Here is a 111491-nt window from a genome sequence, read left to right on the forward strand (position 1 = left end):
GCGGTCGTCGCGCCCGAGCACGTGACGTCCTTCAGCGGGACGCCGAGCCGGCTCGCGGCGACGTGCGGGTAGTTCGCGAGCGAGCGCAGGCAGCCCGGGGACGAGAGGTCCGGGGGCAGGATCAGCGGGCCGGCCGCGGCCGAATCCCCGAGCGCCACGTACTCCCCGGCGGTGCTCGCCGCCGCCGTCCCCGCCGTCGTCGCCAGTGCCGCGACCAAGATCGTGATGAACGCCGTTGTCCGCACTCGCACGCCGTCCTCCTTGACGTTGTGCCGATGGTTGGTCTCCGTGACACCATCGGCACCGCGGGCGCCCGGATTGACTGGGAATCCGGGCAGAGAACGAGGGGATCGGTTGTGACGGAGCACAAGCCGGGTGGTGACCTGACGCTCGGCGGCCAGCGCGTCCACGAGCGGCTCACCCAGGAGGAGCCGGAGCTGATCGCGCGGGTGCTGACGCGCATCCAGGCCGACGTCGCGGACTACCGGCGGCTGCCGGTCGAGGAGCTTGCCGGCGACATCGCGCGGATCACCCGGCAGGCCGTGCGCGCGTTCGCCCGGAGCCTGCGCGAAGACCGGCAGCTCAACGACGCCGAGCTGCGGCAGATCGGCGCGTCCGCGGTGCGGCGGGCCGAGGAGGGCTTTCCGCTGGAGGCCGTGCTGACCGCGTACCACGTCGGGGCGCGGGAGATCTTCGCCGTCGGTTCGGCCGACGCGACCGGCACGGACGTCGCCGACGTGCTCGACGTCGCGGACCGGGTGCTCGCGTTCGTCGGCACCATCACCGGGGCCGTCACGCGGGGGTACCTGGAGGAGCTGCGCACGAAGGTCGGGCAGGAGCACACCGCGCGCCGCACGCTGCTTTCGGTGCTGGCCGACGGCGGCCCGGTCGACGTCGTTGCCCGCAGCGCCGGGATCACGCTGCCGGCGCGGTACCTCGTGCTGAGCGTCGAGCTGGGGCCGCACGCCGACGAGGCGTCCCCGGGCGTCGACGCGGACATCGCGATCCGCCGGAAGCTGCGGCGGTTCCTGGCCGCGTTCGAACAGTCCTGCGGCGACGGTGTTCTCGCGTCCTTGGACGGTCCGGGCGGGCTGGTGCTGCTGCCGCTGGCCGGGCGGCTCTCGGCGGTCCCGGAGTGGGGAGCGCTGCTGGACACGGCCGGGCGCGCGGCGGGCGTCGACGTGCTGGCGGCGGCCGACACGGCGGCTCCGTCGGAGGTCCGCGAGGCGGCGGGACTGACGGGCGAGGTGCTGGACGTACTCCGCTGGTTCGGGCGCTCGCCGGGGCTGTACCGCCTCGACGACGTCCTGATGGAGTACCAGCTGACCCGCCCGGGCGCGGCCCGCGACCGGCTCGCGGCGGCGCTCGCCCCGCTGGACGCGCACCCGGAGCTGGTCGAGACGCTGTCGACGTACCTGGAGCTGGACACGAACCGCCGCCGCACGGCGGCGAAGCTGCACGTCCACCCCAACACGGTCGACTACCGCCTGCGCCGGGTCCGGGACCTGACGGACATCGACCCCCTCCACCCGGCCGGCCTCCCGCGCATCATCGCGGCCCTCGCGGCCCGCCGAGCCACCACCCCACCCCCCTGACACCCGCGTGTCGTCCGCCCAGTCCCACAAGCCGAACCTCCAGGCCCACGAGCCGACCCTCCAAGCACACGAGCCGACCCCCAATCACGTGAGCCGACCCTCCAAACACGCGAGATGCCCCTCTAATCACGCGAGATGCCCTCCCAATCACGCGAGTTACGCGCCCAATCACGCGAGTTACGTCCCTGATCACGCGAGTTCGGCGTACCGGACCGACGAACTCGCGTACCCGGACGGCGAACTCGCGTACCCAGACGGTCGACTCGCGTACCTGGAGGGTCGGTTCGCGTGACCAGACCCGGGATTCGCGTGATCGAAGGCCGAACTCACGTGATCGAAGGCGGAACTCGCGTGATTGGAGAGCGAACTCGCGTGATCGGAGGGTCGACACGGCCGGCGAGCCTCCCGATCCCGCCGGCCGGAGGCCGAGCCGGAGCCGGCGTCAGCCGGCGGTGGTGAGGGAACGCGGAGCCGGGGCGTCAGCCGGACGGCGGGGCGCCGGGACGCGGACCCGCACCGGAGCGCGGGAGATGAGCCGCGCGGCGAAGCCGAAGGCGAGAAGCGCGGCGAAGACCAGGGAGGCGACCGCCGAAGCCGGGGAGAAGGTGAGTTCGCCCGCCCGGCCGAGCACGAACCCCGAGTCCAGCGCCCACGCCACCACCGCGACGCCGGCCGCCGCGAAAAGCGACGTCCGGAACGCGGCGGCCAGCACCACCAGACCCAGTGTGACCAGCGCGTACCAGGGGCTCGGACCGGCCAGGGCCGCCGCGATCACCGCGACCACCGCCGCCACACAGCCGAACGGGAACCCGAAGCCACCACTCATGCCACCCAGGGAAACCCCGGCGGACGGCCGGGAGCATGAGCCAGGACACATTCCCTACGCCCCGACCCCGGGATCTTGACGCGTTATTGACCCGCCACGCCGGCGATCGCCGAAGCCAGCGCGGGCCACACCGCGCGCGGCAGGTTGTGGCCCATGCCCGGGATCACCAGCAGCTCCGCGTCCGGGATCGCTTCCGCCGTCGCCTTGCCGCCGCTGACGTCGATCAGCGGGTCGGCGTCGCCGTGGACGACCAGCGCCGGCAGCCGCACCGAACGCAGCCCCGCCGTCCGGTCGCCGGACGCCAGTACCGCCGCCGCCTGGCGCAGCGTGCCCACCGGGTGGCGGGCGCGGTCGTAGTGCAGCGCCGCCTTGGCCAGCAGGAACGCCTCGTCGTCCGGGTAGCCGGGCGACCCGAGCCGCCGGTAGCCGTCGACGCTGTCGGCGAGGGCCTGCTCGCGCGTCGACGCCGGCGGCCGCGTCAGCATCGCCAGCGCCCACGGCTCGGCCTGCCCGACCGCCGGGTCGCCGGTGGTCGACATGATCGACGTGACCGACAGCAGCCGGTCCGGGTGGTCGATGGCCAGCTGCTGCACGATCATCCCGCCCATCGACGCGCCGACGACGTGCGCGCGGCCGATGCCGAGCGCGTCGAACAGCCCGACGGCGTCGTCGGCCAGGTCCGAAAGGCGGTACGGCGCCGTCGTCAGGTCGCCGCCGGCCAGCGCGGCCAGGTCCGGCGCCGGCAGCTCGTCGAGCCAGGTGGAGAGCCCGACGTCCCGGTTGTCGTAGCGCACGACGAAGAACCCGCGGGCGGCGAGCAGCTCGCAGAAACCGTCCTCCCAGGTGATCATCTGAGCGCCGAGGCCCATCACCAGGACCAGCGGCGGACCGCCCGGATCGCCGAAGGTGTCGTACTCGAGCTCGAGACCGTTGGCCTGTGCGCGTGCCATACCCCGATCCTGCCGTACCCGTGCGGAGCTGGCACCGGTCCCACCCGTGCCGTTACCGTTACCCCCCATGCCGACCTCATCCTCGGGTACCGGACAGCGCCCCCGGTCGCGAGCCGCGGCGGGACTGCCGGCGCTCACGGCCGACCGGATCATCACCGCGGCGACGACGCTGACCGGCGAACGCGGGCTCGACAACTGGACGTTGCGGGAGCTCGCCCGCGCGGTCGAGGCCTATCCGGCGGTGATCTACCACCACGTCGGCGACCGGGACGCGGTGGTGAACGCCGTCGTCGACCGGGTGACCGGCCTGCTGGAGCTGCCGGAAACGCACCTGCCGTGGCAGGAGTGGTTCACCGAGCTGCTGGCGAGCCTGCGCGCGGTGCTGCGGGCCTACCCGGGCTGCGCGCGGCGGCTCGCGCTGTTCGGCCCGTCGGTCGAGGCGGCCACGCGCAGCATCGACGCGGGCGTCGGGGTGCTCCTGAAAGCCGGCTTCGGCCGCGAAAGCGTGCTGGCCTACAACTTGCTGCTGATGACCGCCTGCCAGTTCGTCGCGATGGAGGACGACCGCGAAGGCGCGCTCGCGCTGCGCATCGACAACACCGAGGCGTACGCGAAGTTCCGCGAGCGGGAAGACCTGCCGGGGATGGCCGAGCTGGGCGCCGCGATGCACGACCTGATGGGCGATCCCGACCTCGCCGCGGGGTACTACGCCCAGGTGTATGACTACGCGGTCCAAAGGTGTCTCGACGGACTCGCCCACCGGCTCGGAGAACTTCGCGAATCGGACGGCGAAGAGCTGACAGCGACTTGACAGCGCTCGGGCGTACCGTGAGCGTGCGTCGGCGGCTCGTCCGCTGACCCGGAGCCCCTGGCGCCCTCCTCCCCCTCGTGGCGCCGGGGGCTTCGGTCTACCCGCGGCCGTCCGGCTGCGGCGGTTCCGCCTGGATCGCCGGGAAGATCTCGCCGACCAGTGTGACGAGCGACTTGGACAGCAGCAGGTGCACCTGGGGGCGGGTCAGGGAGCCGCGCACGAGCCATTCCCGGCCGGCGGACTTCACCATCCCGCCGAAGGCCCGCACGAGCGCGTTGAGCTCGGGGCCGTGTTCGCTTTCGCTGGACAGCCCGACGGCTTCGAGCACGCGGTCGGCGGACTCCCGGTCGGCCTCTTCGAGGATGCGCTCCACCTCGAGGTCGCGCCCGATGCCCTCCGGCGCGATCGCGGCCAGCCACATCCGCTCCTGGCTGGTGACCATGTCGAGGAACCACTCGATGGCGACGTCGGCCCGCAGTTCGAGCGGCCCGTCCGGCAGGATTTCGACGGCCAGATGCGGCACGGTCAGCGCCCGGCGGATGATTTCCAGGTACAGCTCGCGTTTCGTGCCGAAGTAGTGGTTGATCAACCCCCGCGCGACTCCGGCCGCCGCGGCGATGTCCGAAGTGGACACTTCGGAGTAGGGACGGTCACCGAACAGCCGCGCCGCGCAAGCGTAGATCTGTTCCTTCCGTTCGTCCGGTTCCAGTCTTCGCCATCTCGGCGCCGGCTCGGTGTTCATGGTGTCATCGTCGCACGACCAGGTGACCCGGGCAGCTCAGTCTCCCGGGGTGGCCCGATCGGGGCACGCTCAGTCCGGCAGCGTGATCGGGGCGAGGTCCGCGAAGCAGTCGCCGGGGCCCGGGTTCGCGGGGTCCGTCTCGCCGCCGAAGTGGTGCAGCACGCCCCAAACCGCGTTGAGCGCGGTCTGCACCGCGCCCTCGGCCCAGCCCGCCGTCCACGAGACGTCGTCACCCGCCAGGAAGAGGCCGCGGTGACGCTCCGCTAGCTCGTCTTGCATGAAGTGCGTGAACAGCCGGTGCTGGTAGCGGTAGTGCCCGGGCAGGTTCGCCTTGAACGCGCCCATGAAGTGCGGTTCGGCTTCCCACGACACGGTCACCGGGTCGCCGATGATGTGCCGCCGGACGTCGACGCCGGGGTAGATCTCGCGCAGCGACTGGAGCATCACCTCGACGCGCTCGGACACCGAAAGCGGCAGCCACTTCAGCGAGTCGTCGGCCCACGTGTAGGACAGGCAGATGACGGCCGGCTTCGAGGGGTCGTCGCCGAGCAGGTAGGTGCCGCGCGGCATCCGGTCGGTCAGCGTCATGCTCATCGTGTCGCGGCCGGTCGCCGGGTCGCGGTCGAGCCAGAACGGCCGGTCGACCGGCACGAACACCTTCGACGACTCCATGTAGTGCGTGCGCTCGATCGCCGTCCAGTGGTCGATCGGGAACAGCGCTTCGTCGCATTCGATCTTGGACAGCAGCATCCAGCTCTGCGCGGTGAACACCGCCGCCGGGTAGGTCCGGATGTGCCCGGACGCGTCGGTCACCGTGATGTTGTTCGGCGCCGTCCGGTGCAGCCTCGTGACGCCGGGACGCGGTCCGCCTTCGTGCAGCGAAGCCAACGACGTTCCCGCGGGCCAGAAAGCGAGTTCCGAAGGCGCGTGGTCCCAGAGCCGCAAGGGAAGCTGCCGGCTGCCGCCCGCGATGCTGCGGTGCTCGTCGTCGGCGCCAGTGTAGACGACGCGCAGGATTTCCAGGATGGAGTTGGGGAAGTCGGTGTCCCAGCCACCGGTACCGAAGCCGACCTGGCCGAAGATCTCGCGGTGCCGGAAGGAGGCGAACGCGGGGGAGTCGCAGAGGAACCCGTAGAACGTCTGGTTGTCCAGCTTCGGGACGAGCTCGTTCCACAGCCGCTTGATCGTTTTCGCGTCGCGGTCGCGGATCGCGGTCTGCATCTCGGCGAACGACGCGTGCTCGGCGAGCGTCCGGTCCCACGCGGCGGCGACGTCGGCGAACACCGCGGGCAGGTCGCCCGGCGTGCGCGCGTAGTGGCTCTCTCCCTTGAGGTCGACGACGGTGCTCGGCGTCTCCGGGGCGAGCGGGTTCGGGAACGGCGTCGTCTCGAGCCCGACCTTGTCGATGTAGTGGAACAGCGCGGTCGACGCGGGCGGGAAGCGCATCGCGCCCATCTCGGCGACGACGTCGTCCGGGCAGCCGGGGAACCGGACGGTGCGCAGCCGGCCGCCGATCTCCGCGATCTCGTACACCACCGGCCGCAGGCCGAGCTTCATCAGCTCGTACGCGGTGACGATGCCGGACAGGCCGCCGCCGATCACGGCGACTTCGGTGCCGTGCCGGTGGGCCGGCACCGAGCCCAGCCCGGCGGGGTGGGCGAGGTGCTCGTCGTAGGCGAACGGGAAGTCGGGGCCGAACATCGTGATCGGGCGGCCCGCCGGCTCGTCGTGGTGGATCGCGGTCGGGACAGCGGAGGTCATGCGGTGGTTCCTCGGTACAGTTCGGGCCGCCGGTCGGCCAGGTGGGTGTTTTCCAGGCGCGTCGCGGCGAGCGCGTCGCGGCTGACTTCTGCGGTGATCAGCGCGGGATCGCTTCCGGCGCGGGTCAGCACCTCGCCGGTCGGGGCGACGACGCAGGAGCGCCCGCAGTAGGTCAGCTCCTGTTCGACGTCACAACGGTTGGCGTAGGCGACGAACAGCTGGCTTTCGTAGGCCCGCGCCGGCACCAGCGTGTCGGCGACCAGCTCGTACGGGCTCATCAGGGCGGTCGGGACGGCCAGCAGTTCCGTGCCGGCCAGCGCGTGCGCCCGCACCAGCTCGGGGAACTCGACGTCGTAGCAGATCAGCAGCCCGACGCGGACGCCGCCGATGTCGGCCTGCACCACGGGTTCGTCGCCCGGGGTGAACCACGCCTTGTCGAGGTCGCCGAACAGGTGCGTCTTGCGGTAGTTCGCCCGGCGCCGCCCGGCCGCGTCGACGAGCTGGACGCTGTTGTACACGTTCCCGCCGTCGGCTTCCGGGTAGCCGTACGCCAGCGCGACGCCGGTTTCCCTGGCCAGCGCGGACATCCTGGCCGCGGTGGGGCCGTCGGCGGGCTCGGCCAGCTCGTGCGTCCGGGCGCCGATGTGGTAGCCGGTGGTGCTCATCTCGGCCGTGACGACGAGGTCGGCGCCCGACGCGCGCACGGCGCCGGGCAGCGCGCCGACCGGTCCCTGGTGGATCGCGACCCTCATGCCAGCCTCGAGCGCCGGATGCCGTAGCCGAAGTAGATCAGCAGGCCGAGCGCCATCCAGGCGCCGAAGACGACCCAGGTGGCGCCGTCGAGGCTGAACATCATGTAGCCGCAGCACAGCACGCCCAGCAGCGGCGTCACCGGCGAGAGCGGCACGCGGAACGAGCGCGGCCGGTCGGGCTGGCGCCGCCGCAGGAGCAGGACGGCGATGTTGACCAGCAGGAACGCGAACAGCGTCCCGATGCTGGTGGCGTCGGCGAGCTTGCCCAGCGGGATGAACGCGGCCAGGACGGCGACGAAGCCCGAGACCACCAGCGTGTTGATCCGCGGCGAGCCCGACTTGGGATCCACTTTGGACAGCGACGGCGGCACGAGCCCGTCGCGGGACATCGCGAACAGGATGCGCGTCTGTCCGTAGAGGACGGTCAGCACGACGCTGGAGATCGCCACGATCGCGCCGACGGCGAGCAGGCCGGCCCAGAACGGGTTGCCCGACACGACGCTCAGCACGTGCGACAGCGCGGCTTCCTGGCCGTCGAACTGCTGCCACGGCAGCGCGCCGACCGCGGCCACGGCGACCAGGCAGTACAGCACGGTGACGATGCCGAGCGAGAGCAGGATGGCCCGCGGCAGGTCGCGCTGCGGGTTCTTCGCCTCCTCGCCGGCGGTCGAGGCGGCGTCGAACCCGATGTAGGAGAAGAAGAGCTTGGCGGCGCCGGCACTCATCCCGGCGAGGCCGAGCGGCAGGAACGGCGTGAAGTTCCGGGCCTTGACCGCGGTGAACGCGATCGCGCAGAACAGCACCAGCGTCACGATCTTGACCGCGACCATGACGGCGTTGGCCCGCGCGCTTTCCTTCGCGCCGGACAGCAGCAGAAGCATCGCGAGCACCACGACGACGATCGCGGGCACGTTGACGATCCCGCCGGAGCCGGGCGGCTGGCTCAGCGCGTCCGGGATCGCGAACCCGAAGGCGAGCCGGAGCAGTTCGTTGAGGTACTGCCCCCATCCGACGGCGACTGACGCCACCGAGACGCCGTATTCGAGGATCAGGCACCAGCCGCAGACCCAGGCGACCAGTTCGCCGAGCGTGGCGTAGGCGTAGGAGTAGGACGAACCGGACAGCGGGATCATTCCGGCGAGCTCGGCGTAGGAGAGGGCGGAAAAGAGCGCGGTGACCCCGGCGAGCACGAACGAGATGACCACGGCCGGCCCGGCCACCGGCACGGCTTCGCCGAGGACGACGAAGATGCCGCTGCCCAGCGTCGCGCCGATGCTCAGCATGGTCAGCTGCCCGAGCCCGAGCGACCGCTTCAACGTGCCATGATCACTTTCGGCGACCAGATCGGCGACCGGTTTCCGCCGCACCGTCGCGGCCCGCAGAGTCATGCCGACGACGGTATCTGCCGTCTCGGTCGCGCAAAACAGGAGAACATTGCGCGTACAGATGAATCACAGGTGATTCATTGCACAGACTGTGCAGATCGTGGCGAATCGTTCCGTCGGCAACGGACCGCAGCTTTCACGGGGAAAGTGACGCAGGCGGCTCGGCGGCCGGGAGCAGGAGGGTGAACGTCGGCGGCTCCGGGCGGCTCAGCCGCAGCCTCCCGCCTTCGGCCTCGGCGAGGCTGCGCGCCAGCCGCAGGCCGATGCCGTGCCCGGACGCCGCCGTCGCGAACGGGTCCGTTTCGCCCAGGTCGGGGCCCTCGTCCGCGACGTCGATGGCCAGCGCGTCGCCGGCGTCGCGGGCGAGCAGCGTCACCGTGCCTCGCCCGTGCGTCGCCGCGTTGTCGAGCAGCACGCCGAGCACCTGGCGGACCGCCGCGACCGCCACCCGCGCCGGTGGCGGGTCCTCGCGGGTGATCCGCAGCGTGCGCCCGTGCGGCGCGAGCAGTGCCTCGCCGGCCTGCCGGACCTCCTCCAGAAGCGCGTCGAGATCGAGCTCGGCCCGCGGCGCGCGGCGTTCGCGGCCCAGCGCCAGGAGGTCCTCGATGGTGCGTTCCAGCCGGTCGGCCGACGCGATCCCGGCGCGGATCGCCGCGTGCGGGTCCGCGCCCGGCGTCTCCAGCGCCGCCTCCAGCTGCAGCCGCAGCCCGGTCAGCGGGGTCCGCAGCTGGTGGGACGCCTCCGCGGAGAACGCGCGCTCGCGTTCCAGCGTCTCGCCGATCCGGGCCGCGGTGACGTCCAGTGCCTCGCCGACCCGGTCGATCTCCGCGATCCCGGCGCGCGGGCCGCGGACGGTGAAGTCGCCGTCGCCGAGCCGCCCGGCCACCGCGGCCAGCTCCTCCAGGGGCCGGACCAGCCGCGTCGTGAACCGCCGGGCCATCAGCCAGCTCGCCCCGATCGCCACCACCGCGAGCCCGGCCATGCCGAGCCAGGTCAGCCCGACCCGCAGCCGCAGCTCCGCCATCGGCAGCGCGGCGCGCACCACCCCGGTCACCCGGGCGCCGCTGACCACCGGCACGGTCAGCACGAGATCGCCGCTCTCGTGCCCGGTGACGACGTCGACCGTGGCGCTCGCCGCCCGCTGCTCGAGCGGGCCACCGCTCGCAGGGCCGTGCCCGGCGAGCAGCCGCCCGTCCGGGGCGTAGACGCCCACCGCGCCTTCGGCCTCGTCGTCGTCCCCGGGCGGCGGCACGGCCGGCGCCCGCCCGGCGGCCAGCTCGTCCGACACCGCTAGCGCGGCGGCGTCGGCCGCGCGTTCCAGGTCCGAGACGGCGTCGTCCTGGTAGTACTTCATCACCGCCACGCCCAGCGGCAACGCGAACAGCACGGTCGCGACCAGGGCGGCCAGCACCGTCAGGGAGATGATCCGGCGGCGCACGGTCAGCCTTCGGCGAGTGACCGGGAGGGGTCCTCCAGCCGGTACCCGTGACCGCGCAGGGTGGCGATCCGGGGCACTTCGGCGCCGGGCCCGGCCGCCGACGCGAGCTTGCGGCGCACCGCCGCGATGTGCACGTCCAGGGTCTTCGTCGAGCCGTACCAGTGCGCGTCCCAGACCTCGGACATCAGCGTCTCGCGGCTGACGGCGACCCCGGGCTGCTCGGCCAGCCGCGCCAGCAGGTCGAACTCCTTGGCCCGCAGCACGACCTCACGCCCGCCCAGCGTGGCGCGGCGGCCGGCGATGTCGACGGTCAGCTCGCCGATCGTCACCGGCGGCCGGGCCCCGGCCGGCGCGCCGCGGCGCAGGTGCGCGCGCACCCGGGCCAGCAGCTCGCCCAGCCGGATCGGCTTGGTGAGGTAGTCGTCGGCGCCGGCGTCGAGGCCGACGACGACGTCCATCTCCTCCTGCCGGGCGGTGAGGATGACCAGCACCGACGCGGGCAGCGCCGCCCGCAGGCGACGGCAGACCTCGACGCCGTCCAGGTCGGGGAGACCGAGGTCGAGCAGCACGAGGTCGAAGTCGCCGGCCGCGGCGGCCTGCAGGGCGGTGCGGCCGTCGCGGCGCCAGCACACCTGGTAGCCGTGCAGTCGCAGGGTCGATTCGAGCACGCTGCCGATCGCGGCGTCGTCTTCCACCACCAGCAGGTTCGGCATGCCCGGAGCCTACGTTCTAGTCCGGCCGCCCACCGAAACCGATCCGCGAAATCCGGCGTGCGGCCTCCGTCACACCCCCGCCGAGCGTCGCCACCGCCTCCGCCGTGAAGCGCGTGGTCGGGCCGGTGACGGCCAGCGCGGCCAGCAGCCGCCCATCCGCGTCGAACACCGGCGCGGCGACGCTGGACGCGCCCGGTTCCGGCTCGCCGTGGCTGACCGCGGGGCCCTCGGCGCCGGCCAGCACCCGCCCGGCGGCCCCGCACCCGGGCGGCAGCTCGTCGCCGACGCGGCCGACGTGCCGGATGGTCCGCGAGCCCTCCTGCTGGGCCACGCAGACGAGTGCTTCCGTGCTGCGGACGTACAAATTGACCGTTTCGCCGTATTCCTGGGCGACCTCGCGCAGGACCTGGCGGACCGGCTCGGGCAGCTGCCACGCGGTGTTCGCCAGCTGGGCCCAGCGCAGCATCCCCGGCCCGACGGTGACCCGCCCGTCGGGGCGCGTCCACAGCAGGCCCCGCTGCTCGCAGGTGGCGACCAGCCGCAGCACGGTCGTCTTCGCGAGGCCGCTCGCGGCGGTGAGGTCCTTGACCGCCCACGTCCGGCGGCGTTCGGTGAACAGGGCGAGCAGGTCGAACGCGCGCAGCACGCTCCGCACCGCTCCGTCGTCTTCCGCCATCGAGCGACCCCCCGTACGCCTGATGGACCCAGCCTACCGGCGGCGGCCTCAGGCGACGTGGCGCTCGAACGCCGCGACGGTCTCGGCGAGCACCTCCGCCCCCGGCCGGGCCCACAGCGCGGCGTTGAACACCTCGACCTCGATCGGGCCGGTGTAGCCCGCGGCCTCGACGCAGGCCCGCAGCCGGCGGTGCTCGATCGGGCCGTCGCCCGGCAGCGCGCGGCCGAGCAGCGGGTCGGGCAGCGGCACGAGGACGTCGCACACGTGGAACCCGGCGATCCGGCCGGCGGCCGCGGCGATCGACTCCTCGATCCGCGGGTCCCACCAGACGTGGAACTCGTCGACGATCACCCCGACCTGCTCCGGCGGGTGCGCCGCGGCGATCGCCAGTGCTTGATCCACAGTGGACAGCACGGACCGCTCCGCGCACTGCATCGGGTGCAGCGGCTCGAGACCGAGCCGGACCCCGCGTTCCCCGGCGTACGGCGCGAGCTCGCCCACGGCGTCCGCGACCCGCTGCCGGGACGCGGCGAGGTCGTTGCCCGCGATCCCGCCCACGACGAGCACGAGGACATCGGCGCCCAGCGCGGCGGCTTCGTCGATCGCCTCCCGCGTCTGCGCGACACCGTCCACAGGGGACCCTTCCGGCGTCACGCCGGTGAAGAACCCACCGCGGCACAACGACGAAACCCGGACGCCGTGCTCCTTGAGCAGGCGCGCGGCTTCGTCGACACCGGTTTCCGCGACCTTGTCGCGCCACAGCCCGATCCAGCCGACGCCGGCCGCGGCGCACCCGGCCACCGCTTCGGGCAGCGACCAGGCCTTGGTGGTGATCTGGTTGAGGCTGAACCGCGGGTCCATCACGCCACCCCCGCGACCTGCAGCAGGGGCCGCATCCGGGCGACGGCGAGCTCGGGGTCGGCGAGCACGCCGGCCGCGTCGGCCAGCCGCAGCAGTGTCGCGAGGTGGGTGATCGTGCGCGCGGACTCGCTCCCGGCGAGCATCCGGAAGTGCTCTTGATGGCCGTTCAAGTGGGCGAGGAAGACGACGCCGGTCTTGTAGTGCCGGGTCGGGGCGCGGAAGATCTCGCGCGCCAGCGGCACAGTCGGGTCGAGCAGGGCGTGGAACCCGGCACGGTCGCCGTCGTCGAGACGAGCCAGCGCGGCGGCGGCGACCGGCGCGATCGGGTCGAAGATGCCCAGCAGGGCTTCGCTGTGGCCCTGGTCGTCGCCGGCGATGAGCTGCGGGTAGTGGAAGTCGTCGCCGGTGTAGCAGGCGACGCCCTCGGGCAGCGCGCGGCGGAACTCGGTCTCGACGTCGGCGTCCAGCACCGAAACCTTCACCCCGGCGATGGTGCCCGCGTGCTCGGCGCAGAGGGCCGCCAGTTCGCGGGCCGCGTCGCGGACGTCCTGGTGTCCCCAGTAGCCGGCCAGCGCGGGGTCGAACTGCTCGCCCAGCCAGTGCAGCAGGACCGGGCCGCCCGCCTCGGACAACAGTTTCCCGTAGGCCGCGTGGTAGTCGTCCGGGCCGTTCGCGGCGGCGGCCAGCGCCCGGCTCGCCATGACGACGGGGACCGCGCCCGCGCCGCCGACCAGGTCCAGCTGCTCGCGCCAGGCGTCCACAATGGACGCCGGGGTGGCCGGCCCGGCCGGCAGCTGGTCGGTGCCGACGCCGGCGCACCACCGGCGGCCGGCGGCGATCGCGCCGGTGCGGGTGACCAGCTCTTTCGTGGTGGCCCAGTCGAGGCCCATGCCGCGTTGCGCGGTGTCCATCGCCTCGGCGACGCCGAGCCCGCACGCCCACAGGTGCTCGCGGAAGGCCAGCGTGGTGTCCCAATCGACGGCGCCGGGCTCGTCGGCGAGCGCGTCCGCGACGACGTGCACGGCGCCGTAGGCGATCCGGGACGACGGCGGCTCACTCGGCGGCTCGGGCAGCGGCGGGCCGGATGGTGACCAGTTCATGAGCCCGCCGCCGGGGACCGGGAGCAGGAGCATCGGAAGACCTCCGGGAGTCAGAAAGCGCTTTCTCGCCTCCACGGTAGGACCTGTGCCGAGGTGCGACAAGGCCCGACCGAGTGGGGAGCCATGAGGGGCACCCTCATGGCCGTAAAAGCCATGAAGGTGCCCCTCATGGCAGTTCGGGGTGGTGCCGTCAGCGCTTGGGGCGCGCGGTGCTCTCCCGAAGGACGACCTCGCCGGAGAGCCGGACGGTCCGCGGCCGCGTCCCCCCGGCGCCCTTGATCGCCAGGTCCATCGCCCGCTCGCCGAGCTCCTCGAGCGGCAGCCGGACCGTGGTGAGCGCCGGGGCGAGGTCGCGGACCACCGGGATGTCGTCGAACCCGGCGACCGAAATGTCCCCGGGCACGGACAGGCCCTCCTCGCGCAACGCCGTCAGCGCGCCGATGGCCATCACGTCGGTGACGGCGAAGACGCAGGTCGGCAGCTTGCGCTTGCGGCCCGCGAGCAGCCGCTTCGTCGCGTCGTAGCCGCCGTCGCGGGTGAAGGCGGCCTCGACGATGTCGTCTTCGTGCAGGCTGATGCCGTGCTCGGCGAGACCGTCGGAGAACCCCGCCAGCCGGTCGACGACCGTGCTCAGCTGCCGCGGCCCGGCCAGCACCGCGAAGCGCTTGTGCCCGAGCCCGACCAGCGCCTTCGCCAGCGCGGCGGCGCCACCCTTGTTGTCCGGCTGCACGGTGTCGATCTTGAGCCCGCGGTGACGGCTGACCGCCGCGACCTGCCCGCCGCCGCGGCGGTAGGGCTCCAGCTCGGCCGCCATCGCGCGTTCCCACGCCCGGTCCTCGAACGCCGAGCCGATCAGCAGGATCGCCGCGGCCCGCTGCGCGCGCAGCGTCGAGACGTAGGCGACCTCGCGGTCGGGGTCGCGGAAGGTGCCGGCCAGCATCACGAGCAGCCCGTTGTCGGTCGCCACCCGCATCACCCCGCCGGCGATCGCGGCGAAGTACGGGTCGCTGACGTCGTGGCAGATCACGCCGACCGTGCGGTGGGTGCCCCCGGCGAGCGCCTGGGCGTGCGCGTTCGGGGCGTAGGCCAGCTCGGCCGCGGCGGCGGAAACCCGCTCCCGCAGGTCGGCGCGGACGGACGCGGTGCCGTTGAGCACCCGCGACGCCGTCGCGAGCGAGACGTTCGCGCTGCGTGCCACGTCTTCCAGTGTCACGTGCGGCCGGGCCTTCATGGCTGGCTCCTCCAGGGGTCGGTCTCGGGTGTCTCCGCGTGCTCGGTCGGTGCAATCTACTGGGAAGGGGGTGGGCCGGGAGAAGCCGCTGGCCGGGGGACCTGACCCGTTCGAGTGAAAAGCACGGGGGTAGCACACGGGAAGATCGGCGCCGGTGCGTGGCCTGGTAACAAGGAGAATCCTCCAGTGGTGAGTACGCCACTTTCGACCGACCGCGAAAGGATGCACGCATGCTGTTCGGTGACGAGCACATCCGCCGCTACGAGGAGACCGACGGCGAGGTCGGCCACGAGTGGCAGGAAGGCGTCCCGACGCTGTTGCTGACCACGAAGGGCCGCAAGACCGGCCAGGAGCGCAAGCTCGCCCTGATCTACCAGGAGGCCGACGGCAACCCGGTGGTCGTGGCGTCCGCCGGCGGCGCGCCCAAGCACCCCGCGTGGTACCTCAACCTCGTCGCGAACCCCGAGGTCGGCGTGCAGATCAAGGCCGACCGGTTCCAGGCCCGAGCCCGCACGGTCGAGGGCGAGGAGCGGGCGAAGCTGTGGGACAAGCTCGCCGCCGTCTGGCCGGACTACAACGAGTACACGAAGAAGGTCGACCGCCACATCCCCGTGGTCGTGCTCGAGCGCGTGTGATCTGCGCCGCGTTCGGCGCGAGCGGGAGCCGATCCGGCCGGTCGTCGGCTACGAATGACAATCATGGACCGCTGGACCCCCCTGGAAACCGAAGGTGAGCTGCTCACCCGACGCCAGATGATCGCTTACGGCCGGCGCTTCGCCCGTGCCGGCCGGGGCGCCTGGTACAGCTTCGCGATCGAGGTGGTCTGGCAGTTCCTCGTCCAGACGACCCGGTTCCGGGTGCGCGGCTCGCATCACATCCCGAAGTCCGGGGGCGTGCTGGTGGCGTCGAACCACCTGTCGTTCGCCGACCCGGCGACGCTGACGGCGTTCTGCTTGGCCGCCGGCCGTGTGCCGCGGTACCTTGCGAAGGCCTCGCTGTGGAAGCTGCCGGTCCTGGGCCGCGTGATGCGCTCGGGGCGCCACATCCCGGTGTACCGCGGCGCGGCGACGGCGGCCGAGGCCTACCGCGACCTCGTCGCCTCGGTGCGGGACGGCGAGTGCGTCGCGGTCTTCCCCGAAGGCACGTTCTCGAACGACCCGGCCGGCTGGCCGATGCGCGGCAAGACCGGCATCGTGCGCGCGGCCCTGGAGACCGGCGCGCCGGTGATCCCGGTGGCCAACTGGGGCACCCACCACCTGCTGCCGTCGACGGCGTGGTTCCCCCGCGGGCTGCCGCGCAAGACGGTCGAGCTGGTGGCCGGACCGCCGGTCGACCTGTCCGACCTGCGTGACCGGCCGCTCACCCGCGAGGTATTGGAGGAGGCGACGGCCCGGATCATGGCGGAGGTGACGACACTGCTGGAGTCGATCCGTGGCGAGCGGCGCCCGGTCGCCGCCTGAGGTCCGCGTCACCCCGCCCTGGCCTGGCCGAAGGGGTAGTTTCGGGCGTATGAGTGCACAACACTTTGATGTCGTCGTCCTGGGGGCCGGAGTCGGCGGGTACGTCGCGGCGATCCGCGCGTCGCAGCTCGGGCTGAGCGCCGCGGTGGTCGAGGAGAAGTACTGGGGTGGCGTCTGCCTGAACGTCGGGTGCATCCCGTCGAAGGCGCTGCTGCGCAACGCCGAACTGGCGCACGTCGTGACGCAGGAGGCGAAGGCGTTCGGCATCTCGTCCGACAGCCCTATCCGCGTGGACTACTCGGCTGCTTACGAGCGGAGCCGGAAGGTCGCCGACGGGCGCGTCAAGGGCGTGCACTTCCTCATGAAGAAGAACAAGATCACCGAGTTCGACGGGCACGGCACGTTCGTCGACGACCACACCCTCGAGGTGAACGGGTCGCAGGTGACGTTCGACCACTGCATCATCGCGACCGGGGCGACCACCCGGTTGCTGCCGGGGACGTCGCGGAGTTCGCGTGTCGTGACGTATGAAGAGCAGATTCTCTCGAGTGAGCTTCCGTCGAGCATCATCATCGCCGGTGCCGGGGCTATCGGGGTCGAGTTCGCTTACGTGCTGCACAACTACGGTGTCGATGTCACGATCGTCGAGTTCCTCGACCGGATGGTGCCGCTGGAGGATGCCGAGGTTTCGGCTGAGCTCTTCCGGCGTTATCGGAAGCTCGGGATCAAGGTGCTGACTTCTACTCGGGTCGAGTCGATCGATGACTCCGGTTCTTCGGTGCAGGTGACTGTGTCCTCGGAGAAGGATGGGCAGCGGGTTCTTTCCGCTGACAAGGTTTTGCAGGCGATCGGGTTCCAGCCTCGGGTCGAGGGGTATGGGCTGGAGAAGACCGGTGTCTCTCTGACCGAGCGTGGTGCGATCGCTATCGATGGCCGGGGGCGGACCAATGTTCCGCACATCTTCGCCATTGGTGATGTGACGGCGAAGCTGATGCTGGCTCACGCTTCGGAGTCGATGGGGGTTGTGGCGGCGGAGACCATTGCCGGTGCGGAGACCATGGAACTCGACTTCCCGATGATTCCGCGGGCTACTTACTGTCAGCCTCAGATCGCCAGCTTCGGGTGGACCGAGGAGCAGGCTCGTGCCAAGGGGTTTGATGTTCGGGTGGCCAAGTTTCCCTTTACCGCCAATGGGAAGGCTCAGGGGCTGGGGGATGCTGGTGGGTTCGTCAAGCTGATCAGTGATGCTCGGTATGGGGAGTTGATCGGGGGGCATCTCATCGGGCCGGATGTCACCGAGTTGCTTCCGGAGCTTACTTTGGCTCAGCAGTGGGATCTTACTGTTCACGAGGTTTCTCGGAATGTTCATGCTCATCCGACTTTGGGTGAGGCTGTCAAGGAAGCCTTGCATGGGCTTGCTGGGCATATGATCAATCTGTGATCTTGGTGGCCTCTCGCCCCGAATCCTGATTGTCACTACGGCCGCGGGGGGGCGGGCCGGCGGGGGCTCGGGGGGGGGCCCCCCCCCCCCGGCCGGGGGCGGGGGGGGGGTGTGGGGGGGGGGGGGGGGGGGGGGGGGGGGGGGGGGCGGGGGGGGGGGTGGGGCGGGCCGCCGGCGGGGGGGGTCTGTAGTGGGCCGGGGTGTCCCGGCCCACCCCGCGGGGGGCGGGGCGGGCGGGGGGCCGCCCCCCCCCCCGCGTCCGCCTCAGACGCCGGCGGTCTGCTGGATCCAGGTGCGGCTCGACGCGATGCTCGCGTAGTTCTGCGTGCCCTGCGGGTTCGAACCGGAGTTGCTGCCGGTGGAGCACACCCCGACCTGGACGCCGTTGTAGGTCTCCGGGCCGCCCGAGTCGCCGTGCCAGGCCGAGCCGTTGACGCCGACGCTGGCGATCGCCCGGCCGCCGAACGCGTCCGTGCCGGTGCCCGTCACGCGGACGTTGGCGGTCTTGAGGGTGCTCGAGGGCGGGCTGGTGCCCTGCGTCCGGCCCCAGCCGTAGATCTGGTTGGTCGACCCGGTCGGCGGGTTCCCGGTGCCGAGCTTCATGTAGGTGGTGTTCACGGCCGTCGTCAGGTGCAGCAGCGCGATGTCGCCGTCGGGCGACGCCTTCTGCTGGTCGACGTTCGCGTTCGTGCCCTGCTGCAGCGTCACGTTGCCGACCTTGACGTGCATGCCCGGCGAGTTCAGGCAGTGCTGCGCGGTGAGCACCCACTGCGGGGCGATGATCGTCCCCGAGCACTCGAACCCGCCGTAGGTCGTCACGTTGTTCCAGTAGATCTGGGCGCCCCACGGCGCGGAGGAGACGGTGCTCCCGCCGATGATGTCCTGCTGGGCGTCCGCAACCCCTGCGGAGACCAGGCTCAGCGCCGCGGCGGCGGCACCCACCACGGAAACAGCCCTCGACATTCGCATGAAAATGCCCTTCGGCCGGGTGATCCGGAAATTCGTCCCGAACGGGATGACCAGCTCAAACTAAGAGCCGTGAAGGATTCCCGGAACCTACCGAAGTCGGTAAGTCGCCGACGGTGAGCACGCCCGGTCAGGACTCCGCCGGTTTGGTCCACGCCACCTGGACCAGCCCCGTCCCGTGCCGGCGCGACACCAGCGTCCCCCGGCCCGGCGGCTGCGGCGACGGCTTCACGTCCGCCAGCAGCGCCCCTTCGTCCTTCGTTCCCGACATGATCAACCCCGGCGAGCCCAGCTCACGCAGCCGCTGCAGCACCGGCTCGAACAACGCCCGCCCGGCCCCGCCCGAACCCCGGACGATGATCACGTGCAGGCCGATGTCACGCGCCTGCGGCAAGAACTCCAGCAACGGCTGCAACGGGTTGCGCCCGACCGTCGCCACCAGCTCGTAGTCGTCCACCAGCACGAACAGCTCCGGCCCGCGCCACCACGAGCGGTTGCGCAGCTGCTCCGGGGTCACCGACGGGCCCGGCAGCCGGTTGCGCATCGCCGTCGCGCACTCGGTGATCAGCTCCGTCAGCTTGCCCTCGGCGCCCGCGTAGCCGAGCAGGTGCGCCTCCGGCACCGCCCCCAGCAAACCGCGGCGGTAGTCCGCGACGATGATCGCCGCCTCGTCCGGCGTGTACGCCGACGTGATGCCCTGAGCGATCGCACGCAGCAGCGAAGACTTGCCGGACTCGACGTCGCCGAACGCCACGAAGTGCGGGTCCGCCGAGAAGTCCAGGCACACCGGGCGCAACGTCGACTCCGCGATGCCCAGCGTGACCTGCTTGCCCGGGGCCGCGGGCAGCGTGTCCAGCGGCACCTCCGGCGGCAGCAGCCGGACCTGCGGTGCGCGCGGTCCCTTCCAGGCCTCCGAAATCCGGCGCACGAGGTCGACGCCGCCCGCGCCGATCGTCTCCGGGCGCTGGTCGCCGTCGATGCGGGGGAGCGCCGCGAGGAAGTGCAGCTTCTCCGCCGTGATGCCGCGCCCCGGCCGGTCGGCGGGGACGTTCACCGCGACCTTCCGGTCGATGGACGAGTCCATCGGGTCACCCAGGCGCAGCTCGAAGCGCGTGCCGATCGCGTCGCGCAGCTGGGCGCGGACGCCGATCCACTGGTTGAGCGAGACGACCACGTGGATGCCGAACCCGAGCCCGCGCGCGGCCAGCCCGGTGATCTGCTCCTCCAGCTGCTCGTACTCCTGCCGGATCGTGGTCCAGTTGTCCACGAACAGGAACACGTCGCCGAACTCGCGCCCGTCGGTGCTCTCGGTGAACTCCGCCCGCCGCTGGCGGAACGTCGTGATCGACTCGATCCCGTGGGCGGAGAAGTACTCCTCGCGCTGTTCCAGCAGCGTCGTCAGCTCGGCGACGACCCGGCGGCAGCGCTGCGCGTCGCGGCGGGTGGCGTAGCCGGACGTGTGCGGCAGCCCGGCGATCGGGGCCAGCGCGCCACCACCCATGTCCAGCACGAACAGCTGCACCTCGGCGGGGGTGTGGGTCAGCGCGAGCATGCCCGCGATGTCCTTCATCAGCGTCGACTTGCCGCTCTGCGGGGCACCGACGATCAGCGCGTGCCCGCCCGCGCCGGAGAAGTCGGCCCACAGCATGTCGCGGCGCTGCTCGAACGGCTTGTCCACCAGCGCCACCGGGATCGTCAGCTTCCCGTTGCCACCCCAGCCGAGCGGGGACAGGCCGCGCGCGGCGTCCTCGCCCAGCGGCGGCAGGAGCTGCTCCAGCGTCGGCGGTTCGTTCAGCGGCGGCAGCCAGATCTGGTGCGCGGCCGGCCCGCGGCCCTCCAGCCGCGACAGCATCGCGTGGATGATCGTCTCGCCGGTGCCGTCGGCGACCGGCGCGTCTTCGATCTCGGTGGTCACCGGGATCTCCACCGGGGCCAGGGAAAATGGCAGCACGCCGAGCTCCTGCCCGTCTTCGCGCACGACCGTGCTGCGCGGCGGCAGCTCCCCGGACACGTACGCGGCCTTGAGCCGGATCAGCGTTTCGGTGTCGGACTTGAGGTAGGCCGACCCCGGCACCGGCGGCAGGTGGTAGGCGTCGGCGACGCCCAGCACGGTCCGGCTTTCCGACGCCGAGAACGTCCGCAGGCCGATCCGGTACGACAGGTGCGAATCGAGCCCGCGCAGCCGGCCTTCTTCGAGCCGCTGCGACGCCAGCAGGAGGTGGATGCCCAGCGAGCGCCCGAGCCGGCCGATCGCGACGAACAGGTCGATGAACTCCGGCCGGGCGGACAGCAGCTCGCTGAACTCGTCGATGATCACCAGCAGCGAGGGCAGCGGGTCGAGCGCCACGCCGTCCGCGCGTGCCTTCTCGTAGTCGCGCACCGACGCGTAGTTCCCGGCCGCGTGCAGCAGTTCCTGGCGCCGCAGCAGCTCGCCGTTGAGCGCGTCGGCCATGCGGTCGACCAGCGCGAGGTCGTCGGACAGGTTCGTGATGACGGCGCAGGTGTGCGGCAGGTCGGTCATCCCGGCGAAGGTCGCGCCGCCCTTGAAGTCGATCAGCGCCAGGTTCAGCGTCTCCGACGAGTGCATCACCGCCAGCGCCGTCACCAGCGTCCGCAGCAGCTCGCTCTTGCCGGACCCGGTCGCGCCGATGACCAGGCCGTGCGGGCCCATCCCGCCCTCGGCCGACTCCTTGAGGTCCAAGTCCACCGGACGGCCCTCGGGGTTGACGCCCAGCGGGATCCGCAGCCGGTCGCGCGCCGCGCGCGGTGCCCACGTCACGGTGGTGTCGGTGTCGCGCGGGTCGCCGATGCCGAGCAGCCCGGACAGCCCGAAGGTTGCCGACATCGGCTTGTCGCCGACGACGGCGGCCGGGGTGTGCAACGGCGTCAGCATCCGGGCCAGCGCCTCCGCGGCGCCGCGGTCCAGGATGTCCGGGCGGCCGAGGAACCCGAGCCGCTGCTCGGTGGCGTCGCCGACGACCATGCCCAGGGAGTCGGGGGTGGTGTGCAGGCTCAGCAGCCGCTCGGTCGAGTACGTCCGCGGGTGTTCCTGCCCGATCTCGATCACCGTGACGCCGAGCCGGCCGTCCTCGCCGATCAGCCGGGTCTCGCCGTGGGCGTTGCCGCCGTCGACGAGGACCACCAGGTGCGGCAGGTCGAGCTCGGCCGCGGCGCGGCGGCTGAACGCGGGCCGGTCGCCGAGGTCCGCGCCGAGCAGCTCGGCCAGCCCGGCCGCGGAGTCGGCGGCCAGGCGCCGGGAGCCGACGGCGTCGGCCGCGCCGGCCGCGGTCGCGTGCGGCAGCCACTTCGCCCATTCCCAGTCGTGCTGCCGGTCCGCCGGCACGCACAGCGCGACCCGCAGGTCCCCGGGGGAGTGGAAGGTGACGAGCTGGCACAGCAGCGACCGCACCAGGCCGAGCACGTCCGGCCGCCGCCCGGCCACGGTGACCGCGGCGAACGAGCGCAGCGACAGCGCCACCGGCAGGCCGTCCACCGTCGAGTAGGTGCGGATGAAGTACTTGAGGCTGGTGGAGCACACCGGGTCCAGGTCCTCCAGGGGCACCGTCTGCGGCGCCTTCAGCGGCGTCGCCAGCCGCTGCGGCCCGGTGCCCGCGCGCACCTGCGCGAACTGGCCGTCGGTGCGCCGCCGGTCCCACAGCTTCCCGCTCTCGACGTAGGCCCAGAGGTCGGCGGGGTCGGGCTGGACGGCGACCATCGCGGCGCGCTGGCCGTCGGCGATGTCCCGGACCTGGGTCCGCAACCCGGAGAGATACCGCTGGTAGTCGCGGCGCTCGTCGTTGATCTGCGCCTTCTTCGCCATGCCGCCGCGGCCCAGCGACATCACCACCATGCCGCCCATGGCACAGATGAACAGCGCGCCGAAGACGTAGGTCATCACGCCGCCGTCGCGTCCGATGTAGACGAACGACATCGCGCCCATGCCGAGCATCATCGGCAGGAACATCATCAGCTGCATCATCCCGCCGGACGAGCTCTTCGGGAGCATCGGCGGCGACTGCAGCACGATCTCGGTCGGGCGCTCGGGCGAGAGGCTCATGAGGTAATGCTCCAGCGGATCGAGGTGGCTCTGACCGGTATTTTGGCCACTTGCCGACCCGTCGCGGTGGGTACTTTTGCCGTCCGCCCGCTTCCGGGGCCGAACTTACGCTCTGCCGAGCAGCCACCCGCGGAAGGAGAGCCATGGCCGGCGAGTACCGGGCTGAGCCCGAGGCGATGCGCTCGTCCGTCGGCAACGTCGGAGGGATCATCGCCCACGGCATCAACGCCGTTGCCGACCTCGAACGGCTCGTCGTGCAGCCGATGTCGTTCGCGGGTTTCGGCAGCGCGGTCGCCGCCGCGAACGCCGCCCTGCACTCCACCCAGGTCACCGCCGTCCGCACGCTGCTGCAGCTGCTGCAGCAGGTCAACGGGCTGGTCAAGGCCAGTGCCGACGCCTACCAGGCGGCGGACCGGGCCGCGGCCGCCGGCTACGGCGGCGGGCACGACGGGTCCACGACGCCCACGTCGTCGATCTGGGGGAGCTCGCACGCTTCGGAGCTCGCCACCCTGGCGATCAACGACAGCGCGGGCGCCCACGGCGAGCCGTCGTCGGTCGGGAACGTGCTGCGCTACCTGGGGGACGCGCAGCTCGGCCGGCTCGGGGACCACCCGATCACCGACACCCGCTTCCACGGCGTCGCCGACTTCAACGACTGGCTGGCCGGTGACGCCGACAACCAGGCGCGCATCGGGCTCATCGAGGTCTACGCGGGCACCGCGCGGACCTTCTCCGACGTTCCCGGCGGCGTGCACAGCGGCGACGTCGTGGTCGTCGAGCCGCTGCTGTTCTCCGACCGCCAGCCGGTCATCGGCGTCGCCGGCGACGGCGGCCGCCTCTACAACCACGGGCTCCTCGACGCCCGCATCGGCGGGCTGGCGAAGGTCAGCGTCTACCGGCCCGCCTCCGTCGTCTGATCGTCCTGTCTGGCACTACAGAACCTTTGTGAGGTCCGATGCTGACTTTCCCGAACTCCAGCGCCATGGACGCGACCGCGTCCTCGGGCGGGCCGATCACCATCCTGCCGCAGATCGTCACCGGCCAGCCGGAGCAGATCGCGCAGCACGTGGTCGACCTGGTCAAGAAGGCCGAGCAGTTCCTGAGCATGTACACCGAGCTCACCAAGGCCGCCGACCAGCTCGGCAAGATCTGGTCGGGCGCGGCGAGCGAGTCGGCGCTGAAGAAGATCGGCGACTCCCTCAAGCAGCTCGAGACGATCATCAACGTCGTGCAGAAGGGCGCCGAGCTGCTCGGCGTGTCCGGCACGCTGATCAAGACGGCGCAGCAGGCCTACCGCTCGGTGGTGGCCGCGGTGAACCCGACGGTCGCCTCGCTGATGTCGAACCCGTGGACCTACGGCGCGGCGGTCGCTTTGTCGACCGCGACCAGCGCGTCGCTGCGGGCGTTCATCACCGCGATCGGCGCGCTGCTCAAGGCGCTCGGCGCGGGTGACCTCGCCCAGCAGGTCACGCAGCTCGCGCAGGTCATCGGCGCGATCGAGAAGCTCTTCCACCACGACTCCGGCAGCTCGGGCGCGACGACGCCGTCGATCGGGAACACCCCGGTGACGGCGCCCCAGGCCCCGCCGTCGGTGGCAAGCCCGGCCGGGCAGCAGGCGGTGGCGGGCGGGAGCGGCGGGGGGATCCCGCAGCAGCCTTCGTTCACCGACTACACCCCGCCCGCGCTCGCCACCGGCGGCGGTTCCAGCGGCGGCGCGACGACGCCGGTGACCGGCAACGGCACCCCGCTCGACCCGTCGAACAGCTGGATCGCCGTGAACCCGGGGCAGCAGAACGGCGCCACCGTGCCGACGCAGCCGGCGCCGGTCACCCAGCCCGCCCCGGTCACCGGCGGCGCGGGCGCGATCGGCGGCGCGAACGAGGTCACCATCCACACCAACCTCACCACCGGTGAGTCCACTGTGGAGGCTCCGGGCGGGCAGGACTTCGACCTCGACATCGACCTGGACTACAACGGCAAGCACTTCAGCCAGCACGTCGGCTACGACGCGGCCGGGAACTGACCCGTGTGGGGCTCGGGGGTCGTCGACGCGTCGGGGGTGGTCAGCTCCGTGCTGTCCGGCTACCGGCAGGTCCTGGTCGAATGCCAGAGACGGGTCACCGGTGACCCCGGTGCGCTCAGCGCCGCGTCGCAGCGCGTCGCCACCCAGGCTTCGACGGTCTCGGGCAAGGCGAAGGAGATCGACGACTCCGCCAAGACCCTGCACGCGGACTGGGACGGCGACGCCTACACCGCGTTCGCGACCGCGGCCGGGAAGCTGGGCGAGGAGCTGACGGACGCCGCCACGAAGCTCGACGACCAGGCGAAACGGCTTTCGACGGCGGCGCAGCTGGTGCAGTCGGCGAAGGCCGCGGTCGACTCGGTCATCGCGCAGTTCGACCAGTACGCCCAGCAGCTGACCGCGCAGGCGCGCGCGGTGAACTCCGGCTCGGTCGGCGCGTTCATCCAGGCCGCGCGGCAGCTGGGGGAGCAGAGCGTCCAGGCCGCCCGCCAGGTCGTCGACGAGTACTCCGACGCGCTCGCCGAGCTGTTCCCGCCCGAGGGCACCCAGCGGCTGGAGTACAAGCTGGGCAAGAAGACCGCGGGCCCGCTGGGCTGGCTCAACGGCAGCCCGCTCGACGGGCGCAAGCGGCCGCGGGACGCGCCGTCGTGGTTCAAGAACTCGGGCTGGAAGAAGCTCACCTGGGACGGCCTGGAGGGCACCCGCGCGCCGAAGAAGGCGGACACGCCGTTCGGGCAGCCGAAGCCCGAGAGCGTCAAGGACAAGCTGGGCAACAACACCGAGATCACCTACTACAAGTTCAAGCACGAGCAGGACGGGCTCACCCCGGAGTACGACGGCAAGATCACGTCGAAGGGCGGGGACGTCGGCGCGTCCGGGCACACCGAGCTGGCCGCGGTGAAGGAAGAGGGCGAGCTCAAGGGCGACTGGGGCGTCTCTTCGGCGCACGCCAAGGGCACGGTGTTCGCCGGCGGCGAGGCGAGCGCGTCCGGCACGATCGGTGCGCACGGCGTGGGCGCGCACGCGAACGTCTTCGCCGGCGGCAAGATCGAGGGCGAGGTCGCCGCGGACGTCGCGGGTGTCGGCGTCGGCGCGAACGGCACGCTGCAGTACGGCATCGGCGCGCAGCTCGACGCCCAGGCCGTCTACGACGCGGGGCACATCAAGGTCAACTTCAAGGCGGGCGCCGCGCTCGGCCTCGGTGCCGGGATCGGCGCGAAGATCGACATCGACCTGCCGAAGCTCGGCCACACCATCGGCGAGTACGGCGGCGCGGCGGCCGACTACGTCGGGACCGCGGCGAACGATGCCGCCAATGCCGTCGGATCCGCTTGGGACGACGCCGTTTCGTACGTGGGGCTGTGATGACCCTTCCCCTGGACTTCGTCATCCCGGACGGCTGGACGGCCGTCGACCCGGGCGACTCGGGCGCGGTGTTCGTCGCCGTGCACGACGCTTCGCCGGGCGAGTTCGTCCCGAACATCACGGTCAGCGTCCAGCAGCGGCCCGACGAAGCATCGATCGACGCCATCGCCGCCGAAGCCGTCGAGCGCCTTTCGCTGACGCTGGCCGGGCTCGAAGTGCTGAGCCGCCGCGACGTCGGCGCCCCGGCCGCGCCCGGCGTCATGCAGCTGCTTCGCCTGCACACCGGCGAAGGCGAAGAGCTGATCCAGACCCAGGTGCACCTGACGGTTCCCGGCTCCGTGCCGGCGGACCGGCTGGTGCTCGAGCTCGTCTGCACGGCCGCGCCCGCGACCGCGCGACGGCTCTCACCCGGTTTCCAGCGGTTCGTGGGCAGTGTCCGCGTCCGCCAGCACGAAGGGATGCAACAGTGACCGATCCGTACGCGGTGCCGGACATGGACGAGCTGCTCGCACAGGTGCGCAAGCAGACCGAAGAGGTCCAGCGGATCCAGCGCACGGTCGAGGCGATGGAGGTCAAGGCGCACTCGCGGCAGAACGAGGTCACCGTCACCCTCCGCGGCGACGGGCGCTTCACCTCCATCGACATCGACCCCCGCGCGATCCGCGAGTACGACGCCCGCAACCTCTCGGAGATCGTCCTCGAGGCGGTGAACGCGGGGCTCTCGAAGCTCGCCGAGGCCTCGAACGCGAAGTTCGCTCCGGTGATCTCGGCCGCGAAGAACGTCTGATGACCACCGCTGCTCTCACGGGCACGACGCGGCGGGTCACGGTGGTGACACCGAGGGCCCGGGTGGACGTCGCGCTGCCGCAGCAGTCGACGTTCGCCGAGCTGGTGCCGCAGCTGGTGCGGCTGGCCGGAGCGTCCGGGCAGGCGTCGGCCGAGCATCCGGGCTGGGTGCTGTCCCGGCTCGGCGGCGCGCCACTGGCCTTGGGCCTGAGCGTCGCGGCCGCCCAGATCCGGGACGGCGAAGTGCTCCACCTGACCCCGCGGGAACGCCCGCGGGGTCCGTTGCTGTTCGACGACGTCGTCGACTCGATCGCCAGCGTCGCCGATTCCTCCGGTGGGTGGGGGCCGTCGGTCGCGCGGCGGTCCGGGCTGGTGGCCGCGGTGGTGCTGCTGCTGGCCGGCGGGCTGCTGGTGCAGGCGGCGGCGTCCGGCAGTGTCCTGGCGCCGATCGGGACCGGGCTCCTGGCCCTGGTGCTGCTCCTCGGCGGCGGCGCGCTGAGCCGCGCGTACGGCGACGCAGAGGCCGGCGCGGCCGGCGCGGTGGCCGGCGTCGGCGTCGCGTTGCTGGCGGGGATGTCGATCCTGCCGCCGCATCCGCTGTTCTCGTTGTCGGCGGGACCGCTGGCGGCGGGGCTGGCGGCGGTGACGGTGTACGGCGTCCTGGCGGCGGTTTCGGTGGCGGACCGGCTGCCGTGGTTCGTGGCGATCACGAGCGCGGCGGGCTTCGGCGCGATCACGACGGGCGTGGTGCTGCTGGCGGGCGTCAAGCCGGTGTCGGCCGCGGCGGTGGCCGCGGTGCTGTGCACGGCACTGGCGGCGGTGGCCCCGATGCTGGCGCTGCGCCTGGCCCGGCTGCCGCTGCCCCGGGTGCCGGACGACATGGAGGCGTTCCGCGCGGACGAGCAGCCGTCGCTGGGCACGGAGATGATCGGCCGGACGTCCCGGGCGCAGGCGGTGCTGACCGGGTTGCTGGTGGGCCTGGGCCTGGTGGTGCTGGCGTCGTCGGTGGTGCTGTCCGCGGGCGGGCCGTGGGACGCGGGGCTGGCTGGACTGCTCGGCTTGGCGTGGATCCTGCGGTCCCGCTCGTACGCGGGCCGCGTCCAGCGCCTGGTGCTGATCGGCTTCGGCGTGCTGGCGCTGGTGTGCGCCGGGGTGTGGCTGGTGGCGTCGGGCAACCGGACGGTGGTCTTCGCGGCGGGCTGCGCGGTCGTGCTGTCCGCGGCGGTGTGCGTGGCTTATGCGACGCGGGTCGCGCGTGGGCTGCGTTCGCCTTACTGGTCAAGGCTTTTGGACGTTTCGGAGTTCTTGGTGCTGCTTTCGCTGGTGCCGTTCGTCGGCATGATCGCGGGGGTGTACGAAGCCGTCCGCGGCTGACCTTCGTCCTAGTGCCGTGTTGGGCCCCCAAAAGGCCGGGGACGCCCCGCAAGGGGGGGGAAAGGCCCAACAATGAAGCCACCCCCCCCCGCGGGGGGGGCGCCCCCCCCCCCACTTCAGGAATCCAGCGCCAGCGGGAGGGTCTGCCGCACCGCGGCGCCGTGCCGGCCGTGCAGCGGGACCGCCGCTCCCGGGGATGGCACCGCAGCACCCGGCCGAGCCCCCACCCGCACCGTCACTTCGGCCTTCTCCCGCCCACTCGCACCCCGCGTCAGCGTGTACGAAGTCGCCGTGAAAGCCGCTCCCGGCACCGCGAAATCCACCGTTCGCGACGACCGCGGCCGGAAGCACTTCTGCGCCGCGTCACCCCACGTCCACGACTTCCAGCGGTCCGGCGGAGCGGAAGCGGGCCCCTGGACGCCCAACGCGACCCGGAGCTCCTTCGCCAGCTCGCCGGCTTCCAGCACCGTGCTCTGGTACCCGGCCTCGGCCAGCGCGCCCATCAAGCTCAACGCCGCCGACGCCGTGCTCCGCAACGCCCCGAGGTCGCCGCCACCGCGGGCCAGCGCCGCGATCGGGGCGAGGTCCGGCCGGTAGCGGACCGCCAGCCAGCGGACCCGCAGCACCTGATCCCCGCGGGGAATCGCCCACGTCAGCAGCTGCGCCGACGCGAGGGGGACGTCGGTCCGCCGGTAGGCCGAGCGCAACGCCTCCACCAGCGGCCCAGGCGCTCCCGGACCCTGCGTCAGCCGGACCAGCGCGCTCCACCCGCCGTCGACCTCGGCGACGCCGAAGCGGTTGCCCGCGCGGTCGACGTGCTGGCGCACCTTCACCGACCCGGCCACGCTCAGCAGCGGGTCGGGGCTGTCGCGGCGCGTGTCGTGGCGCCGCAGCCGGAACGCCGTCCAGGTCAGGGCCCAGCCCGCCAGGTGCCGTCCGGCGAAGCGCACGGACGTCAGCAGCACCACCAGCCCGGTCGCCACGCTCACCCCGATCCGCACCGGCTGCGAGACCGTGTCGACCATCCACGCGAGCAGGACCGCGATCCCCGCGATCTCCCACAGCGCGGCCTGCAGCGGCCGGATCGGCAGCAGCCAGGGCAGCGGCGTGGACGCGGGCCGCGGCGGTGCCGGGCGCACGGCGCCGGCGGTTTCGACGGACACGGGCTCCCCTTTCCCCGGGTCTGCGACGCTACTGCTTACCCGGATACCGCGTGGGCGTAAAAATTACCCTCGCCGCCCCCGCGGGCGCGGCTTTAGCATCGGGCACTCGGGAGGAAGACACACACAGCCGGGGGCACAGCGCGTGTGGACGCAGCGGGACCAGATCCAGGCGTACCAGTTCCTCCGGCGCAGGCTCGTTTCCGCGCTCGTCGCGGCCGACGCCAACCACCCCGTCTCGCCGAGCCGCCGGCTCGTGCTCGGCACCGTGCTGGGGCTCGTGGCCGCGCTGCTCGTCACCGCCGTCTTCGGGATCATCGGCCTGCTCAACCCCTCCGGGGGTAAGGACTGGCTGGCCGGCGGCAAGGTGATCGTCGAGGAGGGCACCGGCGCCCGGTTCGTGCTCGGTGCCGACGGCGTCCTGCACCCGGTCCTCAACTACGCCTCCGCGCGGCTGCTGGCCGGCGGCACCGGCGACGCGACGGTGTCCGTCTCGCCGGAGAACCTCGGCAAGGCCGGCCGCGGCACCCCGATCGGCATCCCGGGCGCGCCCGACTCGGTGCCCGCCACCGGCGCGCTCGTCACGACGCCGTGGACGACCTGCAGCCGCACCACCCAGGACGCGCCCGCGTCGGCCGAGCCACGCACCGCCGTCCTGCTCTCCGCGCCCGCGTCCGGGGTTGAGCTGCCGCGCGACCAGGGCGTGATCGTGCGGCTGCCCTGGGGCGACCGGTTCCTGCTCGCCGGCGGCCGCCGCTACAAGCTCTCCGACGAGGCCGCGACCGCGCTGCAGTTCGACAGCTACCCGACGATCGCGGTGTCCGCGCGGTGGATCGACACCGTCCCGGCCGGGCGCGACCTGACCGCGCTGCCGGTCGACGGCGCCGGGGACCGGGGACCTGACGTGGGCGGCCGCGACACCCGCGTCGGCGAGGTCCTGGCCGTGGTGGACGCGCTGGCCGCGCCCGGCACGGCGTCGTCGTACTACCTGGTCCGCCGCGACGGGCTCGAGCCGGTCGGGCAGACCGAGGCGAGCCTCCTGGTGACGACGGCGGCCAACGCGGCCGCCTACCCGGGCACGCCGGCGCCGGTCGACGTCCGTGCGGCCGACGTCGCCGCCGCGCCGAAGGTCGCCGCGCCCCGAGCCGGCGGTGCCGACCCCGCGGCGTTCCCCGACCGCATCCCGGGCAAGGCGCCGATCACCGGCAACTCGATCGCGTTGTGCATCCAGGGCAACCGGTTGCTCGTTTCGGCCGAATTCCCGCTTTCCCCTGGCGCCAAAGCAATCCAGGTCGCCACGAGGACCGAAGCACGGGTGGCGGACGAGGTGTGGGTACCTCCGTCGGGGGGAGCCGTCGTCGTCGAATCCGGCTCGGCCACCACGTACCTGGTGACCGATACGGGCCGGAAGTACCCGGTGGTGAACGCGCAGGCATTGGCCTCGCTCGGCTACGGAAGCGTGGCGAAGTCACCGGTCACAGGTAGTTTGCTGGCATTGGTGCCGATGGGCCCCGCGCTGGACCCGGCCACGGCCGGGCGGCCGGCCCCGTCGGGTGGAACGGGGTGAAAGTCGTGCACATGACACAAGAGCGCTCGGCAGAAGACGACCTGGACTCCGGCCGCGTCCGGGTCGCGGTCATCGAAGACCACCCGCTGTACCGCGTTTCGGTGGAGCGGGTGCTGGCCGAAGCCGAATTCATCGAGCTCGGGGCGGTGGTCGACTCGGTGGCGAGATTCCACGTCCACCGGCAGCCACCGGGCAGCGTGGTGCTGCTGGACCTGGGCCTGCCCGGCGTCGCCGGGGCGGCGGCGGTCCTGGAGGTCTGCGAACTCGGGCACCACGTGCTCGTGGTCTCCGCGCAGGCGGAGCCCGAAGTCGTGCTGGGGGCGATCGCCGCGGGGGCGCGCGGCTTCCTCTCCAAGGACGTCGACGCGGACGAGCTCCTGATCGCGATCAAGACGGTGGCCGGCGGCGGCGCGTACGTCTCCGCGGTGGTCGCCGGGATGATCATGAAGGACAACGCGGACCGGCCGGCGGTCTCGGCCGACGTCGAGCTGTCGCCGCGCGAGGAACAGGTGCTGCGGCTGGTGGCGGCGGGGGAGCGCGACGTCGACATCGCGCTGATCCTCGGCATCGGCGTCCGGACCGTGCGGGGCTACCTGGACCGCATCCGCGACAAGACCGGCGAACGCCGCCGGCCGGGCCTGGTCAAGGAAGCCATCCGGCGCGGCCTGATCGGCGGCTCCGGCCCGCGGCGCGGCGGCCGCAAATGAGCGACGACGACCAGGCGGCCAAGGCACCCCGGCGGATCCACGTCGGGGTCATCGAGGACCACCCGCTCTACCGGTACGCGCTGACCCGCGTGCTCACCGAGGCCCCGGACATCGAGCTCGGCGCGGTCGCCGACTCGGTGGCCCGGTTCGCGGTCCAGGACCAGCCGGCGGGCAGCGTCGTGGTCCTCGACCTGAAGCTCCGGGGCGTCCAGGACGCGGCCGCGGTCCTGGAAGTCGGCCAGATGGGGCACAAGGTGCTGGTGGTGTCCGCGCACGCGGAACAGCCGGAGGTGCTCGGGGCGATGCAGGCCGGCGCGAAGGGCTTCCTGTCGAAGGACGTCGACGGCGACGAGCTCCTGCGCGCGATCCGCACGATCGCCGACGACAACGCGTACGTGTCGCCGACGCTGGCCGGGATGATCATCCAGGACAGCGAAGAGCGGCACGCGGGCCCGAAGATCGTGCTGTCGGAGCGCGAGAAGCAGGTGCTCCGGCTGGTGGCGGCGGGGGAGCGCGACGTCGACGTGGCGGAGATCCTCAACATCAGCGTCCGCACGGTCCGGTCGTACCTCGACCGGATCCGCGACAAGACGGGCGAGCGCCGCCGCGCGGGCTTCGTCCGGGTCGCGATCCGCGAAGGCCTGCTCCGCTAGCCGTAACTCGCGTGATTGAAGCCGTAACTCGCGAGTTACGGCTTCGATCACGCGAGATCCGGCTCGGATCACGCGAGTTCCGGCTTCAGAGACGCCGGTTGGCCAGGGCTCCCGTTGCCGTGCGGGCTTTGGCCGACACCGCCGGGGCGACGTCCACCAGGAGCGTCTCCGGGCCCGCGCCGGCGGCGGCGTGCACCCGGCCGAAGCCGTCCGCGGCCAGGGAGTACCCGATGCCCGTCGGCGCCTTCGGGTTCACCGTGAGGCCCGTCGCCGCCGGGTCGGCCTGGCCGCACGCCAGCACCCAGCAGCCCGAGTCGAGCGCGCGGGCCCGCACCAGGACCTCCCACTGCTCGCGCTTGCCCTCTCCGGCGCCCCAGGACGCCGGCAGCAGCACGACGTCGGCACCGTCGTCGGCCAGCGCCCGGAACAGCTCCGGGAAGCGCACGTCGTAACACGTCGCGACGCCGAACACGACGCCGTCCAGCTCGAACGTCACCGGGGTCGTGCCCGGCGCCACCGTGTCCGATTCCGCGAAGCCGAACGCGTCGTAGAGGTGGATCTTGTCGTAGCCGCGGTGGTGCCCGCCGCCGGTGACCAGCAGGGTGTTGCGCACCCGCCCGTCCGCCGGGGTGAACATCCCGGCGACGATCACCACGTCGTGCTCGGCCGCGACCGCCGCGACCGCCGACGCCCACGGCCCGTCCAGCGGCTCGGCGACCGCGTCCAAGGGACGGCCGAAGCGCGCCATGGTCGCCTCGGGGAACACGACGATCCGCGCGCCGTCCGCCACCGCGGCCTCCGCCCCGGAGCGAATCAGCTTCAGGTTCGCCTCCGGGTCGTCACCCGAGTTGACCTGGCACAACGCGATTCGCGCCACCGCTGCCTCCTGCATGCTGGGATCTGCCGTCACCGGGGAGTATCGCTGAAAACCCGCTCGGCGTGACCTCGTACCCTGGGGGCATGTTGAACCGCACCGACCTGCGCGGGCAGGTCCCGACCGCCGCCGAACTGCGCGCCACGCTGCCGCGTGCCGAATACGACGTGGACGCGGCGCTGCATCACGTGCGGCCGGTGGTCGAGGCGGTCCGTGACCGCGGTGTCGAAGCGGTCCTCGAGTACACCGAGAAGTTCGACAAGGTCCGCCCCGCGTCGGTGCGGGTGCCGCGGGCGAAGCTCACCGAGGCCCTGGCCCAGCTCGACCCGCAGGTGCGCGCCGCGCTGGAGGAGTCGATCGCCCGCGCCCGCAAGGTGCACGCCGAGCAGCGCCGCACCGACGTCACGACCACCGTCGTCGACGGCGGCACGGTCACCGAGAAGTGGGTGCCGGTCGAGCGCGTCGGCCTGTACGCCCCGGGCGGGCTGGCCGTGTACCCCTCGACCGTGGTGATGAACGTCGTCCCGGCGCAGATCGCCGGCGTCGGCTCCCTGGTCGTCTGCTCGCCGCCGCAGGCCGCGTTCGACGGCCTGCCGCACCCGACCATCCTCGCCGCGGCCGAGCTCCTCGGCGTCGACGAGGTGTGGGCGGCCGGCGGCGCGCAGGCCGTCGCGCTCCTCGCGTACGGCGGCACGGACACCGACGGCGCCGAGCTCGCCCCGGTCGACGTCGTCACCGGGCCGGGCAACATCTACCTCACCGCGGCCAAGCGGCTCCTGCGCGGCCTGATCGGCATCGACGCCGAGGCCGGCCCCACCGAGATCGCGATCCTCGCCGACGAGACGGCCGACCCGGTGCACGTCGCCGCAGACCTGGTCAGCCAGGCCGAGCACGACCCCCTGGCGGCGAGCGTCCTGGTGACGACGTCGGCCGAGCTGGCCGACGCTGTCGACAAGGACCTGGTGAACCGCGTCGCGGCGACGAAGCACTCCGAGCGCGTCGCCGAAGCGCTGGGCGGCAAGCAGTCCGGCGTCATCCTGGTGTCCACAGTGGACGACGGCCTGCGCGTCGTCGACGCGTACGCCGCCGAGCACCTGGAGATCCAGACGGCGGACGCGCGCGCGGTCGCCGCCCGGGTCCGCAACGCGGGCGCGATCTTCGTCGGCGCGTACGCCCCGGTGTCGCTCGGCGACTACTGCGCCGGGTCCAACCACGTCCTGCCCACCGGCGGGTTCGCCCGCCACTCCTCGGGCCTGTCCGTGCAGAGCTTCCTCAAGGGCATCCACGTCGTGGACTACTCCGAGGACGCGCTGCGCGAGGTCGCCGGCCGCGTCGTCGCGCTGGCCAACGCCGAGGACCTGCCCGCGCACGGCGAGGCCGTCACGGCGCGGTTCGGAGGTTCGGTCTGATGACGATCGGCGAAGAGGTCACCCTGGATCAGCTGCCGCTGCGCGAGGATCTGCGCGGCAAGTCGCCGTACGGGGCGCCGCAGCTGGACGTCCCGGTCCGGCTCAACACCAACGAGAACCCGTACCCGCCGCCGCCTTCGCTGGTGGCGGACGTCGCCGAGGCGGTCCGTCTCGAGGCTGCTGAGCTGCACCGCTACCCGGACCGCGACGCCCTCGATCTGCGCCACGACCTGGCCGACTACCTGAGCGTGTCGACGCGGGTCGTGCTGACCGAGGAGAACGTCTGGGCCGCCAACGGGTCCAACGAGGTGCTGCAGCAGATCCTGCAGGCCTTCGGCGGTCCCGGGCGCAGCGCGCTCGGCTTCGAGCCGTCGTACTCGATGCACCCGATCATCGCGTCGGGCACGCGCACCGAGTGGCTCCCGGCGCCGCGCCGCGCCGACTTCACGCTCGACACCGAGGCGGCGGCGTCGGTCATCTCGGAACGGCGGCCGGACATCGTGTTCGTCACCAGCCCGAACAACCCGACGGGCGGCTCGATCCCGCTCGACGAGCTGCGCAGCGTCTTGGACGCGGCCACCGGGATCGTGGTGGTCGACGAGGCGTACGCGGAGTTTTCGTCGCAGCCGAGCGCGGTCGGGCTGCTGGCCGACTACCCGGCGCGACTGATCGTGTCGCGCACGATGAGCAAGGCGTTCGCGTTCGCGGGCGGGCGGCTGGGCTACCTGGCCGCGGCGCCGGCGGTCGTCGACGCGCTGCAGCTGGTGCGGCTGCCGTACCACCTTTCGCGCTTGACGCAGGCGGCCGCGCGGGCGGCGCTGCGGCACGCGGACGCCACTTTGGACAGTGTGCACAAGCTGGCGGCGGAACGCGACCGCGTCGTGGAGGCGTTGGCGGGGCTGGGTTACGACCCCGTGCCGAGCGACTCGAACTTCGTCCTCTTCGGACGGTTTAGCGACCCGCACGCGGCCTGGCAGTCCTATTTGGACAAGGGCGTGCTGATCCGCGAGCCCGGCATCGAAGGACACCTGCGCGTCAGCATCGGCACGCCGGAAGAGAACGACGCCTTCCTCGAGGCGAGTAAGGAAGTTTCGCGATGACCCGCATCGGCAAGATCGAGCGGACCACCAAGGAGTCCTCGATCTCCGTGCAGCTGGACCTCGACGGCACGGGCGAGGTGGACATCTCGACGGGCGTGCCGTTCTACGACCACATGCTGACGGCGTTCGGCGTCCACGGCTCCCTGGACCTCAAGGTCGAGGCGACCGGCGACATCCACATCGACGCGCACCACACGGTGGAGGACACCGCGATCGTGCTGGGGCAGGCGATCCGCCAAGCCCTGGGCGACAAGAGCGGCGTCCGCCGCTTCGGCGACGCGTGGATCCCGATGGACGAAACCCTGGCCCACGCGGCGATCGACGTGTCCGGGCGCCCGTACTGCGTGCACGTGGGCGAGCCGGAGCAGTTCAACACGTTTACGATCGGCGGCAATTACCCGTTCGTGCTGACGCGCCACGTGTTCGACTCGCTGTCGTTCCACGCGCAGATCGCCCTGCACGTGAGGGTGATCCACGGCCGCGACCCGCACCACATCGCGGAGGCGGAGTACAAGGCGGTGGCCCGCGCATTGCGCGCGGCGACGGAGCCGGACCCGCGCGCGGGCGGCATTCCTTCCACGAAGGGCGTTCTGTGAGCAAGGAAGTCGTCGGAGTCCTGTTGCTCGCCCTGGGCGGCTTCCTCGTGGGCGGCGTGTATTCGACCTGGAAGACGGCCAAGTTCATGGCGGGAGTGCTGGGAGTCGCGGCCCTGTTGGCCATCGGCGGCGCGGTCTTCTGGTTCGCCAGCTAGGACCCCAGAACAGCCCCCGCCCTCCCTGGGGGGCGTGCCCTTGTCCAGTCTATCGGCAGCGGCCGACAAAACCCGCGGCCGAAGCCTGGTTGTCCACCACCCCCCCGGGGTGTGGCCCACCCCGCCGCCGCGGCGCGCGCCCACCAGTTCGCGCTCGTCGTGATCCGGCGCCGCGTCCAGGTGCTTGGTGAGCTTCTCGCCCTCGACGTCGACGTCCGGCAGGATCCGGTCCAGCCACTTCGGCAGCCACCACGCGCCGCGGCCGAGCAGGGACATCACGGCCGGTACCAGCGTCATGCGGACCACGAACGCGTCCATCAGCACGCCGAACGCCAGCGCGAAGCCGATCGACTGGATCAGCGTCGACTCCGCCAGCACGAACCCGGCGAACACGCTGATCATGATCAGCGCCGCCGCGACGACCACCCGCGCGCCGTGGCGGAAGCCCGTCACCATCGCCTCCTGCGGCTCCGCGCCGTGGACGTGCTCCTCGCGCATCCGCGTCACCAGGAACACCTGGTAGTCCATCGCCAGCCCGAACAGCACGCCGATCAGCAGGATCGGCAGCATGCTCATGATCGGCCCGGTCGACTCGACGCCGAGCAGGTCCGTCAGCCAGCCCCACTGGAACACCGCGACCACCGCGCCGAACGTCGCCGCGACCGAGCCGAGGAAGCCGATCGTCGCCTTCAGCGGCACCACGACCGAGCGGAACACCAGCATCAGCAGGATGAACGCCAGCCCGACGATCAGGCCGAGGTACGGGAGCATCGCGTCGGACAGCTTCTCCGAGACGTCGATGTTCGCCGCGGTCTGCCCGGTGACGGCCAGCTTCGCGCCGGTCGCGTTCTCCAGCACGCCGGACTCGGCACGGATCGCGGCGACCAGGTCCTCGGTCCGGGTGCTGCTCGGCCCGCTCTTCGGGATCACCGTCAGCAACGCCGTGTCACCGTTCTGGTTGACCCTCGCCGGGGTGACGGCGGCGACGTCGGGCAGCTTCTGGATGTCTGCCGCGGCCTGGCCGAGCGCGGCCTGCCGGTTGGTGCTCGAACCGGTGTCGACGACGACCAGCAGCGGCCCGTTGGACCCTTCGCCGAAGCTGCGGCTGGCGATCTCGTACGCCTTGTGCTGCGTGGATTCCGGCGCGGCGGTGGCGTCGTTGGGCAGGCCGAGCTGCATGCCGAGGGCGGGCAGCGCGACGACGGCCATCCCGGCCAGCGCGACGAGCAGCACCGGCCACCGGTGGCGGGCGACGAACCGCGCCCAACGCTCGCCGTGCGTCGTTTCGACCGGCTTGCGGCGCAAGCGGATCCGCTCGCCGGCGACCCGGGCACCGGCGAAGCCGAGGATCGCGGGCAGCAGCGTCAGGGCGATGACCACGGCGACCGCGACGGTCACTGCCGCGGCGACGCCCATCTGGCCGAGGAACGGGATGCCGATGACGGTCAGGCCGGCCAGCGCGATGATGACGGTCAGCCCGGCGAACACCACGGCCGAGCCGGCGGTGCCGGCGGCGCGGCCCGCGGCCTCCTCGGGGTCGCGGCCGAGCCTGAGTTCGTGCCGGTAGCGCGACACGATGAACAGCGCGTAGTCGATGCCGACGGCGAGCCCGATCATCAGCGCCAGGATCGGCGTGTTCGAGTTCAGCTCGAGGAACCCGGAGGCGAGGAAGATGCCGCCCATCCCGGTGCCGACGCCGATCAGCGCGGTGAGCAGCGGGATCCCGGCGGCGACCAGTGAGCCGAAGGTGATGATCAGCACGACGGCGGCGACCGCGACACCCAGGCCCTCGGTCGCGCCGGTTTCCGGGATGCCCTGCACGGCGTCGCCGCCGAACTCGACGGTGAACCCGGCGTCGCGGGTGGCGTTCGCGGCGTCGAGCAGCGCCTGGCGGTCACTGTCGGTGAGCTCGTACGCCTTCGCGCCGTAGCTGACCTGGGCGAGGGCGACGCGCTTGTCGGGGGAGATCGACTGCGCTTGGAACGGGTCCACGACGACCGCGACCTTCGGCGCCGTCTTCAGCTGCCCGACCAGGGACTCGACGGCGGCCTTGCCCTTCGCGTCGGTCACGGAGGTGCCGGCCGGCGCCTCGATGACGACGCGCGCGGTGGCGCCACCGGCGTTGGCCTGCGGGAACTTCTCGGTCAGCTGGTCGATCGCCCGCTGCGACTCGGTGCCGGGGATCGTCACCGAGTTCGACAGCTGGCCGGACAGCGTGAGGGCACCCAGCCCGAGCGCCACGAGGACGGCCGCCCAGACGGCGGCGACCAGCGCCCGCCGTCGGAAGGACAACCGGCCGAGCCGGTACAGGAAGGTCGCCACGCGTCAGCTCCGTTTCCCCCGAACGGGGTCGGTTCACTCCATCTGATTAGTCGCCACGCTAGCCGATCGGCAAGGGGGCGTCCAAGCCGATCGGCAAGTATGTGACTTGCCGAACAGCAAGTCCGCGGCTAGCCGATCGGCTGGTAAGCGGTTTGCCGATCGACAGGGAGTGACGTACGCTCCGACGGCTCGCTGAGGAGGAAGAATGACCGCCGGCCCGGCCGAGGACACCCGGACCCGACTGCTGCAGACCGCGTTGCGGCTGTTCACCGAACACGGTGTCGAGGGCACGTCGCTGCAGATGATCGCCGACGCGCTCGGGGTCACGAAGGCGGCGGTCTACTACCACTTCAAGACGAAGGCGGAGATCACCGAGGCGGTGGCCGAGCCGGGTGTCCGCGACCTGGACGACCTCGTGCGGCGCGCGGCCGCGCAGAAGCGCCGGGGCGCGCAGGTGGACCTGCTGCTGGAGGGGTTCGTCGACCTGGTGATCCGGCACCGCGCGCTGGTGGCGCTGTTCTCGAGCGACCCGGGCATCGCGCGCGCGATCGAGAAGTCGGCGCACGGCGGCATGGAGGGCTTCGGCCAGGCGTTGCTGGGCATCCTGTCGGGCCCCGACCCGGACGCGACGACGCGGGTCAACGCACTGGTGACGCTGACGGGCATCGCGATGGCCGGCGGTTCCCCCGACCTGGCCCGCCTGGGGGACGAAGAGCTGCGCACGGAACTGCTGGACGTGGGCCGCCGCCTGCTGGGCCGCCCCCGCCGCCGCACGTTCACCCCGGTACCAACAGCCTGACCCCGCAAGACCCCGCCCAATCCCGGTGATGCCCGCCCAATCACGCGAGATGCCCGCCTAATCACGCGAGATGCCCGCCTAATCACGCGAGATGCCCGCCTAATCACGCGAGATGCCCGCCTAATCACGCGAGACGCGCGCCCAATCACGCGAGATGCGCTTCCAGACACGCGAGTTCCGTCTCTGATCACGCGAGAGTCGCGCTCAGTCACGCGAGATCCGGCTTCGATCACGCGAGCCGACCGTCCAGGTACGCGAGCCGACTTTCTGGGTGCGCGAGCCGACGGTCTAAGTACGCGAGTCGCCTCTCTGGGTGCGCGAGCCGACGGTCCAGGTGTGCGGGCCGACCTTCGGGGTGCGCGGGCCGGCCGGTCGGGTGCGCGGGCCGGCCGGTCGGGTACGCGTGTCGTCCGGCCGGTGCGCGAGTTGTCCGGCTGGGTGCGCGAGCCGACCGCTGCTCATGCCTCAGCCGAGGCGGTGGAGGTACTCCGGGGGCACCGACTCCGTCAGCCATACGCCGTTCGCGCTCACCTGGAACGCGTGGCCCGCCGCCGTCATCCCCGCCGCGTCCACTCGGAGGACTACCGGCTTTCCGCGGCGGGCGCCGACCTTTCTTGCCGTGTCGAGGGTTGCCGAAAGGTGGACCGCGTGGCGGTTCATCGGGCGCAGGCCCTCGTGGAAAATCGCGTCGAGGAACTTTGACACCGTGCCGTGGAACAGGACTTCCGGTGGGGTCGCGTTAGCGAGGCCGAGGTCGACCGAAACGCTGTGGCCCTGGCTCGCTCGAATCCGGGTGCCGGTCTCGTCGAATGCGAACCGGCGCTTGTTGTTCGTCTCCACTACTTCGTCGAGCTGTTCGCGGGTGATCTTGAACGCGCGCAGGAGGGGGTCGACCTCGGTCCAGCCGTCGGGGCTGAGGGTGAGGCCGAGGGCGGCGGGGTCGTGGCGCAGGTGGCGCGCCAGCCGCTTGGAGATGCGGGTCATTTCTTTCTCGTTCATTGCCTCCCCAGGATCCCGCGGCAGGCAAGCGATTTAGATGCCGCCCTCGACCGCCGGGCGCAGTTTGCTCGCTCCCGGTCCGAAGCGCGCCAGCTCGTCGTCGTTGTTGTAGAGCGCGCAGCTGCGCAGGGACAAGCACCCGCAGCCGACGCAGCCCGTGAGCCGGTCGCGAAGCCGTTGCAGTGCGTCGATCCGTGCGTCGAGCTCGTGCTGCCAGTCGCGCGACAGCCGCGCCCAGTCGGCCTTCGTCGGCGCGTGGTCGGCGGGCAGCGATGCCAGCGCCGAGCTGATGTCCTCCAGGGAAAGCCCGACCCGTTGCGCCGCGCGGATGAACGCGATCCGACGCAGCACCGAGCGCGGGTAGCGGCGCTGGTTGCCCGCCGACCGCTCCGAGCTGATCAGCCCTTTCTCCTCGTAGAACCGCAGTGCCGTGTGCGGCACCCCGCTGCGGTCCGCCACCTGTCCGATGCTGAGATGTTCAGCGAGCCTCGTCACCAGCTCAGGCTATCCTTGACTTCGAGTTTAGTCGAGGTTGCATCGTCGGAGCATGACCACTGCGACCGAACCGGGCTACGCCGAGCTGCCGCGACTGATCTCGCTGATGACCGGCGACGACAAGCACCACGCCGCCGCGGAGTCCACTGTGGACGTACTGTGGGTGCTCTACGACCGCGTGCTCGACGTCACGCCGGCGAACTTCCGCGAGCCCGACCGCGACCGGTTCCTGCTGTCCAAAGGACACGGTCCGATGGCGTACTACGCCGTGCTCACCGTGAAGGGCTTTCTCGACGAGGCCGAGCTGCCGACGTGGTCCAACGCGCTGTCACGCCTCGGCCACCACCCCGACCGCCGGCGCGTCCCCGGCGTCGAGATCTCCAGCGGCTCCCTCGGCCACGGCCTCCCGATCGCCCTCGGCACGGCGCTGGGCCTGCGCGCCCGCGGGCTGACGTCGAAAGTCGTGACGCTGGTCGGCGACGCCGAGCTCGACGAGGGCTCGAACCACGAAGCGATCGTCGTCGCGGCACGGTTCGGCCTGGAAAACCTGACGACGGTGGTGATCGACAACCGGTCGTCGACGCGCGGCTGGCCGGGAGGCATCGCCCGCCGCTTCGACGTCGAGGGCTGGGAGACGCGCACGGTGTCCGGCCGCGACCACGACGCGCTGCACGAGGCATTCACCACCCCGCATCCGGGACGGCCGCTGGCGGTCGTCGCGGTTGTCGAACCGAAGGGCTGATTTCCGTGAGGGAAACGTTTTTGCGGACGACCGAAGAGATCCTGGACGCCGACCCGGACGTGGCGGTCGTGCTGGCCGACATCTCGGCGGCCCAGCTCGCCGGCGCGGCGCACCGGCACCCGGACCGGGTGATCAACGTGGGCATCCGCGAGCAGCTGCTGGTCAGCACGGGCGCGGGCCTGGCGCTGGCGGGGCTGCGGCCGATCGTGCACACCTTCCCGTCGTTCCTGGTGGAGCGCGCGTTCGAGCAGATCAAGCTGGACTTCTCGCACCAGGACGTGGGTGGGGTCCTGGTGTCGTACGGCGCCTCGTACGACATGCCGACCGCGGGCCGGACGCACCAGTCGCCGGGTGACGTCGCGCTGATGGACTCGCTGCCGGGCTGGACGGTCCACGTTCCCGGGCACGCCGCCGAAGCCCGCCGGTTGCTGCTGGAGTCCGTGCCCGGCGACGGGCGCGTCTACCTGCGGCTTTCGGCGCAGACGAACGCGTCGCCGCATCTCGGCGTCGGGTTCACCCGGCTGCGGTCCGGGTCGTCGGGCGTGGTCGTGGCGGTGGGGCCGATGCTGGACCGGGTGCTGCGGGCGTGTGCGGACCTCGACGTCACGGTGCTGTACGCGTCGACGATCCGGCCGTTCGATTCCGCCGGTCTTCGTTCGGCCGTGCTGGCCGCGTCCGGCTCGGTTGTTCTCGTGGAGCCCTACCTGGCCGGGACTTCGGCGTTCTGGGTGTCGGAGGCGCTGGCGGACCTGCCGCATCGGCTGCGGTCCTTGGGGGTCCGGCGGGACGCGGAGGTCCGGACGTACGGCGGGATCGCCGACCACGATCTGGCGCACGGGCTGGACGCGGGGTCGTTGCGGCTGTCGATCCGGGACTTCCTGGGGGAGTAGGCGCCGGACCGATTCCTTTCGCGGGCGCGGGCGGTCTGCACCGGGTGAGGGCAAGAGACGAAGGAGTGCCATGTCCACCGTGCCATCCGACGAGGACTTCCGGACCTACAACCAGGGCGTCATCAGCGAATTCCGCGCCCGGCACGGCACCGTCAGCCAACCGCCGTTCCCGATCCTGCTGCTGACCACGACCGGGGCGCGCACCGGACGGCGGACGACCGTGCCGCTCGGCTTCGCCGTGGACGACCGGGGCCGCGTCTTCGTGGTCGGCTCCAAGGCGGGCGCCCCCGGGCATCCGGCCTGGTTCCACAACCTGCGAGCCGACCCGGCGGTGACGGTCGAGCTCGGCGACGGCTCCTACCAGGCCCGCGCCGTCGTGACGGCCGGCGAGGAACACGACCGCCTCTACCGCCTGGTTTCCGACGGCACCTCCGCCTACGAGCGGAACACCGACCGGACGTTCCCGGTGATCGTCCTCGACGGCGTTCCGGCCCCAACCCGGTCAGCTCGGGGTCGTGCTCCGGGAGGCGAAGCCCGCTAGCGTGGGCGGCATGGGGTCCAGCATCCGGCCGATCGCGCTCGGCCTGCTCCGGCGGCGCGAGCAGATCCTCGTCTTCGAAGGCCACGACGACGTCAAGGGCGAGACCTACTACCGGCCGCTCGGGGGCGGGGTCGAGTTCGGCGAGCACAGTGAAGACGCCCTCGTGCGCGAGTTCCGCGAGGAGCTCGACGCCGAGGTCGTCGTCAAGGAACGGCTGGGGGTGCTCGAGAACGTCTTCACCTGGCGCGGCAACCCCGGGCACGAGATCGCCTTCGTCTACGAAGCCGCCTTCGTCGACGCCGGCATCTACGCCCGGGACGAGATGAAGATCCTCGACGACCCCGCCACCGCGCGCTGGGTCGACCTCCAGGAATTCCGTGACGGCACCAAGATCCTCTACCCCCACGGGCTCACCGAGCTGCTTTCAACGGAGCAATGAGCGCGACGTCGCCTCCAACCGCTCGCTCGACGGCGAAGCCTCGCGGCTGAGCCACACCGACACCGGGGCGTCGGTGTGGACCGGCAGCTGGGGGAAGGTGTTCTCTGACGGCTCGGTCTCGAACGCCGCGAACGCGGAGGCCGGGGGCGCCGAAGCGGGGGAAACCGTCAGGAACACCTCCGATCCCGGCGGAGGGGAAGCCAGGCCGCGAAGGACCGGACGCAGCAGGTGCACGTCGTCCGAGTCGACCATCGTCGCGTTCGCCGCGTCGCGGTGCGCCTTCCACACCGGGCCGAAGTAGAACTCCTCCAGGGCCGCCTTGCGGTCGGCGAGCGACCGGAAACCCCGCAGCCACAGGAACTCGTCCGGCGACGAAGGCACCCGGAACAACCCGAACAAGTGCGCCCCCGCGGCCTCCTGAGGCTCGACGAACTCGCGCTCGAACAGCTCGATCAGCTCGTCGCGCCGACCCGGGTGCAGCGTGTAGCGGCGCAGTTCCAGCACCGTCTCGAAAGAAGAAAAGTCCACGGACCGGAAGCTACCGGCCACCACCGACAAAAACGGATCAGCGGAACGCGGCCAGCCCCGTCACGGCCTGGCCCAGCGACAGCGCGTGCATCTCTTCGGTGCCCTCGTACGTCAGCACCGTCTCGAGGTTCGCCATGTGCCGCATCACCGGGTACTCCAGCGAAATCCCGTTCGCGCCCAGCATCGAGCGGGCCGTGCGCGCCGCGTCCAGCGCCGAGCGGACGTTCGCCATCTTCCCGAAGCTCACGTGGTTGTGGTGCAGCGTCCCGGCGTCCTTGAGCCGCCCGATCTGCAGCGCCACCAGCCCGGCCCGGTTGACCTCGACCAGCAGGTCGGCGAGCTTGCGCTGCGTCAGCTGGAACCCGGCCAGCGGCTTGCCGAACTGCGACCGCGACAGCGTGTACTCCAGCGCCGCCTCGTAGCAGGCACGAGCCGCGCCGACGACGCCGAACAGGATTCCGTAGCGGGCTTCGTTCAGGCACGACAGCGGCCCGCGCAAGCCCCGGACCTCGGGGAACGCCGCGGAATCGGGGAGCCGGACGCCGTCCAGGACCAGCTCCGCCGTCAGCGAGGCCCGCAGCGACAGCTTGTGCTTGACCTCGTTGGCCGTGAACCCCGGCGTCGACGTCGGGACGACGAAGCCGCGGATCCCGTCGTCGGTCTGGGCCCAGACGACCGCGACGTCGGCGACCGTTCCGTTGGTGATCCACATCTTCGTGCCCGAGAGCACCCAGTCCGACCCGTCGCGCACCGCCCGCGTCCGCATCGAGCCCGGGTCGCTGCCCGCGTCCGGCTCGGTCAGCCCGAAGCAGCCCAGCGCGTCGCCGGTGGCCATCCGCGGCAGCCACTCCTGCCGGTGCTCCTCGCTGCCCCACTTGTGGATCGCGTACATCGCCAGCGAACCCTGCACCGACACGAAGCTCCGCAGCCCCGAGTCGACGGCTTCCAGCTCACGGCACGCGATGCCGTACGCGACCGCGCTCGTGCCGGCGCAGCCGTACCCCTCCAGGTGCATGCCCAGCAGCCCCAGCGAGCCGAAGCCCTTGGCCAGCTCGGCGGCCGGCAGCGCGCCCGATTCGTACCAGTCGGCGACGTGGTCCAGCAGGTGGTCCTTCGCGTACGCGCGGACGGCGTCGCGGATGGCGCGCTCCTCTTCGGCGAGCCCGGCGTCGAGGTCGAGGAAGTCGTGCGGATCAGGGCTGCGACTCATGAGGACTCCCGGGGGACGCGTCGATGCGGCCCCCGCAGGAAACCACAGTCAGGCGTCTGTCCTCCGCGTGGCGTTCGTCACGCGGACAGCAGACGCGGACGGCGAACACCGCGTCCGGATCTGCTGGCGGGGGATCAGCAGCTCGGTGAACTGCGGAAACGGCACACTGTCGATGTCGTCGCGCCAGGCGTGCAGCATCTGGGACAGCAGATCGTCCTCGGACATCTCTTCGCCTCCCTGGCGTCCGGTCGTGCCGGGGTCAGCCCACACGATCGGGTGACTTGATACCCGGTGGCCGGGAGGCTCAAACGTCCTTCTCCAAGATTCTTCCGGCCGAAGACCCCGCCGTGGCAGAATCGCGTCGCCGCCGCCAAGGCCTCTACTTCCGAGGAGCGCACATGCGCGCGGCCAGTCTGCTCGCCCTCACCGTCACCGCCCTGCTCGCGACCACCGGCGTCGCCACGGCGCACGAAAGTTCTTGGCGCCAGGTCGGGCACACGACCGCCGAGAACCGGGTCAGCGGTGAGGGCATCACCACGCTGCGGCTGCCCGGCCACACCCCCGAGATCGTCTACCGCAACGGCGCGACGATCCCGCAGCCGCTCAAGGACGAGGGCTGGGGCCACGTCGGCGACCCGGACTCGCTGCGCGGCTACGTCTTCGACGTCTACCAGGACACCGTCAGCCCCACTCCGGCGACGAAGATGTACCTGGTCACCAAGCCCGACGGGACGACCACGGAGTTCGTCCACCCGCTGCAGGCCGACGAACCCGCGCCCAACGCCAACGCCCAGGTCGCGGCCACCCCCGACGGCCAGTGGCTGGTCTCCGGCCCGCTCGGCGAGATCGACCGCCTCTACGTCTCCGCGACGCCGTTCCTCAACCCCCGCGGCCCGAAGCAGGCCGGCGACCTGCCCATCGCCGCCCGCATTCACCTCGACCACCACATCCGCAGCGCCCAGGGCTGCGACTTCGTCAGCCCGACGCGGCTGATCTGCGCCACCAGCGACCCGTACAACGACCTGTACCCGACCAACCTGCAGCTTCTGCAGATCGACCTCCCGCGGCCTCTCAACGGCCACGACGTCACCGCGAAGGTGCGCGAAATCAGCCAGGTCCCGCTGGTCAGCACCTGCACCGGCACCTTCACCCCGGAAGGCGTCGACTACGACGCCGGCGTGCTGCGCGTGGAGGTCGTGCCGCCGGCGCCGTGCAACACGGTGACCGACGTGTATTCGTTCGAGCGCCGCTGAGCCCTCCGGCTACGCTGGGTGGCGTGTCTCGTGTGGTGATCCTCGACTACGGTTCCGGCAACCTCCGCTCCGCCGAACGCGCCGTGGCGCGCGCCGGGGCCGAAGTCGAGGTCACCGCCGACCCGCATGCCGCGATCGAGGCCGACGGCCTGGTCGTGCCCGGCGTCGGCGCGTACTCGGCGTGCATGGCGGGACTGCTGGACGTCAAGGGCCACCGGATCATCGGCAAGCGCCTCGCCGGCGGCCGTCCCGTGCTCGGCATCTGCGTCGGCATGCAGATCCTCTTCTCCCGCGGCGTCGAGCACGGCGAGGAGACCGAGGGCACGGGGGAGTGGCCGGGCGTCGTCGACCGGCTGAACGCCGACGTCCTGCCGCACATGGGCTGGAACACCGTGCGCGCGCCGGCGGACTCACAGCTCTTCGCCGGCCTCGACGCGGACGAGCGGTTCTACTTCGTCCACTCCTACGCCGCCCGCAAGTGGGAGCTGGAGTCGGGCCTGGCCGGCCAGGAACCCAAGGTCACCTGGGCCAACCACGGCGAGGACTTCGTCGCGGCGGTCGAGAACGGGCCGCTCTGGGCCACCCAGTTCCACCCGGAGAAGTCCGGCGACGCCGGCGCGCACCTGCTGCGCAACTGGCTCGCGACCCTCTGACCGGGTGACGCGCGTCTCCGCCCTAGAGTTACCGGCGTGACTTTCACGCTGCTTCCCGCCGTTGATGTGGCCGATGGCCAGGCCGTGCGACTCGTCCAGGGCGAGGCCGGCACCGAGACCTCCTATGGCAGCCCGCTCGAAGCGGCGCTCGCCTGGGAGCGCGACGGCGCCGAGTGGATCCACCTGGTCGACCTCGACGCCGCCTTCGGCAAGGGCAGCAACCGCGACCTGCTCGCCGACGTCGTCGGCCGGCTCGACGTGCAGGTCGAGCTCTCCGGCGGCATCCGCGACGACGCGTCGCTGAAGGCCGCGCTGGCCACCGGCGCCCGCCGGGTCAACCTCGGCACCGCGGCGCTCGAGGACCCGGAGTGGACGACGCGGGTGATCGGCGAGTACGGCGACCGCGTCGCGATCGGCCTCGACGTGCGGATCACCGAGGCCGGCCACCGCCTTTCGGCCCGCGGCTGGACCTCCGACGGCGGCGAGCTGTGGGAGGTCCTGGAGCGCCTGGACCGCGACGGCGCGTCCCGCTACGTCGTGACGGACGTCAGCAAGGACGGCACCCTGCGCGGTCCGAACCTCGACCTGCTGCGCGACGTCGTCGCTCGCACCGACGCACCGGTGATCGCCTCCGGCGGGGTGTCCAGTGTGGACGACCTCGTCGCGCTGGCCGGCCTGGCCTCGGACGGCGTCGAAGGCTCGATCGTCGGCAAGGCCCTCTACGCCGGGGCGTTCACGCTGCCCGAGGCCCTCGCCGCGGTCGCGAAGCTCTAGCGTTACCTCCGGCGTAATCGACGTCGTTCCCGCGGAGCGCCAGGATTCCTTCCAAGACAACGGAAGGAACGCCATGACCGCCTACGGACTCGCCCACCTGCGCCCGCCCGCCGAACTGCCCGAGGACGTCTTCCAGTACTTGGAGCGCATCCAGGCGACGCTCGACCCCTTCGGCGGCAAGTTCGTCGTGCACGGCTCGCCGGTGGAGGTCATGGAAGGCGACTGGCCCGGCGCGCTCGTGGTCATCGAGTTCCCGAGCCTCGCCGCGGCGCACGAGTGGTACGGCTCACCCGCCTACCGGGAGATCCTGCGGTTGCGCGCCGACCACATCCCGGGTGACCTGGTGCTCGTCGAAGGGTGCGGCCCGGACCACGACTCGGCCGCCATGGCCGCGGCGCTGCGTGCGGCGAGCCCACCCCCGATAAGGGGCTGACAGCGGACCCCGGGGCCCGTAGGTTGCCGCGGGTGGAGGAGATCGTCACCGAGCTCGAAATGACCGCCGCCGAGCAGCTCAACCCCGCGCCGGTCGTCGACGGCGTCGCGCTCGAAGCCACCGCGGCGGGGCCGGCGATCCGCGACCTGCACGTCCGGATCGGCACGCCGTACCGGTGGCCGAGCGCGTCGAGGACCGACGAAGACTGGGAAAGCTGGCTCGCCGAACCGGACCGGCAGTACCGGCTCGTCGAGTACCGCGGTGACGTCGCGGGCGCCGCCGACATCGAGCCGCGGCCCGGCGGCGACGTCGAGATCACCACGTTCGGCCTGCTGCCGGAGTTCGTCGGCAAGGGGCTCGGCGGCTACGCGCTCACCCTCGTCGTGGCCGACGCGTGGGCGCTGCCCGGCGCGCGCCGGGTCTGGCTGCACACCTCGACGCTCGACCACCCGAACGCGCTGCCGAACTACCTGCGCCGCGGGTTCCGCAGCTTCAGCCGTCGAGCTTGACGGCGATCCCGATCGTCCGGTCGGCCGGGCCGCGCAGCTTCGAGAAGAACATCGTGATCCACCCGACGACGCCGTACTTGCGCGCGACCGCCTTCCGGACGCGTTCGAGCTCCGGCAGGTCCAGCAGCCGCGCCTGGCCGGTGGCCACCGCGCCGTGCGTCTTCTGCCCGCGCAGGTCGCACGCCTGGACCTCGACCCGGCCGCTGTTGCGGATGCGCTTGACCTTCCCGGCCTTGCGCTCCGACCACAGCACGAGCTCGCCGGCGTCACCGGCCACCCAGATCGGGGTCGGCACCGCCCGGCCGTCCTTGCGGAACGTGGTCAGGACGACGTAGCGCTCGGCCGCGAGCCGGTCCGTTTCGGATGCCATGGCACCACGGTAGTCACGGCGTCCGGCGCCGCAAGGTCGCCGCGCCAAGCACCAGCGCCAGCAGCGCGCAACACGCCACGACCACGAGGTTCCGCAGGATGACCGCGTCCACCGTCGACGACGCCGTGACGCGGGTCAGCGCCTCGACCGCGTACGACAGCGGCATGACGTCGGAGAGCCACCGCAGCAGCCAGCCCATGTCCTCGCGCGGCACGAACAGCCCGCACAGCAGGATCTGCGGCAGCACGAACACCGGCATGAACTGGATGGCCTGGAACTCGGTGCGGGCGAACGCGCTGACGAACAGCCCGAGCGCCATGCCCAGCAGCGCGTCGAGGACGGCGATCACCAGCAGCATCACGACCGAACCCGCGAGGTCGAGGCCGAGCCACCACAGCGAGACGCCGGCCGCGAGCGCCACCTGGACGACGGCGATCGAGCCGAACGCCAGCGCGTAGCCGAAGAGCAGGTCGAGCCGGCCGATGGGCAGCGTCATCAGGCGTTCGAGGGTGGCCGTGGTCCGCTCCCGCAGCGTCGTGATCGACGCGATGAGGAACATGATCAGGAACGGGAACACGCCGAGCAGCGCGGGCGCGATGCGGCTGAACACCAGCGTCGAGTTGAAGACGTACCGCAGCAGGATCATCAGCAGCGTCGGCACCAGGACCAGCATCACGACGGTGCGCGGGTCGTGCCGCAGCTGCGTGAGGATGCGCCGCGTGGTCGCGAGCGTCAGCGCGGGGTTCACGAGGCGGCCCGCACCAGGTGGAGGAAGGCCTGTTCGAGGTCGGCGGTGCCGGTGCGCTCGCGCAGGGCGAGCGGTGCGTCGTCGGCCAGGAGGGTGCCTTCGCGCATGAGCAGGAGGCGGTCGCAGCGCGCGGCTTCGTCCATGACGTGGCTGGACACCAGCAGCGTGGCGCCGCCGTCGGCGAGCCGGCGGAAGAGCGCCCAGAGCTCGTCGCGCAGCAGCGGGTCGAGCCCGACGGTCGGCTCGTCGAGCACCAGCAGCTCCGGCTTCCCGAGCAGGGCGACGGCGAGGTTCGCGCGGCTGTGCTGCCCGCCCGACAGCGACCCGACGAGCTTGCCGGCGTGGTCTTCCAGGCCGACCTCGGCGATGACTCTGTCCACATCGGACGCCGGTGCGCGCAGCACCGCGGCGAAGTAGCGCAGGGCTTCCCGCACGGTGAGGTCGGCGTAGATCGCCGGGTTCTGGGTGGCGTAGCCGATCCGGCGCCGGAGCGGCGGGCTGCCGGCGGGCAGGCCCAGGACGGTGACGGTGCCGCCTTCGACGATCTGCACGCCGACGATCGCCCGCATCAGCGTCGTCTTGCCGCAGCCGCTCGGGCCGAGCAGCCCGGTGACGGCGCCGCGCGGCACCGCGAAGCTCACGTCCCGCACCACCGGCCGGCCACCGCGCCGGACCCGCAAGCCGGTGACCTCGAGGGCTGAATTAGTCACATGTTTAATTCTGCGCCCGGTGAGTTCCCGGCGTCAAGAGGGCCGAAATACCTAGTCCGATCGCCGCGTGAACCCACACGAGCGGCGGAAGCGTTTCAACGCTCGTGTCTGAAACGCTTTGTGGCCTGGGAGTTCCCCTGAGCTGGAGGGAATGTCGATGGCCGTCACACAGCAGGTACCGGTTCATCCGCAAGCACAGTTCTTCGGCGCGGGGCCGTACCCGGCGCGCCGGGCCGCGATCGCCGTGCTCGCGGTCCTCGCCGGGTTCGCGCTGACCGCGCTCTGGTCCGCGCCGTTCGTCGACTCCGTCATCGGCGACAGCGTCGCGAACGGGCTGCTCGGCTACGACGCGAAGGCCACCCCGATCAGCGGGGTCCTCGCCGGGACGCTCTTCGCGTTCGTCTCCGGCCTCGCGGGGTCCTTCACCGCCTGCAACATCGCCGCCTTCGGCGCGGTCGCCCCGCTGGTCGGCGGCCAGGCCGGGGAGAAACGGCGCTTCGCGACCACGCTCAAGCCGCTCGGCTGGATCGCCGTGGGCATGCTGGCCGTGTCGATCGTCTACGGCGTGATCGTCGCCCTCGTCGGCACGCGGATGCCGCAGTTCTCCACCGCGCAGACGTCCGGCCTGAGCCCGCGCAGCATCCAGTCGATGGTCGCGTTCGGTGTCGTCGGCCTCGTCTTCCTGGTCATGGGCCTGATCGCGCTCGGCATCCTCCGGAACCCGTTCGCGGGGTTCGTCGCCCGGCACCCGGCGGCCCCGCTCGTCCTGATGGGCGCGCTCATCGGCGGGTTCCTCATCGGCCGGCCCTACCCGCTGTTCCGGATCATGTTCCGCAGCGCCGCCGAAGAGCACAACGTCTTCTACGGCGCCGCCGCGTTCGCCCTGCAGTCGCTCGGCAACATCGTGATCATGGGCGTGCTGTTCCTGATCCTGACGCACGCCACGGGCGGGCGCGTGCAGCGCTGGCTCGCCGCGAAACCCGCCCGGATCGCCACGGTGACCGGCGCGGCGCTGCTCGTCGGCGGCACGTTCACGCTGCTCTACTGGGACGTTCGCGTGCTCGGCCGGCTCGGGATCATCTGGTTCCCGATGGTCAGCTGGTAGCCCGCCCGAGCCACCGGTAGTCGGGCGAAGGGTCGAGCTGGACGGCGTCCGCGACGGCGACCAGCTCGGCCTCCGGCCGCGGGCCAGCCACCGTCAGCCAGCGCCCCGACGGCAGCCGGACGGCGACCATCGCCTCCTCGCCGTTCTTCGGCGCCACGAAGAACCCCTGGCCGCCGCGCACGGTGACGGAGGCAGCGCCGTTGACGCCGGGGGAGCCCGCGCTCGCCGTGACGCGGACCGCGGGAGCCGACGGCCGCGCCGGGTCGGCCGCGGTCAGCTCGGTGCTCGCGTCGGCCGGGCCGGTGCCCTTGACGGCGGCCGACCGCTCGGCCAAGCCCGCCGGGAGCGCGCCGAAGCGCAGTTCGCCGTGGACGCCGACCGGCTGGGGCGTGACGTCGTCGGCGATCCGCTGGGCGACCGCGCGCGTGTCCGGCACGCCGCCGACCCGGACGGTGAGCACGTGGGTGTCGTCGGCCAGCCAGGTGAGCAGCGCGGCGCCGCCGGGGTCGCCGGTGACCATGGCGACCCGGCCGTGCACCAGGATCTGGTCACGGAGCGACGCGATCCGCAGCGCCGTCCGCGACCACTCGGGATCGGCGGTCGAGTACGCCGACAGCGCGATCTCGGCCGGGCCCGCGAACCACCGCCGGACCTGCGGCGCGATGCCCGGGCCGCCCTCGCGGTACTGCTCGGTGAAGCCCTCGGGCAGCCAGCCCGGGCTGTAGCCGAGCACCGGGCGGCTCGCGGCCGGGGCCAGTTCGGACGTCGTGAAGGCCTGGGTGCCCGCGATGACGCCCGCCACGATCACGACCACGGCGGCGGCCACCAGCGCGAGCCGGGCCACCGGCCGGGGCTTGCGGCCGGCTCGGGCCAGCGCGTCGCGGACCGCCTCGCCGTCCGGGGCGCGGGCGGCGAGGCGGTCGAGGCTGTCCCGGATCAGCGTCTCGGTCTCGTGCTCGCTGCGGGTCATTCGGGGGCTCCGGTGAGGGTCGTGGCGTGCGGGGCCTGGCGGAGGGTCGCGAGGGCGCGGGAGATCTGGCTGCGCACGGTGGAGGTGCCGCAGCGCAGGACGGCGGCGATTTCGGCGTCGGAGTAGTTCTCGTAGTAACGCAGGACGATCGCCGCGCGCTGCTTGCGGGGCAGCGTTTCCAGGAGGCCGAGCATGGCGTCCCGCTCGTCGTAGGCGGCCGACGGATCGGCTTCCGGCGGGCCGAGCGCGTCGAGGACGTCGTGGCTGCTCGGCACCATCCGCCGCACCGCCCGCCGGCGCCACGAGAGGTACTCGTTGGTGATCATCCGCCGGACGTACGCCGGCGGGGCGTCGATGCCGTCCCAGCGCTGCTGGGCGCGCAGCAGCACGTCCTGGACGACGTCCTGGGCCAGGTGCGGGTCGTTCGTCAGGACGGTGGCGTAGCGCAGCAGCCCGTCCAGCCGCTCCGCCACGAACTCTTCAAAGCGCACACGCGTCCCTTCCGTCCTCCCCTGGACGCACGAGGGGGCCGGGCTGATGCACGGGTGTGAGAAGTATTTACCGGACGTCCTCGAGCCGGACGAAGGCGAAGCCCGTGGTCGCGAGGTCGCCGGCCGCCGGGTGACGCTCGCCGTCGTGGACCACCAGCAGGCCGTGCGGGAACCGCCGGCCCAGGTACGCCGTGCTGATCGCCGAGCCGTCCGAATGCTCCACCGAATCCGTGCCGCGGCCGGCGACGATCCGCAGGTCACGGGTGTGCCGGCCGTACACGACGAACCGGGAGTCGCCCTGGCTGGAGGCGAACAGCGTGCCGTGCGCGAGGGCCAGGCCTTCGGCGTCGGCTTCGAGCCACCGGCCGCCGAAGCCCGGATCCACGCCGGACGGCACGCATTCCTCGGTGACGTCGTCCCAGCGCGACGGGACGCCGTACGAACGCACCCGGTCGACCAGCTCGGGACGTCCGAAGCCGGCCGGGGTGAGCGGGATCCGCCAGATCCCGACGTCCTCCTGCGCGGTGTAGAGCACGCGGCCGTCGAGCACCGAGCCCTCCAGTTGCGGCCGCTCGCCCGGCTCCTCGCACGGCGACCAGGAAACCCCGTTCGGCAGCCGGAAGGACGACGGCAGGTCCACCACACCCAGCGGTGCCGTACCGACGCCGCCCGGCTGGTCGACGAGCCGCAGCAGCGCCACCCGCGTTTCGTGGCGGCGGGTCACCGCCACCCACCGGATGCCCGTGACCGGGTCGCGGCCCGCCGCCAGGCCGTACGCGGTGCGCTGTTCGTCCACTTCGGACTCCGGGAACACCCGGGCGGCGGCCGGGTCGGTCACGTCCCGCAGCACCCCGGCGCCCGCCGCCGAGCCGCGCGGGTCGATCCGGAACACCCGGATGACGTCGCGGCCGCGGTCGCTGACCACCGCCAGGTCGCCGACGACGTCGACGTTGTTGAACCGCCCGCCCGGCCCGGCCGGGACCCGCTGCAGCGTCCGCGCGTCCAGGTCGAACGCCGCCAGCCCGCCCTCCTTCAGCGTCCCCAGCACGACGCTGCGCGCCGGGTCGTGGGGGTGGACCCAGATGGCGGGGTCGTCGGCGTCGGCGGGCTCCGCGAACGCTTCGGTCTGCACCACCGGTGCCGGGTCACCGGCGGCGGCGGACGCGGGAACGGCGGTCAGCAAGGAGAGGGCGGCCACGGCCACCGGGAGAAGTCTGCGCACGGGCGGCAAAGTAGACGAATCGGGTGGCCGGGACGTGAACGCGCGGTGCTGAGCAGGCCCCCGATTTCGAGCTTACGGCGGGCCACCGACGGTTTCGCGGCCTTCCAGGTAGTACTGCGCCACCGGGGCCAGCAGGGCGACGATCTCCTCGTCGTCCGCCTCGGCCAGCGGGGGGAGCTTGATCACGTACCGCAGCAGCGCGACGCCCATCATCTGCGCCGCGATCCCGGTCACCCGGATCCTCGGCACGTCCAGGGCCCGCGCCACCTCCGCCAGCACCGTGCGCTCGATGAACTGGCGCATCATCAGCGCGACCTGCTCGTTCGTCGCCGCCGCGCGCAGCATCGCGATGAACGGCGTCCGCCCCTCGGGCGTGGCCCAGATCGCGAGGAACGCGCGCACCAGCCGTTCGCCCAGGCCCGCGCGGGGGCCGGCCAAGATGGCGGGGACCAGCGACGCCGGGTTCACCGGCAGGTTCATCGCCGCCGCGAACAGCGTCTGCTTGCTGCCGAAGAAGTGGTGCAGCAGGGCCGCGTTCACGCCCGCGTCGGCGGCGATCCCGCGGACCGTCGCGCCGTCGTACCCCAGCTCGGCGAACCGGTGCCGTGCCGCGTCGAGGATCTTCTCGCGCGTCTCGGTCTGCCCCGGCCGCCGCCCCGCCCGTGCCATTGGCCGAGCTTAGAACGCTCTTGACTACGCTGGTGGGCATGTCTGTCGCGGTGCGGGTGATCCCCTGTCTCGACGTCGACGCGGGCCGGGTCGTCAAGGGCGTCAACTTCGCCGGCCTCCGCGACGCCGGCGACCCCGTCGAGCTGGCCCGGCGCTACGACGCCGAGGGGGCCGACGAACTGACGTTCCTCGACGTCACGGCGTCCTCCGGCGACCGCGAGACCACCTACGACGTGGTCCGCCGCACCGCCGAGCAGGTCTTCATCCCGCTCACCGTCGGCGGCGGCGTCCGCAGCAACGACGACGTCAACCGGCTGCTGCGCACCGGCGCGGACAAGGTGAGCATCAACACCGCCGCGATCGCCCGGCCGGAGTTCCTCCACGAGGCCTCCCGCCGGTTCGGCTCCCAGTGCATCGTCCTGTCGGTCGACGCGCGCCGCGTGCCCGAGGGCGGCGAGCCCACCGCGTCCGGCTTCGAGGTCACCACCCACGGCGGCCGCCGCGGCACCGGCATCGACGCCGTCGAGTGGGCCGCGCGCGGCGAGGAGCTCGGGGTCGGCGAGATCCTGCTGAACTCCATGGACGCCGACGGCACCAAGAACGGCTTCGACCTCGAGCTCATCGAGCTGGTCCGCAAGGCCGTGCGGGTCCCGGTGATCGCCAGCGGGGGAGCGGGCGCGGTCGAGCACTTCCTGCCGGCGGTCCGCACCGGCGCCGACGCGGTCCTCGCGGCCAGCGTGTTCCACTTCGGACAGCTCAAGATCGGCGACGTCAAGGACGCGCTGCGCGAAGGCGGGGTAGAGGTCCGATGAAGTCCTGGCAGGCACCCGTCGAGGTCAAGGTCACCGCCGCCCTGCTGGTCGGGCTGCCGCTCGCCTGGGCGCTGCTCGACCTCGTCCCGGTGATCGGCGCCGGGTCGAGCCTGGCGATCTTCCGGATCCCCGCGCTCGCGCTCATCCTCGGCGGCGTCGTGACGACCGGGCTCGTGCTCAAGCTGGGCAGTGCCCGGATCGGCGGGCTCGTCATCACCGTGGTGTTCGCGCTGCTGCACGCGTTCCTGTTGCTCGCCGCCGCGTTGTGGTGGAACAAGCTGTTCTCCGGCCTGTCCTTCGCGGGGTACGGCTACGCGTTCGTCCTGTTCAACTCGATGCCGGTGAAGCGGCACATCCTGGGAGTACGGGCATGACCCTGGACGCGGCCGTCTCGGCGCGCCTCAAGCGCAACGCCGACGGCCTGATCGCCGCGGTCGTCGTCGAACACGCCACTTCGGACGTGCTGATGATGGCCTGGATGAACGACGACGCGCTCGCCGCCACCCTCTCCACCCGCCGCGGCACGTACTGGTCGCGCAGCCGGGAGAAGCTGTGGGTCAAGGGCGAGACGTCCGGGCACTACCAGCACGTCCGCGAGGTGCGGATCGACTGCGACGGCGATACGGTCCTGCTGCGCGTCGACCAGACCGGCCCGGCCTGTCACACCGGCACGCACACTTGTTTCGACACCGAAGAGCGCCTGCTCCTCGCCGATGAGAAAGAGCACGCGTGACAATCGTCGCCGACATCCTGGTCGGGCTCGTCGCCCTGATCCACGTCTACATCGTCGTCCTGGAGATGTTCCTCTGGACGACGCCCCGGGCCCGCGCGGCCTTCGGCACCACCGAGGAGTTCGCGAAGGATAGCGCGCCGCTGGCCGCGAACCAGGGGCTGTACAACGGTTTCCTGGCGCTCGCGCTCGTGTGGGGCCTCATCGCGAGCGACCCGACGGGCTTCCAGCTCAAGCTGTACGGCATCGTCTGCGTGATCATCGCGGGCCTCTACGGCGCGGCGACGGCGAACAAGCGGATCCTGTTCGTGCAGGTGCTGCCGGGAACTTTGGCGCTCATCGCGCTGCTTCTCGCGCGCTGATCCTGACGCTGCTGTACGCGTTCACGTTGTCGTGGATGGGCAAGGAAGAGGCGCCCGAGCACGAGCCGGACGCCTGGCTCCCGCCGTCGGACGGCCGCCGTCCGACGGCCCGCTTCGACCTCGACCTGGAAACCGAACGGCTGGGGGACTACGGCACCCGGGCCTGGCTCTTCGGCGTGCTGGTGGGTGTCGCCGTCATCGCGGCGGTGACGGCCGCCGGAGTCCTGCCCGCCCGCGAACACGTCCCGGCGGGCGAGGGCGGCATCATGCTCGGGCTCGTGCTGGCCGGCGCGGTCATCGGCATCCTGTGTTTCGTGGACTCCGCGATCGAATGGCGCAAGCGGCACGCCGCGGTCGTCGCCGACGGCTGGCGCGCCGCCGAGGTCCTGGTCTTCACGCCGTCGGGCCGCGCGGACACCGGCAAGGTCAGTGTCCGCTACCGCGACCACAGCCGGATCGTCCTGTACCCCGCCGCCTCGACGCACCTGGTCGGCGCCCGGGGACACGCGCACTCGCAGGAGGTCTGGGTCGGTGGCGCGGGCCGTTTCATGGTCGTGCTGTTCCCGCCGGAGGAGCCCGGGCAGTGGCCCTACGCCGTGCCGGTGGGGGCCCGCGAGCCCCGCGTCCCGTGAAGAACCGCTGGCTGCCACCGCGGGAAAAGAGCGCACCGGCGTGGTCCGCGCACGGCGCGGCCGCGCTGGAGCGGCGGTTCCGGCGGCTGGCGGCCTTCATGGTCCTGGAGATCCTGGTCGCGGTCGCGTGCCTGTTCAGCGGCCAGGTGCCGCTGATGGTTGTCGGTCCGGCGATCGCGGCGTACGGCGGCTACTGCGGTTTCGCCGCGGAACGGCGCGCGCAGGCAGCGCGCCGGACGGGCTGGCGGAGGGCGGCCGTCACCGTGGCCAGGGTGCGCTCGAAGGACCCCCTCGGTGGCCGTCGCCGTGCGCTTCGCGGACGGCAGCCGGATCGACCTCCGGTCCTGGCAGGCCGGCTTCGCGGTGCGGGCCCTGGCGGAACGGCCCGGCCTGCCGGCCATCGTCGCCGGGCACGGGCCGGCGATGACGGTGCTCGTGCTCGGCGAACCCGCCGCTGCGCGACGAGCCGGTGCTGTTCGGGGCCCGCGCGGAGACCTACCGGTGGCGGCCGGAACCCTGACGGCGGCGCACTTTCCACACGCTTGGCGGCACCACCCGGTTGCCCCGGTGTCCTGTGCCGTTTCTCGCAGCGTCCACGCAGGTCAACGGTCCTACGATCACTCCATGCGGGCATTCTGGGTGGTCGTCTTCGCCGTCTTTTCGCTCCTCTCCACGCTCTTCGCCGGGGCCACGGTGTACTCGCTCTTCTCCGGCGACGACGATCTGCCGGGCAACGCGATCCTCCTGACCGGTTCCCTCGCGTTCGCCGCCTTCGGCTGGTACGCGCTGCGGCTTCTGGACCGCAGCGCGCTTACCGCCGCCGTGGACTTCGGCCGGTGGCTGCCCGCGGCGGATCCCGCCGACGGTGACCACCCGGAACTGAACGCCCGCCTGCGCCGGGCTTCCCGCCGCGCGACGGGCTTCGTCGTGGGCTGGGCGGTGGTGCTCGCGGCCGGGTTCACCGGCGTCGCCCTGGCGGGTGCGGCCGCCGACGACCTGCTCCACACCGGCTTCCACGAGCCCGGTGTGGTCGTCAACGTGATCCACCGCGTCAAGGGCACCTCCTACATCTGGGTGCGCCACGGTGACCGGACCGACGCGATCATCTGGGAGTCGGACCGCGACTACCACGTCGGCGAGCAGGTGGTCGTCATCTACGACCCGGCCGACCCGGCGCGCGTGCGCACCGCCGACGAACAGAACGAAAACCAGGTCCTGCTCGGCTTCGGTGTGGTCCCGATCCTGGCCGCCTTGTTCGGCCTGCCGTTCTCGATCGGGTTGGCCGCCGGCTGGCGGCGCCGGATCCGGGCCGTCGAGCGCACCGGGTGGCGGCGAGCCGGCGTGAGCGACGAGCAGGTGGAGTTGCACGCGGGATTCCGCGACGGGACGGCGGTCGCGCTCCGTCGCTCCTGGGCGCTCCTCCGCCTGTCGCCGTCTGACGGCTGGAAGAACAAGCAGGGCTGGATCGGCGGCTGGGGCAAGTCGATGGTCGTGGGGATCGAGAACGGCCCGTACGTCCTGGCCGTCCACGCGATCCGGGAGCGGGTCAGCCGATCTCCCCGGTGAGGTAGCGCTGCAGGGTCGGCGCCACCGCCCGGACGAGGACCTCGACCTCCTCGGTGGCGAACGGCTCGAACTTCGCCACGTACCGGATCATCCCCATGCCCACCATCTGGGACGCGCAGAGCGTCATGCGCAGCGAGACGTCGTCCCCGCCGATCGAGGAGATCAGTGCGGTGAAGAACTTCTGGAAGAAATCGCGCAGCACGTGCCCGGCCTGCTCGTGGCCGGTGATGCTGCGGATGAGCGCCACGAACACGCCGCCGCCCGCGCCGTCCCAGCGGGTGATGAAGGTGCGCACGATCCGCTCGCCGAGCTCCTCGTCCGGGCCGTCGCGGAGGATCTCCAGCAGCTCGAGCGGGTCGAACGGCAGCTTGAGCACCGCCTGGGCGAAGAGGCCTTCCTTGCCGCCGAACCAGTGGTTGACCATGGCCGCGTCGACGCCCGCGCGGGTGGCGATCGCGCGCACGGTCGCCCCGTCGTAGCCGTTTTCGGCGAACACGGCCCGCGCGGCTTCGATCAGCGCCGTGCGGGTGTCCTGGCCGGCGGGGCGCCGTCCGCGGCGTCGCGAAGTAGGCTCGGTGGTGCTCACCCCTCCATCATGACGCACGCACCCCCCGAATTCAACAATCATTGAATTCGGGGTCTGGGAAAACCCCTTCCCGGGGGTGCAGCACAATGAGGGACATGGTCAGCACCTCGAGCAGCAAGTCCGGTCCCGGCTCGGTCAGCCCGTCCCGGGCGGACTTCCGCGCCCTCGCCGAAAGCCGCCGCGTCATCCCGGTCGTGCGCCGGGTCCTCGCCGACGGCGAGACGCCGATCGGGGTCTACCGCAAGCTCGCCGCCGACCGCCCGGGCACGTTCCTGTTCGAGTCCGCGGAGAACGGCGCCTCCTGGACGCGCTGGTCGTTCATCGGCGTCCGCAGCCCGGCCGCGCTCACCGTCCGCGACGGGAAGGCGGTCTGGACCGGCACGCCGCCGGTCGGCCTGCCCTCCGAGGGCAACCCGCTCACTGTGCTGCGGGAAACGATCGAAGCGTTGCACACCGAGCCGTTGCCCGGATTGCCGCCACTGACCGGCGGCATGGTCGGCTACATCGGCTACGACTCCGTGCGCTGGCTGGAAAAGCTGCCGGAGCTGGCCGAGCGCGACCTCGACATCCCCGAGCTGACGATGCTCCTGGCCACCGACCTCGCGGCGTTCGACCACCACGAGGGCACGGTCACGCTCATCGCGAACGCCGTCAACTGGGACGACTCGCCCGAGCGCGTGGACGCGGCCTACGACGACGCGGTCGCCCGGCTGAGCGCGATGACCGAGCAGCTGCAGGTGCCCGCGCCGGCCACGGTCGCCGCGTTCGACCGGCCCGAGCCCGAGTTCACGCGCAAGCGGTCCAAGGCGGACTTCCACGCGGCGGTCGAGAAGGCCGTCGAGGCGATCAAGGCCGGCGAAGCGTTCCAGATCGTGCCGTCGCAACGGTTCGAGATCCCGACCGCCGCCGACGCGCTCGACATCTACCGCGTGCTGCGGACGTCCAACCCGAGCCCGTACATGTACCTGCTGCGGCTCGAAGGCTTCGACATCGTCGGCTCCAGCCCCGAATCGCTCGTCACCGTGCGGGACGGCCGCGCGACCACGCACCCGATCGCGGGCACGCGCTGGCGCGGCGCCGACCCGGAGGAGGACGCGCAGCTGGCCAAGGACCTGCTCGCCGACGAGAAGGAGCGCGCCGAGCACCTGATGCTCGTCGACCTCGGCCGCAACGACCTCGGCAAGGTCTGCAAGCCGGGCACCGTGCGCGTCGTCGACTTCTTCCAGATCGAGCGCTACAGCCACGTCATGCACATCGTGTCGACCGTCACCGGCGAGCTGGCCGAGGGCAAGACGGCGTTCGACGCGGTCACGGCGTGCTTCCCGGCCGGGACGCTGTCCGGCGCGCCGAAGGTCCGCGCGATGGAGCTGATCGAGGAGCTGGAGCCGGTCCGCCGCGCGCTGTACGGCGGCGTCGTCGGCTACCTCGACTTCGCCGGCGACGCGGACACGGCGATCGCGATCCGCACGGCGCTGGTCAAGGACGGGATCGCGCACGTCCAGGCCGGCGGCGGCGTCGTCGCCGACTCGGTGCCGGACTACGAGGACACCGAGTCGCTGAACAAGGCCCGCACGGTGCTGTCGGCCGTGGCCGCCGCGCAGACGATGGTGGCGGCGGGCGTGCTCGACCCGGCCGCGGACTCCGCCCATGTCTGAGGCACCGGCCGAGGCGCCGGCGGCCGCCCGGCCGTCGCGGCGTCCACTGTGGATGATCGTGGTCGCGCTCCTGCTCGGCGCGCTCGCGCTGTGGGGTGCGTCACGGCTGACGTGGTTCGCCGAGTTCCGCGACGGCGGCGTGCGCGGCACGGTGCTCTACCGCGAGACCGGCGAGCAGCGTGCGACGGCGCTCGTGCCGCTGGCCCTGCTCGCCCTGGCCGGAGTGGCCGGGGTGATCGCGACCGGCGGCTGGGCCCGGCGCGTGCTGGGTGTCGTGCTCGCGCTGGCCGGTGCCGCCGCGGTGTGGGCCGGCGTGTCCGGTGTCCGGTTCTCCGGCTACGCGGACGGGCTGCCCGTCACCGAGATGCTGCTCGGGCGCGGCCTGGCCGTGCTGGGGGGAATTCTCGTCGCCGTGGGCGGGTTGGCAGCCGTCAAGGGCGCCGGGCGGGCCGCGCGGCTCGGGGCTCGGTACGCGGCCCCGGCCACGCGCAAGAAGGCGCGTGATCCGGACGCCGAGCTGTGGGAAGCGCTGTCGGAAGGAGAGGATCCGACCGACGTCCGGGGCAGGCATTCGGAGTAACGCGCGCACCCGGAACCGGGCACTCCAGATGCGGGGGTTAGCATCGTTTCGGCGGGAAGGGGAAGGTTTTTGTGAGCGACCTTGCGAATGAATCCGTGAGCGCGTACCCGGGCGGGGGCGCCCGGTGACCGTGCTCGAAGACATCGTCGCCGGCGTGCGTGAGGACCTCGCGGCACGCGAGTCCGTGCTGCCGTTCGACGAGCTGAAGATCCGCGCGGCGGCCGCCCCGGCGCCCCGCGACGTGATGTCCGCGCTGCGCGAGTCCGGCATCGGCGTGATCGCCGAGGTGAAGCGCCGCAGTCCCTCCAAGGGCGACCTGGCCGACATCCCCGACCCCGCCGCACTGGCGAAGGACTACGAAGACGGCGGCGCGCGCGTCATCAGCGTGCTCACCGAGCAGCGCCGCTTCGGCGGTTCGCTGGCCGACCTGGACGCGGTGCGCGCGGCGGTCGACACCCCGATCCTGCGCAAGGACTTCATCGTCAGCCCCTACCAGGTGCACGAGGCCCGCCTGCACGGCGCCGACATGGTGCTGCTGATCGTCGCCGCGCTGGAGCAGAACGCGCTCGCCGCCCTGCTCGACCGCGTCGAGTCGCTCGGGATGACCGCGCTGGTGGAGATCCACAACGCCGAGGAGGCCGACAAGGCCCTCGAAGCGGGCGCCAAGGTCATCGGCGTCAACGCGCGCAACCTGCACACCCTCGAGGTGGACCGCGACGTCTTCTCGCGGCTGGCCCCCGGCCTGCCGATGGACGTCTACAAGGTCGCCGAGTCGGGTGTCCGCGGGCCGGGCGACCTGATGTCGTACGCCGGCCACGGCGCCGACGCGGTGCTGGTCGGCGAGGGGCTCGTCGCCTCCGGCGACCCGAAGGGCTCCCTGATCAAGCTGGTCACCGCCGGATCGCACCCCGCCTGCCCGAGGCCCTCGCGGTGACCGCAGAGCACGACAAGCACGACCCGGACGAGCGGGGCTACTACGGCCCGTACGGCGGCCGGTTCATGCCGGAGGCGCTGATCGGCGTCGTCGACGAGGTCGCGACCGAGTACGAGAAGGCCCGGCACGACCCGGAGTTCCTGAACGAGTTCAACCGCCTGCTCAAGGACTACGCGGGCCGCCCGTCGCTGCTCACCGAGGCCAAGCGCTTCGGCGAGCACGCCGGCGGCGCCCGGGTCTTCCTCAAGCGCGAGGACCTGAACCACACCGGCTCGCACAAGATCAACAATGTGCTGGGCCAGGCGCTGCTCACCAAGCGCATGGGCAAGAAGCGCGTCATCGCCGAGACCGGCGCGGGTCAGCACGGCGTGGCCACGGCCACCGCGTGCGCGCTGCTCGACCTCGACTGCGTCGTCTACATGGGCGAGGTCGACACCGAGCGCCAGGCGCTGAACGTCGCCCGCATGAAGCTGCTCGGCGCCGAGGTCATCCCGGTCAAGACCGGTTCGCGGACGCTGAAGGACGCGATCAACGAGGCCCTGCGCGACTGGGTCACCAACGCCGACACCACGCACTACCTGTTCGGCACGGCGGCCGGTCCGGCGCCGTTCCCGACGATGGTCCGCAACTTCCACCACGTCATCGGCACCGAGGCCCGCGAGCAGATCCTCGAGCAGGCCGGCCGCCTGCCCGACGTCGTCGCGGCGTGCGTCGGCGGCGGGTCGAACGCGATCGGCATCTTCTCCGGCTTCTACGACGACCCGTCCGTGCGGCTGGTCGGCCTGGAGCCGGGTGGCGAGGGCGTCGAGGGCAACCGCCACGGCGCGACGCTCACGAAGGGCACGCCGGGCAACCTGCACGGCGCGATGACGTACCTGCTGCAGGACGAAGACGGCCAGACGGTCGAGTCGCACTCGATCTCGGCCGGGCTCGACTACCCGGGCGTCGGCCCGGAGCACGCGTGGCTGAAGGACACCGGCCGCGCCGAGTACCGCCCGGTCACCGACGCCGAGGCGATGGACGCGTTCAAGCTGCTCTCCCGCACCGAAGGCATCATCCCGGCGATCGAGTCGGCGCACGCGCTGGCCGGCGCGCTGGTGCTCGGCCGCGAGCTGGGTCCCGACGGCCTGATCGTCGTCAACCTCTCGGGCCGCGGCGACAAGGACATGGACACGGCGGCGAAGTGGTTCGGGCTGGTGGACAAGTGAGCGGGATCGACGACCTCTTCGCGACGACGCGCGCGGAGGGCCGCGGCGCGCTGATCGGCTACCTCCCGGCGGGCTTCCCGACGGTCGAGGGGTCGAAGGACCTGATCGCGGCGTGCGTCGACGGTGGTGCGGACCTCATCGAGGTCGGCGTCCCGTATTCGGACCCGGTGATGGACGGCCCGACCATCCAGGCCGCGTCCGTGACCGCGCTGGACAACGGGTTCCGCCTCAAGCACCTGTTCGAGGTGGTCGAGTCGGTGACCGCGCGCGGTGGTCGCGCGGTCGTGATGACGTACTGGAACCCGGTGAACCGCTACGGCGTGGACCGCTTCGCGCGTGACCTCGCTTCGGCGGGCGGGCTCGGCCTGATCACGCCGGACCTGATCCCGGACGAAGCCGGCGCGTGGATGGCAGCGTCCGAGGCCCACGGGCTGGACCGGACCTTCCTGGTGGCGCCTTCGTCGTCGGAGGAGCGGCTCGCTCTCACGGCGGCCGCGTCGTCGGGGTTCATCTACGCGACGGCGGTGATGGGCGTGACGGGCGCGCGCGACCAGGTGGGCGCGGGCGCGGAGGACCTGGTCCGCCGCACGCGGGCGCACACGGACCTGCCGATCGGCGTGGGGCTGGGCGTGCGCTCGGGCGAGCAGGCGGCCCAGGTGGCGTCGTTCGCGGACGCGGTGATCGTGGGTTCGGCTCTGGTCACGGCGGCGGCCGAGGGCCCGGCGGGGGTGCGTGCGCTGTCCGCCGAGCTGGCCGAGGGCGTGCGCCGGGCGGTCGCCACCGCTTGACCTGGAGTGCGCTCCAGGTGCCACTCTGGGTGCGTGACGTCCTACACCCCGGCCCAGGTGACCGAAAAGACCGGTTTCACGATCGACACGCTCAGGTATTACGAGCGCATCGGCTTGCTCCACCACGTCAGCCGCACCGCCGGCGGCCGCCGCACGTTCACCGACCAGGACGTGGAGTTCCTGCAGCTGCTGCGGTGCCTGCGCTACACGGGCATGCCGGTGGCGGAGATGCTGCGGTTCGTGGAGCTCCTGCGCTCAGGCGAGGCGACGCGCGAGGAGCGGGTCGAGGTCCTGCGTGATCACGAGGCGCGGGTGGCTTCGCAGATCGAGCGGCTGCGGGAGCACCAGGAGCACATCCAATTCAAGATCCAGCTGTACAGCGGCTCGGGCCAGCTGGCGTCCGCGGGCTGAAGGCGTGTCGCAGCCGTGTGACGCCCTCACCTGATCCAGAACTGTCGGTGGCGGTCCGCATACTCCTCGTGTGATGATCCACAACGAGGGGACCGAACCCGAACCGCAGCTTCGATTGCCGCTGAAGCCCCAAGACTGGACAGTCGACGATGTCTTCGCTTTGCCCGAAGGCCAGATGTCAAGGCACTGGATCGAACTCGTGGACGGCACGGTTCTTGTGAACGCTTGGCCGCCGCTCGAGCACGCCTGGTGATCCCGGATCTTGTGGTCACCGATGAACCGGGGCTGAAGGGCGTGAGCCTGTCCGAGAAGCAAGTCGTGCTCGTGGTGGAGATCGTGTCACCGTCGACCAAGGTGAAGGACCGGATCCTCAAACGGGCGATCTATACCGAGGCGCTGATCCCGTTCTACTTGCTGGTCGAACCAGCCGTTGCCACGCTCTTCGCGCTCGAAGGCGGCGAGTACGAGCCCATCGCCAAGAGCGAGAACGGTCAACTCCGCTTGACCCGCCCCTTCGAGGCCACCCTCCGCCTCTAGCGCTGTTTGTACGAAAGCTGTACGCCGCCGCGGGAGGGTCCACCCCATGGACCTCGCACACCTCCCGCGGCGCACCTTCCTCCGCGGCGCCGCCGGCCTCGTCGCCGCAGGGGCCGCCGGACTGATCCTTCCCCAAGCAGCGCGAGCCGCCACCGAACCGCGGATCTACAGCTGTGCCGAGTGGGGTGCCCGGCCGCCCGCCGATGCCCTCACCACCCTCGACCACCCCGCGAACCGCGTCCTCATCCACCACATCGCCTGCCCCAACAGCACCGACTACTCCCTGGCCCACGCCTTCCAGGTCGCGCGCGACGATCAGCACGACCACATGGACAACAACGGCTGGTCCGACACCGGCCAGCACTTCACCGTCAGCCGCGGCGGGTACCGGCTCGAAGGGCGGCACGGCAGCCTCGACGCGCTGCGCGGCCGGACCACCATGATCCAGGGCGCGCACTGCCCCGGCCAGAACACCAACGCCATCGGCATCGAGAACGAAGGCACCTACACCAGCGTCGAGCCGCCCGAAGCCCAGTGGGCGTCGCTCGTGGTCTTCTGCGCCTACATCTGCCGCCAGTACGGCATTCCCGTCGAGGAGATCAAGGGCCACCGCGACTACTACAACACCGAATGCCCCGGCGATCGCCTCTACGCCAAGCTCCCGCAGCTGCGCGACGAAGTGGCAGCCTCAATGTAGGTACCGCATGAGCGAGCAGAGCTCGGCAGCCGGCAGGGAACCGAGCCGCGCGATCTCGCCGCGTCGCACGTCCATCAACGTCGTCGCGAACTCCGCGCCGAACGCCGACGTCAACTCCGGATCCGCTGCGAACGCCGTCACCGCGTCCGCCAATGACGTCGGCAGGCGGACCGCCGAGGGCAGCGTCCCCGGGTCGACGTCCACCGGCTCCGGCAGCGATGCCTCCCCGGAAAGGCCGGCCAGGCCCGCGAACAGCAGCGCCGCCACCACCAGGTACGGGTTCGCGGTCAGGTCGAAGCACTTGACCTCGAAGTTGGCCGCCCGGTCGCGCTGCCCGGCCGGGCCCTGCACCAGCCGCAGCGGCGCCTCGCGGTTCTCCAGGCCCCACACCGAAAACACCCCGGCCCAGTGGTGCGGTTCCAGCCGCAGGTAGCTGACCACCGACGGCGCGCCGATCGCCAGCAGCGCCGGCAGCCGCGAGAAGATCCCGGCGCCGAACGCCTCCGCCGTCGGCGTCAGGCCGAACCGGCCGTCGCCGCCGGAGCACAGGTTGCGGTCGCCGTCCCAGAGGCTCAGGTGGACGTGGCCGCCGTTGCCGACGCCGTCCGGCGAGAACTTCGGGGTGAACGACGCCCGCAGTCCGTGCTGGGCACTCACCATCCGGATCGTCTCGCGGGTCAGCACCGCGATGTCCGCCGCGCGCACCGGGTCGTCCGGCGCCACCGACAGCTCGAACTGCCCGGCCGCGTACTCCGGGTGGATCTGCTCCACCACCACGCCCTGAGCGGACAAAGTGGACACCAGCGCGCGCAGGTAGCCCGCCTGCGCGGAAAGCCGTGCGAAGCCGTAGGCCGGTCCCGCCGTCGCCGAACGCGGGTCGTCCGGCGCGTCCTCCGCCGTGATCACCCACTCGATCTCGAAGGCCGTCCGCACGTTGTAGCCCAGCGCCGCGAGCCGGTCCGTCGCGGTGGCGGCCAGCGCCCGCGCGTCCTGCGGGTGCGGCGCGCCTTCCTGGTCGTACTTCCGGACCGGCGCCCACGCCCAGCCCGGCTGGGCGGCCAGGGGCACGAGCGCGTCGAGATCGGGGTGCAGGCGCAGGTCACCGACCGGACCTCGCGAATACGTCCCGTCGGTGATGTCGTCGGTGGCCAGGAAGAAGTCGAACGAGTTCGACGCGCCGACGCCCCACGCCGCCGCCGACCACAGCCGGTCCACCGGGACGGCCTTGACCCGCGCGATGCCGCTGTTGTCCACGAAGGTCAGCGCGACGAGCTCGACCCCGGCTGCGCGCAGGCCGTCGGCCCGCAATGCGCCCTGTTGTGCGAGTTCCGCCCGATCGAGCTGGCTCATCCTGCTCCCGTCGATGTTCACTGGTTACCTACGAAAAGAGGTGGAGATCGTGTCAGACACCGTCGAAACCCGTCCAGGGCTGCGCCGCTCCCTCTCCGTCTGGCAGGCCGTCGGCCTGTCGGTCGCGTTGATGGCCCCCAGCATGGCCGCCAACATCAACCCCCAGCAGACCGCGGCCGCCGCCGGCCGCGCCGTCCCGCTCGCCTTCCTGCTCTCGGCGGTCGGCGTCCTGCTGGTCGCGTACGGCTTCGTCAAGCTCTGCCGGTACTACCAGCACGCCGGTTCGGTGTACGCCTTCGTCGGCGCGACGCTCGGCCCGCGCGCCGGCGTCGTCTCCGGCATCGGCCTGCTCGGCACGTACACGTTCTACGCCGTCGTCACGAGCTCGGCCGCGGGCACGCTCGGGACCGCCTTCCTCACCCAGGTCGGGATCTGGCCGAACCCGCCGTCCTGGGGCCCGTTCGTGCTGACGGCCGTCGCGCTGATCGGCGCCTGGCTGCTGTCCGTGGTGCCCGCGCGCCGCGGCACGAGCACGCTGCTCGCCGTCGAAGGCGCGACCATCGCGGTGATCCTGCTGGTCACGGTGGTGATCCTGGTCCGGCTGATCGCCGGGAACGCGCCGAGCGGCGCGCGCTTCACCATGGACGTCTTCGTCCCCGACACCGGAGTGTCCGGTGTGTTTCTCGGTGCGGTGTTCGGCTTCCTGTCCTTCGCCGGGTTCGAAGCCGCCGCGACCCTTGGCGAGGAAACCCACGACCCGAAGCGCAACATCCCGCGCGCGATCCTCGGCACGGCGATCTTCGGCGGCGGCTACTTCGTCGTCGTCACGGCGGTGGAGATGATGGCGTTCGGCACGGACGCGACGGCGTTCCACGACTCGCCGTCCCTGCTCGGCGATCTCGGCAGCCGGTACGCGGGCGCGTGGGTCGGCGACGTGATCAGCGTCGGCGCCGCGATCAGCGCGTTCGGCTGCTGCCTGGCCTGCGTCGTCGGCGGCTCACGGTTGCTGTTCGCCCTCGGGCGCGACGCTTACGGCGGCCGCGGCATCGGGCGGACGTCCGGCCGGGGCACCCCGGTCGCCGCGGTCGGCGTGGTCACCGGCGCGGCGGCGCTGATCATCCTGGTGTGCGCGCTGTTCTTCGGCGCGACGGCGTCGGACACCTTCGCGTGGTCCGGCTCGATCGGGACGCTGATCCTGCTGGTGATCTACCTGCTCACCACGGCCGGCGCGATCCTGCTGCTGTTCGTGAAGCGCCGGATGCGCGTGCCGGTGTGGCACCTGGTGTTCCCGGTCGGCGCGCTCGCCGTGCTCGGGTACACGGTGTACGTCAACGTGGTGCCGTACCCGACCGAAGGCCCGGCGCGGTGGTTCCCCGTGGTGGCCGGCGGGGTCTTGGTGCTGGCGGTGATCTTGGTGCTGTCCGCGCCCGGCTTCGCTCGTAGGGTGGGGGAGAGGCTCGGCACCGTGGACGGAGGCGCATGACCGACCTGCTCCCGTTCGTCGCGGACCTGCCGCTGGTGGACCACCACTGCCACGGCGTCGTGACGGAGGACGTGGCCCGCGCGGACTTCGAGGCGATGCTGACCGAGGCGGACACGACGTCGCCGCTCGGGACGAGCCTGTTCGACTCGCTGATCGGGCTGGCCGTGCGCGAACGCTGCGCGCCCGTGCTCGACCTGCCGAAGCACGCCCCGGCCGACGCCTACCTCGAACGCCGCGCCGAGCTGGGCGCGGCCGAGGTGGCGCGGCGGTTCCTGCGTACCACCGGCACCACCGACTTCCTGCTGGACGGCGGGTTCCTGCCGGACGTGCTGACCACGACCGGGGAGTTCGCGGACCTCGCCGGCGCCCGCGCGCACGACATCGTCCGGCTGGAACAGGTCGCCGAAGCCGTGATCCGCGGGAGCACGGCTCAGGGGTTCGCCGCGGACTTCGCCGCCGAGCTGGGGAAACGGGCGGAGACCGCGGTCGGGTTCAAGTCGATCGCGGCCTACCGCGTGGGTCTCGAGCTGGCGGGGGAGCGGCCGTCGCCGTCCGAGGTCCGAGCCGCCGCGGGACGCTGGCTGCGCGGGGGCGGCGGCCGGCTCGCCGACGAGGTCCTGCACCGGTTCCTCGTGTTCACCGGCCTCGACCTCGGCCTGCCGGTGCAGTTCCACGTCGGGTACGGCGACGCCGACGTCGACCTGCACCAGTGCGACCCGCTGCGGCTCACCGGGCTGCTGCGGGCCACGCGCGACCGCGGTGTGCCGATCCTGCTGCTGCACAACTACCCGTTCCACCGCAACGCCGCTTACCTCGCGCAGGTCTTCGAGCACGTCTTCGTCGACGTCGGCCTCGCCACCCACAACGCGGGCTTCCGCGCGCCGGCGATCCTGGCCGAGCTGCTGGAGATCGCGCCGTTCGGGAAGGTCCTCTTCTCCACCGACGCCTTCGGCCTGGCCGAGCTGTACCACCTGGGCACGGCGCTGTTCCGCCGAGGACTCTCGGACTTCCTGCGCGCCGGGCTCGACGCCGGTGCGATGTCCGAAGTGGACGCCGTCCGGCTGTGTGCTTTGGTGGGACACGAGAACGCGAAGAGGATCTACCGCTGGGAGCGTGCGTGAACGACCTTTGGGACCGCTGGACGCGGGCGATCGAGGAGGAGCTGCCCGCCGCGATCGAGCTGCGGCACGCGGTGCACGCCGACCCGCGCGGCTCCGGCGACGAGGACGACACCGCCCGGCTGGTGGCCGAAGCCCTCGGCGCGGGCGAGGGCACCCGCGTCGCCAAGACCGGCCGCGCGATTCCGCTGCCCGGCGGGGACGGCCCGGCCGTCGCGCTGCGTGCGGAGCTCGACGCCCTCCCCGTGCTGGAGGGCACCGGCGTGCCGTGGGCGTCGGAGAACGGCCTGATGCACGCGTGCGGCCACGACGTCCACCTCGCCGCATTGGTCGCGGTCGGCCGCGCGGCGGTGCGCGCCGGCGTCCCGCGCCCGATCCTCGCGCTGCTGCAGCCGCGCGAGGAGACGTCGCCGCCCGGCGCGCTCGACATCGTCGAGTCCGGTGTGCTGGCCGAGGCCGGGGTGGACGCGGTGATCGGCGCGCACGTCCAGCCGCGGATCGCGCACGGCGTCGTCGCGGCGGTGCCGGGCCCGGTGAACGCCTCGACCGACGAGTTCGAGGTGACCATGCACGGCCAGGGCGGCCACGCCGGCTACCCGCAGCTGCTGCGCGACCCGATCCTGGCCGTGTCGCAGCTGGTCGTGAGCCTGCAGCAGCTCGCTTCGCGGCGGATCGACCCGGTGTTCGGCGCGGTCTGCTCGATCGGCCGGATCCAGGGCGGCGCGGCGGCCAACGTCGTCCCGAACAGCGCGAGCGCGTTCGGCTCCCTGCGCCTGATGCGGGAGAAAGACCGCGAGCGCGCGCTGGAGGCGCTCGCGGAGATCGTGCACGGCACGGCGAAGGCGCACGGCTGCACCGCCGAGCTGGAGATCAGCCCGTGCGAGCCCGTGCTGGCCAACGACCCGGTGCTGGCGGCGGGTGCGCGGCACTGGCTGAGCCACGCGGGCTTCGCCGTGGACGACCAGTTCCGCTCGTTCGGCGCGGACGACTTCGCCCACTACTGCGGCGGGGCGACGCGGGGCCTGATGCTGTTCGTCGGCCTCGGCGACACCGCGGGCGTCCCCAGCCTCCACGACGAACGGTTCCTCCCGCGCGACCAGGCCGTGGTCCAGGTGGCGCACGCGCTGGTGGCGGGGTACCTGGCCGCCTTGGAGGCTTGAGTGCCTTAGCGCTACGGTGGCCGCGTGATGAGCGCCTACCTCGCGACGATCCCGAGCCCCGACCAGGGAGTCTGGCACCTGGGGCCGATCCCGGTCCGTGCGTACGCCCTGTGCATCATCGCCGGCATCATCGTGGCGATCTGGTGGGGGGAGCGGCGCTGGGCCGCCCGTGGCGGCACCAAGGGCACGATCATCGACATGGCCGTGTTCGCCGTGCCGTTCGGCCTGGTCGGCGGCCGGTTGTACCACGTGATCACCGACCCCGAGCTGTACTTCACCGAGGGCAAGAACCCCTGGAACGCGTTCGCGATCTGGGACGGCGGCCTCGGCATCTGGGGCGCCATCGCCCTCGGCGCGGTCGGCGCGCTCATCGCGTGCCGCCGCAAGGGCGTCCCGCTGCCGGCGATGGCGGACGCGATCGCCCCGGGCATCGTCGTCGCGCAGGCCATCGGCCGCATCGGCAACTACTTCAACCAGGAGCTCTACGGCGCGCACACGGACCTGCCGTGGGGCCTCGAGGTCTACCAGCGCTTCAACCCGGACGACCCGAACAACCTGCTGAACGGCGTCGCGACGGGGCACATCCCGCTGCCGGAGAGCCCGGTCCACCCGACGTTCCTGTACGAGCTGATCTGGAACCTGCTGGTCGCGCTGCTGGTGGTGTGGGCGGACCGCAAGTTCAAGCTCGGCCACGGGCGGGCGTTCGCGCTGTACGTCGCCGGGTACACGGTCGGCCGCGGCTGGATCGAGATGATGCGGACCGACACGGCGAACCACATCCTCGGCCTGCGGGTCAACGTGTGGACGTCGATCCTGCTGTTCGTGGCCGCGGTGGTGTACTTCGTGCTCGCCGGCAAGCGCGGGCCGCGGGAGCTGCCGGAGACGCTGCGGAGCAAGGACGCGCCCGGTCCCGATGAGACGCCGGTCGAGGACGCTGCCCCGAAGGACGAGGAGCCCGAGCACGCCAAGGTAGCGGCCGAGGCTCCGGCGGAGAAGCCAGCCGAAGAAGCACCGGCCGAAGAGCCGAAGAAGACCGACGAGAGCTGACCGCTCGAGTTCCGAAGGCCACCGTCGGGCGTGGTGAATGAGTGATTGAAACCCCCCCACGCCCTGAATGACTCATTCAAGACCTTCGAACCGAGCTGAGCGTCAGAGGTCGGGCAGGCCCAGTTCCAGGTTGGGCGTCTGCAGCCCGCCGTCGACCTCGAGGATCTTGCCGGTGATGTACCCGCCGGCGCGCGAGGCCAGGAACACCACCGTCGCCGCGATGTCCTCTGCCTCGCCGATGCGGTGCAACGGCGTCGCGGACTCCATCTTCTCCTTCAGCTCCGGGTTGCCGACCACGATCTCCAGCGCCGACGTCGCCACCGACCCCACCGAGATCGCGTTCACCCGCACCTTCGGCGCCAGGTCCGCCGCCGCCAACCGCGTGTAGTGGGCCAAGGCCGCCTTCGCCGTTCCGTACGCCGCGAAGCCGCGGCCGGACAGCCGGCCCATCACCGACGAAATGTTGACGATCGAGCCGCCCGACTCCACCAGGGACGGGGCCGCCGCCACCGTCAGCGCGTGGGCCGTCGCCACGTTGAAGCGGAACGCCTCTTCCATGAAGTCCGCGGTCGTCTCCAGCAGGGGTCGCGGGTACGTGCCGCCGACGTTGTTGACCACCAGGTCGAGCCGGCCGAACTCCGCCACCGCCGTCGCCGCCAGCGCCGCCGCGGCCTCCGGGGACGACAGGTCCACCGGCACGACGTGCGCGCGGCGGCCAAGAGCCGAAACGCGCGAAGCGATCTCGGAAAGCTGGGATTCGGTGCGGGAGGCGATGACCACGTCGGCGCCCGCTTCGGCGAGGGCCACGGCCGTGGCCGCGCCGATCCCTCGTCCCGCGCCGGTGATCACCGCGACCTGGTCGGTGAGCTTGAACCGATCGAGGATCATGCGGCGAAATGTAACACGTTCTAGTGAGCGGGGACACAATCCCGACGTGCCGCGTCGGGCCCGTCACGTTAGGCTTGACGTGAGTTTCCGGGCCGTATACTTAGCAGAACGAACTACCGGGAACCCATCAGGAACTACGTCGTTCCGCGCAGCCAGATCGTTACCGTCCGACGTCGCTCGGGGCGCTCTGAACGGGTGCTGGCATGTTTCCCAGGTGTTAAAGTCGCGCTAACAAGCGGGCCATCGTCGTCCCGTGCGCTCCCCGGCCGGTAGCCCGGCCCCGCACGACAAGACGACGAAGGAGGTCCCTTCATGATCTTCTCCGCCATTCCCGGCAAGCAGGGTCTTTACGACCCGGAGACCGAACAGGACTCCTGCGGTGTGGCCATGGTGGCCGACATCCGCGGGCGCCGCTCCCACGGAATCGTCACCGACGGCCTGGCCGCGCTGACCAACCTCGACCACCGCGGCGCCGCCGGCGCCGAACCCACCAGCGGCGACGGCGCCGGCATCCTGTTGCAGCTGCCCGATACGCTGCTGCGCGCCGAAGCCGGCTTCGCGCTTCCCGAACCCGACGAGCACGGCCACCACGCCTACGCCGCCGGCATCGCGTTCCTGCCCGAAGACGCCGAGCAGCGCCGCAAGGCCGTCGAACTGGCCGGGCGCATCGCCGTCGAAGAAGGACTGGAAGTCCTCGGCTGGCGCGAGGTACCCGTCGACGCCGACCGCGCGGACATCGGCCCGACCGCCCGCTCGGTCATGCCGCACTTCGCCATGCTTTTCGTGGCCGCGGACGGAAAAGCGGGCCTCGAGCTCGACCGCCTGGCGTTCTGCCTGCGCAAGCGCGTCGAGCACGAAAGCGCGAACTCCGGCTGTGGCACGTACTTCCCGTCGCTGTCCTCTCGGACGATCGTCTACAAGGGCATGGTGACGCCGGAGCAGCTGCCCGCGTTCTTCGCCGACCTGCGTGACGAGCGGCTGGAAAGCGCCATCGCGCTGGTGCACTCCCGCTTCTCCACCAACACCTTCCCGTCGTGGCCGCTGGCCCACCCCTTTCGGTTCGTGGCCCACAACGGTGAGATCAACACGATCCGCGGCAACCGCAACCGCATGCGGGCCCGCGAGGCGCTGCTGGAGTCGGAAGTCCTCGAGGGCGACCTGTCCCGGCTGTTCCCGATCTGCTCGCCGGACGCGTCCGACTCCGCGTCCTTCGACGAGGTCCTCGAGCTGCTGCACCTCGGCGGCCGGTCGCTGCCGCACGCAGTGCTGATGATGATCCCGGAGGCGTGGGAGAACCACGCCACCATGAAGCCGGAACGCCGTGCCTTCTACCAGTTCCACGCGAGTCTCATGGAGCCGTGGGACGGCCCGGCGTGCGTCACCTTCACCGACGGGACCCTGGTCGGCGCGGTGCTGGACCGCAACGGCCTGCGCCCGGCCCGGTGGTGGCGCACGGCCGACGACCGCGTCGTGCTCGCCAGCGAGGCCGGTGTCCTCGATGTCGCCCCGAAGGACGTCGTGGCCAAGGGCCGGCTCAAGCCCGGCCGGATGTTCCTCGTGGACACCGAAGCCGGCCGGATCGTGGACGACGAAGAGGTCAAGTCCGCGCTCGCCGGGAAGCTCCCGTACGAGGGCTGGCTGCACGCGGGCCTGCTGAAGATCGCCGAGCTGCCCGACCGCGACCACGTCGTGCAGAGCCACGACTCGGTGCTGCGCCGCCAGCTTTCCTTCGGCTACACCGAAGAAGAGCTCAAGATCCTGCTCGCGCCGATGGCCGAGAAGGGTGCGGAGCCGATCGGCTCGATGGGCTCGGACACCCCGCCCGCGGTGCTGTCGAAGCGATCCCGGCTCCTCTACGACTACTTCAAGCAGAACTTCGCGCAGGTGACCAACCCGCCGCTGGACGCGATCCGCGAAGAGCTCGTCACCTGCATGGCGCGGATCATGGGCCCGGAGCGCAACCTCCTGGCCCCCGGGCCTGCGTCGTGCCGGCACCTCAAGCTGCCGTACCCGGTGATCGACAACGACGAGCTCGCGAAGCTCATCCACATCAACGACGACGGCGACCTCCCCGGGTTCGCCTGCAGCGTCCTTTCCGGACTGTACGAAGTGGACGGCGGCGCCGAGGCGCTGGCCGGCGCGATCGAGCGGGTCCGCCGCGAGGCGTCCGAGGCGATCGCGGCCGGCGCGCGCACGCTGGTGCTGTCCGATCGCGACTCCGACCACCGGATGGCGCCGATCCCGTCGCTGCTGCTGGTCTCCGCGGTGCACCACCACCTGGTCCGCACCAAGGAACGCCTGCGTGTCGCGCTGGTCGTCGAATCCGGCGACGCGCGCGAGGTGCACCACATCGCGCTGCTGCTCGGCTACGGCGCCGCCGCCGTGAACCCGTACCTGGCCTTCGAGACCATCGAAGACATGATCGGACAGGGCGCGGTCACCGGCATCGAGGCCGCCAAGGCGATCCGCAACTACGTGCAGGCGCTGGTCAAGGGCGTCCTGAAGATCATGTCCAAGATGGGCATCTCGACGGTCGGCGCGTACACCGCCGCCCAGGTCTTCGAATCCCTCGGCCTGGCCCAGAACCTGCTGGACGAGTACTTCACCGGGACGTCGTCGAAGCTCGGCGGCGTCGGCCTCGAGGTGCTCGCCGAAGAGGTCGCCGTCCGGCACCGCCGCGCGTACCCGGACAACCCGACCGAGCGCGTCCACCGTGGACTCGACACGGGCGGCGAGTACGCCTACCGCCGCGAGGGCGAGCTGCACCTGTTCACGCCGGAGACGGTGTTCCTGCTGCAGCACGCGTCCAAGACCGGCCGCGAAGAGGTGTACCGCAAGTACACCGAAGAGGTGCACCGCCTCTACCGCGAAGGCGGCACGCTGCGTGGGCTGTTCGCCTTCCGCAACGGCGTCCGCGAGCCGATCCCGCTCGACGAGGTCGAGCCCGCCGAAGCGATCTTCAAGCGCTTCAACACGGGCGCGATGTCGTACGGCTCTATTTCGGCCGAGGCACACGAAACCCTGGCCATCGCGATGAACCGGCTCGGCGGCCGGTCCAACACCGGCGAGGGCGGCGAAGACCCGGAGCGGCTCTACGACCCGGAACGCCGCAGTGCGATCAAGCAGGTCGCCAGTGGACGGTTCGGCGTCACGAGCGAGTACCTCGTCAACGCCGACGACATCCAGATCAAGATGGCGCAGGGCGCGAAGCCCGGCGAGGGCGGCCAGCTGCCGCCGAACAAGGTGTACCCGTGGATCGCGCGGACCCGGCACTCCACGCCGGGCGTCGGCCTGATTTCCCCGCCGCCGCACCACGACATCTACTCCATCGAGGATCTGGCGCAGCTGATCCACGACCTCAAGAACGCCAACGAGCACGCCCGCATCCACGTGAAGCTGGTGTCCTCGCTCGGTGTCGGCACGGTCGCGGCGGGCGTGTCCAAGGCGCACGCGGACGTCGTGCTCATCTCGGGGCACGACGGCGGCACCGGCGCGTCCCCGATGAACTCGCTCAAGCACGCGGGCACGCCGTGGGAGATCGGCCTCGCCGAGACCCAGCAGACGTTGCTGCTCAACGGCTTGCGCGACCGGATCACCGTGCAGGTGGACGGCGCCATGAAGACCGGGCGCGACGTCGTGATCGCGGCGCTGCTCGGCGCCGAGGAGTACGGCTTCGCGACGGCCCCCCTCGTCGTCGCGGGCTGCATCATGATGCGCGTCTGCCACCTCGACACCTGCCCGGTCGGCGTCGCCACGCAGAGCCCCGAGCTGCGCAAGCGCTACACCGGCCAGGTCGAGCACGTCGTGAACTTCTTCAAGTTCGTCGCCGAAGAGGTCCGGGAAACCCTGGCGTCGCTGGGCTTCCGGACGCTCGACGAAGCGATCGGGCACGCCGAGCTGCTGAACACCGACGAGGCCGTCGACCACTGGAAGGCGTCCGGGCTGGACCTGGCGCCGATCTTCGAGATGCCTTCGGAGACCCCGTACGGCGGCGCGAAGCGGCGCACCCGCGGCCAGGACCACGGCCTCGAGCACGCCCTGGACCGCACGCTCATCCAGCTCGCCGAGGCGGCCCTGGAAGACGCGCACCCGGTGCGGCTCGAACTGCCGGTGCGCAACGTGAACCGGACCGTCGGCACGCTGCTCGGGTCGGAGATCACCCGCCGCTACGGCGGGGACGGCCTGCCCGAGGGCACGATCCACGTGCTGCTCACCGGGTCGGCCGGCCAGTCGCTCGGCGCGTTCCTGCCGCGCGGCATCACCCTCGACATGGTCGGCGACGCGAACGACTACGTCGGCAAGGGCCTGTCCGGCGGCCGGATCATCGTCCGGCCCGACCCGGAAGCGTCCTTCGCCGCCGAGGCGCAGACGATCGCGGGCAACACGATCGCCTACGGTGCCACGGCCGGCGAGATCTTCCTGCGCGGCCAGGTCGGCGAACGGTTCTGCGTCCGCAACTCCGGCGCCACCGTCGTCGCCGAGGGCGTCGGCGACCACGCCTTCGAGTACATGACCGGCGGCCGCGCGGTGGTGCTCGGCCCGACCGGGCGCAACCTGGCGGCCGGCATGTCCGGCGGCATGGCTTTCGTGCTCGACGTCGACCGCAAGAAGGTCAACCAGGAAATGGTGGACCTGCTCAAGCCGACCGCGGACGACCTGGCCTGGCTGAAGAAAACCGTGCAACAGCACTACGATCTCACCCGCTCCGCGGTGGCGGCCTCGCTGCTCGGCGACTGGCCGCGCCGCTCCGTGGCGTTCACCAAGGTGATGCCGCGCGACTACCAGCGGGTCCTGGACGCGGCGAAGGCGGCGAAGGCCGCGGGCCGCGACGTCGACGAGGCGATCATGGAGGCCGCTCGTGGCTGACCCGACCGGCTTTCTCAAGTACGACCGCGAAGAGCCCAAGAAGAAGTCCAAAGAGGACCGCCTGCACTCGTGGGGTGAGGTCTACGCGGACGTCGACCCGGGCGAGCGCAACGAAAAGGTGCGCAAGCAGGCGTCGCGCTGCATGGACTGCGGCATCCCGTTCTGTCATTCGGGGGGTTCCGGCTGCCCGCTGGGCAACCTGATCCCCGAGTGGAACGACCTGGTCCGCCGCGGCGACTGGGCCGCGGCGAGCGACCGGCTGCACGCCACCAACAACTTCCCCGAGTTCACCGGGAAGCTGTGCCCGGCGCCGTGCGAGGCGGGCTGCGTCCTGTCCATCTCGCCGGACTCGGGCGGGCCGGTGGCGATCAAGCGCGTCGAGCAGGCGATCGCCGACCAGTCCTGGGAAGCGGGCTACGTCCAGCCGCAGGTGGCGGAGGTGTCGTCCGGGCAGCGCGTCGCGGTCGTCGGCTCCGGCCCGGCCGGGCTCGCCGCCGCCCAGCAGCTGACCCGCGCCGGCCACGAGGTCACCGTGTTCGAGCGCGACGACCGCCTCGGCGGCCTGCTGCGCTACGGCATCCCCGAGTTCAAGATGGAGAAGAAGGTCCTCGACCGGCGCCTCGCGCAGCTGCGCAAGGAGGGCACCAAGTTCGTCACCGGCTGCGAGGTCGGTGTCGACCTGACGGTGGACGACCTGCGCGCGCAGTACGACGCGGTCGTGCTCGCGGTCGGCGCGCTGCGCGGCCGCGACGACAAGGTCACCCCGGGCCGCGAGCTGGCCGGCGTCCACCTGGCGATGGAGCACCTGGTGCCGGCCAACAAGTTCGTCGAGGGCGACGGCCCGCCGTCGATCGACGCGCACGGCAAGCACGTGGTGATCATCGGCGGCGGCGACACCGGCGCCGACTCCTACGGCACGGCGACCCGCCAGGGCGCGCTGTCGGTGACCCAGCTGGACCAGTACCCGACGCCACCGTCCACCAGGGACGACGAGCGGTCGCCGTGGCCGACCTGGCCGTACATCCTCCGCACCTACCCGGCGCACGAGGAAGCGGGCGAGCGGAAGTTCGCGGTCGCGGTGAAGCGGTTCGTCGGCAACTCCGAGGGCCGCGTGACCGCGGTCGAGCTGCAGCAGGTCCGCGTCCAGAAGGACCCGTCGACGGGCCGCCGCGAGGTCATCCCCGTCAACGACGAGATCGAGACGCTGCCGGCCGACTTGGTCCTGCTGGCGATCGGCTTCGAGGGCGTCGAGAAGATGCCGCTGCTTTCCGGGCTGGGCCTCTCGCTGACCAAGCGCGGCACGCTGTCGTGCGGCGCGGACTGGCAGACGGAGACCCCGGGGGTGTTCGTCTGCGGCGACGCCCACCGAGGCGCATCGCTGGTGGTGTGGGCGATCGCGGAGGGCCGCTCGGTGGCGAACGCGGTCGACGCGTTCTTGACGGGCGCGTCGGACCTCCCGGCGCCGGTCCACCCGACGGCGTTGCCGCTCGCGGTCGTCTGATCCCGCACGTCCGAAAGCCCCCTCGCCCCTGGTGAGGGGGCTTTCGCTGTTCACCGGCGGGCCTCGCTGTCTTGAATGAGTCATTCAGGACCTCCCAAGACCTGAATGACTCATTCAAGACGTTCGAATCGGGGGCGCGGGCGAGTGGGCCGGGATCCGTTGCGCGGCAGCGGCGGAGCCCAACGTCGGAACCCTCGCCCCTGGCGAGGGGGCTTTCGCCCGTTTCGACCCATTACGCCGAACGGCGGCTGTGCTCTGTGTACACGGACAACTACTTTCGAGTAACTGTGCCGGTTTCGCGGCAATTCACCTCGGCGGAAGGTGGGCGTCTTGAAGCACACGGCTATCCGGACCGCGGTCGTCACCGCGGTCCTCTCCCTCGCGTTCGCCCTGGTCGGCATGCCCGCCCAGGCCGCGCCGAACCCCTTCTGGACGCCTGCTGCCATGCGGGCGGCCGTCCCGATGGACAACCTCGTCAAGGCGCCCGCGTTCACGCCGAAAGACGTGGCGCGCGGGCAGAATGCCATCATCCGGAGCATCCCCAACGGCGGTGGCGCCTGGACCGGCGGCGGCCAGGTCACCCACACCGCCGGGCGCGTGTTCTTCGTCTTCAACGGCCAGAACGCCTCCTGCTCGGGTGACGCCGTCACGAGCACCAACGGCAGCGTCGTCGTCACCGCCGGGCACTGCGTCAAGTACCAGGGCACCTGGCACACGCAGTGGACGTTCGTCCCCGGCTACGACAACGGCAACGCGCCCTACGGCCAGTGGGCGGCCAAGACCACGCTGACGACCCCGCAGTGGGAAGCCAGTGAGGACATGAACTACGACGTCGGCATGGCCGTCGTGAACCCGCTCAACGGCCAGAAGCTCACGGACGTCGTCGGCGCGCAGGGCATCGCCTTCAACCAGCCGAAGAACCAGAGCATGTACACCTTCGGCTACCCGGCCGCGGCGCCGTACGACGGCACGAAGCTGATCTACTGCAGCGGCAGCACGTTCACCGACTTCCTGCTGACCAAAGACCACGCCATGAACTGCAACATGACCGGCGGCTCGAGCGGCGGGCCGTGGTTCCTGTCGTTCAACGAGGGCACCGGGTCCGGCGTCCAGGCCTCGGTGAACAGCTTCGGCTACACCTTCCTGCCGGGCTACATGTTCGGGCCGTACTTCGGCACCGACGCGCAGAACCTGTACAACCGCGCGCAAGCCGCGTGAGCGCCGTCAGCCCGGGGGAGGACTCGAGGGTCCGGCCTCCGGGCTGACGTCCACGCGTTCCCGGCGGGCCACGCTCGGGGCATGCGGAAAACTTTGGTATCACTGGCTTTCCTGCCCCTCTTCGCCGCGCCGACGGCGGACGCGTCGCCGGGTCTCGAGTGGACGACGCCCTGTCCGGACTACGGCATGTCGCCGTCGCCCACGGCCGGGCTCGAATGCGCGAGACTGCGCGTCCCGCTCGACTACGCGCATCCCGGGCGCACGATCGAGCTGACCCTCTCCCGGCACGCCGGCACTCCGGGCAAGCGCCGCGGTGTGCTGCTGATGAACCCCGGCGGCCCGGGCAGCCCCGGGCTCGCCATGCCCGCGCAGCTCCTGCAGCGGATGGGCGGATCCGGCCTGCCGGACGCCTACGACGTCATCGGCTTCGACCCGCGCGGCACCGGCTACAGCACCCCGGTGACGTGCGATCTGACGCCCGAGCAGCGTGGCGCCGTGCTCGGCCCCTACGCGGACGGCCCGCGTGACGTCGTGGAGACCGCGGCGAAAGCGCGTGCCGTCGCGAAGCAGTGCGGCGGGGCGGCGACGGCGGACCTGCTGCCGCACATGACGACCGCGAACACCGCGCGCGACCTCGACCGCGTCCGGGAAGCGCTGGGGGAGCGGAAGATCTCCTACTACGGGCTCTCGTACGGCAGCTACCTCGGCGCCGCCTACGCGTCGATGTTCCCCGCCCACGGCGACCGGATCGTGCTCGACAGCGTCCTCGGCCCGCGCGGTCTCGACGTCCGCGCCAACCAGCGCTTCGCCGAGGGCTTCGACGACCGGTTCCCGGACTTCGCCGCGTGGGCGGCCGCTCGCGACGACGGCTACCACCTGGGGCGGACCCCGGCGGAGGTGACGGCGAAGTTCTTCGAGCTGGCCGCGGTTCGCGGGCCGGAGTTCCGCTCGGACACCTGGAACGGGCTCTACGACGACGCTTCGTTCCCCGCGCTCGCCGCCGAGTGGGCGGGCACCGCGCGCGTCACTGCCGGGCCGCTCGACGGCGACACCCGCGCGTCGCTGCAACTGCAGGTGATCTGCAACGACTCCGACTGGCCCGAGCAGATCGGTTACTACCAGCGCGCGGTCGAGCGCGAACGGGTGCGGCACCCGATGTTCGGCCCGGCCGCGGCGAACGTGAACCCGTGCGCGTCCTGGCCCGTCGAGCGCACCGGACCACCGGTGCGCGTCGGCGGCCCCGGGCCGGCGAACGTCCTGCTGGTGCAGAACCTGCGCGATCCGGCGACCCCGCTGTCCGGAGCACGCGAAACGCGAGCGGCGTTCGGAAACCGGGCGCGGATGGTGACCGTCGACGCGGGCGGCCACGGCGTCTTCACGCGGGAAAACGCTTGCGGGAACGCCGCGGTGCTGGGCTATCTGCGTGACGGGGTCTTCCCCGCGGCGGACGGTTACTGCCAATCTGGTCGGTGAGGGGGTCCTTTCCCCCTCACTGGGGAAATGAGGGAAAGAATCATGAAAAGAATGGTGCTGTTCGCCGTGTCCGCGCTGGCCACGATGCTGCTGACCGCGCCGGCCGCGTCCGCGCGGACCACGGCGTGCATTCCGGAAAGCCTCGTCCTGGTGGGGTTCACCCATTCTCTCTGTCTGTCGGCACCGACGCCGTCGATAACGCCGCCGTTCACCGCGGTCGCCGAACAGAACGGCAGCCAGCACACGTGGTGCCTGTTCACCGGTGAGAAGTACACCGGCGCGTTGCTGCGGGTGCCGGCGTTCTCACGCGTGAACGCGATGGCGACGTTCGCGTCCGGCCGTCCCTGCTGAACCGCCGCCCGCACGGCGGGGCTTCTCCCGCCGTGCGGACTCCGGCCGGCCGGTGAGGCACGAGTTCCCAGCTCGGCGGGCCGTCCGGGGGCCCATGTCGAGGGATCTGCCAGTCGGGTGGCGAACCGGGCGAAGCCGAGCGGGGCGGGAACCCTATCCTGGTGTTCGTGAACTGGACCGTGGACGTCCCCGTCGACACCCTGCCCGAGCTGCCGCCACTGCCGCCCGAGCTGCGGGCGCGGCTCGACAAGGCGCTGGCCCTGCCCGCCGCGCAACAGCCGGAGTGGCCCGACCCGGACGCGACCCGCCGGGTCCGCGGCGTGCTGGAGAGCGTGCCGCCGATCACGGTCCCGGCAGAGATCGACCGCCTCAAGGGCCGGCTGGCGATGGTCGCCCGCGGCGAGGCCTTCCTCCTGCAGGGCGGTGACTGCGCGGAGACGTTCGAGTCGAACACCGAGCCGCACATCCGCGCCAACCTGCGCACGCTGCTGCAGATGGCGGTCGTGCTGACCTACGGCGCGAGCCTGCCGGTGGTCAAGGTCGGGCGCATCGCCGGCCAGTACGCGAAGCCGCGCTCGGCCGCGACGGACGCGCTGGGCCTGCCGGTGTACCGCGGCGACATCATCAACTCGCTGGTCGCGAAGCCCGAGCTGCGCGTGCCCGACCCCGGCCGGATGATCCGCGCCTACGCGAACGCGGGTGCGGCGATGAACCTGGTCCGCGCCCTCACCGGCGCCGGCATGGCCGACCTGCACCAGGTGCACGACTGGAACAAGGACTTCGTCTCGGCGTCGCCGGCCGCGCAGCGCTTCGAGGCGCTGGCCAACGAGATCGACCGCGGCCTGCGGTTCATGTCGGCCTGCGGGGTGACCGACACGTCGCTGCAGTCCACCGAGATCTTCGCCAGCCACGAAGCGCTGCTGCTCGACTACGAGCGTTCGATGCTGCGCCTCGACAACGCCGACGCGGCGAACCCGAAGCTGTACAACCTGTCGTCGCACTTCCTCTGGATCGGCGAGCGGACCCGCCAGCTGGACGGCGCGCACATCGCGTTCGCCGAGCTGCTGGCCAACCCGATCGGGTTGAAGATCGGCCCGACGACCACGCCCGACCAGGCCGTCGAGTACGTCGAGCGGCTCGACCCGCGCTTCGAGCCGGGCCGGCTGACGCTGATCGCGCGGATGGGCAACGGCAACGTCCGCGAGGTGCTGCCGGGCATCGTCGAGCGGGTCGAGGCGTCCGGGCACAAGGTCATCTGGCAGTGCGACCCGATGCACGGCAACACCCACGAGTCGTCCACCGGCTACAAGACCCGCCACTTCGACCGGATCGTCGACGAGGTCCAGGGCTTCTTCGAGGTCCACAACAAGCTGGGCACCTACCCGGGCGGCATCCACGTGGAGCTGACGGGCGAGGACGTCACCGAGTGCCTGGGCGGGGCCCAGGAGATCTCGGACGTCGACCTGTCGGGCCGCTACGAGACCGCTTGCGACCCGCGCCTGAACACGCAGCAGTCGCTGGAGCTGGCGTTCCTGGTCGCGGAGATGCTCCGCGGCTGACCCGGGCCGAAATGCCGTTAAGGCCACCTTACGGGCGTCAGACGCCCGTAAGGTGGCCTTAACGGCATTTCGGGGTCAGGAAGCGGAAGCGTCGAGGAGGCGGTCCGCGGACTTCAGCACCGCGTCCCGCAGGGAGCCCACGTCCGGGACCGCCTCGCCGTTGACCTGCAGTCCGATGTGGACCGAGTCGCGGTACGTCGCCACCGCGATGCCGACCGCGTGGCGCGGGGCCAGCGGGACGAACGGGTAGACCTCCGCCAGCCGCGCGCCGCCGAGGGACAGGCGGGCCGGGGGCACCGGGACCGTCGTGATCACCAGGTCGAACAGCATCGGCGCGGCCAGCCCCGCCGTGCGCGTGCCCAGCCGGTGCAGCAGCGGCGGGACGCGGTCGGCCAGCAGCGGGAGCGCGCCCGCGCCGCGGCTCGGGCCCGCCGCCTTGTTGCGGGTCATCGCCCGGCGGACCACGCGCAGCCGCTCGACCGGGTCGTCCTCGCCGACCGGCAGGTCGCACAGGTACCCCGACAGCTTGTTGCCGCCGAGCTGGCCGGCCGCCCGGCCGCGCACGCTCACCGGGATCAGGGCGCGCAGCGTGCGGCCGTCGGCGCGGTGGCCGCGATTGACCAGCCATTCGCGCAGTGCGCCGGAAAGCACCGCCAGCACGACGTCGTTGGTCGTGCCGCCGTGGGCCTTGCGCACCTGGCGCAGCTCCGTCAGCGGGAGCCGGACGAACCCGAGCCGGCGTTCGGCCGACGTCGGCGCCGACACCGGCGAGAGCGGCGGCCGCGCGGCGCGCACCAGGGAGGAAGCGATCCCGGCCGTCTCGTTCGCCTGGTCCCAGACCGTGCCCAGCGCGTCCTTCACCGTGTCCAAAGTGGACCGCGGTGCCGGGATCGGCCGCGCCGCCGGGATCCGCTCCGGCAGCTCGACGCCGTCGAGCAGGCCGGCCGCGACCGCGTACGCGCCGGCACCGTCGGTGAGCGCGTGGTGCAGCTTCAGCAGCAGCGCGAACTTCCCGCCCGGCAGGCCGGTGACCAGGGTGAGGTGCCACAGCGGCCGGGACGTGTCGAGCGGCTCGGCGATCCACCGCGACGCGTACGCGGTGAGGGGGTCCGGTTCGTACAGAGAACTCAGGGTCACGTGGTGGATGTGGTCCGCCGCAACGAACTCCGGGTCTTCGGTCCAGCTGGCCGACCCCGGCGGGAACAGTTCGGCGCGGGCCCGCTGGCGCAGTTTCGGCAGCCGGGCGGCACGTTCGGCCAGCAGGGCGGTCAGCGCGGCGGGGTCCACCGGGCGGCGGGTGGTGAACGTGACCACCGCCCCCATGTGCATCGGGGAGGTTTCGCTTTCCAGGCAAAGGAAAGCGACGTCGAGGGCGCTGAGCGGAGAGCCTGCCATGGGCGACCTTTCCGGGTTCGCGGGTGCACGGCCACGTGCGTCGGAAGGTGAGGGGAACCGGCGTCTTGCGGGGGTCCGGGTGGCGGAGCCCCCGGCCCGGGGCGGAGCCCCGGTCACAGCACTGCACCAGCCCGACATGACGGCCGGGTGGTCGAAGTGTTTCCACGACGCTAACTACCCACCCCGTTCATCCATTCGAGATACCCCGGGCGCCGGTGCGCGGGGTCACAGATCAGGAAACGCGCTACTCCGCGGGGGTGGACCCGGGTTCTTCCGCCCGCACCACCGAGGTCCCCCATTCGGGGGTGAGCGCCACCTGCTTGCCGACGCGGCGCACCGGCAGGCCGTTCACCTGCCGCTTGCCCAGCCCCGGCCAGATCTCCGCGGCGTCCTTCGCCGCGGCCCGGATCGCGCCGCCGTCGAGCGTCGTGCGCGTCTCGGCGATTTCCCGGTCCGTCCACTGCACGACCAGCTTCAGCGGGCCGGCCGGCGGGAGCGGCCACAGGAAGACTTCGTGCTCGACGGCGAAGCGCGTGCCGCCGACGGACTGCGCCCGCAGCACCGGCTCTTCCGGCTCGGACGCCGACGGCACCGAGATCGTCTCGGAGCTCGCCCGGCTGCCGTCGGCGTAGAGGACGCCGATGAGCAGGCCGTTGTAGTCGGGCTTGCGCCGGTGGTCGATCAGGCCCTCGGCGGGGTCGTCGACCAGGCTGTCCCGGGAGTACACCGTGATGCGCAGCGTGAGCGACCGGGGCCAGACCTCGACGGCCCGCAGCGCCACGATCGTGCGCTCGGACCGGCCCAGCGGCTGCGCCAGCGGCAGGATCGCCGGGACGATGTGCTCGCGCGGGGGATCGGTCCAGTGCCGGCCGTTGAACGCGTAGAGCTCCTGCTCCGGCACGGGGAACAGGGGACGCTCACGGGGGCCGCCGGTGAAGAAGCTCATCGGGCGGCCCGCGACCCGCTGTCCGGCACCATGCGCCCACGGTAGGACAACGGCTCGGGAATTGCCGCCCCCGAACGGGCGTACGGCCCCTGCCTCCCGTGATCCGGGACACAGGGGCCGCACACAGCGTGACGGGTCAGTCGCTCAGCTTGAGTTCCTGGTCACTCGGCTTGAGTTCGCCATTGCGCCGCGCGGACTCGTCGAGCTCCTTGCCGGCCGGCTTGCCCATGGCGTCCATGAGCTGCCGCGCCAGGCCGACACCGGTTCCGCCGAGCGACAGCGCCTTGGCGAACATGTCGGACATGCCGTCGGCGCCGTTGAGCACGACCATGTGGTCGATGTTGCCGAAGGCGCTCGCGCCCGCCTCGACGATCTCCGGCCAGCGCTCGGCCAGCTGCTGCGCGACGACCGCTTCCTGGTTCTCCGCCAGCGCCGCGGCGCGCGCCTTGATGGCGTCCGCCTCGGCCAGGCCCTTCGCCCGGGCCGACTCCGCTTCGGCGAGACCCTTCGCCTTCGCGGCTTCCGCGTCCGCCAGACCACGGGCCTTGGCCGCGGCCGCCTCGGCTTCACCGGTCGCCCGGGTCGCGCCCGCCATCGCCTCGGCACGGGCCTTCGTGGCCTGCGCCTCGGCCTCGGCGGCCGTTTTCACGCGGGTCGCGTCCGCCGCGGCCCGCAGCTCGGTCTCCTTCGCCTCGGCCTGCGCCTTGGCGATCGAAGCGTCACGGGCGGCGTCGGCCGCGGTCCGGGTGTCGTACGCTTTCGCGTCGGCCGGCTTGCGGACCTGCGACTGCAGCCGCTGCTCGGCCAGCGCCGCTTCCAGCTCGGCCGCCCGGGTCTCCTGGACGACGACCTCCTGGCGCGCGGTCGCCTCGGCCAGCGGACCCGACTGGGACATCTTCGCCCGCGCCTGGTCGACCTCGGCTTGGTAACCGGCTTGCTGGATCTGGCTTTCGCGGACCGCGGCCGCCTTCTTCGCCGCGGACATCTGCTCGACCTCGGCGGCCTCCTGGTCGCTGCGCGCCTCGGCGATGCGGGCCGACGCGGCGATCGCGGCGGCGTGCGGCTTGCCGAGGTTGACGATGTAGCCCGACTCGTCGTCGATCTCCTGGATCTGCAACGAGTCCACGATCAGCCCGAGCTTGATCATCTCCGTCGCCGAGGACTGGCGGACCTCCCCGGTCAGCGCGTCCCGGTTGTGGATCATCTCCTCGATGGTCAGCCCGCCCACGATCGAGCGCAGGTGCCCGGAGAACAGCTCGTGGATCGTGTCGTTCATGCCCTTCTGCTGGTCCAGGAACCGGCGGGCGGCGTTGGCGATCGACGCGAAGTCGTCGCCGACCTTGTAGATGACGACGGCCCGCACGGTGACCGGCAGGCCCTGCTTGGTCACGCACGAAACCTGCAGGTTGACGCCCCGGGTGTCCAGCGACAGCCGCCGCGCGGTCTGGAAGCCGGGCAGGACGTTCACCCCGCGGCCGGTGATGATCTTGAAGCCCAGGCTGTCCGCGGTGTCCGCGCGGTCGACCCGGACGCCGAGCCCGGAGATGATCAGCGCTTCGTTCGGTTCCGCGACCTTGTACAGCAGCCGCAGGATCCCGAAGATCACCAGCAGCGCGACGATGACTCCACCGGCGGAAAGCAGCAGGATTTCCACGAGGCTCATGGCACCGACCCCCTCGCTCTTTTCTGTTGTCAGGTGTGTTGGTGCCTCTTCGACGCCGTCAGCGGCCCAGCGGTTGCCACCGCTCGACATAAACCGTGCGCGGGGGTTCGAAGTCGACCACGAGCACCTGGGTGCCGGAGGAGAAGGTCGCGTCCGGGTCGGCCGGGTAGGCGTAGAACGCCTCCGTGCCGCCCCGGACGTTCAGGAGCACCTCGCCGATGAGGCCGGGGCCGATCGTGCCGGTCACGCGGCCTCGGCTGCCGATCATCCCCCGAAGCCCTTCAGCTTGACCTTGCTGCCCTTCTGCACGAACGTGCCCGGCTGCGGGTCTTGCTGGAAGACGAAGTCGAACCCGCCGCCTCCGCCGCGGCCGCCGCCCTTGCCGTCGCGGTCGGCCTTCAGCCCGGCCTGCTCGAGGATCTTCTGGGCGTCGTCGAACGAGCGGAACCGGACGTCCGGCACCTGGACGGCGTTGTTGACGAAGACGCCGATCCGCTTTTCCCGCGCCTGCGCGTTGGCCGGCGGGTCGGTCCGGGTGACGGCGCCGCCCGCGACGTCCTGCTTGAACTCCTCGCCCGCCTGGAACGGCTCGAACCCGGCCTGCTGCAGCAGCTGGAACGCCTCGTCCTTGCTCCGGCCGGTGACGTCCGGGACCGGCGGCAGCGGGATCGGGCCCTTCGACACGATGATCGTGACCTGGCCGCCGATGTTCAGCTGGCTGCCCGCGCCCGGCGTGGTGCGGATGACCGCGCCCTGCGGGACGTCGGCGTCGTAGTCGTCGGCGCCGCGCGTCGGGGTCAGCTGCGCGGTCTTGATCGCCTGCTCGGCGTCGGCCAGCGCGGTGCCCGGCCGGATGTCCGGCACCGCCGGACGGCCCTTGGACAGCACGACGGACACGTTCGAGTTCGGCTGCAGCGGCGTGCCCTCCGCGGGCTCTGCCCGCAGCACGGTGTTCGACGGCACCGAGTTGTCGTACTCCTGGCTGAACTGCGGGTTCAGCTTCACCGACCGCAGCGCGTCACCCGCCGCGGCCTGGTTCAGCCCGACGAGCTTCGGCACGGTCGCGGTCTTGTCGCCGCCGGTGTCGGTCAGCATGAAGATGAAGGCCGTGAGCAAGCCGCCGAAGAGCAGCACCGCGCCGGCGATCACCGCGATCCGCTTCCGGTTGTCCTTCGGCTTCTCCGGCTCCGCCTCGCTCCGGCGCCGCGGCACCGGCGGCCGCACGGGCGGGATCTGCTGGGTGATGCCCGGGGGCGGGGTGCCCGGGTGGCTCAGCGCCCGCGTCGCGTTCGGGCGCTGCACCGGCATCGTCTTCTCGGTGTCCGGCTGCACCTGCGGGATCCGCGGCAGCGTGCGCTCGGTGTCGGCGAGGTCGCCCTGGCCGTGCGAAACCGGGATCGGCACGTTCACCGGCAGCAGGCCCAGCTGCGCACGAACCGCCGTTAGCTCGGTCAGGAACTCCCCGGCGTCGGCGGGACGCAGCTCCGGGTCCCGCCGGGTCGCGCGGGTGATCAGCTCGTCCAGCTCGGGCGGCAGGTCCGGGCGCAGCTCGCTCGGCCGCGGGACGTCGTCGTTCACGTGCCGGTACGCCACCGAGATCGCGGTGTCGCCGGTGTAGGGCACCTGCCCGGTGAGCATTTCGAAGAGCAGGATGCCGGCCGAGTAGACGTCGCCCCGCGCGGACGCGGAGCCGATCTCGACCTGCTCCGGGGACAGGTAGGCGACCGTGCCCAGGATGACGCTCGAGCTCGTCGTGCCCGCGCTCGCCACGGCCCGCACCAGCCCGAAGTCGGCGACCTTCACGACGCCGCCGGTGTGCGGCCCGGACCGGCCGATCAGCACGTTCTCCGGCTTGACGTCCCGGTGCACCAGCCCGGCCCGGTGCGCGGAGGCCAGCGCCGAGAGCACCGGCTCGGCCACGCTCAGCGCCAGCGCGACGTCCAGCGGGCCCTTGTCGGCCAGCAGGTCGCGCAGCGTCCCGCCGTCGACCAGCTCCATCACCAGGAACGCGAGCCCGGACTCGGCGCCCTGGGGCAGGTCGAAGCCCTGGTCGTGCACCGCCACGACGTGCGGGTGGTGCAGTTGCGCCGCCGACTGCGCCTCCCGCACGAACCGGTCCACGAACGACCGGTCGTCGGCGAACCGCGGGTCCATGATCTTGATCGCGACCGGACGGTCCAGCCGGGTGTCGGTCCCCCGGTAGACGGAGGACATCCCCCCGTGCGCGAGCAGCCGGTCCACCCGGTAGCGCTGCTCGAGGAGCGTGCCGACCAGGCTGGGTTGGGTGCGAGTCACGAGTATGGATCGTACGGAACCGCACACGGTTGGTGGAGGAGACCTCGCGGGTCACCCGTGCGCACTAACGGGCGTGAGTGCGGAATGTGGCAGAGTGTCACCTGTGAGTGGGATTCCTGTCGCCGACGACGTCCTCGACACCGCCATCGCGGTCCTCCCGTTGGGAGAGGTCGCGAACGTCCTCGGGACTTCGGCCAACAAGGTGCGCCAGATGCTGCGTGACGGGCAGCTGATCGCCTTCAAACGCGGCGGTGACCTGTGCGTTCCCAGCGCTTTCTTCGTCAAGGACGGGATCGTGAAGGGCCTGGCCGGGACGATCACGGTGCTCGCCGACTCCGGGTTCTCCCGGACGGAGATGCTGCGGTGGTTGTTCGAGACCGACGAGAGCCTGCCGGGCAGCACCCCGGTCAACGCCCTGCGCACCAGCCACGGCACCGAGGTGAAGCGGCGCGCCCAGGCGATGGCGTTCTGACCTGCGCAGATAGCTCGCCGCAGCGACTAGTTGGACGGCTGCGGCGACGCTGAGGCACGCCGGTAGCGACCAGGTCGCGAGAGGGCCGGCGAGGGCCGCTCCCGCGGCGAGTCCGGTGATCTTCACGCTCGCCGCCGTTGTGAACACTTGCGCCCGGACGTGCTCCGGCGCTTCGCGGTGGCGGATCGCGAACAGCGCCGTGAGCTGCGGTCCTTCGCCGAACCCGGCGATCGCGGCCGCCGCGACGAGCCCCGTGACGCCGGGCGCGAGCGCGGCCACGGTGCAGCTCACCGCCAGGACCAGGGTGCTCAGCCAGACGGTCCGGTCCGGGGACCACGGCAGCGGGCGTCGCGCGAAGACCGCGTTGGCCAGCAGGGACGTGGTCGCGAGCACGGTCAGCAGGAGGGCGCCGTCGGCCGGGCCGCGGAGGTGGGCCGCGCCCAGCAGGGGATAACAGACGGTGACCATCCCGATGCCCGTGCAGGAGATCGTCGACGCGCAGGTCGCCCGCCTCAGCGGGGCGTTGCGCACGAGAACCGCGAAGCCGTCCCGGAGGCGGGTCTTGGTCGTGCGCAGCTTCCCCGGGAGGCGCCAGGCGAGGGGGACCGCGGCGGCGACCAGGACGACGGCGGTCGCGAGGCCGAGCGAGCCGCCGAGAAGTCCCGCGAGCCCGGGACCGGCCAGGGCGGCGGCGGTGAACGTCAGCGCGTCGAGCCGGCTGGCCTGCGGGAGCTTCGGCCCGGCGACGGCGGGCAGCTGAGCGGTCCAGCCCCCGGCGACGGCCGGGTTGAGCAGGCCGGTCACGACCGCGCCGGCGACGACGGCTCCGAGCGGCAGGTGCCCGAAGGCGGCGGTGACGGCGGCGATCCCGCCCGCGTACCCGGCGAGGGCGATGGCCAGCAGCCGTCCGGGCGCGGGACTGCGGTCGAGAAGGGCCCCGAAGGCGGGCCCGCCCACGGCGGCGGCCGCGGTCAGGCCGGCGAGCAGCGCGGAACCGGCGTGCGGGCCGTCCTGCAGGCCGAGGAGCAGGAGGGCGGGGCCGGACAGCTCGTCGCCGGTCCGCGCCAACGTCGCCCCGACCAGGTAACGCCTTATCATGAGCAAGACGTTACAGTGGGGTATGGCTTTTCCGCACCGGGATTCCGTGCAGCGCGCGGTCGACCTGCTGGGCGTGTTGCTCTTCGACGCCGATCCTTCCGCGGTCGCCCGTGTCTTGAGTTCGCACGGCGAACCGGAGGTCCGGCTGTCTTCTTCGGACGTGGCCGAGCTTCGGGCGGCGGCGGTCGAGCTGCGCGCGGTGTTCGCGGCACCGGACGTGGCTTCGGCGGCTGCGGTGCTCAACCGGCTCTTCGCTGCGTACGCGAGCCCGCCGCGCCTGACGGACCACGAAGAGGGCTACGGCTGGCACCTGCACGCCGACACGGCGGACGACGGGCCGTGGGGCGCGTGGCTGGTGACGTCGTCGGCGCTGGGGCTGGCTTCGCTGCTGGCGGAGCGTCAGGACGTGCCGGGAGGGCTGTGCGCTTCGGCGTCGTGCGGGAAGCCGTTCGCGCACACGGGCGGGGGAAGTCCGCGCCGCTACTGCTCCCCGCGCTGCGCGACGCGGGAGCGAGTCGCCGCCCACCGGGCGCAAAAGCCATGAGGGGCACCTTCATGGCCATAAAGACCATGAAGGTGCCCCTCATGGAACAAACGTCAGCCGTTGGTCTTGTCGCGCCAGGCGATCCACGACTTGAGGGCTCCCAAGTCGTAGTCCGGGCCGCCCACGCCGACCGTGAACGTCGTGACGCCCAGGCTCAGCAGCTTCGGGCCCAGCTCGTCCGGCTCGCCCTGGACGCCGCACGAGCGCTCGATCTCGGCCGGGTCGCGGCCGACGTCCGCGCAGTGCTGGTCGAGGATCTTCACCTTGCGCTCGACGACCTCCGGGTCGCCGAAGCCGTGCCAGATGTCGCCGTGCTTGGCGACCAGCTTGAGGGTCTTCTTCTCGCCGCCGCCGCCGATGAGGACCGGGATCTTGCGGGTCGGCGCCGGGTTCAGCTTGCCGAGGCGGGACTCGATGCGCGGCAGCGACTCCGCCAGGTCGTCGAGGCGGCCGCCCGCGGTGCCGAACTCGTAGCCGTACTCGTCGTAGTCCTTCTCGAACCAGCCGGAGCCGATGCCGAGGATGAGCCGGCCGCCGGAGATGTGGTCGACCGTGCGGGCCATGTCGGCCAGCAGCTCGGGGTTGCGGTAGCTGTTGCAGGTCACCAGCGCGCCGATCTCCACGCGCGAGGTCGACTCCGCCCACGCGCCGAGCATCGTCCAGCACTCGAAGTGCGCGCCCTCGGGATCGCCGTACAGCGGGTAGAAGTGGTCCCAGTTGAAGACGATGTCGGCGCCGAGGTCCTCGGCGGCCGAGGCGGTGCGCCGGATGGTGTCGTAGTCGGCGTGCTGCGGCTGGAGCTGCAGGCCGATCCGGATGCGTCGTTCGGTCATGACCGCAGCCTACGACCGCCCCGGAACGTCTCGCGCGCCCAGACCGTGGCCAAGGGGGGTAGCGCGACCACCAGCCTGCGTGACTTCGGCACCACCGCGCGCCGCGTGAGGATGTCGTAGTCCAGCGCGACGATCTCGTCCAGGATGCCCTCGTACAGCGTCAACGCCGTCCGCACGCACGCCCGCGATTCGGGCCGCAGCAACGGAACCCCCGCTTCGGCCCGCCGGTACACCGCCCGCGTCCGCGCGGCGAAGTACGCCAGCGCCGCCCGGATCCGGGGGTCGGGCCGCCGCTCCTCCAGCAGCTCGCGCGTGACGTCGAACGCCGCCAGCTCCCGCGTCGGCAGGTACAGCCGGCCACGATCGAGGTCCTCGCCGACGTCGCGCAGGAAGTTCGTCAGCTGGAACGCCTCGCCCAGCGCGATCGCCCCGGGCTCGGCCTCTGCCAAGGCGCCGACCGTGCCGAACACCGGCAGCATCTGCAGCCCGATCACCGCGGCCGAGCCGTACATGTACTCGCCCAGCTCGGCGAACGTCGCGTACTCGACCGGCTTGAGGTCCATCCGCATGGACTTGAGGAACGCGTCGAACAGGCCGCGTTCGATGCCGTAGCGCCGCACCGTGTCGGCCAGCGCCACGAGCACCGGGTCGTCCGGGGTGCCGCCGTCGAAGACGACGTCCACCATCGCCGCGACGCGGTCCAGGGACTCGGCCGGGTCGGTGCCCGGCGCCGGGACGTCGACCAGGTCGTCGGCCATCCGCGCAAACCCGTAGAGCGTGTGCGCGGCCGGCCGGGCCCGCGCCGGCAGCAGCCGGGTGGCCAGGAAGAACGTGCGCCCGTGGTGGGCGTTGATGCGGCGGCACTCGGTGTAGGCGGCGCGCAGCGCGGGTTCGGTGATGCCCGCGGCGTCGAGTTCGTTCACCGGCCGGTGATCCTTTCCGCTGCCAGTCGTCCGGAGATGAGCACGGGCGGGATGCCGACGCCCGGCGTCGTGCCGCAGCCGGCGAGCACCACGTTGCCCGCCGCGCGCACCAGGTTCGCCGGCCGGAACGGGCCGGTCTGCGTGAACGTGTGCGCCAGCGAGAACGGCGTCCCGGCCGCGAGCCCGCGTGCCGCCCAGTCCGCCGGGGTGATCGTCTCGTCGACGGTGAACCCGTCGCCGAAACCGGTCAGTCCGCGCGCTTCGAGCGTGCGAAGGAGCTCTTCGCGGTACGGCTCGCGTACGCGGTCCCAGTCGATCGGTCCGCGCCGCAGGTTCGGCGCCGGCGCGAGCACCGAGACGATCTCGCCGCCGCGCCCGGCCAGCCCCGGGTCGGTCGCCGTCGGGCGGGTGACCAGCAGCGACGGGTCGCTCATGAGCTTCCCTTCGCGGATGATCTCGGCGAACGTCCGCTCCCACGCGTCGCCGAAGTAGATCGTGTGGTGCCCGAGGTCCCACGCCCGCGTCGTCCGGCCGTGCAGGACGACGGCCGAGGGTGAGTACCGCAGCGGCACCGGCCGCCGGGGCCGGGCGCCGATGAGCCGGTAGGCCGCGCTCAGCTCGGTGGCGAGGACGACGGCGTCGCAGGCGATCCGCTCGCCCGAGCGCGTCCGGACCGCGCGCACCCGGGAGGACACCCGCTCGAGCCACGCGGCTTCGGTGCCGAACCGCACGTCCGCGCCGGCTCGCGTCGCCGCGGCCGTCATCGCCCGGCCGATCTCGCCCATCCCGCCTTCGGGGTAGTAGACGCCGCCGACGGTGTCCATGTAGGCGATGACGCCGTACGCGCCGATCGCGCTCGCCGGGTCGAGGCCGGCGTAGAGCGCCTGGAAGGTGAACAGCCGCCGGACCCGCTCGTCGAGCAGGTAGCGCCCGACCCGCGGGCCGAGCCTGCCGAACCCGCCCAGCGCCGCGAGCTTCGCCAGCTCGGGGCGGGCCAGGTCGAACGGCGAGTCGAAGTTCGTGGCCAGGAACCGGTCCTTCTGCACGGCGTACAGCTCGGTCAGCCAGCGCCGCAGCGCCCGGTAACCCGCCGCTTCGCGCGCGCCGGCGAAGGCGCGGATCTCGGCCTCCATCGCATCGCCGTCGGTGCGCAGCGCCAGGGTGCTGCCGTCGGCGAACCGGGCCCGGTACGCCGGATCCAGCCTGGTCAGGCGCAGGTTCTTGGCCAGGGGTTCACCGACCGCGGCGAACGCCTCTTCGAGGAGTTCGGGCATGGTCAGCACGCTCGCGCCGGTGTCCACGGCGTTGCCGTCGAAGGTCTCCTGCCCGGCACGCCCGCCCGGGACGTCGGCCTGCTCCAGCAGCGTTACGCGGCGCCCCGCCCCGAGCAGGTGCAGGGTCGCCGAAAGCCCGGCCAGCCCGGCCCCGATCACCACGACGTGATCGGCGGGCCCTTCGATCCGCCGCACGTCAGTACGTCCGCTGGGTGGCCTTGACGACCAGCCCGGTCAGCGCCTCCGGCGCGGGCTCGGCCAGGTGCGCGCGCTCGAGGGCGGCCATCGCCGCGGTGGTCAGCTCGTCGATCCGCCGCTCGACCGCGTCGACCGCGCCGACCTGCCGCAACGCCATCCGGACGGTCTCGACGCCCTCGTCGGACAGGTCCGCGTCGCCGATCGCGTCCGCGATCACGGTGGCCGCGGCCGTCTCGCCCTTCTCGGCGGCGAGCTGCAGGCCGAGCGCGACGAGCAGGGTGCGCTTGCCCTCGCGCAGGTCGTCGCCGGCGGGCTTGCCGGTGACCGACGGGTCGCCGAACACGCCCAGCAGGTCGTCGCGCAGCTGGAACGCGACGCCGACCTCGCCGCCGAACTCCAGCAGCGTGGCGATCAGCTCGGGGGAGGCCCCGCCGAGCGCGGCGCCGAGGTGCAGCGGCCGCTGCACGGTGTAGGCGGCGGTCTTGAGCCGGTCGATCTTCAGCGCGGCCTCGACGGAGGCGTCGCCGGTGGCCTGCGTGCGGACGTCGAGGTACTGCCCGGCGAGCACCTCGGTGCGCATCGCGCGCCACGCCGGGCGGGCCGCGGCGAGGGTCCGCGCGGGCAGCGGCGCGTCGGCGAACATGTCGTCCGCCCAGGCCAGGGCCAGGTCGCCGACGAGCACCGCGGTCGCCAGGCCGAACGTCGCGGGGGAGCCGAGCCAGCCCTGGTCGGCGTGCAGCTTCGCGCCCGCGATGTGCACGGTCGGGAAGCCTCGGCGGGAGTCGGAGGAGTCGATGAGGTCGTCGTGGATCAGCGCGCACGCCTGGATCAGCTCGAGACTGGACACCGCCTGCAGCACGCCCTCGGCGTCCGGGCCCGCCGGGTCGCCGCCCGCGCCGCGCCAGCCCCACCAGGCGAACGTCGGGCGCAAGCGTTTGCCCCCGGTCAGCACGAACCCGCTCAGCGCGTCGATCCCGGCCTTCACGGTCGGCTCGGTCGCCACGATTTCGTCGCTCGCCCGGCCGAGGAACCCGGCCAGCGCGCGCTCGACGTTGGCGGGCAGATCGGTGTCGGAAACGGGCGCGTTCATGCCGCCATCCTCGCGGAACCGGCGGGGGCGCGGGCCGCCGGGGCACCCGGATGTGGCGAATCAGACTCCGGCCGTCGCCGCCCAGAACGGCCCGGTCAGGCCCGTTTCGGCGAAGTATTCGACGGCGCTGTCCGGTTCGCGCCGCCGGTAGCCGCGCTCGAGCCGGCCCTCGTACCAGCCCCGGGCGAGCCGCCAGAGCGTGACGAGGTCCATGACGTACCCCTTGGCCTGCCCGGTCGCCGCCAGCCAGGCGTCCACACAGGACTCGCAGCAGAACAGCCGCTGGTGGCCGCAGGTGTGCAGCACGTCGTCCCACATCCGCGCGGCCGGCACGAGGAAGTGCGCCACCTGTGTGCCCTCGGGCGGTGCGGACCGGGTGACGACCAGGGCGTGCGGCTGCCCGCAGCCGGGACAGCGGGTCGCGACGAGCACCTCCGGCTCGCCGGCCACCAGGTGGGGGATGGCGAAGGAGTCCCACGCGCAGCCGCCCCACCACAGCGTGCGCGAGCCCATCACCGAGAAGCCGAGCGACTTCGCCGCGAACGGGTGGGCCAGCACGACGTGCTCGCACTCGTCGAGCACCAGGTGGTGGGCCTCGGCGAGGCGGTGCAGCGCCTGCTTGGCGACGGCCAGCGACCCGCCCGCCGCGTCGGCCAGCTCCGGCGCGGACGGCGCGCGGCCGCGATCGGCGAAAGCGTGGTAGACGGCGAGGCGCACGTCCTCGTCCCGGTTCGTGTCGTCGTCGCGCATGGCTCACTCCCGTGACCAGTTTAGTACCGGAGACCTTTAACATTCGGGTATGACGTCGGTGATCGAGCGGTTGCGAGGAGACGGGCCGAAGTTCTCCATCGAGTTCTTCCCGCCCCGGGACGCGGCGGACGAGGCCGTCCTCTGGAAGGCGATCCGGGAGCTCGAGCCGTACGACCCGGCCTACATGTCGATCACCTACGGGGCCGGCGGCTCCAGCCGCGACGGCACGATCCGCAGCATCGCGCGCGTCGCCACCGAGACGACGCTGGTGCCGATGGCGCACCTGACCGCGGTCAACCACACCGTCGCCGAGCTGCGGAACGTGATCGGCTGGTACGCCTCGGTCGGCGTCCGCAACATCCTCGCGCTGCGCGGCGACCCGCCGGGCGACGTCTACGGCGACTGGATCCCGCACCCGGAGGGCCTGACCTACGCCGAAGAGCTGGTGCAGCTGGTCCGCGAGCTGGGCGACTTCTGCATCGGCGTCTCGGCGTACACCTACGGCCACCCGCGCTCGGCCGACCTGGAGTCGGACACGAAGTACCTGGTCCGCAAGCTGCGCGCGGGCGCCGACTTCGCGATCGCGCAGCTGTTCCACGACGCCGAGGACTTCCTGCGGCTGCGCGACCGGGTGGCCGCGACCGGCTGCGACGTCCCGGTGCTGCCCGGCGTGATGCCGCTGACCACCATGCGGACGCTCCAGACGACGATCAAGCTTTCCGGAGCGCCGGCGCCCCGGAAGCTCCTGGACCGGCTCGAACCCCTCGCCGACGACCCCAAGGCGTTCCGCGCGGCGGGCATCGACGTCACCACGGAGCTGTGCGAGAAGCTGATCGCCGAGGGCGTGCCGAACCTGCACTTCTACACGTTCAACCGGTCGAAGGCGACGCGCGAGGTCATCGCCCGGCTGGGGCTCGTCCCGGCCCGCACTTAAGGCCGTACCACCGGCCCCTGGTGGCCCGGTAGCGTGCGGCGCATGGCTTCTACTGCTTCCGATGGCGTGCACGGGATCTGTGACCGCTACGTCGACGAATACGCGGCCGCGGACCCGGTCGCGGCGACCGCTTACGGCATCACGGGTCACGACCACCGGCTGACCGACTACTCGGCGGACGGGTTCGCCGGGCGCGCCGCGCTGGGGTCGCGGGCGCACGCCGCCGTCACGGCCACCGAGCCGCAGGACGCCGCCGAGCGCGCCGCGAAAGCCGTGTTCACCGAGCGCGTCGGGCTGGAGCTGGAGATCCACGAGGCCGGCCTTGACGTGGCGAGCCTGAACGTCATCTCCAGCCCGGTGCAGGAGCTGCGAATGGCGTTCGACCTGATGCCGCTCGACACCGAGCAGGACTGGTCGGTCGTCTCGGCCCGGCTCGGCGAGGTCCCGCAGGCGCTCGCGAACGTCCGCAACGGCCTGCTCTCGGCGGCCGACAACGGGCACGTCTCGGCGCTGCGGCAGATCGCGAAGGTGGCGGAGCAGTGCGAGACGTGGGCCGGGCTGCAGGAGGAGACGGGCTACTTCACCCAGCTCGTCGGCGGCGCGTCTTCGCCGGGTGAAGCGCTGAAGGGAGACCTCGCGCACGGCGCGCGGGCGGCCGAGGAGGCGTTCGCGGAGTTCGCCGGGTTCCTGCGGGCCGAGCTGGCGCCGAAGGCCCCGGTCAAGGACGCCGTCGGCGAGGACGTCTACCGCCTGTGGTCGCGGTACTTCGTCGGCGCGGCGCTGGACCTGCGTGAAGCCTACGAATGGGGCTGGGCGGAGTTCGCCCGGATCGAGTCGGAGATGCGGACGGTCGCGAACCGCGTCAAGCCGGGCGCTTCGGTGGCAGAGGTCGCGGCAGTGCTCGACGCCGACCCCCGCTACCGCGTCCGCGGCCGCGCGGAGTTCGAAGCGTGGATGCAGCACCTGTCCGACGAAGCGCTGAAGTCGTTGCGCGGCAAGCACTTCGAGATTTCGGATCGCGTGATGGCGCTGGAGTGCAAGATCGCCCCGCCGGGCGGAGGAGTGGGCGCGTACTACACGGGCCCGAGCGAGGACTTCGCCCGCCCGGGCCGGATGTGGTGGTCCCTGCCGGCCGGCCGCGACGAGTTCGTCACGTGGCGCGAGACGAGCACGGTGTACCACGAGGGAGCACCGGGTCATCACCTCCAGATCGCGACGGCGGTGGACCAGTCCGAGGGGCTGAACAAGTACCAGCGCCTGATGGCGTTCACGTCGGGCCACGCGGAGGGCTGGGCGCTGTACTCGGAGCGCCTGATGGAGGAACTGGGCTACCTGTCCGACGACGGCGACCTGCTGGGAATGCTGTCGGAACAGCTCTTCCGCGCGGCGCGGGTGGTGGTCGACCTGGGCATGCACCTGGAGCTCGAGATCCCGGCGGGAACGGGCTTCCACGAGGGGTCGCGGTGGACCCCGGAGCTGGGCCTGGAGTTCATGCTGACCCGCACGATCACCGACGATGCGCATGTCCGCGACGAAATCGACCGATACCTGGGGTGGCCCGGTCAAGCCCCGGCGTACAAGATCGGCGAGCGCCTGTGGCTGGCGGCCCGGTCGGAGGCCCAGGGGCGGGCCGGCGGGGCGTTCGACATCAAGCGGTTCCACATGCAGGCGCTGCGGCTGGGCGGGATGGGGCTGGACACGCTGCGGGAGCAGCTGGCCCAGCTGGACTGAGATCCGCCGTGGGGGGGGGGGGCCGGGGGGGGCCGGGGGGGCCCCGGGGGCCGGCCCCCCGCCGGGGCCCCCCCCGCACCCCGGGGCCCCCCACGGCGTTCGCCACCACTAGGTTCGCCCCGTGCGCCGAATCCTCTTCGTCACCCCACCGCCCCGCGCCTGAGCGGGGTGGTCCCCAGCCGCGTGGCCTCCAGGGCCCGCGGCTGATTCGTCTTGCACCGCCCCGCGTCGTCGAGCTCCCTTTTCCTTCGACGCAGGAGCGTTCCTTTGACAACCCTGTCCACGCGCGCCCGGTCCTCGGCCGCGCTCGTTCTCGCCGGTGTCCTCTGGGGCACCGGTGGCCTCGCCGGCTCACTGCTCGGCCAGCTGGCCGGCCTCCACCCGCTCGCCGTCGCCGCGTACCGGCTGCTCGTCGGCGGCGGCGTCGCGACCCTCTTCGTCCTGCTGAAAGGCGGCGCCTTCCCACGCACCGCCGAAGCGGCGAAGCGGCTTCTCGCCGTCGGTGCGCTGTTCGCCCTCTTCCAGGCGAGCTACTTCGCCGCCGTCGCGCTCAGCTCGGTCAGCATCGCCACGATGACCACCATCGGCGCCGCGCCCGTCGTCGTCACGCTCGCGGTGGTGCGCAAGCCCCACCGCTGGACGGTGCTCTCCCTCGCCGGCACGCTCGCCGGCCTGGTGCTGCTCCGCTGGTCACCGGACGAACCCGCCCACCTCATCGGCGGGCTCGGTTTCGCGCTTCTCGCCGCGGCGGGCTTCGCGGCCCTGACGCTGCTCACCGCGAAGCCGGTCGACGGCCTGGACCCGCTGTCCACGACGGCGTTCGGCTGCCTGACCGGCGGTCTCCTGCTCACCCCCGTGGCGAGCTGGACGGGCATGGCGCTGCCGCTGCACGCGGACGTCCTCGCGGCGGCCTGCTACCTCGGTGCGGTGCCGACCGCGCTCGCCTACGCCGCCTACCTGCATGGCCTGGCGACGGCGCATCCCGTCCTGGGTGCGCTGTCGGCGGTGCTCGAGCCGCTGACGGCCGCTGTCCTGTCCGCCGCGTTCTTCGGGGAACGGCTCGGCGTCACGGCCTGGTGCGGCGCCGCCGTCCTGGTCGCGGCATTGGCGATCGGGTACTGGCGTCCCGAACCGCGTTGACCGGTGCTGCCCCTCGGCTCAGCGCGAGTCGAGGGGCAGTGCCCGCCCGAGGATCGCGAACGGCCGCGGGTCGCCGGCGAAGTGGTAGTCGCGCAGGACGTCGACGAACCCGGTGCGCCGGTAGAGCTTCCACGCCCGGCTGGTGCCCTCGGGCGTCGACAGCAGGACGTTCGCGCTCGGCACGCCGTCCAGCAGCGCGCGCAGCAGGTCCTCGCCGATCTGGTGGCCCTGGTTCTCCGGCTTGACGTGGATCTCGGTCAGCTCGAAGTAGTCCGACAGCCAGCGCTCCGCCGCTTCGGGCCCGAAGCGGCGGCTCAGGCCGTGGCGCACCTGCTCGTGCCACCACTGCCCGGCCCGGCCGCGGTAGCCGTAGGCGAGCCCGAGCAGGACGTCGTCGGCGTCGAGCGCGGCCATGCAGCGCCAGCCCTCGCGCAGTGCGTGGGTGAGCCACATCGGCGCGCGCTGCTCGGCGGTGCCGGCCGGGTACCGCATCGCCCGGACGTAGATGTCCAGCGCCTCGGGCAGGCGGGCGCGGAACTCGTCCGAGGAGAGCTGGACGTAGCGGGAGCAGCCGGCGGGCATCGCGGTCACGGCTGTCCATCTTCCTCCGCGCCGCTGAGCGCGCCCGGGGTGCCCCCGGTCAAGGCGACCAGCTCCGCGAAGGTGGTGGGGTAGACGGTCTTGGGGTGCCCGGCGGCGGCCCACACGACGTCGTGGGCGCGCAGCGCGGTGTCGACCAGCGTCGGCAGCGGCCCCGGGTGCCCGGTGGGGGCGACCCCGCCGATCGGCTGCCCGGTGTGCGCCCGCACGAAGTCGGCGTCGGCCTTGCCGATTCCGGCCCCGGCCAGCCGCTCGAGGGTGGCCGGATCCGCGCGATGGGCGCCCGAGGTGAGCGCGAGGAGCGCTTTTTTGTCGGACCCCAGGCGGAAGATGAGGCTGTTGGCGATGGCCCCCACGGGCACGCCGAGCGCTTCGGCCGCCTGAGCGGCGGTCCGGACCTCGGCGGGCAGCACGCGGATGCCCTCGGCGGCGGCGTGCTGCCCGGCTTCGGCCAGCGCGGCCGCCACCTTGGCGACGGCGGGGTGGTCCAGCGAACTCATGAACCTATGAGATCACGCCACCGACCTGGTGTCCCGCACCACGTCCGGGGATTCCACCCGTGGGGTTGAGCGGACACCGGGTCGGGGTTACTCTGGAAATTGTTCGAACAGACGTTCGACATCGGTGAGCGCGCACCGGTCAGGTGCCCGGCGGCGGGCGGGGGAAGCGTCCGGCCGCCGGGTACTCGATCGGGCTCACCCCGCGCAGGAGGAGGGTCGTCATGTCCGTCAAGGTCGTGTCCCCCACGGAGTCCGGGCAGCCGCAGCTGCCCATGCCGCTGCGCCAGCCGGTGACCCCGGCAGCGGCCGGCACCCACCACGGCCGCCCCCGCCGGACCCGCCCGACGGCCGCCGGAGAGGGCCGGCTGCGCTCGTCGGCGGTGGCTGACGCGGGGCAGCCTGAGCTGCCGATGTCGCTTCGGCCGCCGGTCGCGGATGCCGGTCAGTCCGATCTGCCGGCGTCGGAGCGACCGCCCACCTCCGGTGCGGAGCTTGAGCAGGTCCAGCTGCCGATGTCCTACTCGCCGGTGCCGGCGGCAGACCCGGAGCAGCTGGCTTCGCTGCGCCCGCCCACCGCCGATGCGGAGTCCGGTTCGCCCGCTGCCGATGCTGGTCGCAGCCAGTCCGAGCTGCCGACCTCGCTGCGCCCGCCCACCGCGGACTCCCCGCAGGCCCAGCTCCCGGCCTCCCTGCGCCCGCCCGCCGCCGATGGGGAACCCGCCGCCCACGCTGAGCGGAGCCAGCCTGAGCTGCCCATGTCCCTTCGCCCGCCCGCAGCACCCGTTGCGGCCGGCCTGCTCGCCCAAGCCCGGCGCGGGCTCGCCGAGGCCGAGCGGGAGACCGCTCCCGCCGAGCGCTTCATCGGTGCCTACCTCGCCGCCCTCCGTGGCGCCGCCGCCGTGCTCGCCGCGCGGGGGCGTCCGCACCGGGGTCGCGCTCGGCCGGCCAGTACCTGGGTGCTGCTCGACTCCGTCGCCCCCGAACTTCAAGAGTGGTCGGCCTTCTTCGCGGGCAACTCGGCCGCGCGCGCCGCCGCGCAGGCCGGGATCACCGGCAAGGTCACCGCCGAGTCGGCCGCCGAGCTGGTGCGGGCCGCCGCGTCGTTCCTCGAACTGGTCCGCCGCCTGGTGCACGGCCTCCCGATCACCGGGGAAGCCCATGTCGCGTGAGCACGGCCCGGTCGACCGAGGGCGGCTGCTCACGGCGCTGGGGATCGAAGGCCGCGTGCTGGCCGAGGCCGTCCACGCGGCACCCGCCGAAGCGCCGGTGCCCGCCTGCCCGGGCTGGTCGGCCGCCGAAGTGGCCCGGCACGTCGGCAGCCTCTACCGGATGGTCCGGCGCCGGCTCGCCGAAGGCCGCAACCCCGAAGACTGGCAGCGCGACCCCGAGCCGGGCCAGAGCCTGGCCGCGTACCTGGAGACCGGTCTGGCCGAACTGCTCGACGAGCTGGCCGCGCACGACCCCGAAGAGCGCGCCGACACGTGGTGGCCGGCCGACCAGACCTACGGGTTCTGGCGCCGGCGGATGCTGCACGAGACGCTGGTCCACCGCGTCGACGTCGAGCAGGCGGCGGGCGCGGAGCAGCGCGGCGTCGCCGAGGACCTGGCGATCGACGGCATCGACGAGGCGCTGACCCTCTGGTTCGGGCACAAGCTGCCGATGCTGGGGCTGACCGGCACGAAAGCGGGCTCGGTCGGCGTGCGCACCGGCGCGCACAGCTGGATCGCGCGGGCCGGGCCCGAGTCGACCGAGGCCTGGCGCTGCTCGGCCGAGGAGGCCGAGACCGCGGACGACGTCGTCACGGCCGCCGAACCCGGGCGGATCTACCTGTGGTTGTGGGGCCGGTCGTCCCTGACCTCGGTGACCGTGCGGGGAGTGCACGACCAGGCGGCCCAGCTCTGGGCGCTGATGCGGCTCGCGACCCGATGATCCGGCCGGTGGGGAAGCCGAACCGGAACTGTCGGGGGTGGCGGTTAGCCTGCGCCGCATGACCACGCGCCTGGTGAACCTGGTGATCGACGCGGCGCGACCGAGGGTCCTGGCGGACTTCTGGGCCGCGTTGCTCGGCTGGTGTGTCGCCGTCGAGGAGCCGGATGAGGTCGACGTGCGCGCCCCGGAGACCGACGGCTGGGACCTCGACCTCGTTTTCGTGCCCGTACCCGAGGCCAAGGAGGTGAAGAACCGGATCCACCTGGACCTGGCGAGCACGTCGCTCTCGCACCAGGCGGAGCTGGTGTCGCGCGCCTTGGAACTCGGCGGCCGCCGGGTCGACCTCGGGCAGGGTGCCGTGCCGTGGGTCGTGCTGGCCGACCCGGAGGGCAACGAATTCTGCGTCCTCGAGCCCCGCGACCGGTACGCGTCGGGTGCCGTGGCTTCGATCGTGGTCGACGCCCACGACCCGGAGCGCATGGCGGACTTCTGGACACGGCTCACCGGCTGGCCGGTCGGCGCCCGCGAAGGCGACGTCCTGGTGGGGCTGCGCGCGCCGTCGGGCCGCGGGCCGTGGCTGGAGTTCCTCCGCAACGACGACGTGAAGAGCGTCAAGAACCGGGTGCACCTCGATGTCGCGCCGCCGTCGGGTACCGAGCACGCGGAGGCGGTGTCGGAGGTCGTGGCGGCGGGTGCGGCGCCCGCGGACCTCGGCGGGCCGGCCCTGCCGTGGCGCGTGCTGATGGACCCGGAGGGCAACGAGTTCTGCGTACTGACCCCGCGCTGACCTAGCTTGGGAGCATGGAGATCTTCGAGTGGCAGGGGCGCCGGATCGCCTGGGACCGGGCCGGATCCGGCCCGGCGGTGGTGTTCTGCCACGGCACACCGTGGTCGTCGGCGTTGTGGCGGCCCTTCGCCAAAGCGCTGAGCGAAGACTTCACCGTCTACCTCTGGGACATGCCGGGCTACGGCCGGTCCTCGAAGGACGCGGATCACCCGGTCGACTTCGGCGTCCAGGCCGAGGCGTTCCGGGCGCTGCTCGCGCACTGGGGCCTCGACCGGCCGCACGTCGTCGCCCACGACTACGGCGGTGCCGTGTCGCTGCGTGCCCACCTGGTCCACGGCGTGCCGTACGCGTCGCTGCTGTTGGCCGACGCCGTGGCCATCCCGCCGTCGGGCTCGCCGTTCTTCCAGCTCGTCAAGGAGCACCCGGACGTGCTCGCCCAGGTGCCGCCGTACATCCACGAGGCGCTGGTCCGGGCCTACATCGGCAACGCGAGCTTCCGCGAACTGCGGGAGGCCGACCTCGCGGAGCTCACCGCGCCGTGGCTCGGGGAGGAAGGCCAGCCGGCGTTCTACCGCCAGATCGCCGCGTACGACGAGCGCTACCTGGCCGAGAACGAGGCGGAACTGGGCCGGGTGGATCTCCCGGTGCGCGTGCTCTGGGGTGCCGAGGACACGTGGATCCCGGCCCCGATCGGCGAGCGGCTGGCCGCGGGCATCCGCGGCGCGACGTTCACCCCGGTCGCCGCCGCCGGTCACCTCATCCAGCTGGACGCCCCGGTCACCGTCGCGACCGAGCTGCGATCCTGGCTGACGAGTGTTTCGCCCGGGTTGCCGGGTCACGGCCAACGCTGACCTGCGCGAAACACCGGCGTCCTGGCCCGGCAACAACCGCGCGGGACCGTGGTGGCATGGAGACCTCCAGAGCGTTGCCCCAGGTCGGCCCGGCGGCCGCCGTCGACGTGGCGGACGCGCCGTCCGCGTGGCGGGTCCGGATCCGGATGCACGACCACCCCGGCACCCTCGCCCGCATCGCGATCCGGCTCGCCGACCTCGAGTGCAACATCCTCGGCCTGGCCGTGCTGCCCGTGCCCGGCGGCGTGCTCGACGAGATCGTCCTGCGCCCGGCGACCGGCCTGCCCCGGCGGCACCTGGCCGAAGCCATCCGCGCCGAGGGCTGCGAGTGCACGGCGATCATCGACGCCGACGTCCACGAGCTGGTCGACCCGGCGTCGTCGACGCTGCTCGCGGCCCGCCGGGCGGTCGACGACCCGGCCCGCCTCGCCGAGGTGCTGAAGGACGTGCTGGCCGCGGACGTGGTCACGCGCGTCCCCACGGCCGAGGCGAACCCGGCCCGCACCGAGAGCGGGCACCGGGCGGTGTTCGCGCTGGGCGGCGGGGACGCGCTGGTGGCACGGCGCCAGTGGGCACCGTTCGTCCAGCTGGAGCTCACCCGCGCCGAAGCACTGGTGACGTTGCTGACCGCGGCGGAGCGGAACGTCGCGGGCCCGGTGGTGCTCAACCGCCCGGACGGCGCGGCGATCGTCCTGCGCAAGGGCGTCCCCGCCGACGCCGAAGCGGTGTCCGGACTGCACCGCCGCTGCTCGACGGCGACGCTCTTCCGCCGCTACCACACGGGCGTCCGGACGGTCCCGCGCCGCTGGCTGCACCGCCTGCTGGTGCCCCCGCGTGGCACGAGCGTGCTCGCGGTCTTCGGCCGCGAGGTGATCGGCCTGGCCCAGCTGATCCCGTCCGCGACGGGCGGCGCCGAGATTTCCCTGCTGGTGGAGGACGACTGGCAGCGCCAGGGCATCGGCACGGCCCTGCTGTCCAGGGTGGCGACGCTCGCGGAGGCTCAGGGCATCGCGGAGCTGAGGGCGGACTGCCTCCCCGGCGACGATGTGCTGCCGCGGACGGCGGCCCGGGCGGGGCTGCGCACGGAACGCTCCCTCGAGGAGGGCACTCAGCTGCGGATGTTCCTGCCGGGGTGAAGCCGGGGCCTGGTCAGCGTTTCCAGAACCAGTCCTTGTCGCGTGCTTCGCGCATGGCCGTCTTCTTGCGCTCGGCCGTGAGGCGGTCCAGGTAGAGCACGCCGTCGAGGTGGTCGGTTTCGTGCTGGAGGCACTGGGCCAGCACCTCTTCGCCTTCGACCTCGATCGGCTCGTTGTGGATGTCGACGCCCCGGACCTTCGCGTGCTTCGCGCGCCTCGTCGGGAACCACAGCTCCGGCACCGACAGGCAGCCCTCGTCGATCTCGTGTGTCTCCTCGGACAGCTCGACGATCTCGGGGTTGACGACGTACCCGGCGAGCCCGGCGACGTCGTAGCTGAAGATGCGCAGCCCGACCCCGATCTGCGGCGCGGCCAGCCCGGCGCGTCCCGCCGGCTTCACCGAGTCGACCAGATCCCGCACGAGCGCCTCGAGCTTCGCGTCGAACACCGTGACCGGGTCGCAGACGGACTTGAGGATCGGGTCCCCGAAATAGCGCAGCTCGCGCATGGCCATGAGCAGAACATCCTTCGTGCGTGTCGGACTGGCAGCTTAGGCCCGCAGGCGCAGACCCGAGGGCGTGGCCCGGAAACCGGCCTCCCGCAGGACCTCCGCCAGCTCCGACGTCAGTGCCTGCTCGCCGTCCGCGCGCTGGACCGCCAGCTGGCCCAGCCAGCCCTCCCGGACCGCGGCCGACAGCGCCTGCGCGGCGTCCGCCAAGGGTTGCCGTTCTTCGGTGAAGCTCAGCAGTGACCGGCCTCCTCGCTCGACGTACAGCGCCGGAACCCCGTCCACCAGCACCGCCAGCGCACCGGCCTTGCGGGCCGGGCGGTGCTTCGTGTCGCCCGTCGCCGCCGGCCAGGGGAGCGCCGCGCCGTACGGCTGGGCCGGGTCCGCCGCTGCCAGCACCACCGCGCGGCCGGGCGCCGGGCGGCCCGGACCCGACAGCGCGCGCAGCCGGTCCACCGCCCCCTTCGCCGCGAACTGGGCCGCGCCCAGCCCCTCCACGACGTAGCCGCGGATCACCTGGCCGGTGTCCTCCATGCCGCGCAGCACCTTGTAGATCCCCGAGAACCCGCCGGTGACGCGTTCGGTGTCGAGCGCGCCGCGGGTCAGGACGCCGTGGCGCTCCAGGAACGCCTCCGTCCGCGCGTGGGCGCGCCGGGTCGCGTCGGTTTCGCGGACCGGCGTCAGCGCCCAGCGGCCGGCGACCGTCGGGGGCCCCGACCGCGACGGCATCTGCGGCCGCCCCGCCCGCAACCGCGCGTACCGGCCGCGGGGAGCCTGGCGCCGCGGCTTGTGCGCGCCGTGCCCGGCCACCTGGGCCCGCAACGGCCCCAGCGTGTCGCCCGTGACCAGCCCGGCCCACACCAGGTCCCACAGCGCGGCCACGACTTCGGCGTCGTCCGGCGCCTTGTCCACCAGCACGCTCGCGCGGTCCACCAGCTGGCGGAAGAACAGCGCACCACCCTCCAAAGTGGACACGAGCGCGTCGTGCAGCGGGCCGGTCGGGATGTCCTCGACGACTTCCGGCAGCAACAGGTCGGCGACGTCGGTGGGGGCGAGCGCGATCCAGCCGTCCCCGCCGGACAGCGCGCCGCAGCCCGCCCACGTGACCTCGCCCGCGGTCGTCAGCTCGTCCAGCAACGCGGGGGAGTAGCCCGGCAACCGGCCGGGCAGGATCAGCGACTCCACCGCGCTCGCCGGCAACGGCGCCCCGGCGAGCTGCTCGACCACCGACAGCACGTCGTCCGCCGTCGGCGCCGCCCGGACGCGGCCGCCGAACCCGTGCCACGCCGGCAGGAACCGGCCCAGCGCCGCCGGTTCGACCGGCTCCACCTCGGCCCGCAGCTTCGCCAGCGACGCCCGCCGCAGCCGCCGCAGCACCGCGGAGTCGCAGTATTCGACACCTACGCCGTGGGTGTCCGGATGCCCGACGGGACTCAGCTCGCCGCGCACCAGGCGGCCTTCCCCGGTCATCCGGTCGAGGACGCCGGTGACGACCGCCGCGCCGAGCCCGAACCGCGCGGCCACGGCCGCCGCGGCGAACGGCCCGCGGCTGCGGGCGTAGCGCGACAGCAGGTCGCCGAGCGGATCCGCGACCGGTTCGGTGAACGCCTCGGGAACGCCGACGGGCAGCGCGGTGCCCAGCGCGTCCCGCACCTTGCCGGAGTCCTCGATCGCCAGGAACCGTTCCGTGCCGCCTATCCGCACCCGGATCGCCCGCCGCGCCGCCTCCAGCTCGGTGAGCCACTCCGCCTGGCTCCCGCGCTCGGCCGCCTCTTCGACGGTCAGGTCGCCGAGGAACCGCAACAGGTCGGCGGCGTCCTCCGCCGAGCGCGCGTGCCGATCCGGGTCGAGCCGCTGCAGCGACCGTTCCACCTCGCGCACGGCTTCCGGGTCGAGCAGCTCGCGGATCGCCTCGGTGCCCAGGAGTTCGGCCAGCAGCCCCGAGTCCAGCGACAGCGCCGCCGCCCGCCGCTCGGCCAGCGGCGCGTCGGTCTCGTACAGGAACATCCCGACGTAGCCGAAGAGCAGGCTGCGCGCGAACGGCGACGCGGCCGGCGTCTCGACCTCCACCAGCCGGACCTTGCGAGCCCGGACGTCGGCCATCAGCTCGCGCAGCCCGCTCACGTCGTAGACGTCCTGCAGCACCTCCCGCATCGCTTCGAGGACGACCGGGAACCGCTCGTACTTCGACGCGACCGACAGCAGCTGCGACGCGCGTTGCCGTTGCTGCCACAGGGGAGTGCGCCGCCGCGGGTCCCGCCGCGGCAGCAACAGCGATCGCGCCGCGCACTCCCGGAACCGCGCCGCGAACACGGCCGAGCCGCCGACCTCCGCGACGATCAGCTGCTCGACCTCTTCGGGATCGAGCAGGATGTCGTCCGCGCCGATCGTGACGTCGCCGCCCTCGGCGTCGAGCGCGTCCGGCAGGCGCAGCACGATGCCGTCGTCGGAGTGCGCGACCTGCGCGTCCACCCCGCGGTTCTCCCGCAGCCGCGCGGCGATGGCCAGCGCCCACGGCGCGTTCACCTGCGCGCCGAACGGCGAGTGCACGATGATCCGCCAGTCGCCCAGCTCGTCGCGGTAGCGCTCCAGCAGGATCGTCCGGTCGTTCGGCACGTGCCGGGTGGCCGACTTCTGTTCGGTCAGGTACGCGAGGAGGTTGTCGCACGCCCGCTCGTCCAGCCCCGCCGCGGCAGCTCGCTCGCGCGCCTTCTGATCGTCCGCTGTGGACAGTTCGCGGACGAACTTGCCCAGCGCCCGGCCGAGTTCCAGCGGACGGCCCGGCGCGTCGCCCTTCCAGAACGGCATCCGCGCCGGTTCGCCCGGCGCGGGTACCACGATGACCCGGTCGTGCGTGATGTCGGTGATCCGCCACGACGACGTGCCGAGCAGGATGGTGTCGCCGACGCGCGACTCGTAGACCATCTCTTCGTCGAACTCGCCGACGCGCGAACCGGGTTTGTCGTCCCCACCCGG

Annotated in this window: 110 protein-coding genes and 1 pseudogene (2 of these 111 cut by a window edge); 64 read left to right on the plus strand and 47 right to left on the minus strand. The window is 72.1% G+C overall.

The features are described 5' to 3' along the window. Positions 1-245: the 5' end (the start) of an SGNH/GDSL hydrolase family protein gene (locus QQ657_RS05505; protein ID WP_284741277.1), read on the minus strand. It extends 598 nt beyond the left edge of the window; only the first 245 of its 843 coding nucleotides appear in the window; it begins with the start codon at positions 243-245; the stop codon falls past the left edge of the window. A gap of 111 nt (positions 246-356) precedes the next feature. Between QQ657_RS05505 and QQ657_RS05510 the strand changes: the two genes are divergently transcribed. Then, a complete protein-coding gene (locus QQ657_RS05510) occupies positions 357-1595 on the plus strand; it encodes a PucR family transcriptional regulator (RefSeq protein WP_284740961.1) in 1239 nt (412 codons plus the stop codon). A gap of 442 nt (positions 1596-2037) precedes the next feature. On the opposite strand, the gene QQ657_RS05515 is transcribed toward QQ657_RS05510, so the two are convergent. Both QQ657_RS05515 and QQ657_RS05520 read right to left on the minus strand, forming a co-directional pair. Beyond that, the gene (locus QQ657_RS05515) at positions 2038-2421 is read right to left on the minus strand and encodes a hypothetical protein (protein WP_284740962.1); all 384 of its coding nucleotides are present in this window, start codon (positions 2419-2421) and stop codon (positions 2038-2040) included. 83 nt (positions 2422-2504) lie between these two features. After that, positions 2505-3371 (minus strand): alpha/beta fold hydrolase, encoded by an 867-nt coding sequence (locus QQ657_RS05520; RefSeq protein WP_284740963.1) that lies wholly within the window; start codon positions 3369-3371, stop codon positions 2505-2507. A 67-nt stretch (positions 3372-3438) separates the two neighbouring features. On the opposite strand from QQ657_RS05520, the gene QQ657_RS05525 reads away from it, so the two are divergent. Further along, a complete protein-coding gene (locus QQ657_RS05525; RefSeq protein WP_284740964.1) occupies positions 3439-4182 on the plus strand; it encodes a TetR/AcrR family transcriptional regulator in 744 nt (247 codons plus the stop codon). Between the two features lie 97 nt (positions 4183-4279). Here the strand turns inward: QQ657_RS05525 and QQ657_RS05530 are convergent, their stop codons facing one another. The 10 genes from QQ657_RS05530 to QQ657_RS05575 form a co-directional block, all read right to left on the minus strand. Beyond that, complete coding sequence (locus tag QQ657_RS05530; protein WP_284740965.1) at positions 4280-4924, minus strand: TetR/AcrR family transcriptional regulator; 645 nt, start codon at positions 4922-4924, stop codon at positions 4280-4282. 69 nt (positions 4925-4993) lie between these two features. Further along, positions 4994-6685 carry a flavin monoamine oxidase family protein gene (locus tag QQ657_RS05535; RefSeq protein ID WP_284740966.1) on the minus strand — a complete coding sequence of 564 codons (1692 nt, stop codon included), beginning with the start codon at positions 6683-6685 and terminating at the stop codon, positions 4994-4996. Next, positions 6682-7437, minus strand: a complete 756-nt coding sequence (locus tag QQ657_RS05540; RefSeq protein ID WP_284740967.1) for a carbon-nitrogen hydrolase family protein — start codon at positions 7435-7437, stop codon at positions 6682-6684. Before QQ657_RS05540 ends, QQ657_RS05535 begins: the two co-directional genes overlap by 4 nt. Beyond that, positions 7434-8825 carry an amino acid permease gene (locus tag QQ657_RS05545; protein ID WP_284740968.1) on the minus strand — a complete coding sequence of 464 codons (1392 nt, stop codon included), beginning with the start codon at positions 8823-8825 and terminating at the stop codon, positions 7434-7436. Before QQ657_RS05545 ends, QQ657_RS05540 begins: the two co-directional genes overlap by 4 nt. 133 nt (positions 8826-8958) lie before the next feature. Beyond that, positions 8959-10260 (minus strand): sensor histidine kinase, encoded by a 1302-nt coding sequence (locus tag QQ657_RS05550; RefSeq protein WP_284740969.1) that lies wholly within the window; start codon positions 10258-10260, stop codon positions 8959-8961. A 2-nt stretch (positions 10261-10262) separates the two neighbouring features. Further along, positions 10263-10973, minus strand: coding sequence for a response regulator transcription factor (locus QQ657_RS05555; protein WP_284740970.1), 711 nt, complete (start codon positions 10971-10973; stop codon positions 10263-10265). 16 nt (positions 10974-10989) lie between these two features. Further along, entirely contained in the window at positions 10990-11649 is a 660-nt protein-coding gene (locus tag QQ657_RS05560; RefSeq protein ID WP_284740971.1) for an IclR family transcriptional regulator, read from the minus strand. Positions 11650-11697: 48 nt separating this feature from the next. After that, positions 11698-12510, minus strand: a complete 813-nt coding sequence (locus QQ657_RS05565; RefSeq protein ID WP_284740972.1) for a sugar phosphate isomerase/epimerase family protein — start codon at positions 12508-12510, stop codon at positions 11698-11700. Next, the gene (locus QQ657_RS05570; protein ID WP_284740973.1) at positions 12510-13643 is read right to left on the minus strand and encodes a DUF993 family protein; all 1134 of its coding nucleotides are present in this window, start codon (positions 13641-13643) and stop codon (positions 12510-12512) included. The genes QQ657_RS05565 and QQ657_RS05570 overlap by 1 nt, the downstream gene beginning before the upstream one ends. A gap of 157 nt (positions 13644-13800) precedes the next feature. Next, a complete protein-coding gene (locus QQ657_RS05575) occupies positions 13801-14841 on the minus strand; it encodes a LacI family DNA-binding transcriptional regulator (RefSeq protein WP_284740974.1) in 1041 nt (346 codons plus the stop codon). Positions 14842-15071: 230 nt separating this feature from the next. Between QQ657_RS05575 and QQ657_RS05580 the strand changes: the two genes are divergently transcribed. From QQ657_RS05580 to lpdA, 3 genes are read left to right on the plus strand one after another with little or no spacing between them, the layout of a single operon-like run. Continuing rightward, positions 15072-15476 (plus strand): nitroreductase family deazaflavin-dependent oxidoreductase, encoded by a 405-nt coding sequence (locus QQ657_RS05580; protein ID WP_284740975.1) that lies wholly within the window; start codon positions 15072-15074, stop codon positions 15474-15476. 60 nt (positions 15477-15536) lie between these two features. Beyond that, positions 15537-16301 carry a lysophospholipid acyltransferase family protein gene (locus tag QQ657_RS05585; RefSeq protein WP_284741278.1) on the plus strand — a complete coding sequence of 255 codons (765 nt, stop codon included), beginning with the start codon at positions 15537-15539 and terminating at the stop codon, positions 16299-16301. Positions 16302-16350: 49 nt separating this feature from the next. Then, the gene (lpdA, locus tag QQ657_RS05590; RefSeq protein ID WP_284740976.1) at positions 16351-17742 is read left to right on the plus strand and encodes a dihydrolipoyl dehydrogenase; all 1392 of its coding nucleotides are present in this window, start codon (positions 16351-16353) and stop codon (positions 17740-17742) included. A 264-nt stretch (positions 17743-18006) separates the two neighbouring features. Here lpdA and QQ657_RS05595 read toward each other — a convergent pair whose 3' ends face one another. Beyond that, complete coding sequence (locus QQ657_RS05595) at positions 18007-18711, minus strand: S1 family peptidase (RefSeq protein ID WP_434056719.1); 705 nt, start codon at positions 18709-18711, stop codon at positions 18007-18009. 127 nt (positions 18712-18838) lie between these two features. After that, positions 18839-22765, minus strand: coding sequence for a type VII secretion protein EccCa (gene eccCa, locus QQ657_RS05600; RefSeq protein ID WP_284740978.1), 3927 nt, complete (start codon positions 22763-22765; stop codon positions 18839-18841). 143 nt (positions 22766-22908) lie between these two features. Between eccCa and QQ657_RS05605 the strand changes: the two genes are divergently transcribed. From QQ657_RS05605 to eccD, 6 genes are read left to right on the plus strand one after another with little or no spacing between them, the layout of a single operon-like run. Further along, the gene (locus tag QQ657_RS05605) at positions 22909-23682 is read left to right on the plus strand and encodes a WXG100 family type VII secretion target (protein WP_284740979.1); all 774 of its coding nucleotides are present in this window, start codon (positions 22909-22911) and stop codon (positions 23680-23682) included. A 38-nt stretch (positions 23683-23720) separates the two neighbouring features. Next, positions 23721-24788 carry a WXG100 family type VII secretion target gene (locus tag QQ657_RS05610; protein ID WP_284740980.1) on the plus strand — a complete coding sequence of 356 codons (1068 nt, stop codon included), beginning with the start codon at positions 23721-23723 and terminating at the stop codon, positions 24786-24788. A gap of 3 nt (positions 24789-24791) precedes the next feature. Beyond that, entirely contained in the window at positions 24792-26153 is a 1362-nt protein-coding gene (locus QQ657_RS05615) for a WXG100 family type VII secretion target (protein WP_284740981.1), read from the plus strand. Further along, positions 26153-26623 carry a hypothetical protein gene (locus QQ657_RS05620; protein ID WP_284740982.1) on the plus strand — a complete coding sequence of 157 codons (471 nt, stop codon included), beginning with the start codon at positions 26153-26155 and terminating at the stop codon, positions 26621-26623. Before QQ657_RS05615 ends, QQ657_RS05620 begins: the two co-directional genes overlap by 1 nt. Next, positions 26620-26940, plus strand: a complete 321-nt coding sequence (locus tag QQ657_RS05625; protein ID WP_284740983.1) for a YbaB/EbfC family nucleoid-associated protein — start codon at positions 26620-26622, stop codon at positions 26938-26940. The genes QQ657_RS05620 and QQ657_RS05625 overlap by 4 nt, the downstream gene beginning before the upstream one ends. After that, on the plus strand, positions 26940-28313 hold the full coding sequence (gene eccD, locus QQ657_RS05630; RefSeq protein WP_284740984.1) for a type VII secretion integral membrane protein EccD: 1374 nt from the start codon (positions 26940-26942) through the stop codon (positions 28311-28313). Before QQ657_RS05625 ends, eccD begins: the two co-directional genes overlap by 1 nt. Before the next feature lie 116 nt (positions 28314-28429). Here eccD and QQ657_RS05635 read toward each other — a convergent pair whose 3' ends face one another. Continuing rightward, entirely contained in the window at positions 28430-29476 is a 1047-nt protein-coding gene (locus QQ657_RS05635; protein WP_284740985.1) for a type VII secretion protein EccE, read from the minus strand. A gap of 142 nt (positions 29477-29618) precedes the next feature. On the opposite strand from QQ657_RS05635, the gene eccB reads away from it, so the two are divergent. The 3 genes from eccB to QQ657_RS05650 are packed head-to-tail and all read left to right on the plus strand — an operon-like array spanning position 29619 to position 32400. Then, the gene (eccB, locus tag QQ657_RS05640; RefSeq protein ID WP_284740986.1) at positions 29619-31040 is read left to right on the plus strand and encodes a type VII secretion protein EccB; all 1422 of its coding nucleotides are present in this window, start codon (positions 29619-29621) and stop codon (positions 31038-31040) included. Between the two features lie 11 nt (positions 31041-31051). Further along, positions 31052-31747: a response regulator transcription factor gene (locus QQ657_RS05645; RefSeq protein WP_284740987.1), complete on the plus strand. Its 696-nt coding sequence runs from the start codon at positions 31052-31054 to the stop codon at positions 31745-31747. Next, on the plus strand, positions 31744-32400 hold the full coding sequence (locus QQ657_RS05650) for a response regulator (RefSeq protein ID WP_284740988.1): 657 nt from the start codon (positions 31744-31746) through the stop codon (positions 32398-32400). The genes QQ657_RS05645 and QQ657_RS05650 overlap by 4 nt, the downstream gene beginning before the upstream one ends. A gap of 85 nt (positions 32401-32485) precedes the next feature. On the opposite strand, the gene QQ657_RS05655 is transcribed toward QQ657_RS05650, so the two are convergent. Next, the gene (locus tag QQ657_RS05655) at positions 32486-33277 is read right to left on the minus strand and encodes a carbon-nitrogen hydrolase family protein (protein ID WP_284740989.1); all 792 of its coding nucleotides are present in this window, start codon (positions 33275-33277) and stop codon (positions 32486-32488) included. An 83-nt stretch (positions 33278-33360) separates the two neighbouring features. Between QQ657_RS05655 and hisD the strand changes: the two genes are divergently transcribed. From hisD to hisB, 3 genes are read left to right on the plus strand one after another with little or no spacing between them, the layout of a single operon-like run. Next, the gene (hisD, locus tag QQ657_RS05660) at positions 33361-34683 is read left to right on the plus strand and encodes a histidinol dehydrogenase (protein ID WP_284740990.1); all 1323 of its coding nucleotides are present in this window, start codon (positions 33361-33363) and stop codon (positions 34681-34683) included. Further along, positions 34683-35783, plus strand: a complete 1101-nt coding sequence (locus QQ657_RS05665) for a histidinol-phosphate transaminase (RefSeq protein ID WP_284740991.1) — start codon at positions 34683-34685, stop codon at positions 35781-35783. Before hisD ends, QQ657_RS05665 begins: the two co-directional genes overlap by 1 nt. Next, complete coding sequence (gene hisB, locus QQ657_RS05670; RefSeq protein WP_284740992.1) at positions 35780-36379, plus strand: imidazoleglycerol-phosphate dehydratase HisB; 600 nt, start codon at positions 35780-35782, stop codon at positions 36377-36379. The genes QQ657_RS05665 and hisB overlap by 4 nt, the downstream gene beginning before the upstream one ends. Before the next feature lie 284 nt (positions 36380-36663). Here the strand turns inward: hisB and QQ657_RS05675 are convergent. Continuing rightward, positions 36664-38856, minus strand: a pseudogene (locus QQ657_RS05675) (MMPL family transporter); the annotation flags it as partial. Positions 38857-39061: 205 nt separating this feature from the next. Between QQ657_RS05675 and QQ657_RS05680 the strand changes: the two are divergent. Then, positions 39062-39655, plus strand: coding sequence for a TetR/AcrR family transcriptional regulator (locus QQ657_RS05680; protein ID WP_284740993.1), 594 nt, complete (start codon positions 39062-39064; stop codon positions 39653-39655). Between the two features lie 465 nt (positions 39656-40120). On the opposite strand, the gene QQ657_RS05685 is transcribed toward QQ657_RS05680, so the two are convergent. Next, the gene (locus QQ657_RS05685) at positions 40121-40654 is read right to left on the minus strand and encodes an RNA 2'-phosphotransferase (protein WP_284740994.1); all 534 of its coding nucleotides are present in this window, start codon (positions 40652-40654) and stop codon (positions 40121-40123) included. A gap of 33 nt (positions 40655-40687) precedes the next feature. Beyond that, positions 40688-41149 (minus strand): redox-sensitive transcriptional activator SoxR, encoded by a 462-nt coding sequence (soxR, locus tag QQ657_RS05690; RefSeq protein ID WP_284740995.1) that lies wholly within the window; start codon positions 41147-41149, stop codon positions 40688-40690. A gap of 52 nt (positions 41150-41201) precedes the next feature. On the opposite strand from soxR, the gene QQ657_RS05695 reads away from it, so the two are divergent. From QQ657_RS05695 to QQ657_RS05710, 4 genes are all read left to right on the plus strand, one after another. After that, complete coding sequence (locus QQ657_RS05695; protein ID WP_284740996.1) at positions 41202-41891, plus strand: thiamine pyrophosphate-binding protein; 690 nt, start codon at positions 41202-41204, stop codon at positions 41889-41891. Then, positions 41891-42781: a transketolase family protein gene (locus QQ657_RS05700; RefSeq protein WP_284741279.1), complete on the plus strand. Its 891-nt coding sequence runs from the start codon at positions 41891-41893 to the stop codon at positions 42779-42781. The genes QQ657_RS05695 and QQ657_RS05700 overlap by 1 nt, the downstream gene beginning before the upstream one ends. Positions 42782-42851: 70 nt before the next feature. After that, positions 42852-43322, plus strand: coding sequence for a nitroreductase/quinone reductase family protein (locus tag QQ657_RS05705; RefSeq protein ID WP_284740997.1), 471 nt, complete (start codon positions 42852-42854; stop codon positions 43320-43322). Between the two features lie 10 nt (positions 43323-43332). After that, positions 43333-43761, plus strand: coding sequence for an NUDIX hydrolase (locus tag QQ657_RS05710; protein WP_284740998.1), 429 nt, complete (start codon positions 43333-43335; stop codon positions 43759-43761). On the opposite strand, the gene QQ657_RS05715 is transcribed toward QQ657_RS05710, so the two are convergent. Genes QQ657_RS05715 through QQ657_RS05725 form a run of 3 tightly spaced genes read right to left on the minus strand, consistent with a single transcriptional unit; the run spans position 43747 to position 45724 of the window. Further along, entirely contained in the window at positions 43747-44289 is a 543-nt protein-coding gene (locus QQ657_RS05715) for an NIPSNAP family protein (RefSeq protein ID WP_284740999.1), read from the minus strand. The genes QQ657_RS05710 and QQ657_RS05715 overlap by 15 nt on opposite strands. A 37-nt stretch (positions 44290-44326) precedes the next feature. Further along, on the minus strand, positions 44327-45499 hold the full coding sequence (locus tag QQ657_RS05720) for an acyl-CoA dehydrogenase family protein (protein ID WP_284741000.1): 1173 nt from the start codon (positions 45497-45499) through the stop codon (positions 44327-44329). Between the two features lie 48 nt (positions 45500-45547). Next, entirely contained in the window at positions 45548-45724 is a 177-nt protein-coding gene (locus tag QQ657_RS05725) for a hypothetical protein (protein ID WP_284741001.1), read from the minus strand. Between the two features lie 173 nt (positions 45725-45897). Here QQ657_RS05725 and QQ657_RS05730 point away from each other — a divergent pair, with 173 nt between their 5' ends. From QQ657_RS05730 to QQ657_RS05750, 5 genes are all read left to right on the plus strand, one after another. Then, the gene (locus QQ657_RS05730) at positions 45898-46752 is read left to right on the plus strand and encodes a hypothetical protein (protein ID WP_284741002.1); all 855 of its coding nucleotides are present in this window, start codon (positions 45898-45900) and stop codon (positions 46750-46752) included. A gap of 32 nt (positions 46753-46784) precedes the next feature. Next, positions 46785-47405 carry an imidazole glycerol phosphate synthase subunit HisH gene (gene hisH, locus QQ657_RS05735; protein ID WP_284741280.1) on the plus strand — a complete coding sequence of 207 codons (621 nt, stop codon included), beginning with the start codon at positions 46785-46787 and terminating at the stop codon, positions 47403-47405. 36 nt (positions 47406-47441) lie between these two features. After that, positions 47442-48179, plus strand: coding sequence for a bifunctional 1-(5-phosphoribosyl)-5-((5-phosphoribosylamino)methylideneamino)imidazole-4-carboxamide isomerase/phosphoribosylanthranilate isomerase PriA (gene priA / locus QQ657_RS05740; RefSeq protein WP_284741003.1), 738 nt, complete (start codon positions 47442-47444; stop codon positions 48177-48179). A gap of 73 nt (positions 48180-48252) precedes the next feature. Then, the gene (locus QQ657_RS05745) at positions 48253-48612 is read left to right on the plus strand and encodes a DUF1330 domain-containing protein (protein ID WP_284741004.1); all 360 of its coding nucleotides are present in this window, start codon (positions 48253-48255) and stop codon (positions 48610-48612) included. A 32-nt stretch (positions 48613-48644) separates the two neighbouring features. Beyond that, positions 48645-49121 (plus strand): GNAT family N-acetyltransferase, encoded by a 477-nt coding sequence (locus tag QQ657_RS05750; protein ID WP_284741005.1) that lies wholly within the window; start codon positions 48645-48647, stop codon positions 49119-49121. Here QQ657_RS05750 and QQ657_RS05755 read toward each other — a convergent pair. The 3 genes from QQ657_RS05755 to QQ657_RS05765 are packed head-to-tail and all read right to left on the minus strand — an operon-like array spanning position 49105 to position 50949. Next, the gene (locus QQ657_RS05755) at positions 49105-49491 is read right to left on the minus strand and encodes a PPOX class F420-dependent oxidoreductase (RefSeq protein WP_284741006.1); all 387 of its coding nucleotides are present in this window, start codon (positions 49489-49491) and stop codon (positions 49105-49107) included. The genes QQ657_RS05750 and QQ657_RS05755 overlap by 17 nt on opposite strands. Before the next feature lie 13 nt (positions 49492-49504). Further along, the gene (locus QQ657_RS05760; RefSeq protein ID WP_284741007.1) at positions 49505-50239 is read right to left on the minus strand and encodes an ABC transporter permease; all 735 of its coding nucleotides are present in this window, start codon (positions 50237-50239) and stop codon (positions 49505-49507) included. Then, positions 50236-50949, minus strand: a complete 714-nt coding sequence (locus tag QQ657_RS05765) for an ABC transporter ATP-binding protein (protein ID WP_284741008.1) — start codon at positions 50947-50949, stop codon at positions 50236-50238. The genes QQ657_RS05760 and QQ657_RS05765 overlap by 4 nt, the downstream gene beginning before the upstream one ends. A gap of 157 nt (positions 50950-51106) precedes the next feature. Between QQ657_RS05765 and QQ657_RS05770 the strand changes: the two genes are divergently transcribed. Further along, on the plus strand, positions 51107-52054 hold the full coding sequence (locus tag QQ657_RS05770; protein ID WP_284741009.1) for a hypothetical protein: 948 nt from the start codon (positions 51107-51109) through the stop codon (positions 52052-52054). On the opposite strand, the gene QQ657_RS05775 is transcribed toward QQ657_RS05770, so the two are convergent. The 4 genes from QQ657_RS05775 to QQ657_RS05790 form a co-directional block, all read right to left on the minus strand. Next, positions 52044-53024, minus strand: coding sequence for a hypothetical protein (locus QQ657_RS05775; protein ID WP_284741010.1), 981 nt, complete (start codon positions 53022-53024; stop codon positions 52044-52046). The two genes, QQ657_RS05770 and QQ657_RS05775, sit on opposite strands and share 11 nt — an antisense overlap. Further along, the gene (locus QQ657_RS05780; protein WP_284741011.1) at positions 53021-53515 is read right to left on the minus strand and encodes a SigE family RNA polymerase sigma factor; all 495 of its coding nucleotides are present in this window, start codon (positions 53513-53515) and stop codon (positions 53021-53023) included. The genes QQ657_RS05775 and QQ657_RS05780 overlap by 4 nt, the downstream gene beginning before the upstream one ends. Before the next feature lie 67 nt (positions 53516-53582). After that, a complete protein-coding gene (locus QQ657_RS05785) occupies positions 53583-54719 on the minus strand; it encodes a phytase (protein ID WP_284741281.1) in 1137 nt (378 codons plus the stop codon). A 90-nt stretch (positions 54720-54809) separates the two neighbouring features. Continuing rightward, complete coding sequence (locus QQ657_RS05790; RefSeq protein ID WP_284741012.1) at positions 54810-55406, minus strand: TetR/AcrR family transcriptional regulator; 597 nt, start codon at positions 55404-55406, stop codon at positions 54810-54812. Between the two features lie 38 nt (positions 55407-55444). Here QQ657_RS05790 and hisF point away from each other — a divergent pair, with 38 nt between their 5' ends. The 6 genes from hisF (at position 55445) to QQ657_RS05820 (ending at position 59508) form a co-directional block, all read left to right on the plus strand. Then, positions 55445-56218 carry an imidazole glycerol phosphate synthase subunit HisF gene (gene hisF / locus QQ657_RS05795; protein WP_284741013.1) on the plus strand — a complete coding sequence of 258 codons (774 nt, stop codon included), beginning with the start codon at positions 55445-55447 and terminating at the stop codon, positions 56216-56218. Continuing rightward, positions 56215-56592 carry a hypothetical protein gene (locus QQ657_RS05800; RefSeq protein WP_284741014.1) on the plus strand — a complete coding sequence of 126 codons (378 nt, stop codon included), beginning with the start codon at positions 56215-56217 and terminating at the stop codon, positions 56590-56592. Before hisF ends, QQ657_RS05800 begins: the two co-directional genes overlap by 4 nt. Then, entirely contained in the window at positions 56589-56951 is a 363-nt protein-coding gene (gene hisI, locus QQ657_RS05805; protein ID WP_086674708.1) for a phosphoribosyl-AMP cyclohydrolase, read from the plus strand. The genes QQ657_RS05800 and hisI overlap by 4 nt, the downstream gene beginning before the upstream one ends. Next, the gene (locus QQ657_RS05810; RefSeq protein ID WP_284741015.1) at positions 56948-57310 is read left to right on the plus strand and encodes a DUF1304 domain-containing protein; all 363 of its coding nucleotides are present in this window, start codon (positions 56948-56950) and stop codon (positions 57308-57310) included. Before hisI ends, QQ657_RS05810 begins: the two co-directional genes overlap by 4 nt. 35 nt (positions 57311-57345) lie before the next feature. Next, complete coding sequence (locus tag QQ657_RS05815; RefSeq protein WP_284741016.1) at positions 57346-57942, plus strand: hypothetical protein; 597 nt, start codon at positions 57346-57348, stop codon at positions 57940-57942. A 624-nt stretch (positions 57943-58566) separates the two neighbouring features. Further along, positions 58567-59508: a DUF3592 domain-containing protein gene (locus QQ657_RS05820; protein ID WP_284741017.1), complete on the plus strand. Its 942-nt coding sequence runs from the start codon at positions 58567-58569 to the stop codon at positions 59506-59508. On the opposite strand, the gene QQ657_RS05825 is transcribed toward QQ657_RS05820, so the two are convergent. Next, the gene (locus QQ657_RS05825) at positions 59489-60094 is read right to left on the minus strand and encodes a TetR/AcrR family transcriptional regulator (protein ID WP_284741018.1); all 606 of its coding nucleotides are present in this window, start codon (positions 60092-60094) and stop codon (positions 59489-59491) included. The two genes, QQ657_RS05820 and QQ657_RS05825, sit on opposite strands and share 20 nt — an antisense overlap. A gap of 95 nt (positions 60095-60189) precedes the next feature. Here QQ657_RS05825 and QQ657_RS05830 point away from each other — a divergent pair, with 95 nt between their 5' ends. From QQ657_RS05830 to QQ657_RS05870, 9 genes are all read left to right on the plus strand, one after another. Further along, the gene (locus tag QQ657_RS05830) at positions 60190-61749 is read left to right on the plus strand and encodes an anthranilate synthase component I (RefSeq protein ID WP_284741019.1); all 1560 of its coding nucleotides are present in this window, start codon (positions 60190-60192) and stop codon (positions 61747-61749) included. Between the two features lie 52 nt (positions 61750-61801). After that, the gene (locus QQ657_RS05835; RefSeq protein WP_284741282.1) at positions 61802-62329 is read left to right on the plus strand and encodes a Trp biosynthesis-associated membrane protein; all 528 of its coding nucleotides are present in this window, start codon (positions 61802-61804) and stop codon (positions 62327-62329) included. 124 nt (positions 62330-62453) lie between these two features. Continuing rightward, positions 62454-63263 carry an indole-3-glycerol phosphate synthase TrpC gene (gene trpC, locus QQ657_RS05840; protein WP_284741020.1) on the plus strand — a complete coding sequence of 270 codons (810 nt, stop codon included), beginning with the start codon at positions 62454-62456 and terminating at the stop codon, positions 63261-63263. Next, complete coding sequence (gene trpB, locus QQ657_RS05845; RefSeq protein WP_284741021.1) at positions 63260-64471, plus strand: tryptophan synthase subunit beta; 1212 nt, start codon at positions 63260-63262, stop codon at positions 64469-64471. The genes trpC and trpB overlap by 4 nt, the downstream gene beginning before the upstream one ends. Next, complete coding sequence (trpA, locus tag QQ657_RS05850; RefSeq protein ID WP_284741022.1) at positions 64468-65259, plus strand: tryptophan synthase subunit alpha; 792 nt, start codon at positions 64468-64470, stop codon at positions 65257-65259. Before trpB ends, trpA begins: the two co-directional genes overlap by 4 nt. Positions 65260-65292: 33 nt before the next feature. Next, positions 65293-65670, plus strand: coding sequence for a MerR family transcriptional regulator (locus QQ657_RS05855; protein ID WP_284741023.1), 378 nt, complete (start codon positions 65293-65295; stop codon positions 65668-65670). A 70-nt stretch (positions 65671-65740) separates the two neighbouring features. Next, complete coding sequence (locus QQ657_RS05860) at positions 65741-65923, plus strand: hypothetical protein (protein ID WP_284741024.1); 183 nt, start codon at positions 65741-65743, stop codon at positions 65921-65923. Then, a complete protein-coding gene (locus tag QQ657_RS05865) occupies positions 65920-66207 on the plus strand; it encodes a Uma2 family endonuclease (protein WP_284741025.1) in 288 nt (95 codons plus the stop codon). The genes QQ657_RS05860 and QQ657_RS05865 overlap by 4 nt, the downstream gene beginning before the upstream one ends. A 46-nt stretch (positions 66208-66253) precedes the next feature. Next, positions 66254-66904 carry a peptidoglycan recognition protein family protein gene (locus QQ657_RS05870; protein WP_284741026.1) on the plus strand — a complete coding sequence of 217 codons (651 nt, stop codon included), beginning with the start codon at positions 66254-66256 and terminating at the stop codon, positions 66902-66904. Here the strand turns inward: QQ657_RS05870 and QQ657_RS05875 are convergent. Continuing rightward, entirely contained in the window at positions 66896-68254 is a 1359-nt protein-coding gene (locus QQ657_RS05875; RefSeq protein WP_284741027.1) for a glutamine synthetase family protein, read from the minus strand. The two genes, QQ657_RS05870 and QQ657_RS05875, sit on opposite strands and share 9 nt — an antisense overlap. A 49-nt stretch (positions 68255-68303) precedes the next feature. Here QQ657_RS05875 and QQ657_RS05880 point away from each other — a divergent pair, with 49 nt between their 5' ends. The 4 genes from QQ657_RS05880 to lgt are packed head-to-tail and all read left to right on the plus strand — an operon-like array spanning position 68304 to position 73062. Further along, positions 68304-69737: an APC family permease gene (locus QQ657_RS05880; protein WP_284741028.1), complete on the plus strand. Its 1434-nt coding sequence runs from the start codon at positions 68304-68306 to the stop codon at positions 69735-69737. Further along, a complete protein-coding gene (locus tag QQ657_RS05885; RefSeq protein ID WP_284741029.1) occupies positions 69734-70858 on the plus strand; it encodes an amidohydrolase family protein in 1125 nt (374 codons plus the stop codon). Before QQ657_RS05880 ends, QQ657_RS05885 begins: the two co-directional genes overlap by 4 nt. After that, positions 70855-72015: a M20 metallopeptidase family protein gene (locus tag QQ657_RS05890; protein WP_284741030.1), complete on the plus strand. Its 1161-nt coding sequence runs from the start codon at positions 70855-70857 to the stop codon at positions 72013-72015. Before QQ657_RS05885 ends, QQ657_RS05890 begins: the two co-directional genes overlap by 4 nt. Before the next feature lie 27 nt (positions 72016-72042). Next, the gene (gene lgt / locus QQ657_RS05895) at positions 72043-73062 is read left to right on the plus strand and encodes a prolipoprotein diacylglyceryl transferase (protein WP_284741031.1); all 1020 of its coding nucleotides are present in this window, start codon (positions 72043-72045) and stop codon (positions 73060-73062) included. A gap of 102 nt (positions 73063-73164) precedes the next feature. Here lgt and QQ657_RS05900 read toward each other — a convergent pair whose 3' ends face one another. Continuing rightward, positions 73165-73950, minus strand: coding sequence for an SDR family oxidoreductase (locus QQ657_RS05900; RefSeq protein ID WP_284741032.1), 786 nt, complete (start codon positions 73948-73950; stop codon positions 73165-73167). 312 nt (positions 73951-74262) lie between these two features. On the opposite strand from QQ657_RS05900, the gene gltB reads away from it, so the two are divergent. The 6 genes from gltB (at position 74263) to QQ657_RS05930 (ending at position 84918) form a co-directional block, all read left to right on the plus strand. Further along, complete coding sequence (gltB, locus tag QQ657_RS05905; RefSeq protein ID WP_284741033.1) at positions 74263-78816, plus strand: glutamate synthase large subunit; 4554 nt, start codon at positions 74263-74265, stop codon at positions 78814-78816. Continuing rightward, positions 78809-80317 carry a glutamate synthase subunit beta gene (locus tag QQ657_RS05910; RefSeq protein WP_284741034.1) on the plus strand — a complete coding sequence of 503 codons (1509 nt, stop codon included), beginning with the start codon at positions 78809-78811 and terminating at the stop codon, positions 80315-80317. Before gltB ends, QQ657_RS05910 begins: the two co-directional genes overlap by 8 nt. Before the next feature lie 330 nt (positions 80318-80647). Further along, on the plus strand, positions 80648-81535 hold the full coding sequence (locus QQ657_RS05915) for a trypsin-like serine peptidase (protein ID WP_284741035.1): 888 nt from the start codon (positions 80648-80650) through the stop codon (positions 81533-81535). Positions 81536-81616: 81 nt separating this feature from the next. Next, the gene (locus QQ657_RS05920; protein WP_284741036.1) at positions 81617-83008 is read left to right on the plus strand and encodes an alpha/beta hydrolase; all 1392 of its coding nucleotides are present in this window, start codon (positions 81617-81619) and stop codon (positions 83006-83008) included. A gap of 42 nt (positions 83009-83050) precedes the next feature. Further along, on the plus strand, positions 83051-83359 hold the full coding sequence (locus QQ657_RS05925) for a hypothetical protein (RefSeq protein WP_284741037.1): 309 nt from the start codon (positions 83051-83053) through the stop codon (positions 83357-83359). A gap of 167 nt (positions 83360-83526) precedes the next feature. Beyond that, a complete protein-coding gene (locus QQ657_RS05930; RefSeq protein ID WP_284741038.1) occupies positions 83527-84918 on the plus strand; it encodes a class II 3-deoxy-7-phosphoheptulonate synthase in 1392 nt (463 codons plus the stop codon). Between the two features lie 75 nt (positions 84919-84993). Here the strand turns inward: QQ657_RS05930 and QQ657_RS05935 are convergent, their stop codons facing one another. From QQ657_RS05935 to pknB, 5 genes are all read right to left on the minus strand, one after another. After that, a complete protein-coding gene (locus tag QQ657_RS05935) occupies positions 84994-86313 on the minus strand; it encodes a wax ester/triacylglycerol synthase family O-acyltransferase (RefSeq protein ID WP_284741039.1) in 1320 nt (439 codons plus the stop codon). A 244-nt stretch (positions 86314-86557) separates the two neighbouring features. Further along, entirely contained in the window at positions 86558-87259 is a 702-nt protein-coding gene (locus QQ657_RS05940) for a hypothetical protein (RefSeq protein ID WP_284741040.1), read from the minus strand. 136 nt (positions 87260-87395) lie between these two features. Further along, on the minus strand, positions 87396-88922 hold the full coding sequence (locus QQ657_RS05945) for an SPFH domain-containing protein (RefSeq protein ID WP_284741041.1): 1527 nt from the start codon (positions 88920-88922) through the stop codon (positions 87396-87398). 58 nt (positions 88923-88980) lie between these two features. After that, the gene (locus tag QQ657_RS05950; RefSeq protein WP_284741042.1) at positions 88981-89190 is read right to left on the minus strand and encodes an NfeD C-terminal domain-containing protein; all 210 of its coding nucleotides are present in this window, start codon (positions 89188-89190) and stop codon (positions 88981-88983) included. After that, complete coding sequence (gene pknB, locus QQ657_RS05955; protein ID WP_284741043.1) at positions 89187-91217, minus strand: Stk1 family PASTA domain-containing Ser/Thr kinase; 2031 nt, start codon at positions 91215-91217, stop codon at positions 89187-89189. Before pknB ends, QQ657_RS05950 begins: the two co-directional genes overlap by 4 nt. Positions 91218-91320: 103 nt before the next feature. On the opposite strand from pknB, the gene QQ657_RS05960 reads away from it, so the two are divergent. From QQ657_RS05960 to QQ657_RS05970, 3 genes are all read left to right on the plus strand, one after another. Next, a complete protein-coding gene (locus QQ657_RS05960; protein WP_284741283.1) occupies positions 91321-91689 on the plus strand; it encodes an Rv2175c family DNA-binding protein in 369 nt (122 codons plus the stop codon). 460 nt (positions 91690-92149) lie between these two features. After that, positions 92150-92449 (plus strand): hypothetical protein, encoded by a 300-nt coding sequence (locus QQ657_RS56645; RefSeq protein WP_350310641.1) that lies wholly within the window; start codon positions 92150-92152, stop codon positions 92447-92449. 360 nt (positions 92450-92809) lie between these two features. Then, on the plus strand, positions 92810-93331 hold the full coding sequence (locus QQ657_RS05970; RefSeq protein WP_284741284.1) for a CGNR zinc finger domain-containing protein: 522 nt from the start codon (positions 92810-92812) through the stop codon (positions 93329-93331). 53 nt (positions 93332-93384) lie between these two features. Here the strand turns inward: QQ657_RS05970 and QQ657_RS05975 are convergent, their stop codons facing one another. The 5 genes from QQ657_RS05975 to merB are packed head-to-tail and all read right to left on the minus strand — an operon-like array spanning position 93385 to position 98399. Further along, positions 93385-94164: an LLM class F420-dependent oxidoreductase gene (locus QQ657_RS05975; RefSeq protein ID WP_284741044.1), complete on the minus strand. Its 780-nt coding sequence runs from the start codon at positions 94162-94164 to the stop codon at positions 93385-93387. Further along, positions 94161-95087: a phytoene/squalene synthase family protein gene (locus QQ657_RS05980; protein WP_284741045.1), complete on the minus strand. Its 927-nt coding sequence runs from the start codon at positions 95085-95087 to the stop codon at positions 94161-94163. The genes QQ657_RS05975 and QQ657_RS05980 overlap by 4 nt, the downstream gene beginning before the upstream one ends. Beyond that, positions 95084-96556 carry a phytoene desaturase family protein gene (gene crtI, locus QQ657_RS05985; protein ID WP_284741046.1) on the minus strand — a complete coding sequence of 491 codons (1473 nt, stop codon included), beginning with the start codon at positions 96554-96556 and terminating at the stop codon, positions 95084-95086. The genes QQ657_RS05980 and crtI overlap by 4 nt, the downstream gene beginning before the upstream one ends. 1 nt (position 96557) lies before the next feature. After that, entirely contained in the window at positions 96558-97649 is a 1092-nt protein-coding gene (locus tag QQ657_RS05990) for a polyprenyl synthetase family protein (RefSeq protein WP_284741047.1), read from the minus strand. 60 nt (positions 97650-97709) lie between these two features. Then, positions 97710-98399 (minus strand): organomercurial lyase, encoded by a 690-nt coding sequence (gene merB / locus QQ657_RS05995; protein ID WP_284741048.1) that lies wholly within the window; start codon positions 98397-98399, stop codon positions 97710-97712. A gap of 49 nt (positions 98400-98448) precedes the next feature. Here merB and metF point away from each other — a divergent pair, with 49 nt between their 5' ends. The 3 genes from metF to QQ657_RS06010 all read left to right on the plus strand — a co-directional run bounded on the left by metF (position 98449) and on the right by QQ657_RS06010 (position 102204). Continuing rightward, positions 98449-99333 (plus strand): methylenetetrahydrofolate reductase [NAD(P)H], encoded by an 885-nt coding sequence (metF, locus tag QQ657_RS06000; RefSeq protein WP_284741049.1) that lies wholly within the window; start codon positions 98449-98451, stop codon positions 99331-99333. Positions 99334-99375: 42 nt separating this feature from the next. Further along, positions 99376-101064: a DUF885 domain-containing protein gene (locus tag QQ657_RS06005; RefSeq protein WP_284741050.1), complete on the plus strand. Its 1689-nt coding sequence runs from the start codon at positions 99376-99378 to the stop codon at positions 101062-101064. Between the two features lie 267 nt (positions 101065-101331). After that, positions 101332-102204 carry a DMT family transporter gene (locus QQ657_RS06010; RefSeq protein WP_284741051.1) on the plus strand — a complete coding sequence of 291 codons (873 nt, stop codon included), beginning with the start codon at positions 101332-101334 and terminating at the stop codon, positions 102202-102204. A gap of 18 nt (positions 102205-102222) precedes the next feature. Here QQ657_RS06010 and QQ657_RS06015 read toward each other — a convergent pair whose 3' ends face one another. Together QQ657_RS06015 and QQ657_RS06020 are read right to left on the minus strand one after the other, a co-directional pair. Beyond that, on the minus strand, positions 102223-102795 hold the full coding sequence (locus tag QQ657_RS06015; protein ID WP_284741052.1) for a GNAT family N-acetyltransferase: 573 nt from the start codon (positions 102793-102795) through the stop codon (positions 102223-102225). Then, a complete protein-coding gene (locus tag QQ657_RS06020) occupies positions 102792-103304 on the minus strand; it encodes a YbaK/EbsC family protein (protein ID WP_284741053.1) in 513 nt (170 codons plus the stop codon). The genes QQ657_RS06015 and QQ657_RS06020 overlap by 4 nt, the downstream gene beginning before the upstream one ends. A gap of 221 nt (positions 103305-103525) precedes the next feature. Between QQ657_RS06020 and QQ657_RS56935 the strand changes: the two genes are divergently transcribed. The 5 genes from QQ657_RS56935 to QQ657_RS06045 are packed head-to-tail and all read left to right on the plus strand — an operon-like array spanning position 103526 to position 108007. Continuing rightward, a complete protein-coding gene (locus QQ657_RS56935) occupies positions 103526-104473 on the plus strand; it encodes an SAV_6107 family HEPN domain-containing protein (protein WP_284741054.1) in 948 nt (315 codons plus the stop codon). Then, complete coding sequence (locus QQ657_RS06030; protein WP_284741055.1) at positions 104463-105233, plus strand: maleylpyruvate isomerase family mycothiol-dependent enzyme; 771 nt, start codon at positions 104463-104465, stop codon at positions 105231-105233. Before QQ657_RS56935 ends, QQ657_RS06030 begins: the two co-directional genes overlap by 11 nt. Before the next feature lie 58 nt (positions 105234-105291). Next, positions 105292-106020 carry a VOC family protein gene (locus QQ657_RS06035; protein WP_284741056.1) on the plus strand — a complete coding sequence of 243 codons (729 nt, stop codon included), beginning with the start codon at positions 105292-105294 and terminating at the stop codon, positions 106018-106020. 14 nt (positions 106021-106034) lie between these two features. Beyond that, positions 106035-106871 carry an alpha/beta fold hydrolase gene (locus tag QQ657_RS06040; RefSeq protein ID WP_284741057.1) on the plus strand — a complete coding sequence of 279 codons (837 nt, stop codon included), beginning with the start codon at positions 106035-106037 and terminating at the stop codon, positions 106869-106871. A 56-nt stretch (positions 106872-106927) separates the two neighbouring features. Then, positions 106928-108007, plus strand: coding sequence for a GNAT family N-acetyltransferase (locus QQ657_RS06045; protein WP_434056720.1), 1080 nt, complete (start codon positions 106928-106930; stop codon positions 108005-108007). A 13-nt stretch (positions 108008-108020) separates the two neighbouring features. Here QQ657_RS06045 and def read toward each other — a convergent pair whose 3' ends face one another. Further along, the gene (gene def / locus QQ657_RS06050) at positions 108021-108521 is read right to left on the minus strand and encodes a peptide deformylase (RefSeq protein WP_284741058.1); all 501 of its coding nucleotides are present in this window, start codon (positions 108519-108521) and stop codon (positions 108021-108023) included. 36 nt (positions 108522-108557) lie between these two features. Further along, positions 108558-111491: the 3' portion of a DEAD/DEAH box helicase gene (locus tag QQ657_RS06055; RefSeq protein WP_284741059.1), read on the minus strand. Its footprint extends 1731 nt past the window's final position; 2934 of the gene's 4665 nt are visible here — the last part of the coding sequence; its start codon lies off the right edge, out of view — the gene reads right to left on this strand; it ends in the stop codon at positions 108558-108560.

The sequence above is a fragment of the Amycolatopsis ponsaeliensis genome (assembly GCF_030182635.1).
GTDB classification, from domain to species: domain Bacteria; phylum Actinomycetota; class Actinomycetes; order Mycobacteriales; family Pseudonocardiaceae; genus Amycolatopsis; species Amycolatopsis ponsaeliensis.

What these genes read in the sequence shown, in the direction of transcription:
- QQ657_RS05515 (WP_284740962.1), bottom strand. Translation starts at nt 2,421, where the DNA reads ATGAGTGGTGGCTTCGGGTTCCCGTTCGGCTGTGTGGCGGCGGTGGTC.
- QQ657_RS05520 (WP_284740963.1), bottom strand. Translation starts at nt 3,371, where the DNA reads ATGGCACGCGCACAGGCCAACGGTCTCGAGCTCGAGTACGACACCTTC.
- QQ657_RS05525 (WP_284740964.1), top strand. Translation starts at nt 3,439, where the DNA reads ATGCCGACCTCATCCTCGGGTACCGGACAGCGCCCCCGGTCGCGAGCC.
- QQ657_RS05530 (WP_284740965.1), bottom strand. Translation starts at nt 4,924, where the DNA reads ATGAACACCGAGCCGGCGCCGAGATGGCGAAGACTGGAACCGGACGAA.
- QQ657_RS05535 (WP_284740966.1), bottom strand. Translation starts at nt 6,685, where the DNA reads ATGACCTCCGCTGTCCCGACCGCGATCCACCACGACGAGCCGGCGGGC.
- QQ657_RS05540 (WP_284740967.1), bottom strand. Translation starts at nt 7,437, where the DNA reads ATGAGGGTCGCGATCCACCAGGGACCGGTCGGCGCGCTGCCCGGCGCC.
- QQ657_RS05545 (WP_284740968.1), bottom strand. Translation starts at nt 8,825, where the DNA reads ATGACTCTGCGGGCCGCGACGGTGCGGCGGAAACCGGTCGCCGATCTG.
- QQ657_RS05555 (WP_284740970.1), bottom strand. Translation starts at nt 10,973, where the DNA reads ATGCCGAACCTGCTGGTGGTGGAAGACGACGCCGCGATCGGCAGCGTG.
- QQ657_RS05560 (WP_284740971.1), bottom strand. Translation starts at nt 11,649, where the DNA reads ATGGCGGAAGACGACGGAGCGGTGCGGAGCGTGCTGCGCGCGTTCGAC.
- QQ657_RS05565 (WP_284740972.1), bottom strand. Translation starts at nt 12,510, where the DNA reads ATGGACCCGCGGTTCAGCCTCAACCAGATCACCACCAAGGCCTGGTCG.
- QQ657_RS05570 (WP_284740973.1), bottom strand. Translation starts at nt 13,643, where the DNA reads ATGCTCCTGCTCCCGGTCCCCGGCGGCGGGCTCATGAACTGGTCACCA.
- QQ657_RS05575 (WP_284740974.1), bottom strand. Translation starts at nt 14,841, where the DNA reads ATGAAGGCCCGGCCGCACGTGACACTGGAAGACGTGGCACGCAGCGCG.
- QQ657_RS05580 (WP_284740975.1), top strand. Translation starts at nt 15,072, where the DNA reads ATGCTGTTCGGTGACGAGCACATCCGCCGCTACGAGGAGACCGACGGC.
- lpdA (WP_284740976.1), top strand. Translation starts at nt 16,351, where the DNA reads ATGAGTGCACAACACTTTGATGTCGTCGTCCTGGGGGCCGGAGTCGGC.
- QQ657_RS05595 (WP_434056719.1), bottom strand. Translation starts at nt 18,711, where the DNA reads ATGCGAATGTCGAGGGCTGTTTCCGTGGTGGGTGCCGCCGCCGCGGCG.
- eccCa (WP_284740978.1), bottom strand. Translation starts at nt 22,765, where the DNA reads ATGAGCCTCTCGCCCGAGCGCCCGACCGAGATCGTGCTGCAGTCGCCG.
- QQ657_RS05605 (WP_284740979.1), top strand. Translation starts at nt 22,909, where the DNA reads ATGGCCGGCGAGTACCGGGCTGAGCCCGAGGCGATGCGCTCGTCCGTC.
- QQ657_RS05610 (WP_284740980.1), top strand. Translation starts at nt 23,721, where the DNA reads ATGCTGACTTTCCCGAACTCCAGCGCCATGGACGCGACCGCGTCCTCG.
- QQ657_RS05620 (WP_284740982.1), top strand. Translation starts at nt 26,153, where the DNA reads ATGACCCTTCCCCTGGACTTCGTCATCCCGGACGGCTGGACGGCCGTC.
- eccD (WP_284740984.1), top strand. Translation starts at nt 26,940, where the DNA reads ATGACCACCGCTGCTCTCACGGGCACGACGCGGCGGGTCACGGTGGTG.
- QQ657_RS05645 (WP_284740987.1), top strand. Translation starts at nt 31,052, where the DNA reads ATGACACAAGAGCGCTCGGCAGAAGACGACCTGGACTCCGGCCGCGTC.
- QQ657_RS05650 (WP_284740988.1), top strand. Translation starts at nt 31,744, where the DNA reads ATGAGCGACGACGACCAGGCGGCCAAGGCACCCCGGCGGATCCACGTC.
- hisD (WP_284740990.1), top strand. Translation starts at nt 33,361, where the DNA reads ATGTTGAACCGCACCGACCTGCGCGGGCAGGTCCCGACCGCCGCCGAA.
- QQ657_RS05665 (WP_284740991.1), top strand. Translation starts at nt 34,683, where the DNA reads ATGACGATCGGCGAAGAGGTCACCCTGGATCAGCTGCCGCTGCGCGAG.
- hisB (WP_284740992.1), top strand. Translation starts at nt 35,780, where the DNA reads ATGACCCGCATCGGCAAGATCGAGCGGACCACCAAGGAGTCCTCGATC.
- QQ657_RS05680 (WP_284740993.1), top strand. Translation starts at nt 39,062, where the DNA reads ATGACCGCCGGCCCGGCCGAGGACACCCGGACCCGACTGCTGCAGACC.
- QQ657_RS05685 (WP_284740994.1), bottom strand. Translation starts at nt 40,654, where the DNA reads ATGAACGAGAAAGAAATGACCCGCATCTCCAAGCGGCTGGCGCGCCAC.
- QQ657_RS05695 (WP_284740996.1), top strand. Translation starts at nt 41,202, where the DNA reads ATGACCACTGCGACCGAACCGGGCTACGCCGAGCTGCCGCGACTGATC.
- QQ657_RS05705 (WP_284740997.1), top strand. Translation starts at nt 42,852, where the DNA reads ATGTCCACCGTGCCATCCGACGAGGACTTCCGGACCTACAACCAGGGC.
- QQ657_RS05710 (WP_284740998.1), top strand. Translation starts at nt 43,333, where the DNA reads ATGGGGTCCAGCATCCGGCCGATCGCGCTCGGCCTGCTCCGGCGGCGC.
- QQ657_RS05720 (WP_284741000.1), bottom strand. Translation starts at nt 45,499, where the DNA reads ATGAGTCGCAGCCCTGATCCGCACGACTTCCTCGACCTCGACGCCGGG.
- QQ657_RS05725 (WP_284741001.1), bottom strand. Translation starts at nt 45,724, where the DNA reads ATGTCCGAGGACGATCTGCTGTCCCAGATGCTGCACGCCTGGCGCGAC.
- QQ657_RS05730 (WP_284741002.1), top strand. Translation starts at nt 45,898, where the DNA reads ATGCGCGCGGCCAGTCTGCTCGCCCTCACCGTCACCGCCCTGCTCGCG.
- QQ657_RS05745 (WP_284741004.1), top strand. Translation starts at nt 48,253, where the DNA reads ATGACCGCCTACGGACTCGCCCACCTGCGCCCGCCCGCCGAACTGCCC.
- QQ657_RS05755 (WP_284741006.1), bottom strand. Translation starts at nt 49,491, where the DNA reads ATGGCATCCGAAACGGACCGGCTCGCGGCCGAGCGCTACGTCGTCCTG.
- QQ657_RS05770 (WP_284741009.1), top strand. Translation starts at nt 51,107, where the DNA reads ATGGCCGTCACACAGCAGGTACCGGTTCATCCGCAAGCACAGTTCTTC.
- QQ657_RS05775 (WP_284741010.1), bottom strand. Translation starts at nt 53,024, where the DNA reads ATGACCCGCAGCGAGCACGAGACCGAGACGCTGATCCGGGACAGCCTC.
- QQ657_RS05790 (WP_284741012.1), bottom strand. Translation starts at nt 55,406, where the DNA reads ATGGCACGGGCGGGGCGGCGGCCGGGGCAGACCGAGACGCGCGAGAAG.
- hisF (WP_284741013.1), top strand. Translation starts at nt 55,445, where the DNA reads ATGTCTGTCGCGGTGCGGGTGATCCCCTGTCTCGACGTCGACGCGGGC.
- QQ657_RS05800 (WP_284741014.1), top strand. Translation starts at nt 56,215, where the DNA reads ATGAAGTCCTGGCAGGCACCCGTCGAGGTCAAGGTCACCGCCGCCCTG.
- hisI (WP_086674708.1), top strand. Translation starts at nt 56,589, where the DNA reads ATGACCCTGGACGCGGCCGTCTCGGCGCGCCTCAAGCGCAACGCCGAC.
- QQ657_RS05815 (WP_284741016.1), top strand. Translation starts at nt 57,346, where the DNA reads ATGGGCAAGGAAGAGGCGCCCGAGCACGAGCCGGACGCCTGGCTCCCG.
- QQ657_RS05820 (WP_284741017.1), top strand. Translation starts at nt 58,567, where the DNA reads ATGCGGGCATTCTGGGTGGTCGTCTTCGCCGTCTTTTCGCTCCTCTCC.
- QQ657_RS05830 (WP_284741019.1), top strand. Translation starts at nt 60,190, where the DNA reads ATGGTCAGCACCTCGAGCAGCAAGTCCGGTCCCGGCTCGGTCAGCCCG.
- QQ657_RS05835 (WP_284741282.1), top strand. Translation starts at nt 61,802, where the DNA reads ATGATCGTGGTCGCGCTCCTGCTCGGCGCGCTCGCGCTGTGGGGTGCG.
- QQ657_RS05870 (WP_284741026.1), top strand. Translation starts at nt 66,254, where the DNA reads ATGGACCTCGCACACCTCCCGCGGCGCACCTTCCTCCGCGGCGCCGCC.
- QQ657_RS05875 (WP_284741027.1), bottom strand. Translation starts at nt 68,254, where the DNA reads ATGAGCCAGCTCGATCGGGCGGAACTCGCACAACAGGGCGCATTGCGG.
- QQ657_RS05885 (WP_284741029.1), top strand. Translation starts at nt 69,734, where the DNA reads ATGACCGACCTGCTCCCGTTCGTCGCGGACCTGCCGCTGGTGGACCAC.
- lgt (WP_284741031.1), top strand. Translation starts at nt 72,043, where the DNA reads ATGAGCGCCTACCTCGCGACGATCCCGAGCCCCGACCAGGGAGTCTGG.
- QQ657_RS05900 (WP_284741032.1), bottom strand. Translation starts at nt 73,950, where the DNA reads ATGATCCTCGATCGGTTCAAGCTCACCGACCAGGTCGCGGTGATCACC.
- gltB (WP_284741033.1), top strand. Translation starts at nt 74,263, where the DNA reads ATGATCTTCTCCGCCATTCCCGGCAAGCAGGGTCTTTACGACCCGGAG.
- QQ657_RS05920 (WP_284741036.1), top strand. Translation starts at nt 81,617, where the DNA reads ATGCGGAAAACTTTGGTATCACTGGCTTTCCTGCCCCTCTTCGCCGCG.
- QQ657_RS05925 (WP_284741037.1), top strand. Translation starts at nt 83,051, where the DNA reads ATGAAAAGAATGGTGCTGTTCGCCGTGTCCGCGCTGGCCACGATGCTG.
- QQ657_RS05935 (WP_284741039.1), bottom strand. Translation starts at nt 86,313, where the DNA reads ATGGCAGGCTCTCCGCTCAGCGCCCTCGACGTCGCTTTCCTTTGCCTG.
- QQ657_RS05940 (WP_284741040.1), bottom strand. Translation starts at nt 87,259, where the DNA reads ATGAGCTTCTTCACCGGCGGCCCCCGTGAGCGTCCCCTGTTCCCCGTG.
- QQ657_RS05945 (WP_284741041.1), bottom strand. Translation starts at nt 88,922, where the DNA reads ATGAGCCTCGTGGAAATCCTGCTGCTTTCCGCCGGTGGAGTCATCGTC.
- QQ657_RS05950 (WP_284741042.1), bottom strand. Translation starts at nt 89,190, where the DNA reads ATGATCGGCAGCCGAGGCCGCGTGACCGGCACGATCGGCCCCGGCCTC.
- QQ657_RS05970 (WP_284741284.1), top strand. Translation starts at nt 92,810, where the DNA reads ATGGCTTTTCCGCACCGGGATTCCGTGCAGCGCGCGGTCGACCTGCTG.
- QQ657_RS05975 (WP_284741044.1), bottom strand. Translation starts at nt 94,164, where the DNA reads ATGACCGAACGACGCATCCGGATCGGCCTGCAGCTCCAGCCGCAGCAC.
- QQ657_RS05990 (WP_284741047.1), bottom strand. Translation starts at nt 97,649, where the DNA reads ATGAACGCGCCCGTTTCCGACACCGATCTGCCCGCCAACGTCGAGCGC.
- merB (WP_284741048.1), bottom strand. Translation starts at nt 98,399, where the DNA reads ATGCGCGACGACGACACGAACCGGGACGAGGACGTGCGCCTCGCCGTC.
- metF (WP_284741049.1), top strand. Translation starts at nt 98,449, where the DNA reads ATGACGTCGGTGATCGAGCGGTTGCGAGGAGACGGGCCGAAGTTCTCC.
- QQ657_RS06005 (WP_284741050.1), top strand. Translation starts at nt 99,376, where the DNA reads ATGGCTTCTACTGCTTCCGATGGCGTGCACGGGATCTGTGACCGCTAC.
- QQ657_RS06020 (WP_284741053.1), bottom strand. Translation starts at nt 103,304, where the DNA reads ATGAGTTCGCTGGACCACCCCGCCGTCGCCAAGGTGGCGGCCGCGCTG.
- QQ657_RS56935 (WP_284741054.1), top strand. Translation starts at nt 103,526, where the DNA reads ATGTCCGTCAAGGTCGTGTCCCCCACGGAGTCCGGGCAGCCGCAGCTG.
- QQ657_RS06030 (WP_284741055.1), top strand. Translation starts at nt 104,463, where the DNA reads ATGTCGCGTGAGCACGGCCCGGTCGACCGAGGGCGGCTGCTCACGGCG.
- QQ657_RS06035 (WP_284741056.1), top strand. Translation starts at nt 105,292, where the DNA reads ATGACCACGCGCCTGGTGAACCTGGTGATCGACGCGGCGCGACCGAGG.
- QQ657_RS06040 (WP_284741057.1), top strand. Translation starts at nt 106,035, where the DNA reads ATGGAGATCTTCGAGTGGCAGGGGCGCCGGATCGCCTGGGACCGGGCC.
- QQ657_RS06045 (WP_434056720.1), top strand. Translation starts at nt 106,928, where the DNA reads ATGGAGACCTCCAGAGCGTTGCCCCAGGTCGGCCCGGCGGCCGCCGTC.
- def (WP_284741058.1), bottom strand. Translation starts at nt 108,521, where the DNA reads ATGGCCATGCGCGAGCTGCGCTATTTCGGGGACCCGATCCTCAAGTCC.